Origin of the sequence: Veillonella sp. S13053-19, assembly GCF_002959835.1 — a bacterium.
Classification (GTDB): Bacteria; Bacillota; Negativicutes; order Veillonellales; family Veillonellaceae; genus Veillonella; species Veillonella rogosae.
In genome coordinates this window covers 1-115,343 of sequence record NZ_PPDA01000008.1, presented here as the reverse complement: position 1 = coordinate 115,343, position 115,343 = coordinate 1, and the positions used below count along the sequence as shown (strand labels likewise).

106 protein-coding genes, 1 tRNA gene and 2 rRNA genes (1 of these 109 running past the window's edge) are annotated in these 115,343 nt (G+C 38.4%); 10 read left to right on the top strand and 99 right to left on the bottom strand.

Features of this window, described 5'->3' with window-relative positions; translation table 11 throughout:
• The 15 genes from smc to VEHSUH06_RS03940 form a co-directional block, all read right to left on the bottom strand.
• A protein-coding gene (gene smc / locus VEHSUH06_RS04010; protein ID WP_105097857.1) for a chromosome segregation protein SMC crosses the window boundary here: on the bottom strand, positions 1–1,286 show its start. It extends 2,269 nt beyond the left edge of the window; the window shows 1,286 of its 3,555 coding nt (coding positions 1–1,286); it begins with the start codon at positions 1,284–1,286; its stop codon lies beyond the left edge, outside the window.
• A gap of 45 nt (positions 1,287–1,331) precedes the next feature.
• Complete coding sequence (locus tag VEHSUH06_RS04005; protein WP_105097856.1) at positions 1,332–2,423, bottom strand: elongator complex protein 3; 1,092 nt, start codon at positions 2,421–2,423, stop codon at positions 1,332–1,334.
• A 150-nt stretch (positions 2,424–2,573) separates the two neighbouring features.
• Positions 2,574–3,314, bottom strand: a complete 741-nt coding sequence (rnc, locus tag VEHSUH06_RS04000) for a ribonuclease III (RefSeq protein WP_105097855.1) — start codon at positions 3,312–3,314, stop codon at positions 2,574–2,576.
• Positions 3,314–4,558: a beta-ketoacyl-ACP synthase II gene (fabF, locus tag VEHSUH06_RS03995; RefSeq protein WP_105097854.1), complete on the bottom strand. Its 1,245-nt coding sequence runs from the start codon at positions 4,556–4,558 to the stop codon at positions 3,314–3,316. Before fabF ends, rnc begins: the two co-directional genes overlap by 1 nt.
• A 36-nt stretch (positions 4,559–4,594) precedes the next feature.
• Positions 4,595–5,551: a nitronate monooxygenase family protein gene (locus VEHSUH06_RS03990; RefSeq protein WP_009372047.1), complete on the bottom strand. Its 957-nt coding sequence runs from the start codon at positions 5,549–5,551 to the stop codon at positions 4,595–4,597.
• 77 nt (positions 5,552–5,628) lie between these two features.
• Positions 5,629–5,859: an acyl carrier protein gene (locus tag VEHSUH06_RS03985; protein WP_004693441.1), complete on the bottom strand. Its 231-nt coding sequence runs from the start codon at positions 5,857–5,859 to the stop codon at positions 5,629–5,631.
• 51 nt (positions 5,860–5,910) lie between these two features.
• Positions 5,911–6,654 carry a 3-oxoacyl-[acyl-carrier-protein] reductase gene (gene fabG, locus VEHSUH06_RS03980; protein ID WP_009372107.1) on the bottom strand — a complete coding sequence of 248 codons (744 nt, stop codon included), beginning with the start codon at positions 6,652–6,654 and terminating at the stop codon, positions 5,911–5,913.
• A gap of 1 nt (position 6,655) precedes the next feature.
• On the bottom strand, positions 6,656–7,597 hold the full coding sequence (gene fabD / locus VEHSUH06_RS03975; protein ID WP_105081055.1) for an ACP S-malonyltransferase: 942 nt from the start codon (positions 7,595–7,597) through the stop codon (positions 6,656–6,658).
• A 10-nt stretch (positions 7,598–7,607) separates the two neighbouring features.
• Positions 7,608–8,552, bottom strand: coding sequence for an enoyl-[acyl-carrier-protein] reductase FabK (fabK, locus tag VEHSUH06_RS03970; protein ID WP_054747290.1), 945 nt, complete (start codon positions 8,550–8,552; stop codon positions 7,608–7,610).
• Positions 8,553–8,567: 15 nt separating this feature from the next.
• Positions 8,568–9,563, bottom strand: coding sequence for a beta-ketoacyl-ACP synthase III (locus VEHSUH06_RS03965; protein ID WP_105097853.1), 996 nt, complete (start codon positions 9,561–9,563; stop codon positions 8,568–8,570).
• A complete protein-coding gene (gene plsX / locus VEHSUH06_RS03960) occupies positions 9,547–10,575 on the bottom strand; it encodes a phosphate acyltransferase PlsX (protein ID WP_105097852.1) in 1,029 nt (342 codons plus the stop codon). Before plsX ends, VEHSUH06_RS03965 begins: the two co-directional genes overlap by 17 nt.
• A 3-nt stretch (positions 10,576–10,578) precedes the next feature.
• The gene (gene fapR / locus VEHSUH06_RS03955) at positions 10,579–11,139 is read right to left on the bottom strand and encodes a transcription factor FapR (RefSeq protein ID WP_105081052.1); all 561 of its coding nucleotides are present in this window, start codon (positions 11,137–11,139) and stop codon (positions 10,579–10,581) included.
• Between the two features lie 341 nt (positions 11,140–11,480).
• Positions 11,481–11,657: a 50S ribosomal protein L32 gene (rpmF, locus tag VEHSUH06_RS03950; RefSeq protein WP_004693428.1), complete on the bottom strand. Its 177-nt coding sequence runs from the start codon at positions 11,655–11,657 to the stop codon at positions 11,481–11,483.
• 25 nt (positions 11,658–11,682) lie between these two features.
• Complete coding sequence (locus tag VEHSUH06_RS03945; protein ID WP_009350905.1) at positions 11,683–12,195, bottom strand: DUF177 domain-containing protein; 513 nt, start codon at positions 12,193–12,195, stop codon at positions 11,683–11,685.
• 101 nt (positions 12,196–12,296) lie between these two features.
• Positions 12,297–12,431, bottom strand: a complete 135-nt coding sequence (locus VEHSUH06_RS03940; protein ID WP_009372088.1) for a rubredoxin — start codon at positions 12,429–12,431, stop codon at positions 12,297–12,299.
• A 557-nt stretch (positions 12,432–12,988) separates the two neighbouring features.
• On the opposite strand from VEHSUH06_RS03940, the gene VEHSUH06_RS03935 reads away from it, so the two are divergent.
• Together VEHSUH06_RS03935 and VEHSUH06_RS03930 are read left to right on the top strand one after the other, a co-directional pair.
• On the top strand, positions 12,989–13,942 hold the full coding sequence (locus VEHSUH06_RS03935; protein ID WP_105097851.1) for a nitronate monooxygenase: 954 nt from the start codon (positions 12,989–12,991) through the stop codon (positions 13,940–13,942).
• Positions 13,943–13,962: 20 nt separating this feature from the next.
• Entirely contained in the window at positions 13,963–14,511 is a 549-nt protein-coding gene (locus VEHSUH06_RS03930) for a gamma carbonic anhydrase family protein (RefSeq protein WP_105081050.1), read from the top strand.
• Between the two features lie 144 nt (positions 14,512–14,655).
• Here the strand turns inward: VEHSUH06_RS03930 and VEHSUH06_RS03925 are convergent, their stop codons facing one another.
• The 59 genes from VEHSUH06_RS03925 to VEHSUH06_RS03635 all read right to left on the bottom strand — a co-directional run bounded on the left by VEHSUH06_RS03925 (position 14,656) and on the right by VEHSUH06_RS03635 (position 76,691).
• Entirely contained in the window at positions 14,656–15,894 is a 1,239-nt protein-coding gene (locus VEHSUH06_RS03925) for a chloride channel protein (RefSeq protein WP_105097850.1), read from the bottom strand.
• Positions 15,895–15,896: 2 nt separating this feature from the next.
• Positions 15,897–16,394 carry an anaerobic ribonucleoside-triphosphate reductase activating protein gene (nrdG, locus tag VEHSUH06_RS03920; RefSeq protein ID WP_105097849.1) on the bottom strand — a complete coding sequence of 166 codons (498 nt, stop codon included), beginning with the start codon at positions 16,392–16,394 and terminating at the stop codon, positions 15,897–15,899.
• A 135-nt stretch (positions 16,395–16,529) separates the two neighbouring features.
• Entirely contained in the window at positions 16,530–18,680 is a 2,151-nt protein-coding gene (gene nrdD / locus VEHSUH06_RS03915) for an anaerobic ribonucleoside-triphosphate reductase (protein ID WP_105097848.1), read from the bottom strand.
• Between the two features lie 244 nt (positions 18,681–18,924).
• Positions 18,925–19,728 carry a tyrosine-protein phosphatase gene (locus VEHSUH06_RS03910; RefSeq protein WP_105097847.1) on the bottom strand — a complete coding sequence of 268 codons (804 nt, stop codon included), beginning with the start codon at positions 19,726–19,728 and terminating at the stop codon, positions 18,925–18,927.
• Positions 19,729–19,994: 266 nt separating this feature from the next.
• On the bottom strand, positions 19,995–20,441 hold the full coding sequence (locus VEHSUH06_RS03905; protein ID WP_105097846.1) for a VanZ family protein: 447 nt from the start codon (positions 20,439–20,441) through the stop codon (positions 19,995–19,997).
• A gap of 36 nt (positions 20,442–20,477) precedes the next feature.
• On the bottom strand, positions 20,478–21,644 hold the full coding sequence (locus VEHSUH06_RS03900) for a nucleotide sugar dehydrogenase (RefSeq protein WP_105097845.1): 1,167 nt from the start codon (positions 21,642–21,644) through the stop codon (positions 20,478–20,480).
• The gene (locus VEHSUH06_RS03895) at positions 21,645–22,742 is read right to left on the bottom strand and encodes an NAD-dependent epimerase/dehydratase family protein (RefSeq protein WP_105097844.1); all 1,098 of its coding nucleotides are present in this window, start codon (positions 22,740–22,742) and stop codon (positions 21,645–21,647) included.
• A 26-nt stretch (positions 22,743–22,768) separates the two neighbouring features.
• Complete coding sequence (locus tag VEHSUH06_RS03890; protein ID WP_105097843.1) at positions 22,769–24,220, bottom strand: lipopolysaccharide biosynthesis protein; 1,452 nt, start codon at positions 24,218–24,220, stop codon at positions 22,769–22,771.
• Complete coding sequence (locus tag VEHSUH06_RS03885; RefSeq protein WP_105097842.1) at positions 24,220–25,359, bottom strand: CapA family protein; 1,140 nt, start codon at positions 25,357–25,359, stop codon at positions 24,220–24,222. The genes VEHSUH06_RS03890 and VEHSUH06_RS03885 overlap by 1 nt, the downstream gene beginning before the upstream one ends.
• Positions 25,337–26,269 (bottom strand): ATP-grasp fold amidoligase family protein, encoded by a 933-nt coding sequence (locus VEHSUH06_RS03880; RefSeq protein WP_105097841.1) that lies wholly within the window; start codon positions 26,267–26,269, stop codon positions 25,337–25,339. The genes VEHSUH06_RS03885 and VEHSUH06_RS03880 overlap by 23 nt, the downstream gene beginning before the upstream one ends.
• Complete coding sequence (locus VEHSUH06_RS03875; protein ID WP_105097840.1) at positions 26,247–27,488, bottom strand: O-antigen ligase; 1,242 nt, start codon at positions 27,486–27,488, stop codon at positions 26,247–26,249. The genes VEHSUH06_RS03880 and VEHSUH06_RS03875 overlap by 23 nt, the downstream gene beginning before the upstream one ends.
• Before the next feature lie 19 nt (positions 27,489–27,507).
• The gene (locus tag VEHSUH06_RS03870; RefSeq protein WP_105097839.1) at positions 27,508–28,575 is read right to left on the bottom strand and encodes a glycosyltransferase; all 1,068 of its coding nucleotides are present in this window, start codon (positions 28,573–28,575) and stop codon (positions 27,508–27,510) included.
• Entirely contained in the window at positions 28,572–29,621 is a 1,050-nt protein-coding gene (locus VEHSUH06_RS03865; RefSeq protein WP_105097838.1) for an NAD(P)-dependent oxidoreductase, read from the bottom strand. The genes VEHSUH06_RS03870 and VEHSUH06_RS03865 overlap by 4 nt, the downstream gene beginning before the upstream one ends.
• Positions 29,614–30,336, bottom strand: coding sequence for a 2-C-methyl-D-erythritol 4-phosphate cytidylyltransferase (locus tag VEHSUH06_RS03860; RefSeq protein ID WP_105097837.1), 723 nt, complete (start codon positions 30,334–30,336; stop codon positions 29,614–29,616). Before VEHSUH06_RS03860 ends, VEHSUH06_RS03865 begins: the two co-directional genes overlap by 8 nt.
• Positions 30,337–30,345: 9 nt before the next feature.
• Complete coding sequence (locus VEHSUH06_RS03855; RefSeq protein WP_105097836.1) at positions 30,346–31,212, bottom strand: phosphorylcholine transferase LicD; 867 nt, start codon at positions 31,210–31,212, stop codon at positions 30,346–30,348.
• A gap of 11 nt (positions 31,213–31,223) precedes the next feature.
• On the bottom strand, positions 31,224–31,910 hold the full coding sequence (locus VEHSUH06_RS03850; protein ID WP_105097835.1) for a sugar transferase: 687 nt from the start codon (positions 31,908–31,910) through the stop codon (positions 31,224–31,226).
• Complete coding sequence (locus tag VEHSUH06_RS03845) at positions 31,904–33,103, bottom strand: DegT/DnrJ/EryC1/StrS aminotransferase family protein (RefSeq protein WP_105097834.1); 1,200 nt, start codon at positions 33,101–33,103, stop codon at positions 31,904–31,906. The genes VEHSUH06_RS03850 and VEHSUH06_RS03845 overlap by 7 nt, the downstream gene beginning before the upstream one ends.
• Positions 33,104–33,179: 76 nt before the next feature.
• Positions 33,180–33,791, bottom strand: a complete 612-nt coding sequence (locus VEHSUH06_RS03840; protein WP_105097833.1) for a CpsD/CapB family tyrosine-protein kinase — start codon at positions 33,789–33,791, stop codon at positions 33,180–33,182.
• A 1-nt stretch (position 33,792) separates the two neighbouring features.
• On the bottom strand, positions 33,793–35,238 hold the full coding sequence (locus VEHSUH06_RS03835) for a GumC family protein (protein WP_105097832.1): 1,446 nt from the start codon (positions 35,236–35,238) through the stop codon (positions 33,793–33,795).
• A gap of 164 nt (positions 35,239–35,402) precedes the next feature.
• Positions 35,403–37,229: a nucleoside-diphosphate sugar epimerase/dehydratase gene (locus tag VEHSUH06_RS03830; RefSeq protein ID WP_105097831.1), complete on the bottom strand. Its 1,827-nt coding sequence runs from the start codon at positions 37,227–37,229 to the stop codon at positions 35,403–35,405.
• A 36-nt stretch (positions 37,230–37,265) separates the two neighbouring features.
• Positions 37,266–38,009: a polysaccharide biosynthesis/export family protein gene (locus VEHSUH06_RS03825; protein WP_105097830.1), complete on the bottom strand. Its 744-nt coding sequence runs from the start codon at positions 38,007–38,009 to the stop codon at positions 37,266–37,268.
• Between the two features lie 417 nt (positions 38,010–38,426).
• On the bottom strand, positions 38,427–39,137 hold the full coding sequence (locus VEHSUH06_RS03820) for an ABC transporter ATP-binding protein (RefSeq protein WP_009372121.1): 711 nt from the start codon (positions 39,135–39,137) through the stop codon (positions 38,427–38,429).
• A gap of 1 nt (position 39,138) precedes the next feature.
• Positions 39,139–39,900: an ABC transporter ATP-binding protein gene (locus VEHSUH06_RS03815; protein WP_054747712.1), complete on the bottom strand. Its 762-nt coding sequence runs from the start codon at positions 39,898–39,900 to the stop codon at positions 39,139–39,141.
• An 11-nt stretch (positions 39,901–39,911) separates the two neighbouring features.
• Complete coding sequence (locus VEHSUH06_RS03810; protein WP_105081372.1) at positions 39,912–40,925, bottom strand: branched-chain amino acid ABC transporter permease; 1,014 nt, start codon at positions 40,923–40,925, stop codon at positions 39,912–39,914.
• Complete coding sequence (locus VEHSUH06_RS03805; protein ID WP_009350906.1) at positions 40,925–41,806, bottom strand: branched-chain amino acid ABC transporter permease; 882 nt, start codon at positions 41,804–41,806, stop codon at positions 40,925–40,927. The genes VEHSUH06_RS03810 and VEHSUH06_RS03805 overlap by 1 nt, the downstream gene beginning before the upstream one ends.
• A 14-nt stretch (positions 41,807–41,820) precedes the next feature.
• The gene (locus VEHSUH06_RS03800; protein WP_105097829.1) at positions 41,821–42,969 is read right to left on the bottom strand and encodes an ABC transporter substrate-binding protein; all 1,149 of its coding nucleotides are present in this window, start codon (positions 42,967–42,969) and stop codon (positions 41,821–41,823) included.
• Positions 42,970–43,090: 121 nt separating this feature from the next.
• Positions 43,091–45,010, bottom strand: coding sequence for an ABC-F family ATP-binding cassette domain-containing protein (locus VEHSUH06_RS03795; protein ID WP_105097828.1), 1,920 nt, complete (start codon positions 45,008–45,010; stop codon positions 43,091–43,093).
• A 28-nt stretch (positions 45,011–45,038) separates the two neighbouring features.
• A complete protein-coding gene (locus VEHSUH06_RS03790; protein WP_105097827.1) occupies positions 45,039–46,328 on the bottom strand; it encodes a type II secretion system protein GspD in 1,290 nt (429 codons plus the stop codon).
• On the bottom strand, positions 46,310–47,170 hold the full coding sequence (locus tag VEHSUH06_RS03785; RefSeq protein ID WP_105097826.1) for a hypothetical protein: 861 nt from the start codon (positions 47,168–47,170) through the stop codon (positions 46,310–46,312). The genes VEHSUH06_RS03790 and VEHSUH06_RS03785 overlap by 19 nt, the downstream gene beginning before the upstream one ends.
• A gap of 129 nt (positions 47,171–47,299) precedes the next feature.
• The gene (galE, locus tag VEHSUH06_RS03780) at positions 47,300–48,289 is read right to left on the bottom strand and encodes a UDP-glucose 4-epimerase GalE (protein ID WP_105097825.1); all 990 of its coding nucleotides are present in this window, start codon (positions 48,287–48,289) and stop codon (positions 47,300–47,302) included.
• Between the two features lie 9 nt (positions 48,290–48,298).
• Positions 48,299–49,735, bottom strand: coding sequence for a glucose-6-phosphate isomerase (locus VEHSUH06_RS03775; protein WP_009372081.1), 1,437 nt, complete (start codon positions 49,733–49,735; stop codon positions 48,299–48,301).
• 84 nt (positions 49,736–49,819) lie between these two features.
• Positions 49,820–50,098, bottom strand: a complete 279-nt coding sequence (locus VEHSUH06_RS03770) for a DUF1294 domain-containing protein (RefSeq protein ID WP_009372056.1) — start codon at positions 50,096–50,098, stop codon at positions 49,820–49,822.
• A 20-nt stretch (positions 50,099–50,118) separates the two neighbouring features.
• Positions 50,119–51,042 (bottom strand): NAD-dependent epimerase/dehydratase family protein, encoded by a 924-nt coding sequence (locus VEHSUH06_RS03765; protein ID WP_105097824.1) that lies wholly within the window; start codon positions 51,040–51,042, stop codon positions 50,119–50,121.
• A gap of 22 nt (positions 51,043–51,064) precedes the next feature.
• On the bottom strand, positions 51,065–51,781 hold the full coding sequence (locus VEHSUH06_RS03760; RefSeq protein ID WP_105097823.1) for a viroplasmin family protein: 717 nt from the start codon (positions 51,779–51,781) through the stop codon (positions 51,065–51,067).
• Positions 51,782–51,790: 9 nt separating this feature from the next.
• On the bottom strand, positions 51,791–52,282 hold the full coding sequence (gene ybaK, locus VEHSUH06_RS03755; protein WP_009372046.1) for a Cys-tRNA(Pro) deacylase: 492 nt from the start codon (positions 52,280–52,282) through the stop codon (positions 51,791–51,793).
• Positions 52,283–52,385: 103 nt separating this feature from the next.
• Positions 52,386–53,384 carry a nucleoid-associated protein gene (locus tag VEHSUH06_RS03750; RefSeq protein WP_009372044.1) on the bottom strand — a complete coding sequence of 333 codons (999 nt, stop codon included), beginning with the start codon at positions 53,382–53,384 and terminating at the stop codon, positions 52,386–52,388.
• Between the two features lie 26 nt (positions 53,385–53,410).
• On the bottom strand, positions 53,411–54,706 hold the full coding sequence (locus VEHSUH06_RS03745) for an AMP-binding protein (RefSeq protein WP_105097822.1): 1,296 nt from the start codon (positions 54,704–54,706) through the stop codon (positions 53,411–53,413).
• A 1-nt stretch (position 54,707) separates the two neighbouring features.
• Positions 54,708–55,814 (bottom strand): thiolase family protein, encoded by a 1,107-nt coding sequence (locus tag VEHSUH06_RS03740; RefSeq protein WP_105097821.1) that lies wholly within the window; start codon positions 55,812–55,814, stop codon positions 54,708–54,710.
• A gap of 55 nt (positions 55,815–55,869) precedes the next feature.
• A complete protein-coding gene (locus VEHSUH06_RS03735) occupies positions 55,870–56,382 on the bottom strand; it encodes a biotin transporter BioY (protein ID WP_105097820.1) in 513 nt (170 codons plus the stop codon).
• A gap of 8 nt (positions 56,383–56,390) precedes the next feature.
• Positions 56,391–56,957, bottom strand: a complete 567-nt coding sequence (locus VEHSUH06_RS03730) for a hypothetical protein (RefSeq protein WP_105097819.1) — start codon at positions 56,955–56,957, stop codon at positions 56,391–56,393.
• 191 nt (positions 56,958–57,148) lie between these two features.
• Positions 57,149–58,012: a UTP--glucose-1-phosphate uridylyltransferase GalU gene (gene galU / locus VEHSUH06_RS03725; RefSeq protein WP_105097818.1), complete on the bottom strand. Its 864-nt coding sequence runs from the start codon at positions 58,010–58,012 to the stop codon at positions 57,149–57,151.
• A gap of 13 nt (positions 58,013–58,025) precedes the next feature.
• The gene (locus VEHSUH06_RS03720; protein WP_105097817.1) at positions 58,026–59,579 is read right to left on the bottom strand and encodes an LptA/OstA family protein; all 1,554 of its coding nucleotides are present in this window, start codon (positions 59,577–59,579) and stop codon (positions 58,026–58,028) included.
• 37 nt (positions 59,580–59,616) lie between these two features.
• Positions 59,617–60,729 (bottom strand): hypothetical protein, encoded by a 1,113-nt coding sequence (locus tag VEHSUH06_RS03715; RefSeq protein ID WP_105097816.1) that lies wholly within the window; start codon positions 60,727–60,729, stop codon positions 59,617–59,619.
• A 108-nt stretch (positions 60,730–60,837) separates the two neighbouring features.
• Entirely contained in the window at positions 60,838–61,284 is a 447-nt protein-coding gene (locus tag VEHSUH06_RS03710) for a hypothetical protein (RefSeq protein WP_054747695.1), read from the bottom strand.
• A 262-nt stretch (positions 61,285–61,546) separates the two neighbouring features.
• On the bottom strand, positions 61,547–62,554 hold the full coding sequence (gene hypE / locus VEHSUH06_RS03705) for a hydrogenase expression/formation protein HypE (protein WP_009351418.1): 1,008 nt from the start codon (positions 62,552–62,554) through the stop codon (positions 61,547–61,549).
• Position 62,555: 1 nt separating this feature from the next.
• Entirely contained in the window at positions 62,556–63,674 is a 1,119-nt protein-coding gene (hypD, locus tag VEHSUH06_RS03700) for a hydrogenase formation protein HypD (RefSeq protein ID WP_105097815.1), read from the bottom strand.
• Positions 63,634–63,885: a HypC/HybG/HupF family hydrogenase formation chaperone gene (locus VEHSUH06_RS03695; RefSeq protein WP_105097814.1), complete on the bottom strand. Its 252-nt coding sequence runs from the start codon at positions 63,883–63,885 to the stop codon at positions 63,634–63,636. Before VEHSUH06_RS03695 ends, hypD begins: the two co-directional genes overlap by 41 nt.
• Before the next feature lie 170 nt (positions 63,886–64,055).
• On the bottom strand, positions 64,056–66,338 hold the full coding sequence (gene hypF / locus VEHSUH06_RS03690) for a carbamoyltransferase HypF (RefSeq protein ID WP_105097813.1): 2,283 nt from the start codon (positions 66,336–66,338) through the stop codon (positions 64,056–64,058).
• Positions 66,339–66,373: 35 nt separating this feature from the next.
• The gene (scfB, locus tag VEHSUH06_RS03685; RefSeq protein ID WP_105097812.1) at positions 66,374–67,783 is read right to left on the bottom strand and encodes a thioether cross-link-forming SCIFF peptide maturase; all 1,410 of its coding nucleotides are present in this window, start codon (positions 67,781–67,783) and stop codon (positions 66,374–66,376) included.
• Positions 67,784–68,060: 277 nt separating this feature from the next.
• Entirely contained in the window at positions 68,061–68,522 is a 462-nt protein-coding gene (gene tnpA / locus VEHSUH06_RS03680) for an IS200/IS605 family transposase (RefSeq protein ID WP_005380067.1), read from the bottom strand.
• A 183-nt stretch (positions 68,523–68,705) separates the two neighbouring features.
• Positions 68,706–68,849, bottom strand: a complete 144-nt coding sequence (gene scfA / locus VEHSUH06_RS03675; protein WP_004693318.1) for a six-cysteine ranthipeptide SCIFF — start codon at positions 68,847–68,849, stop codon at positions 68,706–68,708.
• Between the two features lie 68 nt (positions 68,850–68,917).
• Positions 68,918–69,712, bottom strand: coding sequence for an ECF transporter S component (locus tag VEHSUH06_RS03670; protein WP_105097811.1), 795 nt, complete (start codon positions 69,710–69,712; stop codon positions 68,918–68,920).
• A gap of 50 nt (positions 69,713–69,762) precedes the next feature.
• Entirely contained in the window at positions 69,763–70,605 is an 843-nt protein-coding gene (locus VEHSUH06_RS03665) for a hypothetical protein (protein WP_105097810.1), read from the bottom strand.
• Positions 70,598–71,002, bottom strand: coding sequence for a hypothetical protein (locus VEHSUH06_RS03660; protein WP_105097809.1), 405 nt, complete (start codon positions 71,000–71,002; stop codon positions 70,598–70,600). Before VEHSUH06_RS03660 ends, VEHSUH06_RS03665 begins: the two co-directional genes overlap by 8 nt.
• Positions 71,003–71,117: 115 nt before the next feature.
• A complete protein-coding gene (locus VEHSUH06_RS03655; protein WP_105097808.1) occupies positions 71,118–73,256 on the bottom strand; it encodes a heavy metal translocating P-type ATPase in 2,139 nt (712 codons plus the stop codon).
• Between the two features lie 16 nt (positions 73,257–73,272).
• Positions 73,273–73,533 carry a DUF6110 family protein gene (locus VEHSUH06_RS03650; protein WP_004697111.1) on the bottom strand — a complete coding sequence of 87 codons (261 nt, stop codon included), beginning with the start codon at positions 73,531–73,533 and terminating at the stop codon, positions 73,273–73,275.
• A gap of 110 nt (positions 73,534–73,643) precedes the next feature.
• A complete protein-coding gene (locus VEHSUH06_RS03645; RefSeq protein WP_054747687.1) occupies positions 73,644–73,844 on the bottom strand; it encodes a FeoB-associated Cys-rich membrane protein in 201 nt (66 codons plus the stop codon).
• A gap of 231 nt (positions 73,845–74,075) precedes the next feature.
• The gene (feoB, locus tag VEHSUH06_RS03640) at positions 74,076–76,448 is read right to left on the bottom strand and encodes a ferrous iron transport protein B (RefSeq protein WP_105097807.1); all 2,373 of its coding nucleotides are present in this window, start codon (positions 76,446–76,448) and stop codon (positions 74,076–74,078) included.
• Positions 76,449–76,460: 12 nt separating this feature from the next.
• Positions 76,461–76,691, bottom strand: coding sequence for a FeoA family protein (locus tag VEHSUH06_RS03635; RefSeq protein ID WP_105097806.1), 231 nt, complete (start codon positions 76,689–76,691; stop codon positions 76,461–76,463).
• A 560-nt stretch (positions 76,692–77,251) separates the two neighbouring features.
• On the opposite strand from VEHSUH06_RS03635, the gene VEHSUH06_RS03630 reads away from it, so the two are divergent.
• Entirely contained in the window at positions 77,252–78,550 is a 1,299-nt protein-coding gene (locus tag VEHSUH06_RS03630) for a DEAD/DEAH box helicase (RefSeq protein WP_105097805.1), read from the top strand.
• A 167-nt stretch (positions 78,551–78,717) separates the two neighbouring features.
• On the opposite strand, the gene VEHSUH06_RS03625 is transcribed toward VEHSUH06_RS03630, so the two are convergent.
• Complete coding sequence (locus VEHSUH06_RS03625) at positions 78,718–81,027, bottom strand: DNA topoisomerase 3 (RefSeq protein WP_105097804.1); 2,310 nt, start codon at positions 81,025–81,027, stop codon at positions 78,718–78,720.
• A 178-nt stretch (positions 81,028–81,205) separates the two neighbouring features.
• Here VEHSUH06_RS03625 and VEHSUH06_RS03620 point away from each other — a divergent pair, with 178 nt between their 5' ends.
• The gene (locus tag VEHSUH06_RS03620) at positions 81,206–82,801 is read left to right on the top strand and encodes a peptide chain release factor 3 (protein WP_105097803.1); all 1,596 of its coding nucleotides are present in this window, start codon (positions 81,206–81,208) and stop codon (positions 82,799–82,801) included.
• A gap of 485 nt (positions 82,802–83,286) precedes the next feature.
• A complete protein-coding gene (locus VEHSUH06_RS03615) occupies positions 83,287–84,534 on the top strand; it encodes a sodium/glutamate symporter (RefSeq protein ID WP_105097802.1) in 1,248 nt (415 codons plus the stop codon).
• A 105-nt stretch (positions 84,535–84,639) separates the two neighbouring features.
• Here VEHSUH06_RS03615 and rsmA read toward each other — a convergent pair whose 3' ends face one another.
• Both rsmA and rnmV read right to left on the bottom strand, forming a co-directional pair.
• Positions 84,640–85,494, bottom strand: coding sequence for a 16S rRNA (adenine(1518)-N(6)/adenine(1519)-N(6))-dimethyltransferase RsmA (gene rsmA / locus VEHSUH06_RS03610; protein ID WP_105097801.1), 855 nt, complete (start codon positions 85,492–85,494; stop codon positions 84,640–84,642).
• An 8-nt stretch (positions 85,495–85,502) separates the two neighbouring features.
• Positions 85,503–86,036 (bottom strand): ribonuclease M5, encoded by a 534-nt coding sequence (gene rnmV, locus VEHSUH06_RS03605; protein ID WP_105097800.1) that lies wholly within the window; start codon positions 86,034–86,036, stop codon positions 85,503–85,505.
• A 105-nt stretch (positions 86,037–86,141) separates the two neighbouring features.
• Here rnmV and VEHSUH06_RS03600 point away from each other — a divergent pair, with 105 nt between their 5' ends.
• The 3 genes from VEHSUH06_RS03600 (at position 86,142) to msrB (ending at position 89,458) form a co-directional block, all read left to right on the top strand.
• Positions 86,142–87,080: a LysR family transcriptional regulator gene (locus VEHSUH06_RS03600; protein ID WP_105097799.1), complete on the top strand. Its 939-nt coding sequence runs from the start codon at positions 86,142–86,144 to the stop codon at positions 87,078–87,080.
• A gap of 317 nt (positions 87,081–87,397) precedes the next feature.
• Positions 87,398–88,519 carry a 5-methyltetrahydropteroyltriglutamate--homocysteine S-methyltransferase gene (locus VEHSUH06_RS03595; protein WP_105097798.1) on the top strand — a complete coding sequence of 374 codons (1,122 nt, stop codon included), beginning with the start codon at positions 87,398–87,400 and terminating at the stop codon, positions 88,517–88,519.
• A complete protein-coding gene (gene msrB, locus VEHSUH06_RS03590; RefSeq protein WP_105097797.1) occupies positions 88,520–89,458 on the top strand; it encodes a peptide-methionine (R)-S-oxide reductase MsrB in 939 nt (312 codons plus the stop codon).
• Positions 89,459–89,514: 56 nt separating this feature from the next.
• Here the strand turns inward: msrB and VEHSUH06_RS03585 are convergent, their stop codons facing one another.
• The 20 genes from VEHSUH06_RS03585 to VEHSUH06_RS03490 form a co-directional block, all read right to left on the bottom strand.
• Positions 89,515–90,492 carry a 3D domain-containing protein gene (locus tag VEHSUH06_RS03585; RefSeq protein ID WP_105097796.1) on the bottom strand — a complete coding sequence of 326 codons (978 nt, stop codon included), beginning with the start codon at positions 90,490–90,492 and terminating at the stop codon, positions 89,515–89,517.
• 426 nt (positions 90,493–90,918) lie between these two features.
• Complete coding sequence (gene ppk1, locus VEHSUH06_RS03580; RefSeq protein ID WP_105097795.1) at positions 90,919–93,036, bottom strand: polyphosphate kinase 1; 2,118 nt, start codon at positions 93,034–93,036, stop codon at positions 90,919–90,921.
• Positions 93,026–94,591, bottom strand: coding sequence for a Ppx/GppA phosphatase family protein (locus VEHSUH06_RS03575; RefSeq protein ID WP_105097794.1), 1,566 nt, complete (start codon positions 94,589–94,591; stop codon positions 93,026–93,028). The genes ppk1 and VEHSUH06_RS03575 overlap by 11 nt, the downstream gene beginning before the upstream one ends.
• On the bottom strand, positions 94,591–96,138 hold the full coding sequence (locus tag VEHSUH06_RS03570) for a Ppx/GppA phosphatase family protein (RefSeq protein WP_105097793.1): 1,548 nt from the start codon (positions 96,136–96,138) through the stop codon (positions 94,591–94,593). Before VEHSUH06_RS03570 ends, VEHSUH06_RS03575 begins: the two co-directional genes overlap by 1 nt.
• A gap of 198 nt (positions 96,139–96,336) precedes the next feature.
• Positions 96,337–97,107, bottom strand: coding sequence for a TatD family hydrolase (locus VEHSUH06_RS03565; protein WP_105097792.1), 771 nt, complete (start codon positions 97,105–97,107; stop codon positions 96,337–96,339).
• Positions 97,107–99,050, bottom strand: a complete 1,944-nt coding sequence (metG, locus tag VEHSUH06_RS03560; RefSeq protein WP_105097791.1) for a methionine--tRNA ligase — start codon at positions 99,048–99,050, stop codon at positions 97,107–97,109. Before metG ends, VEHSUH06_RS03565 begins: the two co-directional genes overlap by 1 nt.
• A gap of 34 nt (positions 99,051–99,084) precedes the next feature.
• A complete protein-coding gene (rsmI, locus tag VEHSUH06_RS03555) occupies positions 99,085–99,933 on the bottom strand; it encodes a 16S rRNA (cytidine(1402)-2'-O)-methyltransferase (protein ID WP_105097790.1) in 849 nt (282 codons plus the stop codon).
• Entirely contained in the window at positions 99,923–100,648 is a 726-nt protein-coding gene (locus VEHSUH06_RS03550; RefSeq protein WP_105097789.1) for a tRNA1(Val) (adenine(37)-N6)-methyltransferase, read from the bottom strand. Before VEHSUH06_RS03550 ends, rsmI begins: the two co-directional genes overlap by 11 nt.
• Positions 100,641–101,486, bottom strand: coding sequence for a stage 0 sporulation family protein (locus VEHSUH06_RS03545; protein ID WP_105097788.1), 846 nt, complete (start codon positions 101,484–101,486; stop codon positions 100,641–100,643). The genes VEHSUH06_RS03550 and VEHSUH06_RS03545 overlap by 8 nt, the downstream gene beginning before the upstream one ends.
• Positions 101,487–102,527 carry a hypothetical protein gene (locus VEHSUH06_RS03540; RefSeq protein ID WP_105097787.1) on the bottom strand — a complete coding sequence of 347 codons (1,041 nt, stop codon included), beginning with the start codon at positions 102,525–102,527 and terminating at the stop codon, positions 101,487–101,489.
• Between the two features lie 75 nt (positions 102,528–102,602).
• On the bottom strand, positions 102,603–103,289 hold the full coding sequence (locus tag VEHSUH06_RS03535) for a thymidylate kinase (protein ID WP_105097786.1): 687 nt from the start codon (positions 103,287–103,289) through the stop codon (positions 102,603–102,605).
• 2 nt (positions 103,290–103,291) lie between these two features.
• Positions 103,292–104,773 (bottom strand): aminotransferase class I/II-fold pyridoxal phosphate-dependent enzyme, encoded by a 1,482-nt coding sequence (locus tag VEHSUH06_RS03530; protein WP_105097785.1) that lies wholly within the window; start codon positions 104,771–104,773, stop codon positions 103,292–103,294.
• A gap of 57 nt (positions 104,774–104,830) precedes the next feature.
• Positions 104,831–105,409 carry an aminoacyl-tRNA hydrolase gene (gene pth, locus VEHSUH06_RS03525; protein WP_105097784.1) on the bottom strand — a complete coding sequence of 193 codons (579 nt, stop codon included), beginning with the start codon at positions 105,407–105,409 and terminating at the stop codon, positions 104,831–104,833.
• Between the two features lie 10 nt (positions 105,410–105,419).
• Positions 105,420–106,373, bottom strand: coding sequence for a ribose-phosphate pyrophosphokinase (locus tag VEHSUH06_RS03520; RefSeq protein ID WP_105097783.1), 954 nt, complete (start codon positions 106,371–106,373; stop codon positions 105,420–105,422).
• A gap of 125 nt (positions 106,374–106,498) precedes the next feature.
• On the bottom strand, positions 106,499–107,872 hold the full coding sequence (gene glmU / locus VEHSUH06_RS03515; RefSeq protein WP_105097782.1) for a bifunctional UDP-N-acetylglucosamine diphosphorylase/glucosamine-1-phosphate N-acetyltransferase GlmU: 1,374 nt from the start codon (positions 107,870–107,872) through the stop codon (positions 106,499–106,501).
• 128 nt (positions 107,873–108,000) lie between these two features.
• The gene (gene purR / locus VEHSUH06_RS03510; RefSeq protein ID WP_060924833.1) at positions 108,001–108,819 is read right to left on the bottom strand and encodes a pur operon repressor; all 819 of its coding nucleotides are present in this window, start codon (positions 108,817–108,819) and stop codon (positions 108,001–108,003) included.
• 220 nt (positions 108,820–109,039) lie between these two features.
• Positions 109,040–109,648 (bottom strand): 3D domain-containing protein, encoded by a 609-nt coding sequence (locus VEHSUH06_RS03505; protein ID WP_105097781.1) that lies wholly within the window; start codon positions 109,646–109,648, stop codon positions 109,040–109,042.
• A 261-nt stretch (positions 109,649–109,909) separates the two neighbouring features.
• Positions 109,910–111,082, bottom strand: coding sequence for a Na+/H+ antiporter NhaA (gene nhaA, locus VEHSUH06_RS03500; protein ID WP_105097780.1), 1,173 nt, complete (start codon positions 111,080–111,082; stop codon positions 109,910–109,912).
• 36 nt (positions 111,083–111,118) lie between these two features.
• On the bottom strand, positions 111,119–112,276 hold the full coding sequence (nhaA, locus tag VEHSUH06_RS03495) for a Na+/H+ antiporter NhaA (protein WP_105097779.1): 1,158 nt from the start codon (positions 112,274–112,276) through the stop codon (positions 111,119–111,121).
• A gap of 150 nt (positions 112,277–112,426) precedes the next feature.
• Positions 112,427–113,752, bottom strand: a complete 1,326-nt coding sequence (locus VEHSUH06_RS03490; protein WP_105097778.1) for a PepSY domain-containing protein — start codon at positions 113,750–113,752, stop codon at positions 112,427–112,429.
• A 136-nt stretch (positions 113,753–113,888) separates the two neighbouring features.
• On the opposite strand from VEHSUH06_RS03490, the gene VEHSUH06_RS03485 reads away from it, so the two are divergent.
• Positions 113,889–113,962, top strand: a tRNA-Gly gene (locus tag VEHSUH06_RS03485).
• Between the two features lie 102 nt (positions 113,963–114,064).
• Positions 114,065–114,274, top strand: coding sequence for a molybdopterin-binding protein (locus VEHSUH06_RS03480; RefSeq protein WP_105085362.1), 210 nt, complete (start codon positions 114,065–114,067; stop codon positions 114,272–114,274).
• A gap of 730 nt (positions 114,275–115,004) precedes the next feature.
• On the opposite strand, the gene rrf is transcribed toward VEHSUH06_RS03480, so the two are convergent.
• Positions 115,005–115,121: ribosomal RNA gene (gene rrf / locus VEHSUH06_RS03475) — 5S ribosomal RNA — on the bottom strand.
• A 75-nt stretch (positions 115,122–115,196) separates the two neighbouring features.
• Positions 115,197–115,343: ribosomal RNA gene (locus VEHSUH06_RS03470) — 23S ribosomal RNA — on the bottom strand; the annotation flags it as partial.

Here is a 115,343-nt window from a genome sequence, read left to right as displayed (position 1 = left end):
TCAGCCTTTAAAACCTCACATTGTTTTGTAGACTCTTCCTTACGAGCTTCTAAGCTACGAATACTAGCCTTTGCCGTTTCAATGGCACTCACAACCTCTAATTGACGTTGCTCAAAGGCTTCTCGATTAGACTGCAAGGATTGGAACTTAGCTTGCTCGGCGCTAACATCTTCAACAGCTTTTTTATAATTCGCCTCTAACTCTTCTAGTTTGGATTCTTTCTCTACTAGTTGAGCACTTTCATCTTGAATCAATTGATTTAAAATACGTAATTGTTGTTCTTCACCTTTTTGAGTCGCCTCTAGCTCACTAATACGCATAGATGTTTCATCTAATTCGCGGTGAGCCATTTTTAATTGTTCTTCTAACAGACGTAAATGACCGGCTAAACGTTCTTCATCACGTTGCTTTTCCGTATACTGAGCTTCCCACAACTTGAGCTGTTCTTGCTCTTTTGTTGATACAGATTGCAAGGTATGACGTCGAGCTTCCAATTTAGACAATTCAGTTTGAAGCTCAATCTCTTCATCCTTAAATGCAATATTATCATTTTCAAAACGAGTTAATAAACGATCTGAGGTCTTATAATTGTGAAAGGCAAGTGCCCCATCATAATCGCGTTTAGTACGGCTTAAAGACATATATTTTTTAGTCTTTTCCGCTTTTTCGGACAAAGGGCCTAGTTGCTCTTCGATAGTTGCCATTACGTCTCGTACACGTTCCATATTTCGATCTGTACTAGCAATGCGACGCAATGCATCCTCTTTATTAATCTTGAAACGTGAAATACCAGCTACATCTTCAAAGATAAGGCGCCGTTCTTCAGGCTTAGAGTTTAAAATAGCATCAATGCGATTCTGCCCGATGATAGCCATAGAGTCTCTACCAAGACCTGTATCAGCTAGTAAAAGGTGAATATCCTTTAAACGACAAGATCGTTTATTGATAAGGAATTCACTTTCACCAGTACGATATATACGACGTGTAATAGCTACCTCTGCCATATCTAAATCTAATTGTTGGTCACTATTATCAAATACGAGAGTAACCTCAGCAGCACTCATAGGCTTGCGCTTTTCCGTACCAGAGAAGATAATATCCTCTGCTTTTTGACCACGTAAGTTACGGACATTGGATTCCCCTAAAACCCATTTCATAGCATCCGTAATATTACTTTTACCACTTCCGTTAGGCCCAATAACGGCAGTCATTCCTGGTGAGAATTTTACAACCGTCTTATCTGCAAACGATTTAAAGCCCTTTAATTCCAACCGAAGTAATTGCATGACTGCCTCCTTTCTACTAACAACCCCAAATAATCATATCTTTTATTATAACACATATTGTAGGCCATCAATACAGCAGCGAACAGTATTTCTCGTACTATCTTCATACCAATTAATGTTTATATGAGGATATTTTTCTTGAAAGTATAACATATTCCTATTTTTAAGGCCTCGTACCTTGGATGTTAAACTACGAGGATAGAAAACACTTATATTTAGAGCTATAAAAGTATTTACTTGTCCCCATATATTCCACTGTGAAAGCTCCTTATCAATAAAGGATTCTATATGTTCATTAATACAGCGTTCTATGCGTTGTTTATACTGTTCATTTACGACGAGCTCACCCATAGCGGGCTCATAAGGACCTGCCACCAAACTATTTCCAGAGTCTAGCTCTTCCGTGCTTTGTAATCCTGTACGTATAACTTCAATGTTATGCCGTTCAAACCAGTCCTTTAAAAATGCACAATATGTGATAGCTTGCTCGGTACTCAATGGCTCGTATTCACCAGCTCTATATTGATCTGCTAGCTCCGTATTTTCTATAACAAGAACAGGATAAATTCGTACAAAATCTGGTTTTAGTTTAACTACAGCAATAGCTGTTTCTAGAATTGATTCCCAAGTTTCACCTTTTAGTCCTGGTAAAAGCTGAACACCTACAGTCATACCGCGCAGTTTCAATCGCGCAACAGCCTCTACTACCTCTTGTGCGGTGTGACCACGCTTAGCATCGACTAAAATACCATCATTCATGGACTGCACACCAAGTTCTACTGTTTTTACCCCGTAGGACTGTAATAAGGTAATTGCTTTGTCACCTACAGCATCAGGCCGTGTAGAACAACGTATACCGTCAATTATACCTCGCCTAAGCATCTCAGAAGCAGGAGCTAATAATTGATGTTGTAAATCTGTATGGATAGCTGTAAACGATCCACCATAAAAGGCGACTTCCCAAAACTTATCGTTTCGTTTATTTCCCACATACTCTGTAATCGTTTCTTTAATATAATCCGGTGTTAGGTGACTAATACCAGATTGGCCTGTAATACGAGACTGATTACAAAAGGTACACACATAGGGACAACCTACATGGGGTATAAAAAAAGGAATCATACCAAATGGTTTCATAGACACCTCCCCTTCTTATAAGAATATTACTCATATGTTATTATATAGAGCATTACTCATATATTACTATATAGAATATTACTTACATATTGTTATATAGATTATTGCTCATATACTATTATACAGAAAAAAGCGCCATTAGGCGCTTTTCTATTTGTCAGCCATCAACTTTTCTAAAGTCAATTGAGCCGCATGTTGTTCTGCAATTTTTTTACTTTTACCAGAGCCTGCCTCGTAAGTAACACCATTGATTTCTACCACCATATGGAAGCTCTTAGCATGGTCGGGACCACTTTCACTGAGCAAACGATAAACGATATGTTTATCACCATCTCGTTGCACATATTCTTGTAATAATGTCTTATAATCTTTGCCCCGCTTACCTTCTAAGGCTTGCATAATATAAATCGTTAGATGTTTTAAAACGAAGGTCATTGCCGTTTGATAATCTGTAGAAATATAAATAGCACCAATGAGGGACTCAAAGGTATCAGCTAGTATGGAGTTACGATCATTACCACCAGAAGCACGTTCACCATGACCGAGCAATAAATATTGCCCCAATTGTAAAGAACGACTCACGGATGCTAGAGAGTCCTCACATACTGTAGCAGCCTTAATCTTCGTTAAATTACCTTCAGCCATATCTGGATAGTTTTTAAATAAATACTCACCAATAATGAGATCCAGTACAGCATCACCTAAAAACTCTAATCGTTGATTGTGATGGATATGCCTTGATTTATGTTCATTCGCATAAGATGTATGTGTAAAAGCACAATCTATAATGGATATATCTGACACAGGTATGTCTAAACGAGCAACAAGCTCATGAAGGGATTCTTCACGAGCTTGTGTCATCTTACTCTTATGCGCTTCGATAGTAACCATTAAGCTTCATAACGGCGAATGCAAAGTGTACCGTTATGACCACCAAAACCGAAAGAGTTGGAAAGTGCACATTTAACTTCTAGGTCACGTGCGCCTTCACGAACATAGTCTAGATCCAAACCTTCATCAGGATTGTCACAGTTAATTGTAGGGTGAACTTTACCAGTTTCGATAGCCATCGCCATAACGATAGTTTCGATAGCACCAGCAGCACCTAACAAGTGACCTGTCATGGATTTTGTAGAGTTAACAGCGATGTTTTTAGCATGATCGCCGAACAATTCTTTAATAGCTAATGTTTCATTTTGGTCATTAAGGCCAGTAGATGTACCATGAGCATTGATGTAGTTAACGTCTTTAGGGTCGATACCTGCATCTTTAATTGCTAATTCCATACATTTACGAGCTTGAACACCACCCGGAGCTGGTGCAGTGATGTGGTAAGCATCACCATTAGTACCGTAACCTACTACTTCAGCGTAGATATGAGCACCACGAGCTTGAGCATGTTCTAATTCTTCAAGAACTACGATACCTGCGCCTTCACCCATTACGAAACCATCGCGATCGCGGTCAAATGGACGGGATGCTTTTGTTGGTTCATCATTGCGTGTAGACATAGCTTTCATAGCTGCGAAACCAGCTACAGCAGCTGGGGATACAGCAGCTTCAGTACCACCAGCGAACATTACATCAGCATCACCACGTTGAATGATACGGAATGCATCGCCAATAGCATTTGTACCAGAAGTACAAGCTGTTACGTCTGTAATAACAGGGCCTTTAAGACCAAGGCGAATGGATACGCGTGCAGATGTCATGTTTGCAATCATCATAGGTACTGCAAATGGACTTACACGGCCAGGACCTTTTTCGAATAATGTTTCATATACTTCATGGATAGAGTCAATACCGCCGATACCAGTACCAACTACAGTACCACAACGGTCTAAATTTGCTTTGTCCAAATCAAAATCAGCATCTTCACAAGCAAGAACAGCAGCACCGATAGCCAATTCTACAGAACGATCCATACGACGAGCTTCTTTTTTGTCTACGCCATAGTTTGTAATATCAAAATCTTTTACTTCGCCTGCAATGCGTGTTGCATACTCAGATGCGTCAAAGCGTGTAATCGGCCCAATACCAGATTGACCTGCCAATAACGCATTGTAGAAGTTCTCTTTACCGATACCTACAGGAGTCACTGCCCCTAAGCCAGTAATTACTACACGTTTTTCCAATTATTCCACCTCTTATAGCTATACAGCCCTTTTAAATTAATCTATCTCTGCTACTTGCTGTTTTAATTGAGCAAAGATATCTTTAACTGGCATAATCTTATCGACTTTTCTCATATTATTGCCAGAGAACACCAAACCAGTTTCCACATCACCTTGTTGTGCACGAGAAAGAGCGCGGATGATACAGAATTTATGGGAACAATGTTTTAAACAGTTATCACACACCGTAGGAGGTGCTACAGTACCGTCTAATACAGATTCAGCAAATTTGTTTTTAATTGCTTGACCAGGCAAACCTACAGGACTTTGAATTAATACAATGTCCTCAGGGTTTGTAGCCCGTACATACATTTTTTTCAATTCATCAGATGCATTACATTCGTCAGAAGCCGCAAAACGGCTACCCATTTGAACACCACTAGCACCTAATTTCAACATTTCTACGATATCACGGCCATCGAGAACACCACCAGCACCAATTACTGGAATGTTTTTAACAGCTGCTACAACTTCTGGAACGATATCTCGAGCGGAACGATCCGTACCCAAGTGACCACCAGCTTCACAGCCTTCTACGATTACTGCTGCCGCACCTAAACCTTCAGAAATGCGAGCTAATTTTGCGGACGAAACGATTGGTACAATTGGAGTACCAGACTCTTTGCCCATAGCGAACATATCTCTTGAAAAACCAGCACCTGCTACTACAAGATCAATGCCCTCTTCGATGGCCGTTTTTACTAAACCAGCAAATTGAGTTGCTGCAACCATCGCATTTATACCAATAATACCCGTAGGTGATAATTTTCTAGCTAATTGTATTTCGTATCGTAATTCATCAAAAGGCAAACCGGATGCCGCAATAAGGCCGATACCACCTTCATTTGCAACGGCTGCTGCCAAGCGAGCTGTAGACAATCTAATCGCCATACCACCTTGAATGATAGGTACTTTGGCCACTAGATTCCCAATGCGAAGTTCAGGGAGCTTCACTATCAAATCCTCCTGTAAATAAAACCGGTGGGGAGGCCACTCGGCCTCCCGTTCGGCTGAATTGTCAGCTTTACAGCTTATTTAGCAGAATCAATATATTCTACTGTATCCTTAACGGTTTTAATTTTTTCTGCAACGTCGTCAGGGATTTCAACATTGAATTCTTCTTCGAATGCCATGATTAATTCAACGATATCTAAGGAGTCAGCGCCTAAGTCGTCGATGAATGTAGAATCAATGGTAACTTCAGCTTCATCAACGCCTAATTGTTCCACAACGATTGCTTTTACTTTATCGAAAGTGTTCATTGGTGGTTCACCTCCTTTCAAAGTGTATTTATATATAGTCTAATTTTACAACTACATTACCATGCCGCCATCTACATTGATGACTTGGCCGGTAATATAATTAGCAAAATCACTAGCAAGGAATGTTACTACAGTTGCCACTTCTTCAGCATCAGCCATGCGGCCCAATGGAATTTCAGTAACCATAGCTTCTTTAACTTTTTCTGGTAATACATCAGTCATATCTGTGTTGATAAAGCCTGGTGCAATAGCATTAACTGTAATGCCACGGCTAGCCAATTCTTTAGCACAAGATTTAGTGAAACCAATTACGCCAGCTTTAGAAGCAGCGTAGTTAGTTTGACCAGCATTACCCATAACACCTACAACAGATGTCATGTTGATAATATGACCAGAACGTTGTTTCATCATGATTTTAGATACTGCTTTAGTTACCAAGTATACACCTTTAAGGTTGATATCGATAACAGCATCAAAATCTTCATCTTTCATACGCATTAACAAACCATCACGCGTAATACCCGCATTATTTACGAGAATGTCAATGTGACCAAACTCTTTATGAGCTTCTTCAACCATAGCAGCAACTTCATCAGCATTAGCTACATTGGCTTTAATTTTAATGGCTTTACGGCCTAACGCTTGTACAGCTTCTACAGTTTCTTGAGCTGCACCTTCGCTACCGCTATAGTTAACTACAACATCAGCACCAGATTGTGCTAAATGAATAGCTACAGCGCGACCAATGCCACGGGATGCGCCAGTTACAATGGCTACTTTACCCTCTAAATGCATTTTATCGAACCCCTTTCAAAAATTCAAGCGTTTTCTCTAAGGATGCAATGTCTTCAACATTGGCTAATTCCATATCTTTGTTGATCTTCTTAGTAAATCCTGTAAGCACTTTGCCAGGGCCTACTTCAACGAAGCTAGTTACACCAAAGTTTACCATTTCAGCTACGCAGTCTTCCCATAATACAGGGTTAGCTGCTTGAGTAACTAAGGATTCTTTAATGTCATTTGCATTAGTTAAGATTTTACCTGTTACGTTTGCTACTACAGGAATTTGAGCATCGTTTACTTGGATTTTATCCAACTCTTCTTTTAAACGAAGGGCCGCTGGTTCCATCAAACGGCTGTGGAATGGAGCACTTACAGGAAGCATAACTGCACGTTTTGCACCTGCTTCTTTCATTTTTTCAGCTGCTGCTTCCACCGCTGCAGTTTCACCGGCAATAACGATTTGACCTGGGCAGTTAAAGTTAACTGCTTGTACAGAGCCAACAGATGCACTTACTTCTTCACAAATTTCTACAACTTGCTCACGAGGTAATGCCAAGATTGCAGCCATAGCGCCTTTGCCCAATGGCACTGCTTCTTGCATGTATTGACCACGTTTATGAACTACATATACAGCATCTTTAAAGTTTAATACGCCAGCTGCTACTAGAGCACTATATTCGCCAAGGCTATGACCACCTACGATATCAGGTGTGAAGCCTTGCTCTTTAAGAACTTCATAACAAGCTACGGATGCAGTCAAAATAGCTGGTTGTGTATTTGCTGTTTTAACGAGCTCTGTATCAGGACCTTCGAAACATAATTTAGTAATAGAATAACCAAGTGCTTCGTCTGCTTCTTCAAAACGTTGCTTCACAATAGGATACTCATTGTACAAATCTTGTAACATGCCTACTTTTTGGGAACCTTGACCAGGAAAAACAAATGCCGTTTTCATGAGGGCCTCCTTATTTATTCAGACCTTGAAGATTCTTAATTACAGTTTCAGTTTCAGTCATAATATCTTTAATGATAGTTGCACATGGTTTAATATCTGTTAACATACCAGAAATTTGACCGATCATTACAGAACCTTCTTTTACATCTCCATCAATAGCAGCTTTACGAAGTGTACCTGCACCTAATGCTTCTAGTTCTTCTTTAGAACCACCACTAAATTCAAGGTTTTTGTATTTATGAGCTAAAGAATTATCGATAATACGTACAGGGTGACCTGTTGTTAAACCAGTCATAACTGTAGCACGATCTTTTGCTTTCAATACAGCATTTTTATAATTTTCATGAGCGATACACTCTTCAGATAATACGAAGCGTGTACCCATTTGTACTGCTTTAGCACCTAATGCAAATGCCGCAGCCATACCACGACCATCAGCAATACCACCAGCAGCAATTACTGGTACATCTACAGCGTCAACTACTTGTGGGATTAATGCCATAGTTGTAATGTCACCTACGTGACCACCAGACTCTGTACCTTCTGCAATAATCGCATCGATACCACCACGCAATAAGCGTTTTGCTAATAATACGGATGCTACAACAGGAATAACTTTAGTGCCAATTTCTTTCAAAGCTGGAATATATACGCCAGGGTTACCTGCACCTGTGGTGATAACAGGAACGCGTTCTTCCACAACTACTTCCATAACTTCTTTTACGAATGGAGACATGAGCATAATGTTACAACCGAAAGGCTTATTAGTACGCTCTTTTAATTTATGGATTTCGTTACGGAAAATATCAGGAGGCATGTGACCAGCACCAATGAGGCCAAGGCCACCTGCTTCAGATACGGCTGCCGCTAATTCTGCAGTACCGAGCCAAGCCATACCACCTTGTAAGATTGGATACTCAATCCGCAATAAATCACAAATGTCAGTCTTAATCATCTTGATGTGTCCTCCTTAATACCATTTCAAGACTAGGCTTGCCCATGTTAGACCCGCACCAAATCCTGCAAACGCAATATTATCTCCACGTTTGAAATGTCCTTCACGATTTGCTTCATCAAGAGCAATCGCTACAGACGCGGCAGATGTATTACCATACTTATGTAAATTGACAAAAACCTTTTCCATCGGCAGATGTAATCGTTTCGCTGCCGAATCAATAATCCGAATATTTGCTTGATGAGGGATGAAGTAATCTAATTCATTCAGCTCCATACCAGCACATTCTAAAGATTTTAAAACAGTACGCCCCATCGTTTTAACAGCAAATTTATATACTTCAGGGCCATCCATGTGAATGAATGTCAAGCCTTCTTCTACCCGTTGATCATTAGCAACTACAGCAGTACCACCTGCTGGAATACAAAGTGCTGGTCCACCAGTGCCGTCGGCGCCCATATCAATACCTTTAATACCGTAACCTTCAGGTACTTCAGATACTACTGCAGCACCTGCACCATCACCGAAGAGGATACATGTGCCACGATCATTCCAGTTTACTCGACGGGAAAGAATTTCTGCCCCTACAACGAGTACCTTCTTATAAATGCCAGAACTAATATAACTAGCTGCAGTAATCAATCCATATACAAAGCCAGAACATGCCGCTTGTAAATCGTGGGCTGCTGCGTTTTTAGCTCCTAAGTTCGCTTGTAAAATACAAGCTGCAGAAGGAATAATCATATCTGGTGTTAAGGTAGCAAAGATAATCATATCGATGTCTTCTGCATTGACCTTAGCCATTTGCAATGCTTTCTTGGCTGCCTCTGTTGCCATATAGGATGTGTTCATACCTTCCGGTGCAATGCGTCGTTCTTCAATACCAGTACGTTCTCTAATCCATTGGTCGTTGGTATCAACCATTTTTTCAAGATCAAAGTTTGTTACTACATTGTCAGGAAGGAAGCTCCCAGTACCAATGATCCCTACAGGTTTATTCATCATAGTCATACTTTAAGGCTCCTTCAATTTCCATCGTATCACGAATGTGTTGAATAATTTTACGCTCTACTAGATCATCGGCAATTTCGATAGCACTCTTAATCTCTTTGGCCTTAGAGCTGCCATGAGAAATCATAAATAAACCATTAACACCTAAGAGTGGAGCACCACCATTTTCAGTGTGATCTAAGCGTTTTGCCATTTTTTTCAAAGCTGGCTTTACTAACATAGCACCAATCTTGGCAAAAATACTGCCCGCCATAATGCTATCCTTTACTAATTGTGTTAGGCCTGTTACCAAGCCTTCCGCAAATTTCAATACTACATTACCTACAAAGCCATCACATACAACAACATCAACAGTCCCTTTTGGAATATCACGACCTTCAATATTGCCTTTAAAGTTGATAATCTTCATACGTTCCAAGATTGGATACGTGGCTAGAACGACATCATTCCCTTTTGTGGCTTCTTCGCCGATGTTTAGTAATCCTACAGTAGGATTCTCTTTACCTATTAAAAGCTTAGCATATTCAGAACCCATCAATGCACCTTGTACAAGATGTTTAGGTTTACAGTTTGAATTTGCACCTGAATCTAGCATAACAGTAATACCACTTACTGTAGGCATTGGTGTTGCAATAACAGGACGATCTACACCCTTAATGCGACCAAGACCAAACAGGGCAGCTGCAACAGCAGCACCGGTGCTACCAGGAGCAATTACGGCATCACAATGATTATCGCGAACTAGCGCTGTAGCCACTACAATAGATGCATCTTTTTTCTTGCGCAATGCTTGACCTGGATGTTCATCCATACCGATTACTTCACTGGCATGATGTACAGAAATACGTGGATTCTTAGCTTCATTCCTAGCTTCTAATATGTTAAAAATTTGCTGCTCATCGCCGACGAGCACCACTTCAATGTGTTCATTTGCTCGTACGGCTTCAATGGACCCTAGTACAGGCTCCAATGGAGCAAAGTCGCCACCCATGGCGTCTATTGCAATTTTCATAATTTACACCCTATTCTCTACGGATTCCATAATAAATTTTGCGCGAAATACTTCTTTTATTTTATCTCTTATGATGACCCAAATAAAGAACTTATTACCTCGGCGGCGAACAATTTCTGCTTTTGCCACCAAATTTGTACCAGCTCCTACTGGGTTCTTGTATTTTATATTTCCAACTTCCGCAGAACAAACAGTAGTCCCCATGACTACTTTTGCGAGGGAATTTGCTTGAGCATATAAATACTGCGGCTCTACATGTCCGAAACGATCTTCCATATCAGCCGTAGTGCGTAGCATAGATAATGCTTGTTGCCCTTCGGTGACATCGATTAGCTCCCCAACCACTTCATACGGTATATGTTCTACCGCTTCATGTGATTGACCTGTAGCCATGACGCGAATGCGTTCACGCAATTCAGGAATCCCCAACTCTAGTCGATCGAGACGAATTGTTGGCACACTTACACCAAAGTGCGTTGCCAATTCTTCATCAGTAAGAAATGGCGTAATATTCAGTTTTTCTTGTAACTGCTTTTGGCGCTCTTGCTTCTTTAACCGACTCATGGGACCACCTTTTATGACCTAGTATTAATATTACATCCTAAGTATATACAATAATTCCCCTATTGGCAAGGCTTTTCATACATATAGTAACAGATTTTGATGACATATACAAAATATAGTTATAATTTTATATTTAAGTATCTTTTAGTTTATATAAGTATAAAAAATGCCACTACTTTATAGATTAATCTTACTATAAAATAGTGACACTTACTACTAATTAAGTGGCATATAAAGTTATAAGTATATAACTAAAAACTATAACTATATAAAAATATAAAATAAAAAAGTGTAAAAAAAAGACACCTACCGAAGTAGGCGTCTTTTCATCCGCTCACATATTAAGCATTAGCTACTACTTGCTCACCTTTATAGTGACCACATGTAGGGCAAACACGATGAGGCATCTTAGGTTCGTGGCATTGTGGGCATGCTACATAACCAGGAGCTTCTAATTTCCAATTAGCACGACGGCGATCGCGACGGCATTTAGACAATCTACGCTTAGGTACTGCCATTATCTGCACCTCCTTAGTACAATCATTAGGACAATCTATCATCTTTCTCATCAAGCAAAGCACGTAACTCTGCAAATCGAGGATCCACCACAAAGGATTCACAAGAACAAGGTGAAACATTTAAATTTGCTCCGCAATGAACGCACAATCCTTTGCAATCATCCTGACATAACACTTGAGAGGGCTCATTGATGATTAATGTATCCCTAATTAGTTCGGTTAAGTCAATTTCCTCTCCATCGAAAGGAGTCACATCATCCGCAGCATCTCGACGTTCACTAAAGATTTCCTCGAAGGAATCCTTACGATTATGCTCTGTTGTATTTAAACAACGAGAACAATCGTAATCACCTTTAGACTCTATCGAACCTTGAACGATGTAATTTTGACCATCAAACCAAAACTCACCATTAATGGTTATATCATGACGGCTCCAAGGAAAAGCAGTTACGTCACCAAGCTCAGAGGTTGGTATCGTATAGCTATAAGGAAATTTCTTTCCTATATGTTCTTTTGCTTGCTCTACTTGCAGTTTCATAATCTTACCTCGACTCATAATATTATAAACATGACATGGTGCTTTGTCAAATAAAAAAGACTATCTTAAGTGGACTCAAGATAGCCTTTTTGGAAAGTCAATTACATTTTTTCGAATTGGTCTTTACCAACACCGCAAAGTGGGCAAACATAATCAGCTGGTTGATCTTCGAATTTTACGCCTTCAACAGCTTCGTCATAAACCCAACCACATACTACGCATACGTATTTTTCCATGTGTATTTCCTCCTTCACTTGAAAATTTTGTTTACATTTTATCTTTAATTAAATTAGATACTTTATCTGTAATTTAGTATACCAAAGATATCGAAACTTTTCAATACTCATTTTCTTATTTTCTCAATTTTTCTAATATTTAAAAATCATATATACTATGCGGATTTATCCTACTTACAAGACTTGAAATGTATTATCAATTAAAGTTTTTCAAATATAACATTAATATTCTTTCGTATTCTTTAACGTTTAAGGCCATACTATTTCAATAGTAAAAGTAACAGCTTATTTATTTAATTAACAACGGCAATCAATCTATCTAAGGTATACATAATTTATATATTATACTATTATATAAAGAAGAGCTTATATGCCTATATAAAATTATTTTAGCATTATATAGCTTCTAATAAATACACCTAATCACATTAGTATATAAGTATATACTTATACATACTTTTACTTTATTAAAGCTCTAATTCTTATATAAGAATTAAACACATTATCTAAAGCTTAATAAAGAAATCGTTTATTACATTGTTATCATAGGAGGATGTATGAGAACAGCTTTAACTCAACTTTTACAAATCGAATACCCTATTATTCAAGGCGCTATGGCTTGGGTATCTGAACACAAATTAGTCGCTGCTGTTGCAAACGCTGGCGCTACAGGTGTAATTGCCCTTGGTGGCCGCGACGCAGAGTGGACTCGCAATGAAATTCGTGCTTGTAAAGAATTAACAGATAAACCTTTCGGTGTTAACCTTATGTTAATGGCTCCAAATAAAGATGAATTAGTAGATATTATCATTGAAGAAAAGCCAGCTTTTGTCACACTTGGAGCAGGTAACCCTGTTCCATATATTAAACCATTCCAAGATGCAGGCATCAAAGTTATTCCTGTTGTTCCATCTTTGAAACTTGCAAAACGCATCCAAGATGCTGGTGCCGATGCAATGATAGTTGAAGGTATGGAAGCTGGCGGTCATATCGGCAGTCAAACCACAATGTCTTTAATGGAAAATATTTTACCTGAAATTTCTATCCCTGTTGTTGTGGCTGGTTCCATCGTAGATGGTCGTGGCCTTGCAGCTGCATTATTGATGGGTGCAGATGGCGTGCAAATGGGCTCTCGTTTCTTGTTAGCCGAAGAATGCCAAGCACATCCAAATATGAAGGAAGCAATCATCAACGCCACAGATACAGACTCTGTTGTAACAGGTCTTCTCTCTGGTCACGGTGGCGTACGTAGCTTGAAAAATGAATTCACTACGCGTTATCTAGCTGCTGAAACTGATGGTGTTACTACGCCGGAGGAACGTACTAAAATGTCTCAAGGTACTAACAAACGTGCCGCTATTGATGGCGATGTTTTAAATGGTGCTGTGCAAGTAGGCCAAGGTTTAAACCGTCTTACAACTATTGAGCCAGCTCATACTATCGTTCAATCTGTAATGAATGAAGCTATTATGTCTATTCGTAAAGCTCAACGCCTTATTGAAATCGTTTAATTAATATAATAGGAGTACTCATGTTACCATTTCACGGAAAATATCCTAAATTAGATCCTAAAAGTTGTGTCATGCCTGGTGCAGAACTTGCTGGTGATGTGGAATTAAAAGAATACGCATCTATCTGGCAAAATTGCGCACTTCGAGGAGACGTAAACAAAATTATTGTAGGTCGTTACTCTAATGTACAAGACAACTCTGTTTTGCACGTAGATGATGATAAGGCCTGTGTCCTAGGTGATTACGTTACAATTGGTCATGGTGCAATCGTACATGCTAGCACAATTGAAGATAATGTATTAGTTGGTATGGGTGCCATCGTATTAAGTGGTTGCCATATTGGTTCTGGCTCCATCATCGCCGCTGGTGCTGTATTAAAAGAAAATACTGTAATCCCTCCTAACTCCTTAGTTGTTGGCATTCCAGCTCGTGTTGTTCGTACAGACGAAACTCAAATTGAACGCATTCATAATCAAGCGTTAAAATATAAACACTTGTGGACTGTAGAATACGGTATGCTTCCTGATGCAGGTGGCGAAGAGTACGATAAAAACGCCAAAATCGTATAATCACATATACAATAAAATATGCACAAACAAAAGCGGATAGTTGCTTAACACAACTATCCGCTTTATGTTTTAGTTTATAAGCATGTAATTAGCTTTTGGTATGAATGTGACTCACTACTATTAATGTCTATCTACTACTCATTGTTATTTATCGTTCTTTAATTTTGATTGAATGATCTGCTCTACCATAAGCGCTGTGCCCATCGTCAACGCTATAGGGAACAACATTTCTACGGAGAAACGCGTCAACTCAAGCATAAACACACAAGATGTCATAGGCATCTTCTGTGCGAGACCTAAAAACGCTACAGCCCCTATAAAGGCGGCCATCCCTAAAGATATAGGGGCAACTGCAATGGACCATATAGTACCAAATACAATAGCTAATGTACTACCTAACATCATAGATGGTGTAATACGACCACCGTAAGCACCTGCCGCCAAAGCGAGTAATACTGCAACCCATTTAGCCCCAAATAATCCTAATGCATAAGTCCATGTAATATCATTTGTAAAGGTCAACTCATTACCAGCCTTGCCATTACCGAGAATTTCAGGGAAGTACATAGCCATTACACCGATAAGTGTAAATGCAACGATTGATATAGGAATCATAACAGGACTACTGCGATGAATGGCAGGTAATTTACTTTGTGTTATATTAAATAATATTACACCGACTGCTACAATGGCACCTAAGGCAATAGAAAACTCTACATAATTACTACCCAAACTAGGCTGTGCCATCGTATATTGAATAACGTCCCCTACACCAGCTTGCCGAGTCACAAAGGTAGCTAAGCCACAGCATACTAAAGCAGCACTCATAGCTCTAATATTCCAAGTAAGCAGCAATGTTTCCAAGGTAAAAATGGCCGCTGATAAAGGTGAATTATAGACTGCAGCAAGACCTGCCCCTGCGGCACAGGCAATTAAGAGTTGACGGTCCTCTTTTTTTATATCAAAATGATCAACTAAAAAAGTGGTGATCCCTGCGCTTGCTTCGCGTGGTGCAACCTCTCTACCGAGGGGAGAACCAATACCTACGGTAATAATTTGCAATGTAGCATGTAAAACAGTAGTCATGGGATTCATATCCATTTTTCCTGAAACGGCTGCCTTAATATCTACAACACCTTTACCATAGCGATGAATAAGGAACCAACCTACACCCCCTACTACACCACATATAACTAAAGGAATCAAACGCTCTAATGGTGAAACACGCGCTACAGCGGCACCAAAACTCAGATGGTCAGCGGCAGAATAGTTGTATACAAACTGTTGAATTCCATGTAATAAATGTGTATAAAAAGCACCTATTAACCCTGCTATAAAACCAACTATAATAATGAGCCCAATAACTCGTTTATCAAATGCCATACCTACTCCATTGCCAATACAATTTCCCCAGCCGCTAATGTCTTTTTCACATCTATAATGCGTTGATTCGATGATCCTCTAAAACGTAAGGCTGGGTCTCTAAGTTCGTCTACAAAGCGACCATCTACGAGGATATCAATTTCCTGTAATAAAGCACTTCGCAACTCATCCTCTAAAATATCATCTATTTCATACCCTGAATAGGCCCAAATTTTCTTTTCCGGTGCAGCCCTTCGTACAGCTCTTACTACAGGTAATAAACCTTGTACATTTTGGAAAGGTTCTCCACCCAATAAAGTTAAACCTGAGCAGATAGGATTCTTAACATAAGAGACAACTAGATCTGTTTCAGCTTGTGTCCATATTTTACCGGCATTAAAATCTTGGTATTCTTCGTTAAAGCAGTTATAACAACAATGCGTACATCCAGTCACAAAGATAGATGTACGAATACCTTCTCCATTGGCAATATCATATTGTCTTATTTGCCCATATCTCATCATAACCTCCATAGTAGCGCATATCAAATGATCTACACTATATAGATATATTTCTATTTCTCACAAATACAGTAAAAGCTGTGCCTTAGGCACAGCTTTTACCATGTATTTATGATAACTATAATTCTAATAATTTTAAATGTGCATTACCCGATCTTTGATTTCTTTAGTACGGCCTTCATTCCAGAAGTTTTCCCCAAGGTAGCCACATGTACGGCGAATAACAGTTAATTTATCGCGATTCGTATTGTGACATCGAGGGCATTCCCATTCGTTATGTTCATTTACCTTGATTTCTCCATCAAAACCACATTCATGACAATAATCGGATTTCGTATTAAACTCAGCATAAGAAATGTGATCATAAATATATTGAATCATGGTCAAAATAGCTGGAATATTATTAGTCATATTTGGAATTTCCGCATAGGAAATACAGCCACCTGTAGATTTCTTTTGGAACTCAGATTCAAAGGCAAATTTATCAAATACATTAATCTCTTCACGAACATTTACGTGATAGCTATTAGTGTAATACCCTTTATCTGTAATATCTTCAATAACACCAAAACGGGCACGGTCTAAAGAAGAGAATCGATTTGTTAAGCTTTCAGCAGGCGTACCATATAAGCCAAAACCAAGGTTATGTTTATCATGCCATAAATCAATAGCGGCATTTAGACGATCCATAATTTTCATAGCAAATACACGGCCTTTTTCGCCTGTATTAGACTCACCTGTAATCAAGCGAGTAGCTTCATAGATACCGATATAGCCAAGAGAAATCGTTGCATAGCCGCCAGATAAGAAACGACCAATTTTTTCACCTTTTTTAAGGCGTGCAATAGCACCATGTTGCCAGTGAATTGGAGACACATCACTCACTACATCTTTCAAAAGATTGTAGCGTAATAACAATGCTTTTTCTGCTAATTCAAGACGTTTATCTAAAATTTCAAAATATTTTTCTTCACTACCGCGAGCCAAAATACCAATTTGTGGCAAGTTTAAGCTTACAACGCCCATGTTAAAGCGTCCATCAAATTTGTAGTTTCCTTTTTCATCCTTCCAAGGAGATAAGAAGGAACGGCAACCCATTGGACTAAATACATTCCCTTCATAGTTTTCCTTCATTTTTTTAGCGGAAATATAATCTGGGTACATCCGTTTAGCTGTACATTGTGCAGCCAATTCAGTTAAGTAATAGTATGGGCTATCTGGTGTTACATTATGTTCGTCAAGAACATAAATCAACTTAGGAAAAGCTGGTGTAATATATACATCAGCTTCATTTTTTACGCCTTTAATACGTTGACGTAAAATCTCTTCCGTAATGAGAGCTGCTTCCTTAGCGTATTCGTAATCAGGTTGGAAATACATAAATAATGTAACAAATGGAGATTGACCATTTGTAGTCATCAATGTATTAATTTGATACTGGATAGTTTGAATACCATCCTTAACCTCTTTGCGCGTACGGTTCCAAGCAATTTCACGAGCCTTTTCCATATTAGGCTCCATGCCATAAACCTCAACTTGTTCTTCAATAACATTGTTAAGGATTTTCTCATAAGACTTACGTACAAATGGCGCCAAAATACGGTCAATGCCATTAATACTTTGACCACCATATTGACCAGATGCAACTTGAGCAATGATTTGCGTTGTAACTGTACATGCCACTTGGAACGATTTAGGTGTATCAATTTTCTTACCATTGATTACCGTACCATTTGTAAGCATGTCTGCCAAATTGATTAAGCAACAGTTAAACATGGGCTGAATAATATAGTCCATATCATGGAAATGAATGGCACCACTATCATGAGCCTCTAAAATATCCGTAGGAATTAATTTACGACGCGCAATATCCTTAGATACCTCGCCAGCAATTAAATCACGTTGAGTAGATACAATCGCTGCGTCCTTATTAGAATTCTCATCAAGAACACTAACATTACTGCGATCTAACAAACCAATTACATCATCATCTGTAGTATTTTGACGACGTTTAAAAGCTTGCACAGCTTTGTAACCTTCATAGGCACGTGCCGTTGCAGGATTATGATACTCAATCAACTTATAATACACTTGATCTTCAATAGCATAAATTGTCATATCTTTTTGGAGCTTTTGAGCATATTCTTCTATTTCATCTGCAATACGCTGTGCTAACCCCTCTTCGTACAACCCTGTACTACTATGCTCAGCCTTTTCAATAGCTAAAGCAATTTTGTTTTTGTCGAAAGGTACCTTTGTACCATCCCGTTTGATGACCTGCAACATATTGGCAACCTCCCCATTTTGTTACCGCTGAAAAATATGTTAAGACATAGAAAAAAGTATGGTAAACCATACTTTTTATAAATTTATATGTAAAAATGTAAAGAATTATTAGAAAACTCTCTATTTCTACCGCCTCCTCAGTATACTATATATGGTGGTTGTTTTCAACCCAAAATACAATATAAAGTAAAAATAGGTCCTTTCACCCATGCCAATATAGCATGAATAAAAGAACCTATATAAATTATAATGCGAAGCCAAATAGACGTGTCAAGAAATTGGACTTTTGACCGACCCAACTTGATGGAACAGCTGGATAGAATGTGCGATTAGCCAAAAGATCACGCTCATTAAGATGAATATTTGGGAGCAAATCTTTTTTATATGTGCTATCCAATTTAGAAATTGCTTCTACATAACCTTGATGCGCTTGTACATCTCTTTCACTGCTATAACCAGTACCAAAGAAATGAATCAAACCATTGCGATACAATTCAATAGCTCTTTGATAATTAGCATTATTGTGATTAAAAGATGCCATATTGCATTGAATCAAAATGCCTTTATCTACCCACTCTAATAGTTGTTCTGGTTTAGTGAATAATTGTCGGTAAGATTCTACTTCACTAATAATAGGAACAATGCCCATATCTAGTAAGCTTAGTAACCATGTATTAATATGGTGAACCTTACTATTTTCAGGTAATGCTACTAACATAAAATGGCTATTACCCAACAAATACTGATTGCGATGAGCAACGATATATTCAACCATTTCATCACAAAGTAAAACGCGAGCACCACTGTGAATAGTAACGTCTACTTGTTGCTCACTTACTGCAAGTTTTACATCATTCAATGTTGTTTCCATTTCATCCCAAGTATTCATATCCATAGATACTATTACATCAGGTGTACTGAAAATATCTGTAATTCCTTGTTCAGCCAAAGATTTTATCATTTTTACTGATTCTGCCATTGTTTGTGGCCCTTGAGGCCCTAACACAGCTGGCAAAATGCAACCATGTAAGTCAACCACGCGATTCATAATCTTTCCCTTCTACTTACGATAACCCCTTACAGATATCGTCCCCTTTTATAAAATTCATCTTTATCTCATTTAACTTTCATTTTATATTCATGATTATAACAGGGTAAAAGTCGCTTGTATAGTGGTTTTTATATAAAAATAGATAAATTATAATGTGTTCATTTAATAATTTATTTAAATTTTCATCTTAATTTCATTAAAAATGCCTCATAATCTTTGTGATTATGAGGCATTTTATACTCATGTTGTATATTAGCAACAGTTTATTTTTTATATATGCTTTTTTTCTGACCTATTCTATAGACTAACTTTACTAAGAATATACCAATAACAACACCTATTGTATCAATAACAACATCGAAAAATTGAGAGCTCCGACCTGGTGATAATATTTGTATAAATTCATCAAGAATAGCTATAGCCATCCCTAGACCAATCGTTTTAAATACGGTTCCATACTCAATATAACGACGTAAGATTGCATATAAAACGCCACCAAGGATTGTAAACTCCGTGAGATGTGCTAATTTTCGAACAATCCTATTTAAAGCCCATATATTTCCGTGAAAGCCTAGATTATGTGCAATGGGAGCTAACTTCTCAGCAAAAATAAGGCTAAACCCATCAGACGAGCCTCCGTTTTGTAATGAATTATCCCATATAAAAAACACAATTAAACCCAACACGATATATAGTATCCAACGTTTCATACTACTCTCCTAAACGTCACAATACATATAACTAAATTAATCGCGGTCAAAAATATCTCTCGTATAAACCTTATCTTTCACATCTTCTAAAGATGGATCCCAACGATTAGCTACAATAACATCGCTGACGCGTTTGAAATCTTCAAAGTTACGAATCACTGGTGAATTGAAGAAGTCTTCGGCATCAAGAGTTGGTTCATAAACTACAACAGCAATGCCTTTAGCCTTGATACGCTTCATAACACCTTGAATGGCTGATGCTCTAAAGTTATCAGAGTTCATTTTCATCGTCAAGCGATAGATGCCAACAATTTTAGGATTTTTAGCAATAATAGCATCCGCCACATGGTCTTTACGTGTTCTATTCGCATCAACAATGGCGGAGATTAAATTTTGTGGTACATCATTGTAATTAGCTAATAACTGTTTTGTATCCTTTGGCAAGCAATACCCACCATAGCCGAAGGATGGGTTATTATAAAAATCTCCAATACGAGGATCTAAACATACACCATTAATGATTTGGCTAGTGCTAAGGCCCCGTACCTCCGCATAGGAATCAAGCTCATTAAAGTACGCCACACGCAATGCTAAATATGTATTAGCAAATAACTTAATAGCTTCTGCTTCTGTGGAATCTGTATATAACTGTGGTACATTTTCTTTAATAGCGCCATCAGCTAATAGTTGACCAAAGCGACGAGCACGATCAGAGTCTTCACCTACAACAATACGAGATGGATACAAGTTATCGTATAATGCTTTACCTTCTCGCAAGAATTCTGGGGAGAAAATTAAATTCTCTGTTTTAAACTCTTCACGCATTTGTACAGTATAACCTACTGGTACAGTTGATTTAATAATCATTACCGCATCAGGATTAATTTCTAAAACGGTTTTAATGACTTGCTCAACAGAAGATGTATCAAAGAAGTTCTTTTGTGGATCATAGTTGGTAGGTGTAGAAATAATTACATAATCCGCACCTTTAAACGCTTCCACAGGATCTAATGTAGCTTTAAAGTTTAATTCTTTAGTGGCTAAATATTCCTGCAATTCCGCATCTACAATAGGTGCTTCTTTGCGATTTAACATGTCCACTTTTTCAGGAACAATATCGAGGGCTACTACTTCATTATGTTGTGCTAATAATACGCCATTGGAAAGGCCTACATAGCCTGTACCAGCAATTGCAATTTTCATTTATTTGCCCTCCGTCATATAGAAATCTTTATACCATACAGCAAAACGTCTTAAACCTTCTCGCAACGTTGTATTTGGTTTGAAGCCAAAATCTTCTTCTAAGGCGCTCGTATCCGCATATGTAACAGGTACATCCCCTGGTTGCATAGGGACTAATTCTTTATGTTCCTCAAAATTATAATCTTCTGGTAGTACTCCAGCAGATACTAATTCTTCTGAAAGAATGCGTACAAAATCGAGGAGATTTTCAGGATTACTATTACCAATGTTATAAATAGCATATGGCGGTACTGGCAATCCATCAGCCCCGTTACGACGCTCTGGTGCAGCACACATAACCTTAGAAACGCCTTCTACAATATCATCAATATAGGTAAAATCACGTTTGCAGTTACCGTAGTTAAAGATTTTAATAGTGCCACCACTGCGCAAAGTATTGGTGAATCCGAAGTATGCCATATCTGGACGACCTGCCGGACCGTATACTGTAAAGAATCTAAGCCCAGTGCTCGGAATGTTATAAAGCTTTGCGTAAGAATAAGCTAGCAATTCATTGGATTTTTTTGTAGCCGCGTACAAGGATACTGGGTTATCTACCTTATGATCTGTAGAGTATGGGATTTGTTTATTCGCCCCATATACGGAAGAAGATGATGCATATACTAAATGTTCTACACCACTTTCACCATTGTCATAAGAATGACGACAAGCCTCTAAAATATTATAGAAACCAATAATATTAGATTCGATATAAGCATCTGGGTTTGTAATAGAGTAGCGAACCCCTGCTTGAGCCGCTAAATTCACAACAACGCGTGGTTTATAAGTAGCAAAAATATCATCAATAAAAGCCTTATCAGCAAGATTGCCTTTTTTGAAAATCCACGTATTTTTATTGTCTTTGCTCATCGCATCGATTTGTTGTAAGCGATAATCCTTTAACGCTACGTCATAGTAGTCATTAACAGAATCTATGCCGATAATTTGAGTTTCTTCTGCTTCAGATAAGAGGGACATAACGAGATTAGCCCCTACAAATCCAGCGGCTCCCGTTACAAGGATTACCGTGTTGTTTAAGTCTACATTTTTTGAAAGCATATGTACTCCTTTCATAGTTCTGTTAATTATGAGCGTTTTACTTTACCTAAAACTTTATTAATACCAGAAGTAATAATAGTACGCTCAGATGGAATGATACACAAAATAGCCACATACAATAGAACGCATAACAGCATACAAGCTATCGTCCACAGCACCGTATCATATAGATGTAAAATACTATACGCTAGTGCCCCAACTAACGATGCGATAATGAGATATACACTAATATTAGATAGTATGCGGAACGCACTCATATTGACGAATAGGGCCAAGAACAACATAGCTACAGCGAGCATTTCCATTCGCACTATAGAGCGAGCATACACAAAGGTAGTAAAATCATATTGAATACAAATATAAATAACTGGTATCAAAACAACTAAATGTAACACTTGAGTCCAGAACGATAGATTTGGCATGCCTTTAGCACGGAATATTTCAGAAATCAGATTCGCTGTAACAGTCATAATAGCTGAGCTCAATGCCCAAGAACCTAAAACGACCCCCGCCAATTTCCATTGAGGGCCAAGTAAAAGCTGAACAACAAAGTCTTGGAATACAAATAAACCTACACCTATAGGCACTAAGAATAAGGCCATATAGCGTTGGAATGTAAAGAATGTATTAGAAAAAGCCTGTTGATCATGTTGTACCCTACTTAGGGCTGCAAAAAGCACTGGCGCTAATGATGCTGTAGCCATAGCCATAACAGTTGTTACAATGGCCATCGGCATCTTATAAATACCTAAATAGTACGCATCCAGAAATCGACTGATAATAAAGGTATCTACCCATGCGGTAAGCCAAATGGAAAAGGCTTCCGCCAATGACCATGCACTATAGCTAAACATGTTCATAAAAACACGACCACTAAAGAATAAGCGAATTTGATTTCGTCTACTCTTTAATAAGGCTAATGCTGTAAATAGCTGAGCCCCTAACATACCAGCAATTAAAGACCAGTAATCGTACCCCATGAGCGCCATAGGAATAGATATCACTATAGGTGTCAAAATGGTTATAAGGCGAATATTTAGAAGAAACTTAAAGTTAAAGTCCCGTCTATACAAAGCCATCTGCACACTGCTAAAGGCTGATAGAGGTATCATTACCCCCATCACGGCCAGCGGTATGCCTAAACCATCATTACCTACTAGTACAGCCAATTCATCACGACCGATTATGATGGCGCCCCATAACAGTAAAGAAAGTACTAAATTGGCAATAAAGGCCACATCTGTGGCCTCTTGCTTTTCTTGGTCACTTTCAAACTCATGCTGTACAAGAAACTTTTGGAATCCCGCGTCAGCAAGCATTTCTGCAAAAGAGATAACCATCATAATTGTTGCCAATATACCAAACGCCGTCGGTGCAAGCATATGGGCCAATATTATATTTGTAAGTGGTGTAATAAGCTTTGCTAAAACCTCTGTTATGACAGACCATTTAGCAGCAGCTACGATTTTAGTATCCATTATTTTTTATTGATATTCTTAATGCCTCTTAAGAATAATTCATGATGAGCTTCACACTCTAAATAGTTTTGTATTGCTAAATAACTTGTAGGCCCCAAAATAAGTTGCATCAACTTACGGCCAAATAATGCATTAATAACACGTATAATAAAGGATCTACCTAAGAACTCACGCAAATAACGTTTTACATGAGTATCAGCAAAATCCTTATATGCTTGAGCAACAAAATGAGCATCTCTAATGTTTTCACTTCGCTTTTTATATTCTGTCAATGTTTCAATGGCTTCTGATTCAGTAGCCAAACGGGTGCCCCTTTCGGTACTACGAATTGGCACTTCAGATACAACAAAGGTATCCTTTGTAGCCTCTACACTGATTAATAAGGAATCTTTTACAAACTCCTTATGATGTATATAGAATTCGGAATTAAAGATAAAGTTACCTTGGCCATAAATAATAGTCCCCTTACCATAGTCCTCACGAGAACCTATACAATGACTATGTTGACAGATTACAAGGTCTGCCCCTTTATCAACAAATTTTCTGCAATATCTTTGTAACATTGGCGATGGATAGCGATAATACTCCTTTCCACCATGATATAGAACGATAACATAATCACAAGTTTTCTTTAAAGCTTCTACATCATCAAAGCTCTCTAATACATCAAATGGATTAGCCCCCATTGTATGACAAGAAGCAACGGTAAACTCATGTTCTGCACATAGGTAAAATCCTATACGTATACCTTCTTTTTCAAAGATAAATGGCTTTTTAGCTGCTTTTACATTAGCACCAGCACCTGCATTTTTAATATCATGCTTTTTTAATAACTCCAGTGTAGTAGTTAATCCTTCTACACCATGATCTAAGGAGTGATTATTAGCCAATGTTAAAAATATAGGTTCTAAAGCCTTATAACCATAGATTGTTTTTGTAGGAGACTTTAAATTATTACCAAATTTATTAATCGGAGTAGATGCATCTGTTAAAGGCACTTCTAAATTAAAAACATTTAAATCAGATTGCTTAAGAATTTCATATAGCTCTTTACCTACTAATGCTTCCCCTTTGCCCTCTTCAAACAAACTTTTATTGATATCCGTAGGAACGAAATCAGCTCCGATGTACAGTTTCAAGATGTAACCACTCCCCTAATTCATAATCTTTTGACATAGGACGAAACGTTTCTAATCCAGCACCAGGGAAAAATGTTAACTCTCCAATAAATAGGCGCCCTTTTATTTCGTAAAAATCAACACGTAAGAACGGACAATCCTTACTTAGCTCAGCTGTGAGACGTTTCATCTCCTCATAAGTAGCTGGCTTTGGAAACTCCGTAGGTAATGGAGGATAATGACCAAAATGAATCCCCATAGGCTCCCAATTGATATCATAGAAGTTCATACGAGTTCCAGTCTTTGAAAAGCGATCTGAACATACCACAGTTAGCTTTGGTTCTCCATGGAAGGAAAACATCTTATAGTCCAATAAATCATCACTGCCCAATTCTGAAATATATTCTTCTGCTATAATGCGACGTGGTACATTCTGATAAGGCCATTCTCTAGCAATTTTAGAATAATCACGTTTTAGAGATGCACTTAACTTCGCTTTAGCTGCTTCGAAGTCAAAAGATGATTTGTCTTTACAAATTACGATGCCTCCACTATCATGAGTTGACTTCAACACAAATTGATTTGGCAATGCATCGATATCAATATCCTCTACGGAATCCCATACAGCAAGTGTAGGAATAATATATTGATTTCCCACACGTTCCGCAATAAACTGTTTTGCTTCATGCTTATCAACCATAACAGTTTGAATAGGATTCCGGTAATTGACTTTTAGCCATTGTAATTTTTCACTGAAAGTTTTAGGATTCTCTAAATCTAAGGGATACCCCATATATTTAGGAAATATCTTCTTTAGAAAATCTTCATCAGATAAGTTATCATAATAGCCTGATTTAATCAGAACTCGAGTACGATAGTAAGGTTTTGTTAAAAAGGACATGCCAACTTTACACAATTTGCTGAGCTTCATTTTTACGTCCCTTCCGGAGCATTTGCACCTCTAAATAAAACAACATCATATAAAAATAAGTACTCTTACTTTCATAAGACACCATGCCCATATCCATTACAATTTGTGAAAGGAATAGAATGAGCACCATTACATATTCATTACTGTGGAAATCACGATAGCGAATTAAGTTATATGCCACATACAAATACATAGAATAATACGCCAATAAACCGATAATACCAGTACCGGCTAATAACTCAATGTAGTTATTGTGAAGGTAGTAGTTCTCCTTACCATATAGGAAGAATGTAAGTACAGATGGATTATTAACACCAACCCCAGTGATAGGAGATTGGTAGAATAAATCCCAACCAATATCCACTAAAGCCATACGAATGATAGTAGATGAGTCACCGCCAGTACCGGCAAAAGCTTCCACCATGCTAGACATACGATCTAATACTTCACCGAACATCGGTAATTGCAATACAGCAACACCTACGATAGTGAGACCTAGTAAAGAACCAATAATTTTAGCAATCGAATTGACTACATTGGCACTGCGTAAGCTTTTAAAAACAAAAAGTAATACTGTACCTGCTACAACGAATACAAGAGCCTTACGACTGCCTGTAGCAGCAAGAATACCTAATGTAGGTAATGCGATAATATGCCACCATCGAGGGCGATCATATAACATGTAATACAAGGTCATTACAATAGCATTAGCGCCCAAAAGACCTACTGTATTCGCATTTAATGCATCATTGGCAATACGTGCCGACGATGATAAGACAGTAATAAAATAATCTAAACCATAAAAATAAACAGTGTAAAAACAAACTATATAGCCTGTCCACATACCAATCTTTAATAATGTATCCACCGATTTTTTATCTTGATAGCACATGTATAAGATGATGAGCATAAAGAATATCTTGACGATGTCAAAACTTCGACTCATAGCTACAGACGTATCTATGGCATTAATCGCACTAAGGTAACAAGCCCCTATAAAGAGTAGCATATAACTATGCATCCAATTGAGCCGTAGCTTAATAACGCCCTGCTCTCTTATAAGATAAAAAATAATGAGCCCAAATAAGCATACAAATAATACATAGGCACCATAGTTCGCCTCGCCAAGGGCAAAGGAAATGGTCAACGACAACACTAAAAAGATTAGAGTTATGAACCATATCATGCGGTCAGCAAGAGCCGTTATATTTAACTTCAATGGTTCTCCTCCTTACAACTCATAAAACTTCTAACCAACGTTTTGCGATTTTCCACAATGGGAACTCATCGCGTACTTTGATGGCTTCTTGTGAAAGCTTAGTGGCTAATTCAGGATTTTTCAAGACACTGCGCATAGCTTCATACATAGCCTGTGTATCACCTACAGGTACAAGAATACCATTCTCTCCACTTTTAATTACCATACGAGCACCGCCTACAGGACAGTCTGTAACGACTGCGGGCAATCCCATGCCAAGGGCCTCTAGCATAGAGTTTGAGATACCTTCAAAGTCAGAAGAAGACACAAACATAGAACAAGGTGCTACTTTTTCTAAAATATTACTAGCAAAGCCTGGTAATAAAATTCTATCCTCTAAATTAAGAGATTTAATTTGACCTCGTAATTCATCTTCTAAAACACCTTGACCATAGATGACAAGTTTATACTCTGGAAACTCGTCCGCTAACATGCTAAAAGCATTGATCATCATAGGCAGGTTTTTTTGAGGATGTAATCGACAGGCTGTAACGATTGTCTTCTCACGCTCTCCATCAATTGGTGGTGGCAATTTACCATTAATAGGATTTGGAATAATAACACCACGCTTTTGGACAGATTCAGGGAAATAAGAGCGAGCGTCTTCTGTTTGGAATACTAGCGCATCGGCGAATCGGAACGCAAAATTACGCAACGCTTGTTGATGCCAACCGATAGGCACCTTACGCGGATTATTGCGTTCAGAAAAAACGATGCGATTATTTACAAACCAAGAACTAATAGCCAAGATAAAACTCGATGCAGACAAGAACGATAAGCATGTAGCATTTGGTCGAGTCTTCAAAATCTTGATTAATTCTTTTATTTCTTGCATAAAACGAATCACTTTATTAGAGCTAGTAGTATGAATTTGGATTTGCTCAATACCTTCCTCTAAAGCATATTCGTTACCATATCGATTAGGGCTTGTTTGGATAACCGTAATATGGTGACCATCATGTACCCATTGACGAGCTAACTCTGTTAAAATTCGTTCAGCCCCATCATTACCAAGGGAGATGGTGACAATAATAATTTCCTTTTTCATAAGCCTTCCTCTTGGATATATTCTGCTAGTCTTACATAGGCTTGTGCCATTGATACCTTAGGCTGCCAGCCTAAAGATTTTAACTTTTTAGAGCTTAAGAACATGTGAACGGTCGGAGCATAACCGAGCCCTTGCACATCTTCTGGAATATCAAAGATAACTTTACTCTTATCATCACTTACATGTGTTGCCACTAAATGAGCAATGCTAGCAATAGAGCGAGTCTCTTCATCATGACATATATTGTATGCTTCTCCTACTTCCCCTGATTTCATAAGGGTTAAGATACCTGTCAAAGCATCTGTAATATAGCAGTAATTAGACATAGAGTCGCCCTTTGTGTGAAGAACAATATCTTCATGCTTGAGAGCACTCTTAGTGAACTGCATGAATACGCGATTATCAGATACAGGAACACCTGGTCCAAAGGTTTGAGCTAGTCGAGCTATAACAGTGGGAACGCCATACTCGACCGCATAAGACTTGCAATAACATTCGCAGAGTCGTTTACTTTCAGAATAGGAACTACGTACATTTAGGTGATCAAGATAACCTAAGCGGTCCTCAGTCATCACTTGACCTGATTCATAGGGAACGCCATATTGCTCCATGCTGGATAGGTAAATAAGTTTTTTTACCTTTTTATGACGACTTAGCTCAAGCATAGCCTCTGTACCATGGATAGAGGTACGAATTGTCTCTACAGGATGTTCTACAAAAAATTTAGATTGTGTTGGTGCCGCACCATGCAGGATATAGTCACATGGCGTATCGATAGATTCTAATGAGCCATCAATAATAGTAAATGATTCATTATCTAAATACTCACCAAAAATAGTTTGTGCTTTATCATGGCTTCGCACATGACCAAGCACTTTTAAATCCAAGCCATAAGCTTCATTAGCAAGTATGAGTAGTTTAATAAACATAGAGCCAATAAGCCCTGTTGCACCCGTTACAAGAACGCGTTGATGACGGAGGAAATCAAAGTACTTATCTTCATGTACTAAAGCCGTTAACTCACGTTGGATAACGGAATTACTCATCTTCTAATCCTCCTAATTCACGGTTTTTAATAATACCCGTAAACATATAATAATCGGATGGTGTTGTAATTTTTATATTTTCAGTTTCCCCTATTACAGGGTATAAAGTGTAACCATAATGCATCATCATCGATGCAGAATCAATGAAATCATGTATTCCATCGTCTTTTGCTCGATCATGAATAGATAAAATATCATCTAATCTAAAGCTCTGTGGAGCCTTAGCCATAAGACATTCATTACGATTTAAAATTCCATTGATGGAACCATCTTGAGTAACCATAATTGTTTCGATAGCTGGAGTAACAGTAATAGCAGAACCCTTGGATTCAACAGATTCAATGTTTCGTTCAATAGTAGCACTATCCACAAGTGGACGAACACCATCATGAATCAACACAGTCACATCTTCATCCGGGAATAAACGCTTAGTCTCAACTAGCCCATTATATTGAGAGCCGAGAGCACTTTCACCGCCGGGTACAATGGACAAAACCTTTTGTAATTTTGCCTTTTCAATGAGTTGCTTTGTATGATCAATCCATTCTGCTTTGCAGGCCAGAACAATACCATCAATAGCCTCTGTTTGTTCAAAAACATCCAGGGTGTGAATTAAAATAGGTCTACCGTTCCATTCTAAAAATTGTTTCGGCGTCTTGCTGTTCTTCATACGAGCGCCTACGCCACCCGCAAAGATTACTGCTATTCGTTTCATAGGCCCTCCTTATGGTTGAGCTTTATTTTGGGCATAATAAATGCCTCTATATTCTTTGTAAGGCGTATGCAAATCAGCAAATGCGGCGTCATGTTTTGCTACACGTTGCTCCACAGGTGGTAATTGCATATAATCGCCCCAAATGAGACGTAAATATCTCTCATACCCTTTCATAACAGGTATTTGATGTCCTTCAAAGTCTTTATAAACGACAGAAGCAAAATCCTCTTGCGGATGTCTTAACTTCATGCCTTTTAAACTACCGATTAACTCAGTACACTCCTTGCTTGTATTAAAATCATATTTAGTCATTTGCTTTTCAGCAAAACGCCAAATATGATAGCGCAAGGACTGACTAGAAAAGACTTTATAGATACAGCCTGCTAAGGCACGATACATAGGCCCCTTATTATCTGGTAATCGTTGAGCGTTAAAGAGTGCAAATGTCATAGCCCACATCAACTGCAAAGCACGGCTGATTTTGCCAGGTGCACAACCGTCAATTGGCATAATCTCTAAAGCTAAACCATGACAAATATCTTCGTGCATACTGTGACGATTAATAAAAGTCGTGTTGTTATCTCGAATAGAAGCGCCTGCATCGTGATAAATATGATGACGATCCGTACGACAATAGGTATAACGTTCTGTATCAGCATATTTAGGCCACAACTCTGCTAATTTTTCATAGTCAGGACGAGGCATAAAGAGATCTAAGTCATCATCCCAAGGGATAAAACCATTATGACGTATAGCCCCAATGAGACCACCGCCGCAAAGATAAAAGCGCAAATTATGTTTGTCGCAGAACTCTTTAAAGTACAGCAACATAGTCAGCTCTTTCTCTTGTATTTCCTTTGTCATAGATGTACTCATAGGGACCTCTCTTAACGTAATACAGCTAACACTGTATCTATCATCGTTTTTATATCTTGTAAAAAAGAAAATTCCTTAATACTCTTCAAATTCCAAGCCATCTTGCCTGGTAACACCTCATTGATGTAAACTTCATCTACATTTTGAGCATTTTGTAAAAGCTGATCTTCATCTTTATAGGCAATGCTGGCTACACTTGTTATACCAGCAGGTAACAACAGCGTAGCTTTCATCTCATCCGTATAGGCTGCCACATATCGCGGTACCTCAGGTCTTGTGCCAACAAAGCTCATATCTCCTAAGAGAATGTTGATAAGCTGAGGCAGTTCATCAAGACGACAACTGCGCAGCATATTACCCACCTTAGTAACCCTCATATCATTTTGTGACGTTACTTGAGCACCAAGAGATTCCGCATTTTTTACCATAGTACGGAATTTATAGATACCAAAGGTGCGACCATATTGTGTCACCCGAGTTTGGCGGAAGAAAACCTCACCTTCACTATCTCGTTTAATCATGATGGCTAATACAAGAAATACAGGACTCAATGTAATGAGCATGCCGGCCGCCATGACACGGTCAAAAATGCTTTTACATAAAAGACTTGTTCGTCTTTGATTTAATATTTCAAAATACGGACGCACCTCTTCACACTGTAACTCTTGGGGTAGATCGTGAAAGTTTTTTACTAGCATTCGGTAATAATCCTTTTAAATGTTTCAATGATATATTGCACTTCTTCATCTGTTAACAACGTGTGAAGTGGCAATGTAATCTCATTCTTAAACTGATCATAAGCATTTGGATAATCATCAATAGTAAAGCCTAAATTCTTGTAAGCCGTATGCATAGGAATTGGTTTATAATGTACATTTGTTGCAATTCCAGCTTCAGCCATAGCTTCAATTACCTTGTTACGGTATTCTGCATCACGTCCATCTAAGCGAACTAAGTACAAGTGACCACTACTTTGATGATCATCAGTATAGTGACTTAATACTGTAACAGGTAAATCTTTTAAACCTGCATCATAAGCTTCGATAATTTCCTTACGACGTGCTAACAGTTTTGGATATCTTTCAAATTGCGCCAAACCAATAGCAGCCATAATATCCGTCATATTACATTTGTAATATGTGCCTTTAATATCGTATTCCCATGCGCCAGCCTTAGTTTTAGCAAGAGCATCCTTATCTTGACCATGCAAAGACAACAATTGGAATTGTTTATAAATAGTTTCATCATCGTAGCCCTCAATATAGCGCCATGTAGCGCAGCCACCTTCGGCAGTAGTAAAGTTTTTTACTGCATGGAAGGAGAAACTACTAAAGTCCGCTACATTGCCTGTATGTACACCTTTGTAGGTTGCACCAAAAGAATGAGCGCAGTCCGCTACGATAGGAATATGACCTAATGCTTTTTGAATATCATTGGCTGGAGTAAAGAGAGATTTCTTGTCCTCTACAATGGAGCGCAAGCGCTCATAATCACAAGGTACACCAGCAATATCTACTGGAATAATAGCCTTTGTCTTTGGAGTGATGGCACGAGCTACTGCATCATAATCCATTTCATAAGAGTCCTTTTGTGTATCTACAAGCACTAAGGTAGCACCTACATGGACTACAGGGCTCGCACTAGCTGTATAGGAATAAGCACTTGTAATTACTTCATCACCAGGGCCAATACCTAATACACGAAGAGACATTTCAAGCGCTGCAGTAGCAGAATTCAAGCAAACAGATTTAGGTGTGCCTAACTGTTCGGCAATCTTTTTCTCTAGCTCTTTAGTACGAGGACCAGTTGTAATCCACCCACTTTTTAAGGCTTCAATGACTTCGTTGATTTCTAAGTCGGTAATATCTGGAGGAGAAAAATTAATTTTCATATACATCACCTCAATGCTTTCTGTACCATATTGATACGCTTGATGAATCGATTAGATTACGAATTAAGTAAGATTATTAAGCATCAATTACGATAGAGCCTAATAGAGGAATGCCTACTTGAGTAAGGCGTTTTTTTGCTTCTATCAAATCTTTTGGGCTTGCTACTTCGTTTCTAACAACGAGCATAACACCATCGGATTTTTCAGCTAATACAATAGCATCAGTAACGGATAATACTGGTGGCGTATCGATGATAACCACATCATATTCATCGCGTACATAATCTAAAATTGTTGGCAATTTACTAGAGTCTACTACTTCAGAAGGATGCTGAACCACTTCTCCTGCTGTCAATACATCTAAATGAGGTTGTACATTACGATGAATCGTCAAGTCTTCATCCATCATTACTGCATTAGTAAGACCTTTATTTTGCACATTAAAGGCTAAGTGTTGTACTGGATTGCGTAAATTACCGTCAATCAGTAATACTTTATTATTATTTTTAGATAAAGCTAATGCAGTATTAGCGGCTACTTCAGAGGTGCCTTCACCGCTAGTAGCGGCTGTAATACAGATAAGCTTACATTTTTGTTGATTACACACATATTGTAAATTGCTACGCAATGTACGATATGCTTCTACGAGTGCTGTATCACCACGTTCATTAGAAATTAGTCTGATCATTTTAACCTCTCACTTTGCGCAACAATGCTACGATACGATTACTAGGTTCTTCGTATTCTTTTTCTTCATGATTTGGAATCACACCTAAGTTTTCAATGCCAAGAACATCATTGATTTCTTGTACAGATTGAACTTTGCGATTGCAGAAGAATTGACCCAATGTATAGAGGCAACCAAGGATGAGGCCTAAAATTGCGGAGCCTAATAGAATGAGAACCTTACGCGGAGCAATTGCTTTTTCTGGCAATGTAGGAGCATCTACGATTTGAACTTCATTTGGCACCATCACCTCTGCTACCTTTGCTTCTTCTAAGCGAGTGGATAACATTTGGTAGATATCTTGTGCCACATCTACATCGCGTTTTGCTTGGATATAGCCACGTTCTTTTTCAGGCAAGCCTTTCATAGCTTCTTCGTTTGCTTTATCAAGTTCAGCTAATGTAGATTGTTTACCTTGAGCTACTGCAAGAGCGGCTTCATTTCTAAATTTATCAGCTAACAAACCTTGTTGTGCAGAGTTGCTAGAAGGTGCTTGTTGAGACGCAATAGCGTTAATTTCAGCATTCAGACCACTCTTAGCTTCTTCAATTTGTTGGTTAATTTCTTTCATCGCAGGATGTTCATCAGTATATTTACCAACATAAGAAGCCTTACGAGATTCAAGATCCGCTAATTGACCTTTGTAAGCTTGAACTGTAGCACTATCAGCGATACTTTTACCAGCAGAACCCAATTGTTCATTGATACTGCCTAATGCAGCTTGTGCCGTTTCTAAATCAAGTTGATTTTGCGCTTTTTCACGATCGATAAGTGTAATCTTATCTGTTAAGCCTTTCATTTGATCGGCAGTAGAGTAAACTTTGTTATCAACTTGGAATTGTTGTAATTTCTTTTCTGCTTGTTCTAATTCAGTTTTAGCAGTTACAACACGTTTTTGTAAAAATTCACGAGTAGCACGTTGTTCAACATGAGAAATTTCAGCAAGGCGCTTCAAGAAGTTATCAATTAGCAATTTATTAGCTTCTTGAGCTTGTTCAGGACTTTTGCCTGTTACGCTCACTTGTAACAACTCAGTTTCCTTGTATGGTTTTGTTTCAATACGCGTTTTAACAAACTCTTCGTATGTCGGCGCATTTCCTGTCCCTTCAGGATCTTCAATAGCAGCAATAACTGGTTCTACTACATTACGGCTTTTTAAGATTTCTGCATCTGTGTTCATCAATTGACGAGACATAGCGTCAGAATAGCCATTGGAACTTGATAATACAGAATTGCTTAAGCCTTGAGCCTGCTTAATGCGCAACATAGATGTAGATTGATATGTAGATGGCGCTAAAAAACCATAGGCACCACCTAGTACCATGCAGGCTACCGTAATATTGATAATTTTACGGCGCTTCTTAACGAGGACTTTACCTACCTCTTTTAAATCGATAATTTGTTCCACCCATATACCCCTTTCTGTGAAAGTATACAAACAACAGGGTCTCTCCCTCTAAGGATTATGAACTGTGTCTCTCCCTCTCAAGCAAAGCACAGTGTAAGTAAATATAAAATAGCTATATAACGATGTAGTAATATACGTTAATTAATAACTAATATAGTGACAATTTAGATATTATGATTTGGATGGTATGTAGGAACGATATCCTGTAACACATTGATTACATCCATATCAGTTTTACATGTTTCAAAGCGCTCGATTTCACGGCCTAACCATTCTTGGTTAACATCTTCTAAGGCAGCTTCAAAGATTTTCTTATGCGTAGTTGTATTCGTGCCTTCTTCAGCAGTTAATAACTCTTCGTATAATTTTTCCCCTGGGCGCAAACCGGTAAATTCAATACGAATATCCTTATTTGGTTCAAAACCAGAAAGACGAATCATATTTTTAGCTAAATCTACAATCTTAACTGGTTCGCCCATATCTAAGAGGAACACTTCGCCGCCCTTACCCATGGCACCAGCTTGTAGCACTAGTTGGCTTGCTTCTGGAATGGTCATGAAATAACGAGTCATTTCAGGATCTGTAACAGTTACAGGACCGCCTGCTTCAATTTGTTTACGGAATAAGGGAATAACAGAACCACGGCTACCAAGTACATTACCAAAACGGACCGTAATAAACTTGGTATCATATTTATGATTCATACCTAGTACAACCTTCTCTGCCACCCGTTTAGTGGCCCCCATAACGCTAGTAGGGTTAACAGCTTTATCCGTAGAAATCATAACAAATCGTTCAACCCCATGAGCACCAGCCACATCCGCTACATTTCGGGTACCGTAAATGTTATTAAGCACAGCTGCTATAGGTTGAATTTCCATAAGCGGTACATGTTTATGAGCTGCAGCATGGAATACTACCTCAGGATTATAAGCTTTAAAGATTTGCTCTAATTGATTCTTATCTCGAATATCTGCAATGATAGGTACCAAAGTACCTTCTGGTGCAACACTGCGCAATTCTTGGTGAATAATATAAATACTGTTTTCACCATGGCCAAGTAATAATAATGTCTTAGGTTTTACACGTAGTACTTGGCGACAAATTTCAGAGCCGATAGAACCACCAGCGCCTGTAACGAGAACTACTTTATCCTTAAGGTACGGTTCCACCTTGGATGTATCAAGATGAATTTCATCACGTTCTAATAAATCTTCAATGGAAACAGGATGTAGATGAGATACAAGGACTTCGTCATCGAGTAACTGGTACACTCCTGGCAAGGTATTAATCTTACATTTAAGAGGAGAACAAATTTCCATAATCTCGCGGATAACATCGCGCTTAACCGACGGCATAGCAATGATGATTTCTTCAATCTTATATTTGGCTGCCAACATAGGAATATCTTCACGATTACCTAAAATTCTAAAGCCATTCATAAGGCGGTTATGTTTGAACATATCATCATCTACAAAGCCAATGATTCGACGAGAGCGCTTATGATATCGCTCTATTTCACGAGCAATAGTTGCCCCTGCATCGCCAGCACCAATGATCAACGTATTCACTTGACCACTTTCACCATCATCCCCACTGCTATAATGAAGCGCCACATAATGTAGCAACATGCGTCCCATACCTACTGCACCAGTTGTAAGGAACCAGGTAATAAAATAGATTGATCTTGGTAATGATTTACCAAATACAAACATAGAGGAGTAAAAGATTGCTGTACCTACTGTCGTAGCGACAGATACTGCCAATACCTCTCGCATCCCTGCATAACGCCAAATACGCGTGTACAAATGCATAAGCAAGAACATCAACATATAGGAAACTAGTAGTAGCGGTAAGGCATCTACCATTTGGTTAATATATTGAGGTTCTATGTAGCCATCAAATCGAATAAATAGACTGACAAATGCAACAATAACAATAGTTGCAATATCGGCAATAAACAATATGGCTGGTAATAAATATGAACGCAAAAGAACGCCCCCTTATATGACAGATAATTCTTATCCTTAATCCTTACCTATGCGTGATACCATATAAGCGCCAGTTAAGATTGGCGCAATATCACGAGCAAAGTTAATACGGCTGTTTTTAGTTAAGTAAAGAACATCGCCCTCTCTCATAATATAATTTTCAGACATATCCCCAGTTTGTAAGATACGATTTAGATTAATTGGGATTGGTTTTTCTGGATTATCTTGGTGAATTAAATAAATTTTCTTCTTCGCTGTATCCCAGTTGAAGCTACCTGCCGCGCCAATCGCATCAATAACTGTGCTAGACTTAGTTAGCGTATAAGCACCTGGTCGATTAATTTCACCAAATACATATACTCGTACACCACCAAGTTTTGTAACATTTACAGTAATATCTGGATTAATAATGTATCGAGATAACCCTTGTTGCAATTCAGCAGTAAACTCATCAACAGTTAAACCGTCTGCTTTTACGGCACCTACCATAGGGAAAGATACATAACCATCTGGACGAACTGCATACATAATGTCATTACCATTACGAGTACCAAGATCAGCTTGTTGCACTACTTGAATCGTTAATTCATCCCCTTGACGTAGGCGATATTCTTTGTCAGAGCTAATTACTGATGCACTAGTTTCCAAAGGTGCATGACCTTCCACCTGTGCATTTTTACTATTATAGCCCTGTTCAGCTGTTACACTTACTGGTGCTGCCATAGCGGTTGTCGTTGCACATAAGAATGCAGCCATCATCACATACTGTTTTTTATTCATACTTTACCTCTTTGTTTTACATTCAACATGTTCAATACATCACATGATTATTAGTATTGTTAATACTAAAAAATCGGTTAAGCTATTTTATCATTTTTTTAAATATACTTCTATAAACCTAAGATATTCTGAGTGAACTTCATTAAACCTTCAACAACAAATTCAGTAAATACAGTGTTTTCACGGCATTTTCATGAGTGATTTTTTACACATTTCATAGATAATTCACTCCGTTTTTTATTAAAATTTAGTAAAATAATTAAATATATGTAAAGTCATTTCACTATTGGTTCACGTTTTCACCGCTCACTCATCACTTTTATTGATAAACAAAAAAAATAAGGTGTATATACTAAAAAATTAGTATATACACCTTATTTAAAATTTTAGATAAATATGGTCATTATTTACTATAATTTACTCAACCCGACCACCTAAGTAAGCTTCCATAACACGTGGATTATGGCGCACTTCATCAGCTGGACCAGACAAGACCATTTTACCTGTTTCTAATACATAAGCGTAATCAGCAATTTTTAATGCTTGACGCACATTTTGTTCTACTAAGAGAACTGTTGTACCTTCAGCACTGATTTCTTTGATAGTTTCAAAAATTTCATTAACTACCAATGGAGCAAGGCCCATAGATGGTTCGTCTAACAATAACAATTTTGGACGAGCCATAAGTGCACGACCAATGGCAAGCATTTGTTGTTGGCCACCAGATAACGTACCACCTAATTGGTAGCTACGCTCGTCAAGAATTGGGAATCGTTTAAATACCTTTTTGATATCCTCTTCGATTTCCTTATCTTTACGAATATAAGCGCCCATTTCTAAGTTTTCATAAACGCTCATATCTTGTAAAATTTGACGTCCTTCAGGCACTAAGGAAATACCACCATGTACAATCTGATGGGTTTGACGACCAGTAATATCCTGACCTTCAAAGATCACTCGACCAGAAGTTGGTTTTACAAGGCCCATTATTGTTTTCATAGTTGTAGTTTTACCAGCACCATTGGCACCAATAAGAGATACAACAGAACCTTGTGGCACTTCTAAACTCACGTCTTTTAAGGCTGTAATATGTCCATAACCAGCCACAATATTTTCTAGTTTTAACATATTACACCTCCTCTTTACCTAAGTATGCTTCAATTACAGCCTCGTTATTTTGAATTTCTTGAGGTGTACCTTCAGCAATTTTCTTACCAAAATTAAGAACTACCATACGATCACAGATATTCATCATTAATTCCATGGCATGTTCAATAACTACAACAGTAATACCTAAGTCACGAATCTTACCGATTAGTTGGCGAAGAACTTCAGTTTCACTATCATTCATACCCGCCGCAGGTTCATCGAGCAAGATCAATTGTGGATGTGTTGCTAAAGCACGAGCAATTTCAAGGCGACGTTGCTTACCATATGGCAGTGATGTAGCAACCTCTTCAGCATCTTCTTCTAGGCCTACAAGCTTTAAGAACTCGTAAGCAATGCCACGACAACGCTCTTCTTCGATGCGTTGACGTTTTGTTTTCAAGAAGCTAGACAAGAAACCAGACCCAGTACGACAATGCATACCAGTTAATACAGTTTCAAGAGCTGTCATATTACCAAAAAGACGAATATTTTGGAACGTACGAGCAATCCCCATTTCAACAGTTCTATGCGGCTTAATACCTACTACAGACATGCCGTCAAAAACGATTTCACCAGAGCTTGCTGGAAATACACCAGTAATCAAGTTAAAAAGTGTAGTCTTGCCGGCACCATTTGGACCGATAACACCAAATACTTCACCTTGTTTAACACCAAAGGATACACCAGTGAGAGCTGCAACGCCACCAAAGCTTTTACTTACTTCATTTAATTCTAATAGCATTCAGTTCCCTCCTATCCTTGTTTTTCTTCTTGTTGTTTGCGTTTGTACGCTTCAAAGCGTTCTGTTAATACTTGTGATTCTGGAATATAAGGAGCTTTTTTAAAGCCTAACTTACGGCTAATTTTGTCCACCATAGATTCCGTTAAAATACCATCTGGACGAACAGCCATCAAGATAACAAGTAAAGCACCATAAATGATATCTCGATAATCGGACAAGAAACGCAATACTTCTGGCAATAATGTAAGAATAAAGGAGCCGAGTACGGAACCCCACACTACATTAGAGCCACCAAATACAGGGAATAACAAGATTTGTACTACTTTATGGTAGCTAAAATCTGTAGGATTAATAAAGTTTGTAATGTGAGCATACAAACCGCCACCGATACCAGCAATAAATGCACCAATAATAAAGGCCATCATTTTGTAGTATACAACGTTAATCCCCATTAATTCTGCCGCATGATCATCCGCTTTGATTGCTGCAAAAGCTCGACCAACACGACTATTATTAATGCGTACACAGAAAGCAATAATCAAAACTAAAATAGCCAACAAAATAATGATAGCTATCAAATTTCCCCATGTCACAGCATCAAGGCCCATTAGGCCATCCATATCAAATTCATAGGCATAGTTTGTCAATTCTTGAGGAATAGAAGGGATGCCAGATAAACCTAATGCACCATTTGTAACATCTAAATTCAAGAAAATAACGCGTACTACTTCACCAAAACCAAGAGTTGAAATAGCTAGGTACAAGCCTTTAAGTCTTGTTGTTGGTAAGCCAATGATAACTGCTACAAGACTTGCAACTAAGCCACCTACTAGAATGCCAACAACGATAGGCAATTCAGCTTTCAAAGAAAGCATAGCGCCTACATAAGCACCTACACTCATAAAGCCTGCTGCCCCAAGAGAGAGCTGACCACTGGCAAGTGTAAAGTAAATAGAAATACCCATGATGGCATTAATGATGAAGAACATCACGATCTGTAGATAATACGGGTTTAATAAATCCATCATGGTCTCCCCCCTTTATCTTTGGAACCAAACAAGCCTTGTGGGCGCCAGAACAATAATAGGATAATGAGACCAAAGGCTACGGCATCACGGAATGTAGAAGCACCATAGGCAACAGAGAATACCTCTGCTACACCAAGAATGAAGCCACCAACCATGGCACCAGTAATATTGCCAAGACCACCTAAAATAAGAACCGCAAGACCTTTAAAGCCGATGATAACGCCCATAGTAGGTTCAATAGCATTAAAGGATAAGCCTACTAATACACCTGCAGCTGCACCTAGTGCAGAGGCAATCATTACTGTAACAGAAATAATCATCGTAGGGTTAATACCTAGAAGTGCTGCCGTTTCAGTACTCATTGATACGGCGCGAATAGCCTTACCAATTTTAGTTTTCTTAATAACTATATTTAAAATGAGCATTAAAACGATAGAAACACCTAAGCCAATGATTTGTACCATGGAAATTTTAAAAGCCCCAAAGTCAATGAGACCACCAATATAATCTGGTGGGAAAGATCTTGTTTGAGGACCCCAAAGCAATAATGCCAAGCTTTCAATAAAGATAGAAACACCAATGGTACTAATGAGTGGTGCCAAGTGAGACACCTTTTTCTTGCGTAGTGGACGAAGAGCCACGAATTCTAGAAGATAACCAAGGATAGCACCTACTGCCATAGCTACGATAAGGGCTACAAAAATGTTAACGTTAAAAATTGTTACCATAAAAAGACCAACGAAGGCACCTATCATGAAGATGCCTCCGTGAGCCATGTTGATAATATTCAAAACACCAAACACAAGTGTTAAGCCAATAGCGAGTACAGCATATAAGCTACCGAGGGTTAACCCGTTAACTAATTGTTGTAAAAACACTATACTACCTCAACTTATTTTGTTAATGCGTCAAATTGACCATTTTTAATTTGTAATACTTGAACTTCCATGGAAGGATCGCGTTTTTCATTGAACTTGAATTGACCAGTTACACCAACGAAGTCAGCAATGTTTTTCAATGCTTCACGGAATTTTTCACGATCAGTTGTGGAGCCTGCTTTTTTCAACGCTGCTTCATAAAGATATACGGCATCGTATGCTTGTGCGGCGAATTGGTCAGGTTCTTTACCATATTTAGCTAGATAAGCTTTGCGGAAATCTTTAACCTTTTGGTCTTCTTTATTAGGGAACCAAGGTGTACCAACGATAACGCCGTTAGCCGCATCGCCAGCAATTTTAATGAATTGTGGGCTGTTGAAGCCATTAGAGCCAACTACAGGTTGGTTCATACCCATTTCACGCATTTTTTTCATGATAAGGGCACCTTCTTGGTAAAGGGATGCAACGATAATTACATCTGGTTTAGCTTGTTGAATCTTAGTCAATTGAGCAGAGAAGTCAGTATCTTTATCTGCAAATGTTTCAGTATCAACGATTTGTACGCCTACAGATTCCAATGCTTTACGAGCTGTATTGTTTACAGATACCATTTGGTCATTGTTGTTAGAATACATAATAGCTGCTGTTTTAAAGCCTAATGTTTTATGAGCTTCTTTGATAGCTGTGTCTACAGCCAAGGATTCTGGAACAGCATTACGGAAGATATAATCCCCAATATCTGTAATACCTTCAGCAGTTGTAGATGTACCAAGCGCGACTACTTTGCTTTTATTTGCTACAGGACCAGCTGCCATCATTTCACCAGATAGCATAGGACCGATAACTGCTACAACTTTATCTTTTGCAATTACTTTGTTCATCGCATTGATAGCTTCGTTTTTATCACCTTTAGTATCTTCTACTAACAAATTAATTTTTACAGCGTTTGCATCAGCGTTGATTTCGCTTACAGCCAATTCTGCACCAGCTTTAATGGATTCACCATATGCTGCGGCACCACCAGTTGTTGTTGTCAATAATGCAATTTTAGCTTCATTGCTATTTGCATTTCCTGCATCTTTATTGCTACCACAACCAGCAGCAACTGCCATTACACCAGCAAGACCAAAAATGGCTGCTTTTTTCAACATGGATTTATTCATGTTACACCCTTCCTTAAAAACATAAAACTTTAAATCTATTCCTATATTATGAGAATCTAAAATACTTTGTCAATTAAAAGATAATGATTTTAATTCCCCAATAATATATACATTAAATAAGCTATTCAGATAATCTTTCCCACTTCTCATACAATGAATCTAACTCACTTTGAGTTTCCTCAATTTGCATAGAGATTTTGGACATTTCATCTAAATCTTGTTGCACTACAGGATTCGCTAATTGCACCTCGTACATCTTCATTGTTGCCTCAAGGCGAGCGATTTCGGATTCTACCTCTGCTAATTGTTTTTCCACCATATAGGCATTCGGTTTCTTCTGATTTTCCTCTGTAGATTCTAATGCTGAAAGTGCTGGCTCGTCAGCTGAAACACATTTGCTCTGAACCTTATCAGCTTCTAACTTTTGCTCATTAGCTAACGCTAATAAGTCTGCTTGCTCCTTCAGCTTTTCCTTATAGTATGAGTAATTACCGAGATACTCAGTGATTTTTCCATCATCTAGAACTACTGTTTTTGTAGAAACTTGATCCAAGAAATATCTATCGTGAGAAATAATGAAACAGGTTACTTCAAATTGTTGCAGTGCTTCTTCCACAATTTCTCGCGTAGGAATATCTAAATGGTTTGTCGGTTCGTCTAAAATGAGGAAATTATCACCTTGAAGAAATAATTTCAGCAATGCCAAACGCGCTCTTTCACCACCGGATAAATCACCGACCAGTTTAAACACATCATCTCCTTTAAAGAGAAATGCACCAAGTACATTACGAGCCTTATCTTCACTGTAGTTAAAATGATTCATAATCTCTTCTACTACCTGCCAAGAATCATGTAACTCTTCGTGCTCTTGTGAGAAGTAACCCACTTGTACACGATTGCCAATATCTACATGACCAGATTCAGGGAATAGTTCGCCTACAATAGTTTTTACTAGAGTCGATTTACCTGCTCCATTAGGACCGATAAGAGCTACAGACTCACCGCGACGAACAACGAGAGATATATCATCAATAATGCGACTTTCACCATATCCAACAGATAAGTGATCTAAGACTAGAACCTTATCAGCACTCATAGCTGCTGGAGGGAAGGAAAATTGTAAATGATGTGAAGTAACAGGTGCCTCAAGACGCTCTAATCGATTAAGTTGCGACTGTCGACCACGCGCCATTTTAGACTTGATACCTGCCCGGTATTTATCTATATAAGCCTCTGTTTTCTTGATGTACTCTTGTTGCTTCTCATAAGCCACCATATCAGCCTTCAACCGTTCATCACGTTGTTGAATATAACGACTATAGTTACCACGATACGTTGTAGCCTTATGATTATCTAGCTCCACAACGCCAGTGACGATACGATCTAAGAAATAGCGGTCATGGCTGACGATGAGAATGCCACCAGGATAGGCGGATAAGTATCCTTCAAGCCACTCGAGCATATCCATATCTAAATGGTTTGTCGGTTCGTCTAAAAACAGAAAATCTGGACGACGAACCAAGGCCTTTGCTAAGTTAATACGCGTCTTTTGACCACCAGAAAAAGCATTAGCTGGTTTGTCTAGGTCTTCATCAGTAAAACCTAAACCATAAACAATACGCTTTGTCTTTTGCTCATAGTCATACCCACCAAGCCATTCTAGACGATTTTGTAAATAATCTAAGCGTTGTAAATCAGCTTCACTAGCCACTTCCGTTTCTAAACGACTCGTAAGTTCTTTAAGTTGTTCTTCCAATGCATGTACATCAGCCCAGGACTTTTCAATCTCAGTAGCTAAACTATCGTCACCAAGATTTACATCTTGTTGCAAGTAGCCAATACTTGCAACAGGAGACTTAACTACATTGCCTTCATCAAGCTCCTCATAACCTAATATGCATTTTAATAAGGTAGATTTACCGGCCCCATTGGGCCCTACCAAGGCGAGTCGATCGCCCTCTTTTATCTCAAAAGAAACATTGGAAAATACTTGGCGCACCCCAAATGATTTTCCAAGGCCTATCATTCGAATGCGTTCCATTCACAACCTCCTAATCATTTACCCTTTATTATACCACAGTTGCCCGGACCAACATCAACATCTCTACAGAATCTTTTGATTTTCTGCTATGACGAAATAATTTGCCCAATAATGGAATATCTCCTAATATGGGTACCTTTTGTATTTGCTGCTGGTCTCGATTATCCATGAGTCCACCTATGACAAGCACTTCGCCTTGTTGTAGACGTACTCGAGTATGAGCCTGCCTTGTACTAATTTTATAAGCTTTCATTTCCGAAACCATAATCGGTGTACTTACCTCGGCATGTATTTTTGCGTCTACACCGCCATCTGCAGTAATAATAGGAGTATAGTTTAACTTAATCCCCACCTCTTCATAGCGAGTAGATCGCTTGCGCTCTCCATTCACCTCTGACTCTTCTATAACGGGTATACGTTCCCCTATTAATATGTGTGCAGTCTCACCATTGAGGGCCATAATAGATGGTTTAGCTATTAGAACAGCTTTTCCAGAACTTTCCATAAGACTTAGTTCTGGTTTCACAAAAAACTTATAAGCTTCTCCACTTGGTGTTTTACCAAAGGTAACAGCCCCATACGAATTAGTCTTATCTTCACCATGACCAGTCAAACTGAGCCAAGACCAACGAAAACCTTGTTCTTTTGCATAGGATTGCTCCATAGCAATAATCGTAGCTTCTAATTGTACTTGTTTAGGCTCCTTATCAATAGCATGGACTAAGGTTTCTATCCGTCTTTTTTCTCCGCTCGTTAAATGCATAATAACCTCATTTTGTTCTGAAAGTACGGCCATTTTATCATTTTTTACTACAGTGCCCATTACAGCTTTCAAAGATTCTGCTGGTAAGTGTTCTGGGGATAGTATATAGAGTTCCCTGTTCTCCAGTACTGTTTCATCAGATTCAATAAGTAATGTATTATGTTGTTTTGATACAGAAAAATGATATATCCGCCCTAGCTCTTTAATAACCTCTTCTGGAGACTCCCCTTTTACGGTTGCCGTAATATTTCCCTTTAATGACTCTACACCGATAACTGATATACCATAACTTCGACAAATGCCTAATACAGTCTCTCTTAATGAGCCGTTCCGTACAGATATTGTAATTGGTTCTTTATCTTTATTAATCTCAACACTATTGGTTACAGTATTGGTTTCACTATTGCTTACAGTATTGATTTCACTATTGGTTACAGTATTTGTTACCTTTTCTTCTGTAGTATTTCCTAATACAACTAATGGTCCTATTAATAATAAATATGTCAGTATAGCTATTAGTGTAACTATTTTTATGATTACTCGATTTTTAGCCATCGTGATGAACCTCCTTCGACGATTTCTACACTATTTTCAGTAATAGCAGATACGGATATCCCTTGCCAACTACTTCCAATTGTAAGTATCTGCTCCTCTGAGCCTCTTCGTAAAATAGCAATCTTTTGGTTTCCTTCAATAATTCCCACAAGTTCAATCGGTTGTTCTAAAGTCAACGCATTGGAATTAATACTTGTTCTGGAGTGAACACTTTCATTACTATAGTTATTGGTATCATCATGGATCATATTGCTATTCCAATCTTTATTCTTTCTATCCGTCTTTATAAATTTATTCTTAGTACTTCTATGCTGCCGTGAAGTTATTTTATTACTTATTTTCTTACTATTACTAATTGATGTTTCATCATTACTAATAGTATCTAAATCGTTATCCATATCTTTCGTCTCATCATTTTGGCTTAATAAATCGGTACTAGAAATATCTTTAAAGACCTCTCGCCAAGGATGAGACCGTTCTATACTACTCACATCATATAGTAAGCGTCCTTTAACAATAGAGTTCTCTTTCTCATCATGTACGGACTTATTATCCACGCCCTCTTTACTAAATTTTTCGTTATCGTTACCACTTCTGTTTTTATTAGGTCTCTTTTGTGATTGCTCTTTTGCATCTACCTTCCTTTGATTATCAATAGTACCCTCTGATTGAGCTGAAATAATATTGATGTGTTCCTCTTCGTGAGGATAAAAAATGCCAACTACTATCATTGCTAAAGCCAGTATAAAAAATATAAAAATCGCAATTCGATAGTGTCGTACAAGAAAACATTGTCTACCAATCCAGCCTTTGATCTGTTCTATATAGTCTTGTAAGTTCATAATTCACCTCCTTCGAACTATTTCTAGGAGCCCCTTCTAAATCCCTACAAAAAAATGACTCTACCAGTCACCTAGGTGACTAATAGAGTCATTCATTATATTGACAAATCAAAAAGATTTGCTCTTATTTTATTTACTGTTAAAACCATCTGGATGAGATGTATGCCATTTCCAAGCATCTTTGATAACATCAGCTACATTGCTGAATTTAGGGTCCCAACCAAGTAAATTTTTGATTTTTTCAGAAGAAGCAATCAAAGTACCTGGGTCACCAGCACGGCGCTCACCATATTGAACAGGAATATCAATGCCTGTAACCTCTTTTGCAGTTTCGATGATTTCTTTTACGGAGAAGCCATTACCACTACCAAGATTAAATACTTGGGATTCTCCACCTTTACGTAAATAGTCCATGGCTAATACATGAGCAGCTGCCAAATCATTAACATGAATATAGTCGCGCACACATGTACCATCAGCTGTATCGTAGTCAGTACCAAATACAGTTATATGTTCTCTTTTACCACGAGCTGCATCGAGCACAAGGGGAATCAAATGAGTCTCTGGATGATGGTCTTCCCCAATCGTACCAGATGGATCAGCACCTGCCGCATTGAAGTAGCGCAATGCTACGTATGTAGAACCATAAATAGAACTGTAATCAGATAGCATTTCTTCAATCATCAATTTAGTGCGACCATATACATTCGTTGGTTGCAATTGGGCACCCTCTCGAATTGGTACCACCTCAGGCTCACCATATACTGCAGCCGTACTAGAGAATACGAAATGCTTCACACCTGCAGCACGAGCAGATTCAATAAGGTGATAAGAGCCAACCACATTATTTTCATAATAAATAGCTGGATTTACCATGGATTCTCCAACTTGAGAGTGGGCTGCAAAATGCATAACACCAATGATATTATGCTCTTTCATAATATCGACTAACTTAGGATCTGCAATATCCATATTGTAGAATGTAACCCCTTCAGGAATAGATTCTACATGTCCGCGAGATAAATTATCTACAATGATTGGTGTATAACCTGCTTGTTGTAAGGCACGTACAGTATGACTCCCAATATAGCCAGCACCACCTGTTACTAAAATATTCATAGTTCCCCCTTATGAATTATGTGTATCCTTTGCACGAGCTAATTTAGGCCCGATGAGACGTTTATAGACCTCAACACCTGGTTGGTCAAAGGCATCAACACCAGCAAAAATAGACTCGAAATAAACCGCCCAACAATGCATAAACATAATTTCCCCTAAATGGAATGCATTAAGTGTTGGAACAGTTATAGTCATGTTAAAGCGATTGTCACTAGATAAGGCCTCTCTATTGGCATCTAAGGCAATATTTAAAATATCACAAATCCCTACATCAGATAGAGAGTGTAAACGTTCATATTCACTATATGTATCTGGTACGATGAGATTATGTTTCCAGTCTTTAACCTTAATAAATTGAACGACTTTATTAAGGCGCCCCTCTTGATGTTCCTGCACTTGAGCGTGCATATCCATAGTGCCTACTGCAGCTACTGGAGTACGACCATATGGCAAACATGTATTACTCATCTTACCAAGCGATTCAGATAAAAGCTGCACATACCAGTCGGATAAAGAGTGAAGCGCGTCACTATATGGCATAAATACTTCAATAATACGACCATACCGTTCTGATGCAATATATTTTAATAAAGCACTTAATAAAGCAGGATTTTTGAAAATATCCTCTTCTTGGCAGGCTACGTCCATAGACGCTGCACCAGCTAAGAAGCCTTCAATATCAAAGCCCACAAGTGCAGCCGTTACAAAGCCTACTTCTGTAAATACAGAGAAGCGTCCACCAACGCCATATGGAATACTATAAGTCTTCCAATTATTTTCTAGCGCCATAGCCCTTAAAATTGTAGGATGTTCATCATCAGATACATCTGTTACAGCTACTACTTCATAGTTAATGTTGCGATCTTGTAAAGCCTTCTCCAAAATCATAAAGTTAGCCATTGGTTCGATTGTAGATCCAGACTTGGAGGTAATAACAAGCATCACCTTATAGTCAGAACCTTTTTTCTGAGCTTGATATTCTAAGGTACGGATAAGACCTGCTAAATAGTCGCCATCTACGTTAAAACCAGCAAAGTACATCCGTGGGTATCCATTGCGTTCTTCTGTGCTTAGATTATTCCAAAACGCACCACATTGAACGTCAAAAATAACCTTGCTCCCTAAATAAGAGCCGCCAATGCCTACAGACACAACTGTATCAATATTGTGACGTGCATAGTCACGCAATTCGTAAAGACGTTTCAACATATCTGGTGTATTGATACCGTCTTCCGAAATGTATGGAAGCTGATAAAACAATACAGGTTCAGGTAAACCATCTTTAGAAACATGGCCTTCTTCAAAGCCTGTAGAACGTAAAATATTTGTATGACGCCACACATTCTGTATAGCTCGTTCAAAATTATTTACATCTCGCTCTTGTATGCAACTTTCATTATATATGTTAGCGTAATCTAACTCGAACCCCGATTGTAATCGCAACATCAAATATCTCCTTCACTGACATTTTATGTACAATATTTTACCCATTATATCATAAAAGAATGAATAAAATATTAGTTTATGCAATCAGTTTACCCACAAACCATAACCGAAGCCTACTGCATAGACAGACCACAGCAACGCAATAGGAATAGCCAGCTTAAATTTAACTTTTAACGTCTTATGGCGCCACAGAACCATGCCTAATAAAGCACCTACACCACCAAAGGAAAATGCTAAAAATAATAAAGTAAACTCTGAAATCCGTCCATATCCCTTAATGGCACATAATTTATCATATCCATACATACTAAATACGATGAGATTCCAGACACCTACAGTTACCCAAAATTGTGTATCACTCATATCCCCAAACCTTGTATCCCTTACTTATGATGAGCTTTAAAATATTCTAATGTTTTTTGTAAGCCGTCCTCTAGTGTAGTTGTCGCAACAAAGCCAAAATCGCGTTCTGCCTTGGCATTACTTAAACGAGAATGCTTGATATCCCCTACCCGCTCAGCCTCATAGTGCACCATAAAGTCTGCACCACTAATAGCACGGAATCGCGTAATCAACTCATTAACAGATGTACCCTTATTGGTAGATACATTATAAATACCTGTACATTGACTATTTCCCATAGCCTTAATATTAGCATCTACCACATCATCTACATAAATGAAGTCTCTAGTTTGCTCGCCATCACCGTATACGGTTAAAGGCTGGCCTTCAACGATTAAACGGTTGAATACACTGATAACGCCACCTTCACCACCATCACCTTGACGTGGTCCATATACATTGGCATATCTAAAGCACACTGTATTTAATCCAAAGGCTTCACGATAAATACGTAAATAACCTTCTGCAGTAAGCTTTGTTAGTCCGTAAAAGGAAGAAGGCATGCCACTTAATTCCTCAATTAATGGCAATACTGCTAAATCTCCATAAACAGCAGCGGACGAAGGCATTAAGACTTGTTCAACTTTCACCTGACGACATGCATCTAAAACATTAATAAGACCCAATAGATTCACATCACAGTCATAACTAGGGTTCTCCATAGATGATTGAACCATAGTTTGCGCCGCCTCGTGAAATACGATAGAGGGCTTAAACTCTTCAAAAATAGATACTAATTTAGGATCTCGTACATCCATCTCAATAAATTGAGCTGCTTCATGTACAAAAGAACGCATACCAGTAGACAAATTATCTATAACAAGCACATTGTGCCCTAATTCAATTAATCGATCCACAAGATGAGAGCCAATAAATCCAGCCCCACCTGTAACACATATATTCATAGTACCCTCCCTTCTTATATTTCTAAATACCTGCACCTTGTTTAGCTAGTGCATCGGCCATTTCATTATATGTATCCCCCGTATGAGCAGCTACCTTGTGAAAGTGTACGCGCACACGGTCTTTTATGGAGTCATAAAATGCTGCGTACTGTTGAGTAAGCGCATTATTCCGTTTCCACCCCTTCGTAGCCCACATTTCAATGCCCATATAATCATAATAAAGTGAACATTTAGAAACGCCGCGATCAACAGCATATTTCATAACATACATAGCAGCTAATAACTCACCAGCTACATTCCAAAATGATGTATATCGTTCATCAGTAGATGGAAATGAAAAGGTCTCCCTATTTCCATTCAAGAAGATAACACCACCTGCTCCAACGGTATTTGTCCCTTTATTATAACTACCGTCAATATAAGCAACCACATGGTTTAGCTTAGTAAAATCTGGTTTCACAACACTTGCTGTCACTTTACTTTGAGTCCTAGAACTAGAACTAGAACTTATCGATTTAGATTTCACGTCTCGAGAAGACTTAGGTTCGCTCTTATTAGCACTCATAAAATCACTTAAGGATAAGCCTGAGTCCTCCACAAAAGCAAGAGCATCTGCTTCCGTAGGGAAAGACTTGTAGATAGCACCACCAAAGCCCTTTACCTGCTTCTCACAGTCAGCCCAAGTCATATAGACACCTGGCACACGACCATTACGAACTGCATAAAACTTTTTAGCCATACACACCTCTTAATGATCCATTGTAAGTTCAATAAATTCAGCATTTACAACAGATGCTAAATCTTTTGGATTTACCTTCATTTGCATACCACGTAGACCTGCACTAACATATACAAACTCTAGAGACTCCATAGTAGCATCAAAGTACGTAGGAAATGCTTTTTTCATGCCCACAGGAGAGCAGCCTCCACGCAAATAACCTGTAATTCCCAACAAATCCTTAACCGGAACAAGCTCTACAGACTTATTATGACTAACTCGGGCAGCTTGTTTCATATCTAGTTCAGCGGCCACTGGAATACAGAATACAACGTAACCTGTTTTATCACCTTTACCCACTAGCGTTTTAAAAACTTCCTTTTCCTCGAGGCCTAGTACCTCTACTACATGAAGTCCTGCGGCATGATCCTCAGACCATTCATACTCACTAATGCTATAAGGTACCTTATGGGTATCTAAGATACGCAATGCGTTAGTCTTTTTATGTTTTTCTTTACTCACTATATCCCACCTTATATATTAGCGTAACAAATAAATCTAATCAATATATAATATTTTTCTATATATTATATATGGCCATAAATTTATATCTAACTCAACATTCTTATTTATTCATAATTTTATTGATATTCTTTAATTCAATGCGCAACGTTCCATCATCATTAGTTTTGATTTCAATAAACTCGCGATTTTTCATATATTCCACAGGGAAAGAGATTTCAATGCCCGTATCGGTTTTAATCTTATGATGTTCTCCAACCTTTGTAGCAAACTCACGGTTCACCGGTAATGGCCGCATCATATCTGCATCAGCTAATTCTTTCTTAGCCGCCTCTTGTTGAATCGGATTCGCTTTGAATACCTCTTCTACTATACGAACAGGATCGACTGTATCGGATACTTCAGCATTTTTAGCAATCATAGACTTTGCAGTCGTCAATTCAACGACGCCATCAGACTCATGCGCTTGAGCCACCTTATCTACAATGGCTTTCACCTTTTTTACTGTATCTCGGGAGGATTGATTAGTACCTAATTGTAATACTTTATCCGCTAAGATATAGGATACTTCACCATCAAACTCACCTTTTGGTTCAAAAATACGAACACTAAAATCATGTAAATTAATAGATGCAAAGGCACGTAATTTTTGAGATGGCATAGGCAGTACTGCCTTATGAGAAACAAGTTCTGTAGCTAATGTACCATCATCTTCACTAAATAGTTGATGGGTGAAAGCATCATGAGCTTGGCACAAAAGAATACAAATATAAGTCGTATCTGTAACAGCTTCACAAATAATCGTATCGATTACTACGGAGTCCGTTGCTTGTTTCATATAGGTAAACAAGCTTTCACCTAAATTCTTAGATAAATCTATAAACTTGAGGTCTCCCTTTTTATACTCCACTAGCTGTTTACCAAATGGACTTGCATCATGTAAAGTACCTGTTCTAGCACCTGGGTCTTTGAACGCCTTAGCTACATGATTAGCAATATAATCTTGTATAGCTTGATCGCCAACCTTTAGTTCATGTTCAGAATATACGGCTAAAGAGGACGTAAAGTCAAAAATCTCTAGCGCAGCCTTATTAATCTGCATGATGCCTCCTTTTAATAGAAAAACGATTACCCTTTATTATACCATTCTTTTAGTTTTCGTTTATCAACTTTTGAGCATTCCGTAAGGGGTACCATAGGAATTTCTAGTATTGCTTTTGGCCACTCTACTGAAGGTCTTTCATGATGAATGCATTCTACAATTTTACTTAATTCAGCATTATCCTCTAATACCATATAAGCAATAAAATCTTCCCCGCGTATTTCATCATTAATCGTAATAACAGCCACTTCAGAAACGCCCTGTAAGGATTGTAAATACAATTCCATTTCTGGGATAGAAATTTTATAGCCCCCTTTATTGATGACATCACCTCGCCGCCCATGAAACATGAGGTACCCATCGCTATCTATATAGCCGCAATCATTTACAGTATATGTATCAGGAATGCCTTCAATATGATGCTTTGTAGTCACATAAATAACGCTGTTCTGCTCTGCAATCTTGACAGTTGGAAACGGTCTTCCCACAGTACCTTCTCTATCTAACCACTCTTTACCTGTACAATATGTTATATAGTTAAGCTCAGATGCACCATAATAGAGAATAAACTCCATGTTCGGACATATTTGTTCTAACTGTTCCATCAACTGTCGATCCAGTACTTGAGATCCTCCGATGATATAGCTAATAGAGTCTAGTTTACTTTTGCAATGACGTACTAATAATCGTAATTTTGTTGGCAGTGCATATATATGGTCCACATGATATTTATTAATAAGCTGTATCCATCGAATTGGACGCAACGATCTCGTTGTAATAACGGTTCCACCAGACCATAGTACAGCGATAACCATATTACTAACACCTGTGAAGCTAAAGCTACCATGTAAGAAGATTTTTGTATCTTTGTTTATATGAAAGATATTGTTTTGAATATCAAAGAACTCTCGCCACGAGCTCTCACTGCGCCACAAAGGTTTGGGGCGCCCCGTAGTTCCAGAGGTAAGGACACCAAAGTCTGCAGATGTAGGAACACTTTCAACACTTATAATCTGAGCTAGCTCATCGATATAAGCAGCATCCATTTCATTATGGCACACCATGGAGATATACCCTTTATATAGCCCCCATAACCACTGTGGCAATTGCTCTACAAAAGAAGGACTCTGAATTAAGAGTACCTTATTCTTCGGACCATCATTAAAATGATCCAAATTAATTATTCTACTTGTATTGTTAAACTCCATAGAGAGAATAGCATCATATAGTTGACCATATGTATACTGTTCCTCATCAACTATGAGAGCAATTTTATGTGGTTCTAAGTCTTTATATTGTTGCAAGCGTTCAATGATTGTCATATTACATACGCTCCATAATCAAAGCTGTACCTGTGCCGCCTGCGCCTGCAATGGCACATAACCCATATCTACCATTACACGATTCTAGGGCTGCCATACAATGAAGTACTAAAATAGCACCAGAACAACCATACGGATGTCCATACGCCAACGCACCGCCTAACTTATTATATTTTTCCATATGATTCGGATACGCCTTATTAAAAAGCACATCAATGATGGCAAAGGCTTCGTTCCATTCCACTACGTCTATATCATCCATAGTTAAGCCAGTCCGCTTTAAAATAGCTTCAGTACTTTCTAATGCTCCTTCTGGACTAAACTGAGGATTTCCAGCCCAAGGCATAACACTATGTATTCTAAAGGGCCCCTTTGTATTAGATACGTACACGAATGCCGCCCCATCATGGGTTAAACAAGCATTGCCTGCATTTGTAATAGAATGAGGACCCAATAAAGGTTTCATCCTAGACAAGAGTTTCTCGTTCATCTTAGGACGAATACATTCGTCTACACATACTTTGCCATCTAGTATAATGGGCATAATATAAGACTGTAAATGTGGATTATCTAAAGCTCTAAAAGCACGTCGATGACTATTAATAATGTAGGGATATAAATCTTCCTTTGTTATATTATGCTTATGTATCGTTCGCTCAGCCCCTTCAAGCATAGCAAAAGGAGACCGATCTTCAGGGGTAAATTGAGCTACCTTATATAAACCTTCTCGATCATCTCCAATTGCATAGATTCGATCTGGTTGTAAGGAGGAGCTTTCAATACCTCCGGCAATAGCAGAATCCATAACATCTGATGCAATGTGCGTATAGGCCATTTCAATACTCATCAAAGCTGATGCACATTGCATATCTACGGTAATAGCAGGAACAGAATTCGGTAAATTACACATAAGTCCCATAAGGCGACCAATATTACCACCAGTGCCAACCGCGTTGCCACAAAAAATTCCATCCACCTGTGAAATAGTATGACGTTTGATTAATTCATCAATAAGTTGAGCCCCTAATATTTCAGGTCTCATATGTTTATATTGTCCATTTAAAACGCCAATAGGGCTGCGAAGGCCGCCGTGAATATATACTGACATATGAACTCCTTATATAAAAAAAGAGGCATCCTAGGAATGCCCCTTATATTAGGTTCTAAATTTTAATTTTAGTTGCTAACCAAGAAGCAACGAGACATTTTACAATGTCCCCTGGAATGAATGGGAACATTACTACTGGCAACGCTGCCCAAAGTTCTGTTTTTGTAACTATCATAAAGCCTGCTACACCAAATAGGTATACTACAGGAATTGTAATTACAATAGAACGCCATGCATAAGAGAAAAAGCTCTTCTTAGAACCTTTAAATACACTTAATAATGTATAAGCTATTGGCCAAGAAAAGATAAAGCCCCCTGTAGGTCCTAATAATTTACCAAGACCAGCTGTACCACCAACGAAAACTGGTAAGCCTACAGCACCAAGTAAAACATAAATGATAAATACAATAAATACATCTTTTGGTTGTAACAACAAACCAGTTAATGTAGCTACCAAAGTCAATGCCGTTACCATGGCTGGACTAAATGGCAAGGGAAAAGAAATATATGCTGAAATACATAATAAGGCTGTTAATAAAGCCATTTTTGTTAAACGTCTTGCTTCCATAATTACCTCTAACTAATAGATCTTTGTTTCAAAGATGTTGAATCTTCATTTTCACCAAAAAAAGTAGCAGAAAATGCCAATGTATCACCTACATAACCTTCTACATGAGCATCCTCAGGGACTTCCACTAAAGTCACCATATCCCCTGCAATGACAGGGGCATGAAAATAAATCGCCATTTGCAGCGCAGATTTACTAATATTCCAATAATTCCACAATGTTTCAAGAATCATGCACCCAGGTACGACATAAGGAGCCTCTCGATGAATTGGATTCGTGTCATTAATATCATTCACGAATTGTACTATATCATTCTTAGAGAACGAAATAGCGCCACTAATATCATCATGATGTACGGTAGTGCGAATGCTAAATTGTTTCGGCACTGGACGTAAATCAACCATCAAGAATCCCGATTTATCCATAATACCAATAGTCGTAGTTTTAGCAACTTGAGATACTATCTTACATATAGTTTCATCACTACCGGAAGAATCATAATGCATATGCTTAATAACACTATGTCCTGGTAGATCTAAGTCATTATTACATAATGCTTTAAATAATGTTCTCATATAATCACAGTCCTTTATTCATTCAATAAATTGATTATAATCAACATCATTTCATTCGTCAACAAAAGTCATTATCCATTTGTTAACAAATATAAAATATTATATCTATATTAGCTAAATGTTCTACAAACGAACAAAAGAACCCATGATATATCATAGGTTCTTTTATAATATTAAATCTTATAGATTTATTATTTAAGATCTAGCTCTTTTAAATATGCCTTGAAGTTTTCACCTAACTCTTCGTTACGCAATGCATACTCAACAGTAGCTTTCAAATAACCTAATTTATCACCTGTATCATAGCGAATGCCTTCATAGGCCAATGCATAGGTGTCAGTCTTAGATGCTGCTAACGCATCCGTTAATTGAACTTCATTACCTACGCCAGGTTTTGTATTTTCTAAAATATTGAAAATATCTGGAGTTAAAATATAACGACCTAATACAGCCAGTTGAGATGGAGCATCTTCTTGCTTAGGTTTTTCAACCAAGTTATGAACGCGATATAAGTTATCAGCCAAAGCCTCACCAGATACGATACCATATGAGCTAACTTTATCTTTAGGGACAAATTGAGCCCCTAATATAATACCAGGATGCTCATTAAAGCAATCAATTAATTGCTTTAAACATGGATTTTCTGGGTTATAAACAATATCATCACCAAGTAATACTGCAAATGGTTCATCACCAATAAATGCTTTAGCACACAATACAGCATCACCAAGACCGCGAGGTGCTTTTTGACGAATAAAGTGAACCTTAATATCCGCTAAATCCTTAATCATTGCCAATTGTTTGTTTTTACCTTGGCTTTGTAACAATAATTCTAATTCAACACTACTATCGAAATGGTCCTCAATGGCGCGTTTATTCCGACCTGTGATGATTAGGATCTCTTCAACACCAGAATCCAAGGCTTCTTTCACAATATACTGGATAGCAGGAGTATCCACAATAGGAAGCATTTCCTTTGGTTGTGCCTTAGTAGCTGGTAAGAAACGTGTGCCAAAACCAGCTGCTGGAATTACGGCTTTTCTAATGCGTTGCATAATAGTCTCCTAACTAAAAGTCTTTACCTACAAATTTAATCTTCCATTGATTATCTCTGTTTTTATGACCATCCTTATATGTTAAGTACATATCGAAGGAGTGTAAATCACGATGCCAGGTGTAGAAGATAGAATCAATATCCCCACTCATCATATTATTTTTAACACTTACAGAAATATCATCTAGGCGAGTTAATTTATAAGAACCACCATAAATGAGCTCCTTAGGAAGCTCTGTCGTATCGAATCGATATGGAGAGTTATTATAAGAAATATTACGTTGATTATAACTAACCCATACATTAGCACGTTTTCCAGCTTTAGAGCGGAAGCGAACGCCCCAATATGGCATACTACGAATTGAGTCATTATAACCATAGTAGTCACGTTGATAACCGCCTAAGAAACGTAAATCCGCATTTTTCCAAAGCTTAATTGGATCATGAGACACTTCTGTGTAGTATTCCTTATGAGAACCTTTAACCGAGCCCTCTTTCCAATAGCCTGCGTTTACGCCACCACGTACAGTAACAGGAGATTTGCCTACATGATATGTATGAGTATCTAAGCGAGCTTCACCAATCTTTTCTACCCATACGGTTTCATCGTTATACTCATTGGATTCTTTACTGTAACCTATGGATGCTGTAGCCCAAGGTAAATAATGACGATATCCTACTTTAGGTTTAAATCCAGACTTAGCATACCACCGATAGTCAATATACGCTTCACCATGTTTACCAATTGGATAATCTGTACTACCATGTAAACCTAAGCCATCATCACTACTGTAAGTTGGTTTCGGTACCAATGAGAATATACTGAATTTGCCTTCTTTATCGTGACGCAAAGAAGATGTGTAAGATGGCAAAGAGAATAACTTGAAGTTTTTAATATAGAAAGATGGTTTTTTGATAACTACTTTATCACCAGGATATACTTTAATATCTTGACCTTCTACACGGTAGTCCGGCGTATGTTTAAAAGCCATCGCATGTTTTGTGGTAACCATGCCTTTTTCCATATGACCAGTTTGACCATCAAAGGTTGCATTTTGCCCCTTTACATAATAGGGATCGGTCCATCCCATCGCTTGGTCAGCTGTGAAATGACGGTCGCTAGTGCGATATGTCATATTTTGACCTGTAATATCCTTTGTTTTACCGCCATCTTCTAAGTAGCGATAGCCACCAACTGTACGATACTCTGTAGTTTTCGTATTACCTTCAATACGAGGTGCCATCAAAGTTTGATTACCTTGCGTAACTACTACATCACCCTGTGCATATACATTACCTGTGGAACCATTATAAGACATTTTGTCTGCATCAATACGAGTAGGTAACTGCTCTGTAGGCTCAGCAGATTTTGCCTTTTCACCACGACGTACAACACGGATATTGCTATGTTCAGGTGTAGATGCTTTAGAGATTTCTCCAGCATAAGATTGGCCTACGCTATCCAATTGATCTTGATATACCGTGGTTGACTCCGTAGCGGCCCATACAGGTTGTGCTAAACAAAACACACATGCCGCTGCTAGCCATTGTACTTTACGTTTCCTCATGGTTACTAGAACTCCTCTTGCTTTAAGAATTTGTTAATTATTGATTGCGTTTTACAACAACGATAGGTTGAGAGACATTTTCTACCACTTCTTCTGGTTCTTCAACTTCAGTAGTTTCTTCAACTACAGCTTCATTTTCTTCAGCACCGTTGTTTTCAACATATTCTTCAGTTTCACCAGTTGCATTTGGCACAGTTACTGCATCAGCTAGTTCATCATCGCTATGCGCTAAACCATCACCACCGATAACAAGACCTTGAATAGTTACAGAGTCTTGTGGTTGTACATAGATTGTAGAACCAGCTGGATACTCTATATTTTTCCCCTTAACGAATGCACCGCCAACAAGACCAACAGGTCCAAGTAAAACTGCACCAGCTACGGAAGCACCAGCCGCTTTTACTTCATTACGAGTTTTGTCTTTAGCTTCTTTACCTTGTACAGCAGTGAATTCTGTACCATCGATAGCAGGAATAGTATCAAATGTAATATCTAAGGCACCATTACGACCAAAGGAACGTGCCTTTTTCAAGGACGTAATCGTACCAGAACCTACAGTACCAGCAGGAACTAACAATACATTGCCATCCATTACATTTTCAGCTACAGTGAAGGATACAGTATCGCCTTCATGACTTGTTTTAGAGGAAACAGCATCATTTAAAGTTACTTTAAATACTTGGTCACCTGCCAATGTGCCTACTTGATTAGTAAGAGTTACATTGCTACCATATACTTTAGTTTTTAAAGAAACAATACGCTTTTGTAAAGAGCCACTACCGATACGACCATTTACGCTACGTTCCATTTTCTCTACACGATCAACAAGAGAGCCTGCGTTAATGCTATTTTGATACGTATATTCTAATGCGTCCATTTCTTCACGCAAAGAAATATTTGTACCACTACCTTCTACGGAGTTATAGAGTATATCAACACGTTTACTCAATGTCGCAGAGTTTCCATTGAAACCAGTACCATACACGGTTTCGTCAAGTTGATTAATGCGGTCCACTACGGCACCATCTTGTACAGAACCATATACAGTAGTTTCCAAAACATGTGTTTTCTCTGTTACTGTACCAGGAGCAGCAAATGCAGTGCCTGAAATTAGGGATGCCATTAAAAGTGTAAGTACTTGCTTCTTCATAAATTCCTCCACAACGTATCTAATGTATAACTGTTATACAACAGAATAAGCACGGGCCTAAGACCGTGCTTATTCCCTGAGTCTACTATTTTATATGCTCAGTGGCCATTAAATTTTCAAATCAATAATCGCAGATACACCTACGCCTTGCACACGAGATGCACCAACTGGGTTTGTGCTATCAACAGGTACTAAACCTTTAACACGAACCATGCCGTTAAAGCTACCTTCTACTTGAGCAACCGCTTTAACTTCTTCAATGCTAGATGCAGGACCAGTAACTTGAGCAGCACCAATATAACCTTTTGTACCGATACTAATAATAGGTACTACTTTGGTTGTATATTCTGTGCTTAAGTTATTTTGTTTCAATAATTTATTTAAGAAAGTGTCAATTTGAGGACCGAATTTGTTAATAACAATACCGATGCCGCCAATTTTAGCTGCACCGCCAAGAATACTGCTTAAGCCGCCAGCTTGAGTAGTCAAAATGCCACCAAATGCAGTTGTAGTTAAACAAATCCCTAGAACAGCTGTAATAATTTTCTTTTTCATAATAAGCCTCCTATAGATACTTATATTTTAACAAATTCTATACATAGATTCTAGTGAAAGTATAAGAACTTACACATAAAGATACCAGTATTGTATAAAAACACGATGAATAAGTAGTGAATTTTATACAACTTAATTTAATGCTATCATCACAGCGCGATACTGTCAATATCTAATAGAACTAATACTTAAAAAGCATCAAATATCACAAAAAAGAAAGAAATTATATATATTAATTAAATTATTATTTCTAGTTATAGAGCTAACAAATACGTGGCACTTGATCCTCACCTAATAAATCGACTAGACGAACACCGCCAATAGCTGTTTGCAATCCTACTTTACCAATATTTTTATCTAAGGTTTTACCAATGAGAACTGCTTCTTTTCCTTCTTCAAAACCATGTAAAACTTGAAGAACTTGGTCGGTAACCGCTGGTTCAACTACTAAAACGACTTTACCTTCATTCGCTAAATATAGTGGGTCATAGCCTAGAATATCACAAACAGACTGTACTTCATCGTGAACGGGAATCGCCGTTTCTTCAACCTTAATCCCTACTTGACTTTGATCTGCAATTTCTTTTAACACAGTGCCTAAGCCACCTCTTGTAGGATCTCTCAACAAGGCAACTTGAGATCCTACTTTATCAAGCACCGCATGAACCATCTTATTTAAAGGCGCGCAATCTGTTTTTAAAGAATCAGATAAATCTAAACCAAATCGCTGTCCCATAACGGCAATGGAGTGATCTCCAATAGCTCCAGATAAGATAATATCCATGCCCGCTTTTACGCGATGCGGTCCAATATCTATCCCGTCTGGAATCATACCAATACCAGCAGTATTAATATAGATTTTATCGACTTCACCTTTTTTTACAACCTTTGTGTCACCAGTAACGATTTGTATATTTGCAGCCTTGGCCATCTCTGCCATGGTACGAAGAATTTCATCTAATTCCTCAAAGGCAAGGCCTTCCTCCAAAATGAGGCCACAGCTTAAATATTGTGGAACTGCCCCATTCATGGCAAGGTCATTAACGGTACCACATACTGCGAGTTTACCAATATTTCCACCAGGGAAAAATGCTGGTTGTACTACATATGAGTCCGTAGAGAATGCCATGCGCCCTGCTGTAACAGGAAATTGAGCCCCATCGTGTAAAGGGGCCAATAAATCATTAGTAAAATATTTCAAAATAAAACGCTCTGTCAATTCATGACTGAATCGACCGCCATTACCATGGACTAAGCGAACTCGTTCCATATTAATCCTCCCACGTCGATCCACCACTGGAATATCCATATTTGTACCAAGCAGCACAACTACCTTCTACAGAGACCATACAAGCCCCTACGGGATGATCCGCAGTACAACTTTTACCAAATAATGGACATTCACTTGGTTTAATAAGGCCTTGCAAAACTCGTCCACATTGACACCCTTTTGGATCAAGGGATGGTTTCTCTAGCTCAATGGGTAGCGCACGCTCAGCATCATAAGCGGCATACTTATCTTTTAAAGCCAAGCCAGAGTTTGGAATAATACCAATACCACGCCATGCATCATCACATATGTCGTAAACTTCCTTCATCATAGCTTGAGCCACAGGATTCCCCTTCTGCATAACTACAGAATGGTACGTATTACCCACAACAATATTACCAGTTTTTCGTTGCTCTAAAATATTAGCAATAGCAGACAGAATTTCTAAGCCGTCAAAGCCAGCGATACAAGAGGGAATACCATATTCTTCAGGTAAGAAACCATATGGTTCTTCGCCAATAATAACACTCACATGGCCCGGCAAGATAAAGCCGTCAATATGGCCTTCTTGTCTATCTAGTAAAGCCCGCAAAGCAGGTGGTACTAATTTATGAGATACGAGGAAGAAAACATTCTTTAGTCCTGCCTCGTGAACAGCTTTCACAGTAGCACAAATGACTGCTATAGTCGTTTCAAAGCCAATAGCTAAAAAGACTATTTTCTTTTCTGGATGTTTTTTGCTTAATTCTATCACCTCTAAAGGTGTATAGATTACATGGATATGAGCCCCCTTAGTTTGAGCTTCACTGAGGCTGCTATAACTACCAGGAACCTTTAACATGTCCCCAAAGGTAGCAATAATAGTATCCTCACGTTCGGCATAGGCTAATGCCTTATCCATATATGTTTGATCCGTTACACATACAGGACATCCTGGTCCACTAACAAGTTCAATGCCACTTGGCAATAGTTGACGAAGACCTTCTCGAAAAATCGACACTGTATGTGTGCCACACACCTCCATAAGCCGCACAGTTTCGTCAGGTTCATGAAGTGCATTGATACGTTTTAACAATGTATCAGCTGTGTTCTGCTTTTCCTGCAAAGTAAGCTTCTTCAAGTTCTTCTAACTCCTTAAAGGCCTCTAATGTTTTTTGAGCCTCTTCTTCATCAACAATTTGTACTGCAAAACCTGCATGAACTAATAGCCAGTCCCCTACCTTTGCTTCTGGTACGAGGAGCAAGCTACAGTCTCGTGTAGCACCCGTCAATTCAACAGTGCCAATAGCATCATTCACAGCAATTAATTGAGCTGGTACAGCTAAGCACATACTATCTCCTTATCTTTATTTCTAATAACACTCGTTTATATAGTAAAAAATTCACTTTAATCAGAAGCTTTTCAAAAAATCTTCCTTAGAATATATAAATATATCTAATATGATTGTATCACAATTACAAACATTATTTAGTGATAGCCGCTACAAATAGCTCAGCCTAACTATCGGATTTGACTCCCAAGCCATAATTGGCCTAAAGCAAGTCCTCCATCATTAGCTGGTACAGCTTCATTCATATATAAATTGCCTACATGCCATGCACGATAGATCAACTCTACTAATTTACGGTTCTGGAATACGCCGCCTGATATAGCAGCATCGCTAATTTTATAACGTTCCATTAAATCAGCTGCAGTTTCACAAACTGCAATAGCAATCGTTTTATGGAAAGATGCGGCTAGATGAGCAGGCGATTCACCTTGTACAACGCCATCCATAATGGCTTGTACAGTAGGTGTAAAGTCTAGAACTTTCCCATCATAATTATAGTCAAGTAAAGAACCTTTTTCTTCGCCGCATAAGGCTTCTAAGGCAATGGTAATCTGTGCATCATATGTATGTATCATACCTAGCCCTAAGAGAGATCCTACAGCATCAAATAAACGCCCACAACTAGTTGCTTGTATCATAGGCATTGTAGATTGCAATGCTTTATCTAGAATTTTCCAACCTTTCGGAAGATTTTCCATCCATGTTTGGTAAGCAGATGGAATATCATTTCCATAATAATTACGTATGTACCACAAGGCTTGACGCCAAGGCTCAGAGACAGCTTTTTCCCCACCTGGTAAAGGTGCCTCATGAATATGAGCTAATCGTTGATATTGATTGCCTTTACAGAGAAGAAACTCTCCTCCCCATATGGTACCATCAGGACTATAACCAGTACCATCCATAGCAATGCCTAGTACAGGGCCTATCAAATTGTGTTCAGCCATAACAGAGGCTATATGTGCATGATGATGCTGAACCGTGACAACTGGTATTTGTGAGCTTGCCCCAATACGTTCCCCTAAATGAGAGGAGAAAAATTGGGGATGACTATCTATAATTATTTTTTCAGGTTCTATGGAAAATAAATTTTCATATCGATTAATCGTCCACTCTAGCGTTTCATGGGTAGATGCATTTTCTAGGTCACCAATATGAGGCCCTATTAAAATTTCATTCCCTTTATTGAGGGCAAAAGCGTTTTTTAAATCACTGCCCATAGCCAGTATCGGTGTCGCCTCTATGCTTTCACAATGAATCGGCTCAGGTACGTAGCCACGACTGCGACGAATAAAGCGTGGTTTATTATTGATAACCATCACTACAGAATCATCAAGAGGTGCGTAGATTTCACGATTATGAACGAGAAAATAATCTGCCACCTCACCTAGCTCATTAAACGCTTGGTCATCATTATATAATACGGGATCACCGCTTTTGTTACCACTAGTCATAACCCAGGCTGCATCAGAGGGTAATAAGACCTCGTGCATCGGTGTATACGGTAACATTACGCCTAGCATATGATTATCAGGTGCTACGTGAGAACTTAAACGGACAGAGCTATTATGATTTCTTTCTAATAGCACAATAGGACGTTCCATCCCCGTCAATACATCTAGTTCTACATCGCTAATTTGAACTAACTCTATAGCTGTATCTAATGAACCAACCATAATAGCTAATGGCTTATGAGGCCTATTCTTACGCTTCCGTAAGCGTTGTACAACCGCGTCATTTCGTGCATCGCATACAAGATGATAGCCACCTACCCCTTTTATAGCGATAATGCTACCTTCATTGATCAATTCACGCGTTGTATTCCATACATTTACCGTATCTACAGCCGTGCGATTTGGCTTGTATAAAGTATAACGAGGACCACAATGAGAGCATGCATTTGGTTCAGCTCTATACCGACGCCCCTCTATATCTTCATACTCAGCTAGACAAGCTTCACACATGGGAAACTCGTTCATCGTCGTTCGTTCCCGGTCATAGGGCAACGATTTGATTATCGTATATCGTGGTCCACAATTTGTGCAATTGACAAAAGAATATTCCTGTCTTCGCTTATCATGTTGTAACTCTTTAAGGCAATCTTCACAAGGCGCCGTGTCTGCACTGATAAACGTACTAACATCTTCTCCTAATGGAGATGGTTCAACGGAAAATGTAGTTTCCTCATCTTTTATAGTAAGCGGCTGCACTGTTTGACTAGTGATACGGCATAAACGAGGTTGCTCTTCTTGAATAGCATCTAAAAATAGTTGTAATGCTCCTAGAGGACCTTGTATTTCAACATATACACCGTGACTATCATTATATACAATACCAGTTAATCCTAGAGAATGGGCACACATAGAAACAAGGGGCCGGAATCCGACCCCTTGAACTATACCGGTATAGCGAATTCCCCAGCGTTCTATAGTTTGATTACTATTTTCTTTCATATGAACTCCTACTATACTCGGAGAATAATTGATAATTAACCTAAAGCGACAGGAATACTACCATCGATACCCGCTTGTTCCAACTCAGCTTGGATCATGATGGCACATTCAATACGTTTCTTTTGTAGACGACAACCAAATTCATACGGAGTTTCTAAGTCGCCACCTAATGTAATATTGTTAGCATGACAACCACCAGAACAGAAGAATTTAGCCCAACATTCAGCACATGTTGGTTTTGAGAATACATGGGTGTTACGGAAATCTTTAGGGATTTCTGTATTTTGCAAGCCCTCATACACATTACCAATTACGAAACCGTCTTTACCAACGAATTGATGACATGGGTAAATATCACCATTTGGAACAATTGCCATATATTCATGACCTGCACCACAACCACGAAGACGTTTTGCCATACATGGACCGCGGTACAAATCCATACGGAAGTGGAAGAAGTTAAACTTCTCACCCCAACCTTCTAATTGACGTTCCAAATAGATATCTGCCAATTTTTCATATTCTTTTTCAAGTGCAGGCCAATCTTCTTCACGAAGAACATAGTCCCCTTCTTCACCTACAACAGGCTCCATGGACAAATGTTCAAAGCCAAGATCAGACATAGCCATAACATCTTTAGTAAAGTCTAAGTTTTTATGCGTATATGTACCACGCACATAGTATTCTAAACCATGACGTTGTTTTACGGCATTGATAAGGTTTTTCGCAATATATTTATAAGACTCGGCACCACTACCTGCTACTGGTCGCATTGCATTATGAACGGATTCACGACCGTCCAAGGATAATACAAGACTCATCTTATGCTCATTTACATAGTCAATTTTATCTTGTGTTAAAAGCATGCCGTTCGTAGTTAATGTAAGCTTAAAGATTTTATTATGCTGTTCTTGAATGGACTCAATGTATTCAACGGTTTGTTTAACAACATCCCAGTTCAATAGCGGTTCTCCACCAAAGAAGTCTATTTCACAATGTTGACGAGGACCACTCATTTTAATGAGAAAATCTACCGCCCGTTTTGCTACATCAAAGCTCATTAACTCACGTTTTACACCGCCGTAATCACCTTGGCTAGCAAAGCAGTATTTACATGCTAAGTTACAATCATGCGCAATATTAAGACATAAAGCCTTAACGATAGGCTTTTCACCTACTACAAGTTTAAATTCTGTACTCATTGGAGCAAATAATTGTTCTGCTTTAATGAGCTCATCTAACTCATCCATAATCTCATCGAGTTCTACTGCATCTTCTTTAGCATCTAACGCAGCATGTACCGCATCGCGATTTGTGCCATCATATATGTCAAGAACTCTATCGATGAGTTCGTCGATAACGTGAATAATACCGCTATTTACATCTAAGCAATAGTAGTTATCCTTCATCCGAAACTTATGGATCATTGGTTTTAATTCTAACATGGTACCTCCAATTGATATGTATGGTAAAAGTTCTAGTATATAGAACTTTCTAGATAATTGTACCACATTTCTAACGTAAAGGTTATGAAAAGAGTCATAAAGATATACCATACAAGGTATGTATTATAAACATAAATCAGAACCACCCGTAAAACGGGTGGTTTGCTCACGGGCTATAAGCCCGTAGTACTAGGCCAGCGTCTAAAGGCGCTGGCTTTCACTACGTTCAAGCCGCATAGCCATTGACTCGTAACGGTCCCCTTAAAGGGGATATGTATTACTTGCTACCCTTAAAAGGGTCCTCATATTCTTTTACACTAAGTTTATCTTTCATTTGGTCATGTAACTCTTGCTCACGTATATATTTTTTTACGGTAGCTTCATTTAATCCTACCGTACTTACATAATATCCCTCGGACCAAAAGTGTCTATTTCCAAATTTATACTTTAAGTTTGCGTGTTTATCGAACATCATTAGCGCACTTTTACCCTTTAAATATCCCATAAAAGATGAAACTGATATTTTAGGTGGAATTAACACTAGCATATGCACATGATCTGCCATAAGCTCCCCCTCTATAATCTTGACGCCCTTATATTCACATAAACGTCTCAGTATTTCACGTAAACTATTTCTGTATTGATTATATATAACTTTACGTCTATACTTAGGTGTAAATACTATGTGGTATTTGCATAACCATTTTGTGTGCGCAAGGCTCTGTGTCTTTGTTGCCATATAAAATCACCTTTCTTTTGTATATAATGCGGCTTGAACACCTACATTATACTTAAGCAAGGTGATTTTTTTGTATAACTTTCGTTGCCGCACCCGCATAGCGGGTGGTTTTATGATTCGCGACTACGTCGCGAACCAGTCTAAAGACAATAATAAAAAAGGCCCGCTAAGCGAGCCTCTTTATTATTTTTGTTTGCAAACTTGATTACCAACTGTGCAGCTTGTTTTGCAAGCGGATTGGCAAGATGTTTGACATTCCCCACAACCGCCAGTTTTAGCAGTTTTTTGTAAGGATTCAGTGTTGATAGTACGAATGCGTTTAGCCATGGTTATCCTCCTCAATACTTATCGAATGATATTTATTTTATCATATTTATAAAAAGCCTGTAAAATACTTATTTCGTTAAGTTTTCTTCTCTTACGATAGCTTCTTTAGTTTCTACTGCAGTAGTTCCAGCTAATTCAGGTTCTTTAGCTTCTGTTACAGTTACATCTTCACCTTTAGTTTTCTTAGGCTTATCTTTACGCAATACTTTACGCAATGCCATGGCAACTGGTGTAACGATAACAGCCGCAAAAACAGCCTCTGGAATACCATGAGTAGCAGATAAGAAAAGAATAGATCCTAACACTTGATCTGGGCTAAGGTTCATTTTAAGAGCAAACATATCTGCGTAAAGCAAGAAGATCAAGCCCATAACCATGATTGTATGGAAGATTGTGCCCATAAATGCGGTAACGATAATACGTGGGCCTTGAGGCACTTTCCACAATACTAGATATACTAAATATGCTAAGATTGGGAACAATACACGAGGCAACACAGAAATTATGGGATTGATAAATAGTGGAGATAATATGTTAGGCGCTGTAATATTTTGCCACAAACTATAGCAACCAAAAATAAAGCCTACAAAGCCACCTACCTTAGGACCCTCTACAATGGCACCAATCAATGTTGGTACATGTAGTGTTGTTACATTGAGTGGTCCCAATGGGATGATCCCATAGCCAGATAAGCCTAAAGCAATCGTAATACCGGCCAATAAACCGATAATGGTAAGTTCACGAATAGTAATACTACTTTTCTTTTGTTTTTCAGCTTTTGGGTTCTCCATAGGATTTCTCTTTTCATTATCTTGGATTGATACAGTTGAGTTATCATCCACTAGACGTTCATTGTTGTTCATAAATCCTCCTTCGCTCTCATTCCATTCTGGATATAAGTCGAAACTAGAAATTAAATACTTTCACGGCGTTGTGAAATAATACCACGCTCTACCAATGCACCAATAATTACAGCCACACCTATCATACCAGCCTCTAAAATAGCTGGCGTTATAAATACAAGCGGATTACCTTGGTACGTTGGGAAAACGGTAGGAACTAAAGATAAAATAAATTCAGGAATGTAGCCGCCATATAAAATATGAGCGTTCATAGCAAGCCACATAGCTGCAGTAATAACAATGCGCAATAAACGCACACCTTTATATGCTAAATCACGAGGATATAAGTAAAATACAAATACCAATAAAGATACTAGCAACAAAACAAGCTCAGCAAATAATATATTTACATTCATTGATGATGCATACATAAAATATACCATGGGATCTTGCAAATCAATATGTAGAATGGAACCGATATATAAGAACGGAATCGGTATAACATAACCAATTATATCGAGGGCTTCATCGATCATACCCCAACGGTGGGTACGGTTAAAAAACTTTGTTCCTAGTAAACCGCATAGTTCAATAAGAACTTGAACAATAAAGTACACTACAAATAGTAGTAATGCTTTAGTTATACCATTGCCTATATTAAAGCTAAACGGCGTATGAAGAAAAGAAAATACAGTCCACCACGCCCAGCTATATGTATGATAGCCCATATGCAATGGCAAGTCATCATTAAATTTAGCATTCTTTAGTCGGCGCACCATAAAGGGTATCACCAGTGATAATACAGGAAATACTAATACTGGCAATGATAAGGCGCCACTTAATGACAGTACTGTTGTAACGGCACTAACAAAGAGCGCGCAAATAAAGGTAAATTGCCAAAAACTTTTATTCATTACGGCCTCCCACTAATCGAGTTAAACCGTAAGCAACAATTAGACTAATGGTAACACCAATATACATAGACACTAAAAAAGCCACATCTCTGCCTACAGTTGGCCAGCCCCACAACATAGATAAATCTACACCTAGGAAAATGCCTTTGTATGCAATGCCATGAATGGCAATCCAACTCACTAGGTAAGCAATACGGCTTATAGATTTACCATCACCAAAGGTACTGTCTTTAAACGATAAATACGCCCAAGGCATAAATAGGGATAACAACAAATACCATACTAATGCTACTGTCGCACTCGATCCATTATGAATCATATACGCAATAATCGGAATTACCACGATAAATAGATTCAAATAAAAAGATCGTTTACAAATATCTATCAAAATGTTCATATAGATCTCCTATGATATGTAATCTCTTTGTATTTTACAATAATCAAGGATAAATGTCATCAAAAAAGAAAAACCTCCACACCGGTAAATACTTACCAAGTATGGAGGTCTTTAATTAAGCTACTACAGAATCAGCTGTTACATCAATTGTAGGAACAGTTTCCTGTTGTTCTTCTTTCTTCAACAATGGAGTCATGCTTTCTAAGCCGATACCCAATGTGAATAGATTATGCAACCATGCTGTTTGGCTTGGCGGCATAATACCGAGTACACCACCACCTACAAGAGCACCATTGAAACCAACGATACCATTGTAATTTGCTTTGATGCGTTTCATCAATGCCATAGAAATGCGGCGTAAATCTACAAGAGCTTGTAAGTTATCGGAAGAAATAGTAACGTTCGCAATCTTTTGAGCGATTGGAGCACCTTCATTCATCGCAATACCTACATGAGCTTCAGAAATAGCTGGGGAGTCATTGATGCCATCCCCTACCATCATAACAGTATAGCCTTCAGCTTTAGCTTGTTTTACATAAGCTGCTTTATCTTCTGGTAATACTTCAGCATGTAATTCATCAATACCGAGTTCGTCAGCTACACGTTGTGCATTACGTTTCGAGTCACCAGTCATCATGACAATCTTTTTAATACCCAAAGTGTGTAAATCAGCTATAACTTGTTTTGCTTCCTCTCGAACAGGGTCTTTAATACAAATAACCGCTGCTAATGTACCCCCAATAGCGAGGTAAATATGAGAAGATGAATTTGGTAAATTGTTGAATTTTTCTTGTTCATCTGCAGGAATTTTTGTCTTTTCATCATCAAAGATGTAGTGAGCACTACCAATGCGTACACGGTAGCGACCGACTTTAGATGCAATACCATGAGCTACAACGTATTCTACATCGGAGTGCATTTCCTTGTGAGGCAAGTCATGATCCTTAGCAGCGCGTACAATTGCTTTTGCCATGGAGTGAGGGAAATGTTCCTCAATACATGCAGCTAATTTCAACATTTCATCTGCATCATGACCGTTGAACGGGATGATTTGTTCAAACTCAGGTTCTGCTTTTGTAAGAGTACCAGTTTTATCGAACACAATCATATCTGCTTGTGCAATTTGTTCTAAGAACTTACCACCTTTAACAGTGATACCGCGTTTAGATGCTTCTTGCATAGCGGAAAGTACTGCCAATGGAATAGATAATTTTAGAGCACAAGAGAAGTCAACCATAACGAAAGACAATGCTTTCATTACATTTCGAGTCAACAAATATGTTAAACCAGCACCAATAAAGCTAATTGGAACTAATTTATCTGCCATGCGGTATGCTTGTTGTTCCATACCAGATTTCATTTGTTCAGACTCTTCAATAAGGTTAACGATCTTTTCGTAACGAGATGTTTTAGATGTACTACGTACTTCTACAATAGCTTTACCGTCTTCTACAACAGTACCTGCATATACAGAACTGTCTTGATCGCGACGAACCGCTTCTGGTTCACCAGTCATGGAGCTTTCATTAACAAGAACAACACCATCGATAACGACGCCATCCAATGGAATCACTTCGCCTTGACGAATGATAATTTGATCGCCTGCTACAACTTCGTTAACTGGCTTGCTCACTTCAATGTCGTCAACCAAAACCCATACTTTATCTACATTCAAAGACATGCTTTGAGCGAGATTCAATACAGATTTACGGTGAGTCCATTCTTCCAAAATATCGCCAATACCCAATAGGTACATAACAGCACCAGCTGTAGGGTAGTCTTTTTGAAGTAATGCAGCACCAATAGCTACGCCATCAAGTACTTCTACGGTTAACTTACGTTGCCACAATGTTTTAATCGCTTTACCGATAAATTTAATACCATCAAACCAAGCCCATGCAGCTGCAATAGGTGCCGGCAACACTGCTTTTTTACCTAAGTAAAGTGCAGTACGGTTGATCATCATTTCACGGTATTTTTTATTTACCAAGCGAGGAGAATATTCGTTCAAAGCAGGAGCTTCAGACAAGTCTAAATCGCGTAGACCTAGCACTGCTTCACGCACAGCATCAACATCGCCAGTATGTTTAATGGCGATTTGACTGCTACGAGTGTAGAAGGTTACATCTACAATTGCATCATTAAGGAGTAATGTATCCTCTACATAAGCTGCTTCAGCCTCTGTAAAGTGATGACCAGTTACCTTAACATGCAAGCGATTTCTGAGTTTTTTTACTACAGAAAATTGTAACATATGTGCAATCCTCTAATTATTTGTTTTCTTCAAAGATTTCTTCGTTGCGTGCTTCGTTGATTTCTTGAGCTTCTGCCAATACATCAGATGCGGATGCTTGTACTTTTTCAGCTGTTTCTAATACAGTTTCTTTAGCGCGAAGGCCAGCTGCTACGATACCAGCATATACTTTTTTAGCGTCTTTAGAAGTTAACACTTTAAGACCTACAGTACCCAATGCAAGACCTGCTGCGAATAAGTTAGCGTTTTTAAGATTTTTTTGATCGATGTTGAACATGATAATATTCCTTTCTACTAAATATGATAAAAAATTTAATTACTATATTTGAAAAGAGGAGCCATTATAGAGACTCCTCTTCTCTTCCAATAACTTGAGTGTTGTTCTGATTACTTATCAGCTCGTTTAATGCCTAACGCTTTATTGGAACCATCACAACTGCAGCTTCCACCACAACTAGATGATTTGCCGGAGTCAGATCCACCGCCGCCACAGCCGCAGCCACCTTTACCGCCAACTTGTTTAAACATTTTAAAGCCAATATAAGCTAATGCTAGAACAACTATGAGTCCTATAACAAGATTATCCATTATTATGCCTCTTTCTCAATATCAACTAAATCACAATATCTGTCTTAGTGATAAATAAGATAAAAGCAATATCAAAAGGATATTTCCCTTTTCTCATTATCATTTAACCACGAATATTGATAATTAGCAAGTATTATTTTCAAATTAACTATAACTAAATCGCAATTATTCAATGCAGTTCTTTCAACCACCTATAAAGTGGCTAAAATACTGTATTTAATGACTCACGAATTAGAAACCTAATGCAAGGCCTACATTGTAGAAGATGAAACATGCAATCCAAGCAAATGTGTTTTCATAGAAGAACATGAATGCAACCCATTTCCAAGAGCCAGTTTCACGTTTGATAACTGCTAATGTTGCCAAACATGGAGGATAGATTAAGATGAACAGCATCATTGTTAAACCGATTAACGGTGTGAAATGAGGGTCATTTTGTAAGTAATCAGTCAATGGAGCTGGATTTACATCATCGCCACCAACAGCGTAAACAGTACCTAATGTAGAGATAACAACTTCTTTAGCCGCTAAACCAGCTACTAATGATAGGCCCATTTTCCAATCAAACCCCAATGGTTCTAGCACTGGGTTGATAGCTTTACCAAAGGATGCTGCATAGGATTGTTCAATTTTTTCCGCAGCTTGTTCTTTACCAAGTTTGTCATTTTCAGCATCTAAGTTAGCACTGTTTTTATACATTGCCCATGCTGCTGGGAACAAGTCTTTATTTTTATCTTTAATATCATTGAATAATTCAGGTGCTGCAGAATCAGCTTCTACAGCTACTTCAGGTTCATCTTCTCCTGCGTTCTTAGCAGCATCAGTAGCATCTTGTACAGTAGCTTTCATGTCTTCTACAATTTTATCAACTGCATCCTTTTGGTCATCTGTAGTGATACCGAATTGAGCTAATGTAGCTGTATCTTTTACTTCGTACTCTTGAGCAACTTGTTCTTTCATTGCATCGTAATCTTTGGAGTATTCTACATCCATTGGGTACGCAGTGATGACCCAAATCAAGATGGATGCGGCCATGATGAATGTACCAGCTTTGATGATATACAACTTAGCACGTTCATACATATGCAGCCAAGTAGCTTTCAATGTAGGCAAGTGATAAGGAGGTAATTCCATTACAAATGGTTCAGCCTCACCAGAGAAAATAAATTTGCGGAAGATTTTCGCAAAAATAATACCGAAGATGATCCCCAAGAAGTATACAGAGAATACAACTAATGTACTATCCCAACCATTTGGGAAAAACGCATTTGCAAACAAGATATATACTGGTAAACGAGCAGAACAACTCATGAATGGTGTAATCAAAATAGTAACCATTCGATCCTTATAGTTATCAAGGATACGAGCACCCATTACGGATGGTACGGAACAACCGAATCCCAATAATAAAGGAATAAAGGATTTACCATGCAAACCACAAGCGCGCATTACGCGGTCAATAACGAAGGCTGCACGAGCCATGTAACCAGTATCTTCCAAGAAGGAAATACCAAGGAATAGCAATAGAATCAATGGTAAGAAGGAAAGTACGGCACCTACACCGGCGATAATACCGTCAGATACGAGTGACTGTAGTTGGCCCGCTGGAATAGTCTGAACTGCATAAGCTTGTAATGCAGCGAAACCATTTTCGATCCAACCTTGAGGAATACCACCTACGATGTTTACGAACGCAAACAATAGGTACATAACAATCATAAAGATTGGTAAGCCCCAAATACGGTGCGTTAAGATTTTATCATAACGATCGGAACGTGTTTCTATCTCTTTTGGAGCTTGTGTTAAAGATTGGTTATATACTTCAACAGCATAACGATGGCGATATTCTTGGAATACTATATCAAGATCAACTTGATCTTTTATTTCTTCACGGATAGCTGCTGCCTTTTGTAGAACTGCTTCTGTATTCGCAAAGCCTTTAACTTTTTCCACCACATCTGGATCGTTTTCTAATAATTTAATAGCGATCCAACGTAGTGGATACGTTACTGTACCAGCTTCTTCAAGTGCTGCTACTAGTTCAGCAATTTTGCCTTCTAATAAATCACCATAATTAACTGTTACACCAGGTGCTTTTTGAGAATCAGCTACGCTAATTGTTGCTTCTAACAACTCTTTTGTACCAATATTTGTACGACCTACTGTACTAACGATTGTAGCGCCTGTTAATTCAGCCATTTTTTTAAAGTCGTATTTGATACCCATTTCTTCAGCAACGTCAGCCATGTTTAGAGCAATAACCATTGGCTTTTCAAGTTCCAACAGTTGTGCCGCTAAATACAAGTTACGTTCCAAGTTAGATGCATCAAGGACGTTTACGATTACATCTGGATTATCGTTTACGATTACATTTCGAGCTACTAACTCATCCAAGGAACGTGCTGTTAAACTATACGTACCTGGTAAGTCAATAAATAATAAATCACGACCATTAAAATTAGTATGGCCTTCTTTCTTTTCTACCGTAACGCCGGCATAGTTACCAACGTGTTGCTTCGCCCCTGTGATATTGTTAAACATTGTAGTCTTACCACAGTTAGGGTTACCCGCTAAGGCAATACGAATTTGCCCTTTTTCTGCCATATAGACCTCCTATTATACCTCTACATCAATCATACCAGCTTCACTTGTACGAAGTGCTAATTCAAAGTTTTTAACTTTAACTTCTACTGGATCACCCAAAGGGGCAAACTTCATAACATAAATTTTTGTACCTTTAACAAGGCCCATGTCAATCAGACGATGTTTAACATTGCCACTGCCATGTAGAGCAACAATAAGACCAGACTCACCTGGCTTCATGTCTTTCAATTTTTTGATAGCCATACTACACCTCCTATGTATATTTTGTACCTAACAACCTCATATTAACCACACCAAATAAGAATGCGTATTAATATCTTAAACTATTATATCAAATCAATCATTAATTTCAACAATTATTATCAATTTTAAGGTTATTTTCTATCTTATATATATATTTTTTTCTCATATTAACTATGAATATTATTTTATTATGATTCAAGATAACCCCATTGGGTATAGTATTTACCTCTCTACACTTAATTCATAGTAGAAATATAAAATAAGAAAAATTACTAAGATTATCATTACTGATAACTTAATCATTCTCATTTATCCCTTTAAACTCTATTTTAATATTTATATTTTAATGTTTTTCATTCTCATAAATATTCATTAAATCGTTGTTTTTCGATTTATTATCAATTAGTTGTGATTTTAATATAATTTCACACCTATTTTATTTAAAATTCATCTATGATTTCCCGCTAATAATACTACCAAGGATAACAATTCAATTTATTTGCCCCTGCTATGTGCATAAGGTATAATTAATATAATATGTATTATAGAAAGGACTATCCATGAAATCTTTTAAAACTTTAGGCGTTTGCGATGAGCTTATCCAAGCCCTACAAAAACAAGGTATCAAGGAGCCCACGCCAATCCAAGAACAATCCATTCCTGTGGTATTTAAAGGGAATGATGTTATAGCAAAAGCTCAAACAGGCACAGGCAAGACTCTTGCCTTCTTATTGCCTATTCTTCAACGTGTACATACAGATGTACATCAAGAACAAGTGCTTATCATTGCACCTACACGTGAACTTATAAAACAAATCGCAGATGAGGCGAAAGAAATTGGAGCTATTCTAAACGTAGATATCCTACCTCTTATCGGCGGTAAAACAATTGAAGCCCAATTACAACAACTAGGTCGTCGTCCACAAGTGATTTTAGGTACACCAGGTCGCCTACTAGATCACGCGAAACGAGGTTCTTTACATTTAGATTGTATTCGCCGTGTTGTACTAGACGAAGCAGACCAAATGCTTCATATGGGTTTCTTGCCTGATATTGAAAGTCTCATCAGTCAAACAGATGCGAATAGACAACTATTACTATTCTCTGCAACGATTCCAGACAAAATTCGTAACCTTGCAAAGGCATATATGTCTAAGCCAGTTTCTGTTACAGCTGAAGGTAAACATGTTACCCTTGAATCGATTGATCAACGAGTGTATATGATGAACCCTGAAGAGAAAACAGAACGTCTCATCAAAATGATCGAAGAAGATAATCCGTTCTTAGCCATCGTTTTCTGTAATAAACGAGAAGGTGCCGTTCGTCTATCCTATGAACTAACTGCAGCTGGTCTTAACATCGCAGAAATGCACGGTGACTTAACACAAGGCCGTCGTACTCAAATTTTGCGAGACTTTGCTAAAGCCAAAACACAAATCTTAGTAGCTACAGATATTGCAGCTCGTGGTATCGATATTGAAGGTATTACTCATGTATATAACTATGATGTACCTCGCGATATAGATTACTACATCCATCGTATTGGCCGTACTGGTCGTGCTGGTAATTCTGGTGTGGCCGTAACCTTTGCAACACCACAAGATGAATCTTGGTTGCGACGCATCGAGCGTGCCATTCAAGCAACGCTTACAAAATACACTAAAGATGGTCAAATCAAAACTAAGGGTAACGCAAGTGCTGCACCAAAACGTGCAAAAGCAGCAGCTAAAGCTAAAGTAAGTAGCTCTTACCAAGCTACTAAGGCTAAGGCCCACAAAGCACGTGGTCATAAGGGTTCCAACACACGCCAACGCCGCACATCTACATCTCAAACAGGACGTCGTGGCAAACGTAGATAATACAACATATATATTGATTGTTTAGTAAACGAAGATATTATTGCTCTTCAAAGAATATATCAACAAAAAAGACGCGCACAGCATAGCTGTACGCGTCTTTTTATTGTCAAACTACATTAGTAGTTTCTATATATTATTATATATATTTAACTATAATAGATTAATATTTACTTATTCACGTAAATACTTGGTACTCCATCTACATCGGAGCACTGAGTTTTACATTGAGATCGATTACTACAAATCCAGCTTATTCGACCTCTCACCTCTTGCTTTACAAAATAACCTTGTTTACATCGCGGACATTTATATTGTTTATCGTCATCAGATATTTCAATATTACTTTCACCATTAGGATTTACACCTTCAACAGGTTGCGTATGCTTACATGCAGGATAATTGGTGCAGCCTAAAAAGGCGCCAAATTTACCATTCCGCTGTTGCAAACGGCCCTTATTACACTTCGGACAAATAGGTAAAGAAGATATATCAACGTCAGTATTATCCATAGGGCGTTTCCGATTTTGATTCGTTATAGTGCGAACCACATTAGGCATCATCTGACCAGAACTGTCTTGTTTATCAAAGCCCAGTTTATCAATCAAATGTTTCAAAAACTTAATCTGATCAGACAAGAAAGAATCTAATGTATCCTCTCCTTCACTCATGAGCGCCAATCGTTCCTCCCATACAGCTGTTTCATCAGGATATAGCAATTCATCAGGCAATGCATCAACTAAGAGATAGCCCGTTTCAGTTGGTGATAACACTTGCTTCTTTCCCGATGTTTTCATAAATCCACGACTGATGAGCTCGTCAATAATATTAGCACGAGTCGCCTCCGTACCAATACCAGACACCGCTTTTAATTGCTTTTTCAAGTCTTCATTTTTTACAAACTTATGAATTTCCTTCATTGCTTGTAACAAAGTAGACGGCGTGAAGCGAGATGGTGGCTTTGTTTGCTTCGCCTCTACAGAGGAATCCGTAAATAAAACAGTGTCGTTCTTTTTAACGGCTGGCAAGTGATCCGCCTCTTCAAGAACTTCTTTTTTAGGATCTGATTCGGCCCCACTTTCATCGGTTAAATCCGGCTCCTCATTATCTGTTGTAGACTTAGACTTTTGTCGTTTATAGAGTATCTTCCAGCCTTCTTCAATAACCACACGACCATTAGCAACAAACTCTTCTTTACACTGCTCTACTATAATTTTAGTTTGCTCATAAACATGCTCTCCATAAAACTGAGCAATATAAGCTTGGCTGATGAGGAAATAAATATTTCGTTCCTCACGAGATAAGCTATTTATATTACAAGCAACCGTAGTGGGAATAATAGCATGATGGGCCGTAATTTTCTTTTCATTCCAAGCGCGGCTCTTAATAGAGCGGTCAGCATCACTAGCCCACTGTGCTAACCGCTCATCACCTGCATTCTGTAAATTGTTGAGAATCGCATTACGATCACCATATTGATTCGGTGGTAAATATTCACAATCAGAACGAGGATAGGTGGTCAATTTCTTCTCGTATAATTTCTGTGCCGTATCAAGCACAGTTTGCGGATCATAGGAAAATGCTTTACCGGCCAATACCTGTAAGGATGACAAGGATAATGGTAGCCTCTGTGCATCTTTCTTCTTTGATTTAGTAACAGCCTTAATAATGCCATCTGGACCATCTTTCAACTGTTCAACTAATGCATCAGCTATAGCCTTATTGATGAGACGACCATCAGGATCTAAGCCTTTCTGCTCATCTGTAGGTTGCCATGTAGCCCAGAATACACCATTAGGATGGTTATACAAAACTTTTACAGTAAAATAGTCTACTGGCTTAAATGCAGCTAACTCTCGTTCTCTACGTACAACGAGCGCCAAAGTAGGTGTCTTAACTCGCCCTATAGGCAATGTCACCTTATTGCCCTTATAACGTTCAGCTAAAGTATATGCTCGAGATAAATTCATACCGATAAGCCAATCTGCACGAGCTCTTGCCAAAGCCGATTGATATAAATTATGAAAGTCCTTATTATCTCGTAAATCATTAAGAGCAGAACGAATAGATTTTTCATCGAGCGCATTTAGTAGAATTCTCTGTACTGGCTTTGTATTACCGACATAGTACAATACTTCGTCAACTAAAAGTTGCCCTTCCCTGTCCGGGTCACCTGCATTTACGATCATATCCGCTTTACCGATCAAGTCTTTTACCGTCTCAAACTGTTGGCGACTGCTATCTGTAACGAGTAGTTTCCACTCATCTGGCACAATCGGCAGATCTTGAGGGCGCCAACGAATATATTTATCGTCGTAATCGCCCGGTTCTGCTTGATGTAATACGTGACCAACCACCCAAGTCACTACATCATCACCTTGGATAAAATAGCCATTCCGCTTTTGGATATTTTTATTTTCTGGCAAGCATTTACTAATTTCGCGAGCCATGGATGGCTTTTCTGCAATAAATAACCGCATGGTCCCCCTCCTTAACATGAAGATAACGGCTAATCCCCAAGCCGTTCTATGAAATCTCATTATACTACAATTTAGTGGTCATAACTAGAAAAATCATGTATAATTTTTACGATATAGACTGTAAAAGTAGAACTGTAATATATATCTACTTATACAAACATACTAATAGAGGTGAACCATGACATTTTTAGAAGAAGTACAACGTCGTCGTACGTTTGCTATCATATCTCACCCGGATGCGGGTAAAACAACATTAACAGAGAAATTACTATTATACGGTGGTGCCATCCACTTAGCGGGTTCCGTAAAGTCTCGTAAAACTGCAAAACACGCTGTATCTGACTGGATGGAAATCGAAAAACAACGTGGTATTTCCGTAACGAGTTCCGTGTTGCAATTTGACTATGACGGTTGTCGCGTAAATATCCTCGACACGCCTGGTCACCAGGACTTCTCCGAAGATACGTACCGTACATTGATGGCTGCTGATAGTGCTGTCATGCTTATTGACGTAGCAAAAGGCGTGGAAGCACAGACGAAAAAACTATTTGCCGTATCTAAAGAGCGCGGCATTCCTATCTTTACGTTTGTAAACAAAATTGACCATTTCGGTCGTAGTCCATTTGACTTGATGGAAGAAATCGAAAATATTCTTGGCATTCGTACATGCCCTATGAACTGGCCTATTGGTATCAATGGCGAGTACAAAGGTGTATACGATAGAGAACATGAAACTATCGAGCTCTTTGCAAAAGATGAAACACATGGTCAAGAAAAACTAGCCTCTGAAAAAGGTGCTTTAACTGATCCTCGCATGAAAGAGTTATTAGGTGATGATGTATACCAAGCCTTGCTTGATGATATTGAGTTGCTTGACGTTGCAGGCGATCCATTTGACTTTGATAAGGTTCGTGCCGGTGAATTGACACCAATGTTCTTTGGCTCTGCTATGACAAACTTTGGGGTAAAACCATTCTTAGAAAAATTCTTAGAATTGGCGCCATCCCCTGCTCCACGTCAAGCTGTAGAAGAAATAGTACAACCTACTAGCGAAGACTTCTCCGCCTTAGTATTTAAAATCCAAGCTAATATGGACCCTAACCACCATGACCGTATCGTATTCATGCGTATCTGCTCTGGCAAATTTGAAAAAGGCATGTCCGTATTACATCGACAATCCAACAAAACGATTCGCCTATCTCAACCTCAACAATTCTTAGCTACAGAACGTACTATCGTGGAGGATGCATATCCTGGCGATATTATCGGTGTCTTTGATGCTGGTACAATGGGCGTAGGTGACACACTATGCGCACAAAAACACAAAGTAACCTTCGGTGACTTCCCTGTATTCCCACCGGAATTCTTTGCTCGCGTATCTCCAAAAGATACGATGAAGCGTAAGCAATTCCAAAAGGGTATGACTCAATTGGCGCAAGAAGGTGCGGTTCAAATCTTTGAACAACCAGGTGCGCTTGACTCCTTCGTAGTTGGCGCCGTTGGTATGCTTCAATTTGAAGTATTAGAATATCGCCTCAAAAATGAATATGGTGTAGATTTACTAAATCATACATTGCCATATAGTGTAGCTCGTTGGATTGACGGGGAGGTAGATATAGCATCCTTAAAGGGTGTTGATAATGCAATGATCGTAAAAGATAATCGCGATCGCACTGTAGTCCTCATCTCCAACGAATGGCAAATGGGTTGGGTACAAGAACGTAATCCAGATGTTACCTTCTTAACTACACCTAAGCTACATCATGATCTATAACAGCTATAACTTCTAATTATTTTATATATTAGTATATACATTTTAGTTATACCCTTATATGTATATACGGGTTAAATTTACCCCATATGACTTCAAGAAACTAAGCAAAATAAGACTATATAAGAATTTTAAAATTTAAAACTGGAATATATTTCATAGAATTATAAATTTAAGAAATATATTCCAGTTTATTTTTTTATATGTAGGAGGAAAATCACAGATTTAAGTCGAATATATATATTATGATTATGTAGGTAGGTAATTTATAATATTACTTTTTGACATATCATGTATGCTATGTATATAATTATAAATAGTTATATATACTTATATATACTTATATACATATTATTATAGGTTTTAATGTTGTTGTGAGTGTTGTAAAGAAAATATATAAGATTTTTATACAGTGTATATTCTATATTATTTTTCGACCATTCATGATACCATAAAATATAGGTTTATTTTTTTAAAGGAGTGATTTTATGCCACTGATTGACTTAGCCTTAGTCAACAATGTATGGACTTTAAAACTGTCCATGATCCAAACCGTAGGTCTCGCTGTTATTACCTTGTTCATAGGTACTTGGATTAACAAACATTCACAATTCTTACAAAGAATGTGTATGCCTGCACCTGCTGTAGGGGCCCTTCCATTTGCATTTTTAACTGCTATTCTTTCTTATTACAAGATTTTAAACATTACATTTGAAGGCTCTCTACAAACATTCTTAATGCTCGCTTTCTTTACTACTATCGGTTTGATGGCTTCCTTGAAAGTCCTCAAAAAAGGCGGCATTTTCATTCTCTTCTTCTTCCTCGCTTGTGCAGTATGGATTGTTGTTCAAAACACAGCAGGTATTATGATTGCTAAAGCGTTAGGTATTGAACCAATCATCGGCATCATGGCAGGTTCTGTATCCATGATCGGCGGTCTTGGTACAGCTGGTGCCTTCGGTCCGTATTACGAACAATTACTAGGCATCCCTGGTACAGCATCTGCTGCAGTTGCAGCCGCAACATTCGGTATGGTTGCTGGTACAATCTTAGGTGCTCCTGTAGGTGAACGCATTATTAAAATGCACAAAGTAAAAACACCTTATCAAAATCCTGAATTATTTGAAGCTGACGGCATTGACATGAGTGAAGCTCAAGTTGAAATCGGCGGCAAACAATTCAACTCTCAAGATCTTTTAACAATTTGTATGTGGATTGGTCTTGCACTTGGTATTGGTACTATCGTAAGTGCTGGTTTATCCGTTCTTACTCCACTACCAGCATACATCGGCGCAATGATTTGTGCGGCTGTAATTCGTAACGTTGGTGACTACACTAAAGCTTACAAAATCAATGACTCTGCACTTGACGCAGTATCTAACGTAGCATTGTCCTTATTTGTAACAATGGCTATCAACAGCTTGAAACTCGTTCAATTAATCGATCTTGCATTACCACTTATTACAATTTTACTAGCACAATGTGTACTTATCTGTGTATTTGCATACCTTATCTACTTCATCTTTGGTCGCAACTACGATGCTGTTATGCTTGGCGCTGGTGCCATCGGCTTCGGTCTAGGTGCTACACCAAATGCGTTGGTTAATATGTTATCCTTGGCAGGCAAACACGGTCCATCCCCTCGTGCATGGCTCGTAGTTTCCTTGGTAGGTGCATTCTTAATCGACTTTGCAAACGCCTTCCTCATTACAACAATGGCAGGCTTCTTGTACTAATAAAAAGGACCCATTCGGGTCCTTTTTTATGAAAAAATCGTATTAGCATAAAAAGAGCGTATTAGAATGATATGTTATCAATCTAATACGCTCTTTATGCATTTACTATTTAATTAAAGAAGCCCATGCATTGGCTACATCGGCAAATTCTTGAAGAGTAAAGGTCTCGCCTCTTCGTTGACCGTCGATATTTGCTTTTTCTAACAGCTCTTCAATTCTATCTTTTGATAAGCCCGTTGTTTTCATCGTATTAGCAAATGTTTTACGACGTTGCGCAAAACCAGCTTTTACAACGTGGAAGAATAGTTTCTCATCAATTACATCTACCGGTGGTTTATCTCGCAACACGCAACGAATTACAGAACTTGTTACCGCTGGTGCAGGCAAGAAAGATTTAGGCGGTACATCTAGAACAATATCTGGCTCCGTATAATACTGAACAGCCACAGACAAGGCACCATAGTCCTTTGTACCAGGCTGTGCTACCATGCGCAAAGCAACTTCCTTTTGCACCATTACAACGAGGCGCTCAATTGGTAATTTGCTTTCCAATAGAGACATAATAATAGGCGTTGTAATATAATACGGTAAATTGGCAACCACCTTAAACGGTTTATGGTTCATGATGGTGGGCACATCTAGTTTCAATACATCACCATGAACGATGCGTACATTGTCATAAGATGCTAATGTTGTATCTAGCACTTCCAATAGACGACGATCTAGTTCAATGGCCGTTACATCCGCCCCACTTTGTGCTAAACCTTGAGTCAGAGTGCCAATACCAGGACCAACCTCTAGTACAGGTTCACCAGGTGTTAACTCCGCAGCACGAACGATTTCATCCACAATGCCGCGTTTAATAAGAAAGTTTTGCCCTAGCTTTTTACTCATTTTAATGTCGAAGCGTTTACATATATAATGCACTACCTCAGGGCTTGCAATTACTGATTCTAACATCTTAACTCCTATTTCAAACTATTTACTGCCTCTTCATAAGCATCTCGTGTTATACCGTAATGATTTAACCGATATAAGAATTGCTTACCATTTCCGTAGCCAATCCCTAATTTTGCACCAATAACAGCTCGTCGAGCTGCGCTATCTGGCATACCTGACAGTCCATGGCGCACTAAATCCACCATGGAAAATTCATTGGATGATTCTAAAGACTCTACATGTAATGTAGATAAAGCCTTTCTAATGGATTCTGGAGATGCTTGTTCTATGCCAATATCATCATTTGCAAAAGCTTCGTCACGAGGGACAAAGGCATGTTGTGCATTGGGGAATTTTTTCGTTAATACACGACGAATCCGCTCCCCTGCCGTATCAGGATCTGTTAGTATGATGATGCCTCGCTTTTCATAAGCAACGCGAATCATATCGATAACACCTTTTCGAAGGGTAAAACCTTCAGTTGCTATGCAGTCAGCCTCTACAGCTTGAGCAATGCGTTGGATATCAGATTTTCCTTCTACGACGATGACTTGTTTTAGCATAGGTCCTCCTTTATTCTATTAGTACATTGTAACACATATATAACATTGCTTAAATACTTATAATCGAGTAGTATTAATAGTGTAATATATAAAAGGAGGCCAATTATGACCTTACAACAATTAAAGTATGTCACAACAATTGCCAATATAGGTAGTATTAGTGAAGCTGCCAAGAGATTATTTGTATCTCAACCTAGCCTTACAAAGGCTATTAAAGAATTAGAAAAGGAAATGGGCATTACCATTTTCGATCGTACCAATAAAGGGATTACTGTTTCTAAAGAAGGGGAACGTTTCCTCGGCTATGCACGCCAAGTCCTTGAACAAGCAGCCCTTTTAGAGGAGCAATATAAGAGTCAAAGCGGTGGGAAGAAACAATTTTCCGTTTCTACACAACATTACTCCTTTGCAGTTAACGCCTTTGTAGAGCTTTTAAAAGGTGCAGGCATCGATCAATACGATGTATCCTTACGTGAAACACAAACCTATGAAATCATTGACGACGTAGCTCATATGAAGAGTGAAATCGGCTTGCTTTATTATAATGATTTCAACCGTCCTGTATTAGAAAAATTAATTCACACTAACGAATTAACCTTTACAGAGTTATTTACGGCTCACCCTCATATCTTCATCGGTAAAACACATCCATTAGCTAATAAAGATGTAGTGTCCATGGATGAATTAGAAGAATATCCATATATCTCCTTTGAACAAGGGGATCATAACTCCTTCTATTTCTCTGAAGAAATTTTCAGTACCGTTGTACGTCCAAAACACATCCGCGTTCGCGATAGAGCATCTTTATTTAGTCTATTACTTGGACTTGATGGGTACACTGTATCTAGTGGTGTAATCGACAAAGAGGTTAATGGTGAAAACATCATCTCTGTGCCACTTGCAGAAGAAGGCTTGATGCACATTGGCTATATTACTAACAACAAAATGCAACGCAGTCGTTTAGGCCAAGAATATATTCAAGCCTTAGAACAATACGTTGGCGACTATGGCAGACATATTCAATTGCCAGACGATAAAAAATAGTTAGAGAATTATAGTAATAATAGAGTTGTACATTTTAATAATTCTAGGCGAATTAAATAATTGTATTAAATAGTATATTGAAAGCACTCTTCTGAAATGAACTGCCCCAAAATTGGACACAATTTTGAGATGCAGCTCATTTCAGAAGAGTGCTTTTTTATACCTTGATATAACTTAATAAACAAATTTATACGTCTATATAGCTTTATGTTATATACAACTCTAAGATATAGATATTTTTAAATATACTCATGCTTCGTTATAATAAACCTATCGAAATTATCGGTTTTACCGTTTATATAAGGAGGATTACTATTATGTCCAAACAATTAGCACCTTTCCACTTTGATATTGTAGGTTCTTTCCTACGTCCCGAAGAATTAAAAGAAGCTCGCGAAGCTTTCAATAATGGAAATATTTCTAGAGAAGAATTAACAGCCGTTGAAGATCGTCTCATTACAGAGCTCATTCAAAAACAAAAGGCTGCTGGTCTACCAGTTATTACAGATGGCGAGTTTCGTCGTGCCTATTGGCATCTAGATTTCATGTGGGGATTTAACGGCGTAAAAGAAATTGAACTGGAACACGGTTACAAATTCGTCGGTCAAGAAACAGCGCCGGGCTCCCTTGCCCTTACTGGCAAAATTACGGGGACAAACCACCCATTCGTTGAACATTTCAAATTTGTAAAGCAATTTGAAGACGAAAATACTACGGCACGTCAAACAATCCCAGCCCCATCTCAATTCTTAGCGGAATTATTCCGTGAGGATAACGGCATTACCACACGCTCCTTCTACCCTGATTTAGAAGAACTCATTCAAGACATTGCCGCTGCGTATCGTCAAGTTATCAAAGATTTGTATGACGCTGGTTGCCGCAACATCCAGTTTGATGATTGTACTTGGGGTATGTGCTGTGACCACGCTTACTGGACAGGTCGTCAAAAAGACAAAAGCGTAACCATTGAGGGCGAAACAGCTAAATATTTGCGCTTAAACAATTTGGCCCTAGAAGGTCGCCCTCAAGATTTAGCCTTCACTACCCATGTATGTCGTGGTAATTACAACTCTACTTGGGCTGCTAGCGGCGGTTATGAACCAATTGCCCCTATTCTATTTGCCAAAGAAAATGTAGATGCTTATTACCTAGAATTTGACGATGATCGTTCCGGTGGCTTTGAGCCATTGCGCGAAGTATCTCCTAACAAGAAGGTCGTATTAGGTCTAATTACATCTAAACGTCCAGAATTAGAAGACAAAGAAGTTATTAAAAAACGCATTCAAGAGGCTACACAATATATTCCTCTCGATAGACTTTGCTTATCTCCTCAATGCGGCTTTGCTTCTTGTGAGATTGGTAACCAATTGACCGAAGAGGAACAATGGGCTAAACTAGCATTAGTTAAAGAAATAGCTCAAGAAGTATGGGGTGATTAAATGAATGAACATACTATATATTTAGGAGGCGGTTGTTTCTGGGGCCTGCAAGGATACATCAAAAAAATCGAAGGCGTCCTTTCGACTGAAGTAGGCTATGCCAATGGCACTACTGAAAATCCAAGCTATGAAGATGTATGTCACAATAGTGGCCACGTTGAAGCCCTCAAGGTGACCTACGATGCAGACACACTTTCCTTGGACTATTTGATTCAATATTTCCTACGTGCTATCGATCCATTTAGTATTAATAAACAAGGCGGTGACGTAGGTATTCAGTACCGTACTGGTATTTACTATACGGATACAGCAGATAAATCTATTATTGAAAGCACCTTAGCCCGTGCGCAAGCCTTTGAAGGCAAACCCTTTGCTATCGAGGTGTTACCTTTAGAGAACTACTACTCTGCGGAGGAGTATCATCAAGATTACTTAGATAAAAACCCTAACGGTTATTGTCATATTCCATTAGGCCTATCCGATGAGCCACTTATCGATGATAATGCGTATAATAAACCATCTAAAGAATCTTTAGATGCACTATCACCACAAGAGTATGAAGTTACCCAAAATTCTGCTACTGATGCTCCTTTTAGTCACGAATTAACAGATGAATTTAAAGCAGGTCTCTACGTAGATATTACTACTGGAGAGCCCCTCTTCGTATCATCACATAAATTTAATTCCCATTGCGGTTGGCCAAGCTTTACAAAGCCAATCACTAAGGATGTTATTAAATACTATCAAGACGATTCTCATGGTATGAATCGTATTGAAGTGCGCAGCCGCATCGGTAATGCTCACTTAGGCCATGTATTTGAAGATGGGCCTAATGGCTCCCTTCGCTACTGTATCAATGGATCTGCCTTAACCTTTATTCCTAAAGAAGAGTTAAAAGGTACAAAATACGAATATCTTTTACCGTATATCGAAGATTAAATAACAAAAGACGACTTACAAATGTAAGTCGTCTTTTTTAGTATTTTTAACATAATTTAGTCTAAAACGTACACTGTTACGTCTTGACGCCCAAACTCCATAGCCTCGCCGTAGGAGTCCATTACAAGGTCAATTTTATTGCCTATAATAGCACCACCTGTATCAGCTGCAATAGCCTCACCGTAGCCTGGAATAAACAAGCGTGTACCTAATGGAATAACATCAGGGTCAACAGCAGCAATACCACGAACTGCAGGAACACCTGTAGCCGTAATACCTAAGCCATCACCATCGCCTGCTAGGTAAGCAGATGCTTCCATTACGATAGCCCGAGATGCACGCCCCGCCACATTACGAGACGTAGTCACTTCACGGGTACCTTCTTTAATAATAGTAGGAACCATTGCGCGTTGTGTTACTTTAGATACGTCATTTGTTTTAATAACTGTACCATTGCTATATAATGTTTCACGTTGTACTCGTTCCAAGCCAGGTTGACCAACTTGAACAACCTCTTCTTCGCCTTTAGCCATAGTATCGTCTTTTTGACGAATAACTTCAATAGCAATTTCTTGATCTACTGTAGATAAAGAACGACTTGTTACTTGAGCAATTGTAATATGTGTACCACTTAATACAGAACCATTTAGATCACCTACAACTACATAGTTAGGTGTTTTAAAGCCAAGCTCATTAGCAACGCCTTGAGCCGTAGTTTCTGTAGTGAAAACAGCTCTAGTTCTACCATTCACAGTTACATACACTGGAACAGCGCGAACAACAGTTAATGTTGTACCATTTTGAACTGATGTAGAGCTGGAAATAACTTTATCATTTGGATTTAATTTAACCCCAGCGTCGCGTACGATGCCTTCGTTAGAATTTAAATGCGTTCTAACAGTGTGTGCTGCACCATCTACCATAACGGTAACGGTTTTATCATTATAAGAAAAACCTGTCATAGTTACAGCTGTTACAATCAATCCTGCAACAACAGACGAAATATATCGTTTGTGTGTCTTATGAATTCTCATGTTGTAATCCCTCCTGTAATGGTATTATTCTACTACAGATAGATATAACCTGTCAAACCCATTAGGTTAACAATTAGAGGTAAACACAAGTAATTACTGGATTTTAATATTGTATCTTTTTATACTTTCTACGAAAAGTCTACTGCATGCGTACATATCGATATTTTTGAATGCCATACAATATATTCCGAATTGTGTACATATATACGACACTCATACCATATATAGTATACACAGTTTTTTTATTACTTGAATTGTATTTTTATGTGTTTTTACATTGTTACCACAATTTTCAACATTTTTCAAAATTTCATTTTTATCTCATTTTCAAACAGATATACATAGAAAAAAGCCTGTATAAACAGGCTTTTTACATACTATACAGTTGTATTAAAATTCACAATACTATCCACAAGCCAATTTTCATCATTTATTCATCTTCAACATGGGTTGTAGACGCTCAATGACAGTCATTGACTCCTTCCGCTCATTCTCAATAGCTGCTTTCATAAGCTCTTCTTGAGCAGAAATAGGATGCTCTCGATCATTAATTTTACGATAGGAACCATCAGCTCTCATAATATGCGCTTTCAAGGTATCTTCTAAATAAAGATCTAATATGCCCTTAACTCGTTCTTTATGACGCTTATCTTCAATGGGAATCATAAGCTCTACACGTTCGTTTAAGTTACGAGGCATCCAGTCTGCACTAGATAAGTACAGACTTTCATTACCACCATTTCGGAAATAGAATAAGCGATGATGTTCTAAAAAACGACCTACTATGGAGCGAACTGTAATATTGTCACTTACTCCAGCGATGCCAGGTCGAAGTGTACAAATGCCACGAACGATAAGATCAATGTGAACACCTGCGGTAGATGCTTCATATAGCTTAGCAATGACCTTTTTATCAAGTAAGGAGTTCATCTTAGCAATGATATAAGCTTCCTCTCCACTTTTAGCCAATTCAATTTCACGGTCAATTAATTCTATAATTTTTTCCCGTAAATTTAAGGGCGCTACGATAAACTTATTCCAAATTGGTGGATCAGAATAGCCCGAAATCAAGTTAAAGAAGCGAGATGCATCGTCACCATATTCATCATTACATGTGAATATACCACAGTCAGTGTATATACGAGCAGTTTTACCATTATAGTTACCTGTAGCAAGATGAACATAACGCCTAATGCCATCATTTTCTCTACGCACCACCATGGTGATTTTAGAGTGCGTTTTAAGACCTTTTAACCCATAAATTACATGACAGCCCGCCTTTTCAAGGCGACGGGCCATTTGGATGTTGTTTTCTTCATCAAAACGAGCCTTAACCTCCATAAGTACGGTTACTTGCTTCCCATTATCTGCGGCCTTAATCAAGGATGCAATAATCGGAGAATCACCGCTTACGCGATACAAGGTTTGTTTAATAGCTAGTACATCTGGATCTATGGCCGCTTGGGCAACAAACTGTTCAACCACTGTAAACGATTCAAAAGGATGATGAACAAAAAGATCTTGTTTACCAATAACGGAGAATAAACTTTCACCTTCGTGGTCTACTAATTCACTAGGAATCTTAGAGTCAAAAGGCTCGTACCGAAGCTCATCTAAACCAGGATAGTTGCAGAAATCAAAGTACATACGACAATCCAAATGACCATCAATGCGATATACGTCCTTTTGTTCAAGCTCAACACTAGTAAGAACAAAATCAAGCAAATGGTCCTTTACATCGCCACAGACTTCTAATCGCACCGCATCACCACGACGGCGACGACGTAAGGATTCCTCTACCTCCGATAGTAAATCCGTCGCCTCTTCTTCATCGATTTCTAGGTCCGCATCACGAGTGATACGGAATACCATATAATCCTCAATGCCGTAACCTTGGAAGAATTGGTTTGCATAATATGTAATGACATCCTCTAAGTAAACAAATCGATGTTCTTTATTGCCTCGACTTGGGATTTCAATGATACGATCAAGTACAGATGGAATAGGCAAGATAGCAATCTTATAATCCTTTGTACCATCTGGTAGTATTTGAAAGATACGCACAATAGCATTGATGGTATGGTTTGTTAAAAATGGAAACGGATGACCAGAGTCAACGGCTAGTGGCGTTACAACAGGATAGATATGCTCCTCGAAGTAATGACGTAACCAAGATTTAGACTTTACATCTAACTGTTCAGGTTCAGTAAAGAAGAAGCCATAGTTCTCGAGTTCGGTAAGCACATTGTTTAAATACGTACTTTGCATAGAAACAAGGCGTTGTACAGACTCATCAATGGCCTTTAATTGTGCCTTTGCATCCATATGGGCAGCATCATATTTAACGATGCCATTTACTACTTGATGACGTAGACCAGCCACACGAATCATAAAGAACTCGTCTAAATTAGAGCTAGCAATAGCAATAAAGCGCAACCGTTCTAATAAAGGCGTATTAGTATCTATAGATTCTAATAGCACACGCTGATTAAACTTTAACCAAGATAGCTCACGGTTAAAATAATATTTTGCATTACTGAACATGGCGGTCACCTCCTCTTACCAGTTTAATTTCCATACCAAAGACTTCTGTAAAATATTCAGAGTCACCTGTAAATGTCCACCATTCTAAAGAGATATCTTCATTAGTCCGGCAGAATACATATAATACATTATCCCGCTCCTCTAAGATAACATCTGAAATCTTTTGATTACTGCCAGCATCAAGGGCACAAGCTACGCGAATGACAGCTACTAACTTTGTCACTTGAATCTTTTGCAATTCGGTTAGTGCATTAAAGTAAGCATCGTCATCAGATGGTGTGCCTTTGTAGTGATAATATACAACATTGGCCACTACTTGTTTTTCTTCTTCTGAAAGTCCAAAAATATCTGTGCCCATCACGATATGATAGGCATGCTCCCCATGATTCCGCAAATTTACAAATTTACCTACAGAGCAAAGGATAGCGGCTATACGACATAAATAGCCCCACCGCTCTGGTAAACCTTTGTGCCGTAAAGTTTTACAGAATAATGAACTAAATCGTTCTACCTCAGCATCGTGAATGCTATCGGTATGATATCTAGCGGCAACAGCACGAGCTAATTGAGCGTTTTGCTCACGTAGCTGGTACATAAACGGATTGTTTTCAGCCTCTACACCATAGAACCAGCTTACACCTTGGGAGAAGGAGAAGCTACTAAAAATCAAAGATTTAGGTTCTATAGCCGTAATGATTTCATTAAATAAAATCATGGTAGGCATCAGAATATTAGCCTTATACTCAGGCAATTTATAGCGGTTTATCAACTTGGTAGCCGTTACACCATCAAAGGAGTTAATGAGGCCTTTAAATCGTTCAGGTTCAATAGTAATAATATCGTCCTTATTACTTTCATCCCCCATGAGACGTGCCATATATTGAGCTTCATCACCAGATAAAATGACACTATTAATATTAAAAGTTTGAAGTTCCTCACGCAATGGGCCAATCATGCGATGCAAGTATTCGGTAATCGCCATAGGAAACGACGTAGAAGAACGTTGGTTACGGTTAAAAGATTCCATAACGCGCAAGGAACCACTATGCATATTGCGTTGGAATAATAAACTTTCACCACGCCATACTGTTAATCCCACACCACCAGATGTAATATCAAGGAATAATGTCGCCTTGGTAGGATCCGTCAAGCGATACTGAGTCGTCATCTTATAGTATAACAAGGCATATTTGTAATATACCTCTTTTGGCATGTCGATAACCTCAACACGCATACCTGTTTGGATATAGATTTGATCTAGAATACTACGGCGATTAGCAGCCTCACGAATTACGGTTGTCCCATATAGTCTAGAACGAGTTACACCGTAATCTGCCATTAATTGCTTGTAACCTTTTAAAATATGACAGATTTCTTCTATCGTTTTAAAACTTAAGCGAGACGTTTGAAATAATTCCTCTCCAAAGGTTACTTCTCGTGCCGCATGATCGATAATACGTACATCATCGATGTCCCTATATTCTACAATAGTAATGCTCATACTACTGGAGCCCACATGTAATACTGCATATCGTAATGCTTTTGGTAATGCCATTATGCCTCCTTACGAGCCTCCGTCCACTCTATTTCTAACTCTTTTTTGAATTCTTTTTTGAAAGATTTTGCTAACTTTTCAACAGCCGCTTTCGTAACGCTCACATCGCGGCCTTCTAAATAGTGTACCTTTAAGGCCACACTAGTATATTTAATAGCTACCTCTAATCGTCGAATAAATTGTTCATGACTTTCATCGAGAGCCTCAGCCAAGGCTAAGATAATAGATAATTTTTGACCTAATAAGCGTTGATCTTGATCTAATAATTTACCATATAGGAAGTTTTTATACTCTTTAGGTGTCAATCCATGGGAGTTCATAACTAAGAAAGCACTAAAAGCTTGTTCTACGTGAGAAATGCCATATAAATTACTATTTACGAGCATGTAACAACCATGACGTGCGTGGCTATAGTAATTAACCCGTTTACCAATATCATGAAGTAGGCCGGCCGTAATTAAGCATCTTCTTGCGTTGTTATCTGCTTTATGAAGTGACTCTAATTCATCAAATAAGGTTGTAGCTAAACCAGTAATATATTTGGCGTGTACTAGCTCATGTTTAGTCATGCCTAACAATACATTTTCAGCAGAATGAACTAATATATCATCGATAATAGGATTTCCACCTAAATAATGTGTTCCATAGTAGTCATAGAATAAACCTTCACGTAAACCACAACCACCAACAACGAGAGTTTTAGTATTTACGTAGTTAAATAATTCTTCCACGATGGTAAGGCCTGCGATAATGATATCTGCACGATCTGAAGACAAGCCACTTATCTTTTTACGCTCCTCTAACGATTTACCTTTTACGTCTTCGAAAATTTCGTGGAATCGATGATATGGTATTTCATAGTTATGTAGTTTTGTAATAGGATACGATAACTTTCGTTGATCCATTTTAGCTATATTACGTGCTGTACCACCAATGCCAAGGAGTGGTAATTTTACATTGCGAAGCCAAGTATGTTCTTTAATTACTTTCCTCACTGCTTTGGTCATTTTTTCAAGCTCTTTAGGGGTATACTCCTCCCCCTTTTGATACGTGCCTGTCAAGGTAAGGGCACCAATTGGCAAACTTATAACCTCTGTAATATGTCGATCTCGTACTAGGGTTACCTCCGTACTTGCCCCACCTAAGTCAAAGATGATAAAGTCTTTGAGACCAATGGTATTGATGACACCTAGAAATCCTAATCGAGCCTCTTCTTCACCTGCAATGCATTCTAACTCTAGACCTGTTCGTTCTTTTACAGTCTTTATAAATATATCGCCATTTTTAGCAAGGCGTACGGCAGCCGTAGCAACAGCTTTAATCGTATCAACTCCCATAGCTTCTGCCATATGAACAAAGGCTTTCAAAGAACGCAAGGAACGTTCCATTGCCTCATTTGTTAATTCCTGTGTGCCCCACATATTTTCACTGAGGCGCACACTATTTTTTTCTTGATATATCAGTCTATAGCTACCTGTTTTTGAAATCTCATAAATGACAAATCGAACCGAGTTAGAACCTAAATCTATAAATGCAATACGTTTCATCCTACTACCCTCATCCTACTACGTGTTCAGTATGAATATACTTTAGTATACCATAGAAAAACGCGATTCTCACCGCAAAGGGAGAATCGCGTTTTATAATTTATATTTCTATATAGTTTTCATCTCTATTCCATAGCTACGACCATGAGAACTTATCTTACATTTAGTGAATTAGAAATATTGCATACTAGTATGTTTCTACTCAATACCAAATACTCGTTTACCATTATTAAAAGTAATTTCACAGAACTCATCCACATCAAGACCTTTTAGACGTGCAATTTCCTCTGCCACAAATTGAGTTTTGCTTGGATCATTACGACGGCCTCTAAATGGAGGTGGTGTCAAATATGGTGAGTCAGTTTCAATAAGAATTCTGTCTACTGGTACTTGTTTAGCTACTTCCTTAAGATTTGTAGACTTAGGGAATACTACAGGACCAGCAAAGGAAATGTAGAAACCTAATTTAATAGCTTCCTTAGCCATTTCCCAGCTACCGGAGTAACAGTGGAAAATGCCCCAATTATCCTTACCTTCATTGCGCAAGATACTCATAATATCGCCATGCGCATCACGGTCATGAATAATAATTGGCAACTCTACTTCACGAGCTAACTCCAACTGACGAATGAATACGCGTTTTTGTGTTTCACGATCAGAGAAATCATAGTAATAATCTAAACCAATTTCACCGATAGCGCGAACCTTATCGTTATTGAGCGCTTGATCCTTATAGAACTCATAATCTTCTTCTGTAAAATCTTTTGACTCATGAGGATGTGTGCCTACAGCAGCATATAAACGATCATACTGTTTTGCTAAAGCTAGTCCTGATTCAACAGTACCTCTATCTACCCCTGGAATCATGATGTATTCTACGCCAGCATCAAAGCAGGCTTGTAACATCTCATCACGGTCATTATCAAAACGGCCGTCATTCACATGAGCATGTGTATCAAAGAGTTTCATTATTTAACCACACTTCCTGCTGGTAAAGATTCGATATTTGTTACCTCTAAATGTTCTTCCCAGTCAGATGCGGACAAAATCATGCCATAAGACTCGATGCCCATCATCTTCTTAGGAGCCAAGTTAGACAAGTAAATTACCTTTTTACCAACCATAGCTTCAGGCTCGTAATATTGAGAAATACCACTTAATACTATGCGTTCTTCAATGCCGATATCCAATACAAATTTCAATAACTTTTTGGATTTAGGCACTTTTTCACAACTAACCACTTTTGCTACTCGAAGATCGAGTTTCTCGAAGTCATCGTACGTAATATTTTCTTTTAATGGTGGAATATTAGATGTATCTACAGCCTCTTCAGCTTCTGCTGGAGTCGCTTCTACCATTTCAGGAATTTCAAAACGTGGATAAATAGGTTCACCTTTCACAACTTTTGTACCTGTTGGCAATGCACCCCAAGTTTTAGCATCTTCTAATGTAGCCTCACCAAAACCTGCAAGACCTAATTGATTCCAGATTTTTGGCGCACCTACAGGGATAACAGGGCTCACTAAGATAGCAATGATGCGCAATGCCTCTGCTAAGTGATACATAGCAGATTGAAGACGAGCTTTATCGTTAGCATCTTCAGATTTAGCCAATACCCAAGGCATAGTTTCATCGATGTATTTATTCATGCGACCGATGAGAGCCCATACAGCTTTAATTCCCTTGTTAAGTTCCATGTTTTCCATAGCCGCTTCAAAATCTTTCACAGTTTGAACTGCTAATGCAGATACGTCGCGATCTAAATCGTCCATATCATCGCATTTAGTAATTACACCACCATGGTATTTTTCAATCATAGCAATAGTGCGGTTCAATAAGTTACCTAAATCATTAGATAAGTCTGCGTTGATCTTTGTAACGAAATTAGGCAATGTGAAGTTACCATCATTGCCAAGCGTGATTTCACTTAATAAGTAATAACGTAAAGAATCTGCACCGTAGGTATCAATCAATGGGATTGGGTCAATAACATTGCCTAAAGATTTACTCATCTTTGTACCATCAACGATCATCCAGCCGTGACCAAATACCTTTTTAGGTAATGGCAACTCAAGGCTCATAAGCATCATAGGCCAAATAATAGTATGGAAGCGAACGATTTCCTTACCTACTAAATGAAGATCTGCAGGCCAATATTTTTTGTATAATTCGCCATCCCCATCAAATGGAGCAAGGGCACTAATATAGTTTACCAATGCATCGAACCAAACATACACAACATGTTTAGGGTCGAATGGCACTTTGATACCCCAGTCAAAGGATGTACGAGATACAGCCAAATCTTCTAAACCTTGTTTTACGAATTGAATCATCTCGTTACGACGGGATTCAGGTTGGATAAAATCAGGATTTTCTTCGATAAATTTCAACCATTGATCTGTATATTTAGCGAGTTTAAAGAAATAGCTCTCTTCTTTTACTTTTTCTACAGGGCGGCCACAATCTGGGCATGTGTGGTTTTCACCAAGTTTTTGCTCAGTCCAGAATGTTTCGCATGGTGTACAGTACCAACCTTCATATTCAGCCTTGTAAATATCGCCTTTTTCATAAGCTTTTGTAAAGAGCTCTTGCACTACCTTTTCATGGCGTTCATCAGTAGTACGAATGAAGTCATCGTTAGAGATATGCATCTTCTCCCACAATGCTTTAAAGCCATTTACGATATTCGTAGTGTATTCAAGAGGTGTAATACCTTGCGCTTCTGCAGCACGTTGAATTTTTTGACCATGTTCATCAGAACCAGTCAAGAAACGTACATCATAACCTGCTAAGCGTTTGAAACGAGCAATCGTATCGGCTACAGATGTACAGTACGTATGTCCAATGTGCAACTTAGCACTTGGATAATAAATAGGTGTCGTAATATAATACGTTTTTTTTGTGTCTCCCATGATGAGTCTCCTTCTAACCTTCGAATGGGAAGGTTTAACGTTCTACAATATTATATACATCCCGGCGGGAAACGTTAAATCGCTTTGCCACCTGGCGAATTGCTTCTTTTTTAGGCACCCCTGTTTCTACAAGGGCTTGTACAGCATCTACATAAGATACTGGTTCATCTGACACTTCACTAATGTCAGATTTCACTGTATCAGCTCCACCTACGATGAGGACGAATTCCCCTTTATAGGTGAGCTGTTCTAAATCATTTACAAGACGTTCCAAATCGGTGCGCACAAAGGTTTCAAACTTCTTGGTCAACTCCCTTGCCACCGTAATAGAACGATTGCCAAAGGCTTCATACATATCTTGTAAGACCTCTTGCAATCGATGGGGGGCTTCGTAAAACATCAATGTTCCCGTCGCCTGTGAAAGTCGTTGTAATTCTTCAATCCGATGTTTACCCCGTTTAGGTAAAAATCCTGCAAAGGTAAAGGATTTCGTATCTAATCCGGATGCAATTAGCGCTGTTAACGCCGCATTTGCACCGGGTAATGGCACTACCGTTATGCCTTCTTTAATCGCTTTTGTTACTAGGTCAGCCCCTGGATCAGATATAGCTGGCATACCCGCATCACTAACACAAGCAATAGACTGTCCCTCTAATAAAAGCTCAATAATATAAGAACCCTTTTCTTCCTTGTTATGTTCATGATAAGAAATCAAAGGTTTCTTAATATCAAAGTGTTTTAATAATATACCCGTATGGCGCGTATCCTCTGCGGCGATAGCATCGACTTCACCTAGGATGCGAACTGCACGATACGTCATATCTTCTAAATTACCTATCGGTGTAGGCACCAAGTATAAGGTGCCCCATTCGTTATCGTTCATACCAAGAGGACACCTCCTTCGTGTACACATTAGGATTCTCGTAAACGATAAGTGGCGACTCTAGCACAAGTCCAGCCTGACCTTGATAGATAGCTTCGATTAGCACAAGTTTCGCTGGTTTATCTATCATACCGTGAATAAATCGAATTCGCTTAGCTTGAAAGTTAGCTACTTCTAATTCATGTAGCACATATTGTAAGCGACTAGCACTATAAATCATCCACAAGCGCCCTTTACACTTAATAAAGGACTGTACAGCTTTCAAAACCTCCTCCAATGTTGTATGTCCATCATGAAGTGCCAAAGTCCGCTCTTCAGAGATAGGCTTTGCACCACTTTCAGAATCATAAAAAGGGGGATTTACAATAACGCCATCAAAGGGCTTATCTTGTACATCTCGGTAAGACATATGGCGATAATCGCCGCACAACATCTTTACCACATCTTGTTTACTATTGTGCTCAACACTGCGCTGAGCTAACTCAATAAGAGTTTCGTTGATATCTATGCCCGTTATATGCCTCGCCCCTAAAGACGTCCCTATGAGCGGCATAACACCTGTTCCCGTTCCAAAATCAACATAAGTATGACGACTATTAAAACGGCAAAAGTGAATGAGTGCTATAGCATCAAAGGAAAAGCGAAACATATCAGAACGTTGATAAATCTGTAAGCCATCTATAATTAAATCATCAAGTCGTTCTTGATCATTCATCAGGCAATGCCACCTCGGACCATTTCAAATCAATAGTACGGCCAGCTTCTAGCTGTACCTTCACTGTATGTTTATGGTGATTTACCTTTAAGACCTTACCAATACCTTCATCAGTTACAACCTCTTTACCAATCCCTGGAGGTGCAACCTCTTGAGGAGCTTGAGGGCGTTCCTTCTTCACATATAGGTCGCCACCTTTTTTATATAAGTCGTCTTCGTAGTTAAGACAGCACATTAAACGACCACATACACCTGAAATTTTTGTAGGATTCAGACTCAAATTTTGGTCCTTAGCCATTCGAATCGATACAGGTGTGAAGTCACCTAAGAAGTTAGAGCAACATAAAGGTCGACCACAAGCGCCAATACCATTTAAAACCTTAGCCTCATCACGGACGCCTACTTGACGCAACTCGATGCGAGTTCTAAATACTGTTGCTAAATCCTTAACTAGCTCACGGAAGTCGATACGACCCTCCGCAGTAAAGAAGAATATAATTTTATTCATATCGAATGTGTATTCCACATTGATGAGCTTCATCGGTAACTTACGTTTTCCAATTTTTTCGAGACAAATTTCATAGGCTTTTTCTTCGCGCTCTTTATTTTTCTCGATTTGTTTCAAATCCTTTGGAGTTGCCTTTCTAATAACAGGCTTAACAGGGGCTACAACAGCATCTTCAAAGACCTCTTTTGGTCCAATCACAACCGTACCGTATTCAACGCCACGTGCCGTTTCAACGATAACCCCATCTCCAACAGATAATTCTAATTGTTCAGGCAGAAAATAATAAATCTTACCTGCCTTTTTAAAGCGTACGCCAACTATGGTTAGCATTTAATCCTCCTCCCGAGCATCATGAAGGGCGATACTGAGACCGTCCACCACGAGAGCGGTTTTTATGTGTAAGCGCAAAGCCCGTTCTGCTTGCAATGTTTCGGTGATAACCTCTGACAGTGCTTGCATAGACCAGCGCGGTAATAATCGTAATAATTGAGTTTTGTACATTGGTACTTGTAATTGTGCGTCTTGGGCCCCCATTTTAAGAGCCATCATATCTCTACTCACAAGACGTAGCCAGTGCATTAACTCGGTTAGACTTTCACGAGGTAAGCTTTCACAAGCTAGTGAAATCATAGAAAACCATCTCGTTTCTAAGGCGAGGATATCCATCACTTTAACTGCTAACTCTAGCATTTCAATGCGACCTTGAGTAGCCAGTTTCTCCACTAACTGTGGATTACCATGACCTGCTAACAAAGCCTGCTCCATATCACCAGTGATTCCACGAGCTACAAGAGCCTTCCGAATCGTATCTACATCAACACTATTAAAGCCAACGCCCATACATCTAGAAATGATAGTTGGTAACACAGTGTTAATCTTGTTCGTAATTATGATGAAATACACCTGTTCAGGCGGCTCTTCAATGGTTTTAAGCATGGCATTTGCCATAACTGCATTGGCCGTGTGAAAGTCCTCCACAATGACAACGCGGTTACCATTACCTGCTACTGACAGATGATCTTGCAATAATGAATACCACTGATCCACCTTTAAGGTCGTCTTCATAGGACGAATCCAAAAGGCATCGCCCTTATCCATATAGATAGGCAAACCTTCTGCTTCGATGCGTTTTTCCGTCTCACCATTGGCAAGACGTGCTTCTTTAACAGCCTCTAAATAAGCGGTCCCCTTAGGTTGAGAAAATACTTGGCGCCCCAATAATAGAGACGCAAGACCTATGGCCATATCTAGCTTGCCAAGACCGGCTTCACCATAAAACAAAAGGCTATGTGGTAATGCATTGCGACTTACAAGTTCCGATAGGTGTGCCTTGATCGAATCTTGACCAATTATAGAATCAAAATATGTCATAGCTCCTCCTATCAATACATGCTCAATATTAATATTATATAAGAAAAAGGCGACTTTTAAAAGAGCCGCCCTATCCTAAGGCAGTAGATTTACTACTGCTTGATATACATCGTTATGAATTTCTTCAATGGTGCGCAACGTATACTGACTAAATTCATCTTTATTAGCACAAGGGATGCGGTGCCATTGGTAGCGTTCTACTAGCTCTTCATAGGCATCGTGAACAGCTACTAAGTACTGATGATTTCCTTCGTGAATATCACCTGTACTGCCTCCCGTTTTGCCAGTACGCTCCGCCATAAGGGCTTCACTGACTTTAAGAGGCATATCTAACAGACACACCGCATCAGGTGTAGGCAATCCGAACTTTTTAAATTCAAAGTCTTCAAGCCAATCCAAAAATGCAGTACGTTCCTTCTGATCATCGTATTTTACCATTTGGTGCACCATATTAGACGTCGTATAGCGATCTGCAATAATGATGCCCCCATTTTTATAGAACTCTTCCCAATCAGTTCTAAAGGATGCAAAGCGATCTATAGCATACATGGAACTTGCCACATAAGGGTTTACATCATGTACATCTTTACCAAATTCACCGGCTAAATACATTTTAATAGGCATAGCAGCGCCGCTATCATAGTTTGGGAAGCTTACAGATTTAACTGCATGTCCTTCCTTGATTAAGCGTTCTACTAATAGTTTAGTTTGCGTAGCTTTGCCACTACCATCTCCGCCTTCTAATATGATTAAAGTCCCCATAATTACTCCTGTAACACCCAGATTGTTTCTAATGTCATATCATCGGCCCCATTCGGCACATAACCTAGAGCCTTTCGATTCTCTATATATTGTAACACAGACTCACTAATCACTTCACCTACGGCTACACAAGGAATCCCTGGGGGATAATAAGCTATAGTCTCCCCAACAATACGATGTAATGCTTCACTTAACGGAACCTGCTCACGATGAGCATACATAGCATTGCGAGGTGTTACACGAACGACGGGCTCAGGTAATAGAGCTGAATCTTTACTAAGATTTTCTGCATTCTCCACCACGTTACTATTATCTACTTTAGATGTATGTAATATCGTATCACTTATAGCTTGTACTGCTTGAATGAGAGACGTTACAGACTCTTTTGTATCGCCAATAGTAATGAGTACTAACACATGGTGCGCTTGCACTAACTCTACCTCAATACGATATTCTCGCAACATCCGTTCAAACTCAATACCTGTCAGTCCAAGCGCTTTAGCATCAATTAGTACTTTTGTACAATCATAGTTTACTACTCGTTCTTGAATGTCTATATATTCCATAGTAGTAATACCTGAAATCTTATTGAGCTCATGACGCAAATATAGGCTCAATTCTACGGTTCGACTTATTAGCGCCTTACCTTCGGTGGCTAATTGATAACGCGCCATATCTAAGGAGGCAAGGAAAATATAATTGGGACTCGTACTTTGTAGCATTTGATGCATTTGTGTAATACGACGTTTATTAATTCTTTCGCCTTGGCCTAATAGCCAAGAGGTTTGCGTCAAAGAACCTACCGATTTATGCGTACTTTGTGCCACTAAGTCTGCACCTGCTGCAATGGCTTCAACAGGTAAATTTTCTGAAAATGGTAAATGAGGTCCGTGCGCTTCATCAACAAGAACAATCATCTCTCGTTTATGCGCTTCTTTTACAATCTTTACAATATCTACACCTACACCATAATAGTTTGGATACACTAAGAGAATCGCCTTAGCCTCTGGATGAGCATCCATCGTTTTAACAGCATCCTCCACTGATACACCTAAAGGGATACCCCACCGATCATCAAATTGGCAATCCATATAGACAGGCTTGGCACCAGATAACACTAAGCCACTAATAACGGAACGATGTGCTTCTCGAGGAATGATAATCGTTTCCTCAGGACCTACGGTTCCCATAATCATCGCTTCAATTAAAGCGGTTGTGCCATTAATAGAGAACCAGCAATCATCAGCTCCATATATTTCAGCTGTTAGATCTTGAGCCTCTTTTAATTCCCGTTCAGGTTCATGTAAATCATCTAGAGCATACATAACCCCTAAATCATATGGCAGTGCCGGTCCCATCCAGTCTTTTAGTAACTGAGGCGCTTCAACACCAATCTTATGACCAGGTGTATGAAAAGGCACAAAATCTTGTTCTTTATATGCTTCTAAGGCCTCTACAAAAGGCATTCTTTCTTGATTACTCATATATACCTCGTAAAAAAGGCATGAATCTCTATGAGACTCATGCCCTTATGCATGTATTTATCGATGTGGACGACGTTTAGGATTGAATTGATTCATCCCCTTATCGATACCCACTTCTAATGTACCTAATACAGCTTTCACCGTATCCTTGATACCCTTTTGTACTTTCTCTTGTGACTCTTCACTAAATGGTGCTAACACATGATCTATGACAGTCCACTGTGGTAACGGACGACCTATGCCTACGCGGAAGCGCGGGAAATTCTCTGTTCCCAAGTGAGATATTAAAGACTTAATACCATTGTGACCGCCAGAGCTACCATTTGGTCGAATTCGCAATTTGCCTACTGGTAAATCCATATCATCATAAATGCAATACACATCAGATGGATCAATCTTATAATACCGCATCAACGGCCCTACAGATTCGCCACTTACATTCATAAATGTTTGAGGCTTTACAAGCAATACCTTTTCACCATTTACGGTAATACTGCATACCTCTGCTCGTTGTTCCTCCCTCCAAGGAGTGTGAGGAACACTATCAGCGATAGCATCGACAACCATAAATCCAATATTATGTTTTGTCTTTTCATATTGCTTGCCTGGATTACCAAGGCCTACTACTAATTTCAAGAATCACCTATTATTTGTCAAACAAATTACTTACAGATACTTCATGGAAGATACGCATAATTGCTTCGCCCAACAATGGAGCAACAGACAATTGTGTAACATTTTCCAATTTACAATTTTCTGGTAATGGCATTGTATTTGTAACGATAAGCTCTTTAATGTTAGAGTTCGCAATGCGTTCGCTAGCAGGATCTGTTAATACTGCATGAGTAACAGCAGCTGTTACAGATTTAGCACCAAACTCTTCCAAAGCTTTCGCACCCTCTACAAGGGAACCAGCTGTATCTACGATATCATCAACGATAATACAGTTTTTACCTTTTACGTCGCCAATGAGGTTCATAACTTTAGCAACGCCTGGTTCAGGACGTTTTTTCTCGATAATTGCGATTGGTGCACCAATACGGTCAGCCAAGTCACGAGCACGTGTTACGCCACCAAGGTCTGGGGAAACAACGATAACATCTTCAAGATTTTTTTCGTTAATATATTTAGCCAAGATGGATGCACCATATAAATGATCTACAGGCACATCAAAGAAGCCTTGAATTTGACCCGCATGTAAGTCAACTGTTACAAGACGTGTAATACCGGATGTTTGCATCAAATTAGCTACTAATTTAGCTGTAATAGGCTCACGACCACGAGTTTTGCGATCTTGACGAGCATAGCCATAATAAGGAACCACAGCGGTAATATGGCGTGCAGAAGCACGTTTCAACGCATCAGCCATAACCATTAATTCCATTAAATTATCGTTTACAGGATAGCTAGTTGGTTGAATGATAAATACATCTTTGCCACGTACGCTTTCATCAATCATAATTTGTACTTCGCCATTGTTGAAGCGACCTACAAATGCTTCACCTAAAGGCAAACCTAAATAATCACAAATTTCTTTTGCCAATGCTGGATTTGCATTACCTGTGAAAATCTTAAGTTTTTTGCCGTCTTCAAATGCCATTTTGATACCCTTTCATTTGTTCCTATACTGGTTACTTATCCATAATCATCCATTACAGATACACACTATTGCCTTTTTATTGTATACTATTTTGCCATAATTGTGTTAAAAAATATGAAAAATTTTTATTTCTTTTTGAAAGTATCGTCTGTTACCCAATTTTCTTTCACAATTTGCTTGCTGCGGCCTACTGCTAAAGCCTTATCTGGCACGTTTTTAGTAATAGTAGAGCCTGCACCAACATAACTGTAATTACCAACAGTTACAGGAGCCACTAAATTACTATTACAACCAACAAAAGCACCATTGCCAATTGTGGTACGGTGTTTAACTTTACCATCGTAGTTTACAGTAATTGTACCACATCCGATGTTAACTCCAGCGCCTACATCGCTGTCGCCGATATAAGAAAGATGTGGGAACTTGGTACCTTCCCCAACATTGGAGTTTTTAACCTCTACGAAATTACCTACATGAACCTTGTTGCCCAGTACTGTATTAGGGCGCAAGTGAACATATGGACCTACATCTACACCATCTTTTACTTCGCAGTCATGGCCATAAGTGAAGTGGATAATCGTATCGTTACCAACTTTCACATTTGTTAAACGAGTATGTGGACCAATTTCACAACGCTCACCAATTACAGTATCGCCTTCAAGTATTGTACCAGGATGTAAGATTGTATCCGCCCCTACTGTTACCTCTGGGGCTACGTAAGTATTGGCTGGATCGATAATTGTTACACCGGCTGTCATTAATTCAACATTTTTACGATGTTTTAGAATAGCCTCAGCTTCAGCTAATTGCAAGCGAGAGTTTACTCCTAGAGACTCTTCAAAGTCTTTAGTCATATAAGCGCTTACCTTATCGCCACCATTTACGAGAATACCTACTACATCCGTGATATACAATTCACCTTGCGCATTATCATCAGATAGTTGATCTAAGCAAGGCCATAATTTTTTGCTATCAAAGGCGTACATACCAGTATTTACTTCTTGAACGGCTAATTCCTCTGGTTTACCATCTTTTTGTTCTACAATGCGAACTACGGAACCTGCTTCATTACGAATAATGCGACCATAACCAGTTGGGTCAGGCATATGTGCTGTTAAAATCGTAGCAGCTGCACCAGAGTTTTTGTGCTCCTCTAAAAGAGCTTCTAAGCTTTCCTTTGTAACGAGTGGAGTATCACCACACAATAATAAGATTGTACCATCATAATCACCAAGCACTGGTTGAGCCATTTTTACGGCATGCCCTGTACCATTTTGTTCTTCTTGGCGAACGAATTCAGCGCGATTACCTAAATAATTTTGTACCGCATCACCACCAAAACCAACGATAACAACATCACGATTAGTACCGATGGATTGAACAGTTTCAAGAACGCGCTCTACCATAGCTTTGCCACCAACTTTGTGCAATACTTTTGGCAACTTAGACTTCATGCGCGTACCCTTACCAGCAGCTAAAATAAGGCTTGCAATATTCATAGTAATCTCCTATCTGTTATCTCTTATATCTAGACCATTTACACTATTAATCTCATCATATTAGCCAGCAAACTAAAACTCAATATAGAGTTATTATAGCTAACTATAATGGATGTAATATTAATCGTTTATTCTTCATCAAATACTGGCTCTATACTTATTTTCTTTGTATTTTCATCGATGCCATAGAAAGTAAATAATGATTCATAATCATCTATTAACTTTGGATTTGGCTCTGCCGTTGCTACAAGAACACCCGTACCAACTACAATACCACTCATTTCAAGTACAAGTTCTTTAAGACCTTTTGCTGTACCTCCAGCTTTCATAAAGTCATCGATAATCAAAACCCTAGCATTCGGTGGAATAGCACGTTTAGTAAGCGTCATAGTTTGAATACGCCCAGAGGAGCCAGTTACATAGTTAATACTAATAGCAGACCCTTCTGTTACTTTACTATCACGACGAGCAATAACGAGAGGTTTATTAAACGCTCTAGCTACCATAACAGCTAAAGGAATCCCCTTCGTTTCAACCGTCAAAATATAATCTGGATTGCGGTCCATAAAGCGAGTCATTATGATTTCCCCAAGACGTGTCATTACATGCCAGTCATACAAGATATCAGACATATAAATAAACCCACCAGGGATAATACGATCTGGTTCCATTAAACGAGCTTGCACATCTCGTAGAATATCATTTGCTTGAGTACCCTTCCGATGAGGAATAAAACGTACCCCGCCTGCCACACCAGCCACTGTTTCTAATGTGCCCAGTTGAAAGTGTTCCATAGACTGTCTAACACAGGTTAAATCTTCACTAACTGTAGATTTAGCCATGCCAAAGAAATCACAAAAATAATTTAAAGGAATCAATTTTTGCGGTGAATCAACTAACAATTTTGTCATTGCCACCATTCGTTCCACGCGCCGTACTTTATCCATAGACTTTCCTTTACCATTTATCATATAACTATTGAATACACCCATTTATTAAAAATGATGAGTTATCCTCCCATATATCTATTATTTATTATACCATAATCTCCGAATATTCGAGTTTTCGATAACATTATAATTCGGTAAAAGAAAAAACTCTCTAGTACATATATCTTGAGATAAGTCGATTAAACCTATCTTAGAATAATACACTAGAGAGCTTCGATTATAAGACGTATACCTTTACAGTTTGACGACCAAACTGCAATGCTTCAGAGCGAGAATCATATGCCAAGTCAATGCGATGACCTTTAATAGCACCACCTACATCGTCAGCTACAGCATAGCCATAGCCCTCAACGTATAGCCTTGTGCCCAATGGAATCAATCTAGGATCCACAGATACAATCCCTTTTTTCAAGCGACTGCCCGTAGCCGTATAATTTCCATTGCCAGGATCTTGAGCAGAATAAGCACTAGCCTGCATAGTTAATACTCGAGAGTATTTATTCGGCACACCATCATGACTTAATGCTGTACCATGACCACCATATCGAGTCTCTATCTTTTCTAAAGCATTCATTGTTACAGGACCAACTCGCCCATCGACAGCGAGTCCCTTTGACTTTTGAAATTTTCGTACGGCCTGTTCTGTGTTATGACCATAAATGCCATCTACAGAATCATGCAAAAAACCTTGATGCTTTAACATGGTTTGCACCTTACTAACATGATGCCCCCGTTGTCCACGTTCAATAGTTTTTGCTAATACATCCGAAGATACCATAGCAGTCATACAAACAAGCGTACATGCAATAATTATTTTCTTTACCATATACACCTCACCTTACAACAAGTAGTATACTATATAGTTTTAAATAATCTATAAACCATAAATTCTCTATCAATATCAAAAATGCATATATATTAAGCTATTAATAAAGATCTCAAAGGTGTATCACATATATATCATAAGAATATAGGGTAACAATGAAAAATCTCCACTGCATACTGATAAAGTTTTCATTTAGAATTATTCTTCTAAATTTGAAATACTGTTCAGACTACAGTGGAGATGTAATACATTTATTTAATTTTAGCAGTTATGATATACACCGATATGGCATTCCTTACGATTCGCACCAACAATTCGTAAGAATACATAGCCAAGTACGGCAGAGATTAAGGAGCCTAAAATTACGCCACCTTTAGCCATCTCTTGAGCATGTCCTGGATCAAAGGCCAAAATAGATACGAAGATACTCATTGTGAAACCGATACCACATACAATAGCAGTACCATATACATGTTTCCAATTTGCTTCTGTTGGCATTGGCACAAGACCACATTTTACCATAGCAAATACGGCTCCGAAGATACCAAGTTGTTTACCAAGGATAAGACCTAATGCTACACCAAGTACTACCGGATGCGATAAGTCATTAATAGTTACATTACGTAAATCTACACCTGCATTAAAGAAGGCAAAGATTGGTACGATTAGGAAACTAACCCAGTTCGATAGTAGATGTTCCCAATGCTGCATCGGACGAACGTATTTACGCCCACATTTACCTTTTTCAGGAATTGTCATGGCTAAAATTACACCTGCCATAGTAGCATGTAGACCAGATTTTAATACACAATACCAAAGGATAAAACCTAAAATGATATATGGTAAAGGTCTTACATAGCCTTGTTTGTTACAGTAAATTAACGCACCTACAACTACCGCTGCAGCTACTAAATAGAATGTTTGTATACTTGCAGCATAGAAAATGGCGATTACAATAATAGCCATTAAATCATCAATAACAGCAAGAGCTGTTAAAAATACCTTCATAGAGTTCGGCACTCGAGAGCCTAATGCAGAGATGATACCGATAGAGAATGCAATATCTGTAGCCGTCGGTATAGCCCACCCATGAATATATTCGGGATCAAAACCTGCAATTAAGTAGTAAATAAAAGCTGGTGTAAGAACACCGAACAAAGCAGCAATACCAGGCATTACACGCTTGGCATTCGTATTAAGCTCACCTGCTACTAACTCACGCTTAACTTCGAGTCCCACAAATAGGAAGAATATGGCCATCAAAGCATCATTAACCCATTCAAGAATTGTTAAATTACCGATATGATGATTAACAATCTGGAAGTATTGTTCAGATGATGGAGAGTTCGCTAAAATTAAAGCGAGTACTGTTGCTCCTAATAATACAGACGTAGCTGCACCTGGAGAACGTAAGAATACAAATATGCGTTCCATTTGAATCCTTTCTATACTTTCAAAAAGATTACCTTATTAAATTTTACCACGCATCTTGCGTATTTGGTAAGCTAAAGTTAAAACAACTGCACCTAGTAAACCAGCTACAATAGAACCTATAAAGATACCTACCTTAGCCATTTCTTGAGTTATACCCGGTGGGAAAGCTAATGTCGCAACAAAGAGACTCATAGTAAAGCCGATACCACATAAAATGGCTGTACCATAAATCTCAGGCCATGTCGTATTAGATGGCATTTTAATCGCTTTAGATTGAACCAAAATATACACGGCAGAGAATATGCCTAATTGCTTACCTAAAATTAAACCTAATGAAACACCTATGATCACTGGATGGAATAAGTTTTCCATAGAGAAATCAGCAAAAGATACACCAGCATTTAAGAAACTAAATAGTGGAATAATAAAGAAGTTTACCCAATTTTTTAAGGCATGAGCCCATTCCTCCATTGGATATACTACTTTATCCAAAACTTTACCTTTAAATGGAATCGTCATGGCTAGTACAACACCAGCAATAGTAGCATGAACACCGGATTTCAAAACAAGATACCAAAGAACTAAACCGAGTACACAATACGGTAATGGTCGTAAATAGCCTTGTTTATTAGTATATACCAATAAACCTGTTACCGCAGCTGCAGCTATTAAATCCATAAAATTGACGCCTGCTCCATAAAAGAGAGCAATAACCACTATAGCAATTAAATCATCAATAACAGCTAAAGCAGCTAAGAAGGCTTTCATCGCTGAAGATACCATATTCCCAAGCATTGTAATAACGCCTATAGCAAATGCGATATCTGTAGCAGTTGGAATCCCCCAACCATGTCTAAACTCAGGCATATACCCAGCGGCAAAGTAATATACTATAGCTGGAGTAAAAACACCCGCAAATGCAGCTAATACAGGAAGTACTCGTTTGTGCTTAGTATCTAGCTCGCCAGAAATCATTTCCTTCTTAATCTCTATACCAACATATAGAAAAAATAACGCCATTAATGCGTCATTTACCCATTCTAATATGGTCATAGGACCAAGATGTATTTGCATAGTAGCAAAGTACTGATCAGCCATTGGTGAGTTAGCAACGAGCACACCTAAAATAGCCGCGGACAGGAGTGATATCCCACCTGCAGACTCTGATTGGAAAAATGCTTTTATATAATTCATAGTAACTACCACTTTCTCAATCATAAAATAAATACAAATTTTACTACATAAAATTATAACTAATATATATTATTTTATCATTTTAGTTCGAAATAAATCAATAAACTAATGATGAACCTCATTGATTAAGTGGATAAAATATACAATAAATTAATGATTAAATCCTCTAATTAAAGAAATAAAAAATACTACTAGAGGAATAGTTAAACAAATACCTGCTATAGTATTTGTAACTGGATTGGACCAAAGTGGCATAATAAATCCAAGTAATACTAAGGTACCACAACAGATTGGTGTACACCAAACATGTTTTATATCAGCCGATACTTTAGATTCTGTAGCACTAGCTCTGCCAAATTTCTTTTTAATAGTCATAATAATACCAGTCACAATGCCTACAATAAGAACAATATCCCAGATGGCCCATAATATTTTAAGAGCCATCGTATTATGATTATGAATATGGAGATTAATCATTGTAGTCATGCCCGTAAAATACCAGGGGATATTTTTTGTAGAATACATATCCTTAGTAGAATCAGTATATAAATTAGCATAGACTGGTTGGCCCAAGAACATAGCTGGATCATCATCATTTTCAGCACCTAAATAAAATGCATAATGATGATTATTAAATTTAGATGGATAATCTATAGATATAAGCTGACGATCTGGGTATGCTTTCATAATTCGAGAGATAGCTTCAGATGGTTGTAAAATGTCAGATTGACCAACTGAAAGTTCTTGCTTTGCAGTGTGTAGTACATCTGCATTATAGCTGTCATTAGCAATAAAAAATCCACCTATCCATACACCTGTAATGCATAATATGAATCCCCATACAGTGGCAACCATAGCAAATTCTCGGTGTAATGTACTTAATTTCATATAGTTAGACAATACAGTAGATTTGGCAAAGCTTTTACGAAATGGACCATATAAAAAAATACCAGAAATAATAGATAACCCACATACTAAAGATAAAATTGTTACAATATAAATTCCTGTTTTGCCAAGATCTAATCGAGTATGTAATTGGTGAAGCGTATGTAACACACTTCGAACCCAAGGATGCGCAGGCGTTTCATGATGTGTAGTAATGAGGGACTCTGTTTTAGGGTTATATAATACATAATCCCCTCCCATCCCCATACGCGCTGGAGGTGCTACAGTTGCGGAAGAATCAATAATACGATACCGTAAAATATGTGTAGCCCCCATAGCTGGAGAAATATTTAAAATATCCTTAGACGGATATTTTTCTTTCACTAATAGGGCACCTTCATCAGCATAATTAAAAATAGACATTTCTTGTTGGCTCATCGCCATTGATAACGAGGAATGATGTGACCCTCCTTGAGCCCATGCATTTAATTCAGTTCGAAACATGAGGACAAGACCTGTAATACAAAACATTAAGAAAAATAGCACAGAAACTATAGATAACCATTTATGAATTTTATAAATTTTTGACATACATATGCCTCCTTTCTCATTATTTTATACACCTATTCTTATATCAATACAATACAACAACCACTATGGGTATAGAGTATATAAACAAGCTCCACTTGAATGTATATATTATAGTATGATACAATATGTACATCATGCGGGCGTAGTTCATCGGTAGAATGCGAGCTTCCCAAGCTTGAGAGGAGGGTTCGATTCCCTTCGCCCGCTCCATATATAAAATTCCGTGATGTGATATACATCACGGTTATTTTTTTGTATAATGATATAATAAATATAGATTTATATTGTATATTTTTTTACAAGGAGTACTCCATGAAATTAAGCGCAAGAAACCAATTAAAAGGTACAATCGTTGAAATTCAAGAAGGTGCTGTAAACGCAATTGTAAAGATTAATGTAGGTAACGATAACATTCTTACAGCTGATATTACAGTTCAATCCGTTAAGGAATTAGGCTTAACAGTTGGCAAAGAAGTTGTGGCTGTTATCAAATCCACTAGCGTAATGGTTGGTGTAGAATAATAAAACTAGAGTCGCTTCGGCGGCTCTTTTTTGTATATAAATTAATTTTGTATTAAATTGATAGGAATAAAAATGAGCCCTGTAAGCTGTTATTAACTAGCTTATAGGGCTTTTATGTTTTATATAATTACTACAATAGAAGATATATTTACCAATTTATAGACTTACTCAACTATTTTATATACGATACCATTGGTGCTTACGCACCGCGGTATCGGGTATATAAAGCGAATTTACATAATTTTAGACTTACTCAACTGCTTTACGGTTCGGTAACATTGGCACGTTGTGCCGCGTTACCGTGTAGATTTAGTTTGCCTCCTACCACTAGCCGCGGCTTCCTATCACACTCGCCCATGGTGATGTATAATGCATTATGCCAATGTACAAAATAAACCATAGGGCTTCGTCGAACCTGATGCAATGGACGTACGCATCGCTTAGGTCTAATTACTGTACGGTGGCCCTACTTGCTTCCTCACTGTGGATTTCCCTTCTCTGCTTCGCAGTTCGGTAAATCTTACGTTCGGAAGAAAGTGATGCAGTGAATCTGTCGTCGTTTTACTCCTCCATCTTCTACTGCCCTACTTTTCCCAGCTCCGTCCTATAATTACTATCCATAGATAATACTTGTACAACCTTGGCCGGAGACGGCTCTAGTAGGATTAGCTAGTCGAAGACTAGCAAAAAGAAAAAGGCCTACCTTTAGGTAGACCTTTTTCTTTTAGTCAATCAGCGGCTTCCTATCCTCCCAGGCCGTCTCCAGCCAAGTACTTTCGGCGTTTATGAGCTTAACTACTGTGTTCGAGATGGGAACAGGTGGATCCTCATAGCCATCGCCACTGAATCTGTCAGAGTTTGTACTCTGAAAACCACATAGAAGTATATATATTTGTTGCACATGTCTGCTTAATGTTTTATTTAAGTAAAGCCCTCGATCTATTAGTACCAGTCAGCTCCAAACCTCACGGCTCTTCCACACCTGGCCTATCAACCATGTCGTCTACATGGGATCTTACTAGCTTATGCTATGAGAAACCTCATCTCAAGGCTGGTTTCACGCTTAGAT

What these genes read in the sequence shown, in the direction of transcription:
- rpmF (WP_004693428.1), bottom strand. Translation starts at nt 11,657, where the DNA reads ATGGCAGTACCTAAGCGTAGATTGTCTAAATGCCGTCGCGATCGCCGT.
- VEHSUH06_RS03840 (WP_105097833.1), bottom strand. Translation starts at nt 33,791, where the DNA reads ATGATCAGACTAATTTCTAATGAACGTGGTGATACAGCACTCGTAGAA.
- VEHSUH06_RS03940 (WP_009372088.1), bottom strand. Translation starts at nt 12,431, where the DNA reads ATGGAAAAATACGTATGCGTAGTATGTGGTTGGGTTTATGACGAAGCT.
- VEHSUH06_RS03480 (WP_105085362.1), top strand. Translation starts at nt 114,065, where the DNA reads ATGAAATTAAGCGCAAGAAACCAATTAAAAGGTACAATCGTTGAAATT.
- metG (WP_105097791.1), bottom strand. Translation starts at nt 99,050, where the DNA reads ATGGGAGACACAAAAAAAACGTATTATATTACGACACCTATTTATTAT.
- VEHSUH06_RS03505 (WP_105097781.1), bottom strand. Translation starts at nt 109,648, where the DNA reads ATGGTAAAGAAAATAATTATTGCATGTACGCTTGTTTGTATGACTGCT.
- scfA (WP_004693318.1), bottom strand. Translation starts at nt 68,849, where the DNA reads ATGGCTAAACGCATTCGTACTATCAACACTGAATCCTTACAAAAAACT.
- VEHSUH06_RS03540 (WP_105097787.1), bottom strand. Translation starts at nt 102,527, where the DNA reads ATGACATATTTTGATTCTATAATTGGTCAAGATTCGATCAAGGCACAC.
- fabD (WP_105081055.1), bottom strand. Translation starts at nt 7,597, where the DNA reads ATGAAAACGGCATTTGTTTTTCCTGGTCAAGGTTCCCAAAAAGTAGGC.
- purR (WP_060924833.1), bottom strand. Translation starts at nt 108,819, where the DNA reads ATGGATAAAGTACGGCGCGTGGAACGAATGGTGGCAATGACAAAATTG.
- VEHSUH06_RS03850 (WP_105097835.1), bottom strand. Translation starts at nt 31,910, where the DNA reads ATGCTAGTAAAAAACTTTCACGATCTACCCCAAGAGTTACAGTGTGAA.
- nrdG (WP_105097849.1), bottom strand. Translation starts at nt 16,394, where the DNA reads ATGAGATATGGGCAAATAAGACAATATGATATTGCCAATGGAGAAGGT.
- VEHSUH06_RS03770 (WP_009372056.1), bottom strand. Translation starts at nt 50,098, where the DNA reads ATGAGTGATACACAATTTTGGGTAACTGTAGGTGTCTGGAATCTCATC.
- nhaA (WP_105097779.1), bottom strand. Translation starts at nt 112,276, where the DNA reads ATGAATTATATAAAAGCATTTTTCCAATCAGAGTCTGCAGGTGGGATA.
- VEHSUH06_RS03625 (WP_105097804.1), bottom strand. Translation starts at nt 81,027, where the DNA reads ATGCGGTTATTTATTGCAGAAAAGCCATCCATGGCTCGCGAAATTAGT.
- VEHSUH06_RS03785 (WP_105097826.1), bottom strand. Translation starts at nt 47,170, where the DNA reads ATGAACTTACAAGACTATATAGAACAGATCAAAGGCTGGATTGGTAGA.
- fapR (WP_105081052.1), bottom strand. Translation starts at nt 11,139, where the DNA reads ATGAGTCGGTTAAAGAAGCAAGAGCGCCAAAAGCAGTTACAAGAAAAA.
- VEHSUH06_RS03825 (WP_105097830.1), bottom strand. Translation starts at nt 38,009, where the DNA reads ATGAATAAAAAACAGTATGTGATGATGGCTGCATTCTTATGTGCAACG.
- fabK (WP_054747290.1), bottom strand. Translation starts at nt 8,552, where the DNA reads ATGATTAAGACTGACATTTGTGATTTATTGCGGATTGAGTATCCAATC.
- VEHSUH06_RS03645 (WP_054747687.1), bottom strand. Translation starts at nt 73,844, where the DNA reads ATGGATAATCTTGTTATAGGACTCATAGTTGTTCTAGCATTAGCTTAT.
- msrB (WP_105097797.1), top strand. Translation starts at nt 88,520, where the DNA reads ATGAATGAACATACTATATATTTAGGAGGCGGTTGTTTCTGGGGCCTG.
- VEHSUH06_RS03845 (WP_105097834.1), bottom strand. Translation starts at nt 33,103, where the DNA reads ATGAAAATTAATTTTTCTCCTCCAGATATTACCGACTTAGAAATCAAC.
- rnmV (WP_105097800.1), bottom strand. Translation starts at nt 86,036, where the DNA reads ATGCTAAAACAAGTCATCGTCGTAGAAGGAAAATCTGATATCCAACGC.
- VEHSUH06_RS03900 (WP_105097845.1), bottom strand. Translation starts at nt 21,644, where the DNA reads ATGAAAATTGCAATTGCTGGTACAGGCTATGTAGGCCTTTCCAATGGC.
- VEHSUH06_RS03925 (WP_105097850.1), bottom strand. Translation starts at nt 15,894, where the DNA reads ATGGCATTTGATAAACGAGTTATTGGGCTCATTATTATAGTTGGTTTT.
- VEHSUH06_RS03530 (WP_105097785.1), bottom strand. Translation starts at nt 104,773, where the DNA reads ATGAGTAATCAAGAAAGAATGCCTTTTGTAGAGGCCTTAGAAGCATAT.
- VEHSUH06_RS03870 (WP_105097839.1), bottom strand. Translation starts at nt 28,575, where the DNA reads ATGAAAAAGGAAATTATTATTGTCACCATCTCCCTTGGTAATGATGGG.
- fabG (WP_009372107.1), bottom strand. Translation starts at nt 6,654, where the DNA reads ATGCATTTAGAGGGTAAAGTAGCCATTGTAACTGGCGCATCCCGTGGC.
- VEHSUH06_RS03775 (WP_009372081.1), bottom strand. Translation starts at nt 49,735, where the DNA reads ATGTTGCGATTACAATCGGGGTTCGAGTTAGATTACGCTAACATATAT.
- nhaA (WP_105097780.1), bottom strand. Translation starts at nt 111,082, where the DNA reads ATGGAACGCATATTTGTATTCTTACGTTCTCCAGGTGCAGCTACGTCT.
- galE (WP_105097825.1), bottom strand. Translation starts at nt 48,289, where the DNA reads ATGAATATTTTAGTAACAGGTGGTGCTGGCTATATTGGGAGTCATACT.
- VEHSUH06_RS03815 (WP_054747712.1), bottom strand. Translation starts at nt 39,900, where the DNA reads ATGCTATTAGAATTAAATGAAGTAAGTAAAAGCTTTGGTGGCGTTGCA.
- VEHSUH06_RS03650 (WP_004697111.1), bottom strand. Translation starts at nt 73,533, where the DNA reads ATGTTCAACATCGATCAAAAAAATCTTAAAAACGCTAACTTATTCGCA.
- VEHSUH06_RS03620 (WP_105097803.1), top strand. Translation starts at nt 81,206, where the DNA reads ATGACATTTTTAGAAGAAGTACAACGTCGTCGTACGTTTGCTATCATA.
- VEHSUH06_RS04005 (WP_105097856.1), bottom strand. Translation starts at nt 2,423, where the DNA reads ATGAAACCATTTGGTATGATTCCTTTTTTTATACCCCATGTAGGTTGT.
- VEHSUH06_RS03695 (WP_105097814.1), bottom strand. Translation starts at nt 63,885, where the DNA reads ATGTGCTTAGCTGTACCAGCTCAATTAATTGCTGTGAATGATGCTATT.
- VEHSUH06_RS03810 (WP_105081372.1), bottom strand. Translation starts at nt 40,925, where the DNA reads ATGGATTTATTAAACCCGTATTATCTACAGATCGTGATGTTCTTCATC.
- VEHSUH06_RS03545 (WP_105097788.1), bottom strand. Translation starts at nt 101,486, where the DNA reads ATGCTAACCATAGTTGGCGTACGCTTTAAAAAGGCAGGTAAGATTTAT.
- VEHSUH06_RS03615 (WP_105097802.1), top strand. Translation starts at nt 83,287, where the DNA reads ATGCCACTGATTGACTTAGCCTTAGTCAACAATGTATGGACTTTAAAA.
- VEHSUH06_RS03735 (WP_105097820.1), bottom strand. Translation starts at nt 56,382, where the DNA reads ATGGAAGCAAGACGTTTAACAAAAATGGCTTTATTAACAGCCTTATTA.
- VEHSUH06_RS03765 (WP_105097824.1), bottom strand. Translation starts at nt 51,042, where the DNA reads ATGAATATATGTGTTACAGGTGGGGCTGGATTTATTGGCTCTCATCTT.
- VEHSUH06_RS03585 (WP_105097796.1), bottom strand. Translation starts at nt 90,492, where the DNA reads ATGAGAATTCATAAGACACACAAACGATATATTTCGTCTGTTGTTGCA.
- VEHSUH06_RS03795 (WP_105097828.1), bottom strand. Translation starts at nt 45,010, where the DNA reads ATGGAACGCATTCGAATGATAGGCCTTGGAAAATCATTTGGGGTGCGC.
- VEHSUH06_RS03710 (WP_054747695.1), bottom strand. Translation starts at nt 61,284, where the DNA reads ATGAAAAAGAAAATTATTACAGCTGTTCTAGGGATTTGTTTAACTACA.
- glmU (WP_105097782.1), bottom strand. Translation starts at nt 107,872, where the DNA reads ATGAATATTGCAAGCCTTATTTTAGCTGCTGGTAAGGGTACGCGCATG.
- VEHSUH06_RS03910 (WP_105097847.1), bottom strand. Translation starts at nt 19,728, where the DNA reads ATGAATCGCGTGGTTGACTTACATGGTTGCATTTTGCCAGCTGTGTTA.
- VEHSUH06_RS03760 (WP_105097823.1), bottom strand. Translation starts at nt 51,781, where the DNA reads ATGGCTAAAAAGTTTTATGCAGTTCGTAATGGTCGTGTGCCAGGTGTC.
- VEHSUH06_RS03865 (WP_105097838.1), bottom strand. Translation starts at nt 29,621, where the DNA reads ATGAGTAATTCCGTTATCCAACGTGAGTTAACGGCTTTAGTACATGAA.
- VEHSUH06_RS03730 (WP_105097819.1), bottom strand. Translation starts at nt 56,957, where the DNA reads ATGAGAACATTATTTAAAGCATTATGTAATAATGACTTAGATCTACCA.
- VEHSUH06_RS03930 (WP_105081050.1), top strand. Translation starts at nt 13,963, where the DNA reads ATGTTACCATTTCACGGAAAATATCCTAAATTAGATCCTAAAAGTTGT.
- VEHSUH06_RS03945 (WP_009350905.1), bottom strand. Translation starts at nt 12,195, where the DNA reads ATGAAACTGCAAGTAGAGCAAGCAAAAGAACATATAGGAAAGAAATTT.
- rnc (WP_105097855.1), bottom strand. Translation starts at nt 3,314, where the DNA reads ATGGTTACTATCGAAGCGCATAAGAGTAAGATGACACAAGCTCGTGAA.
- VEHSUH06_RS03660 (WP_105097809.1), bottom strand. Translation starts at nt 71,002, where the DNA reads ATGAACATTTTGATAGATATTTGTAAACGATCTTTTTATTTGAATCTA.
- VEHSUH06_RS03800 (WP_105097829.1), bottom strand. Translation starts at nt 42,969, where the DNA reads ATGAATAAATCCATGTTGAAAAAAGCAGCCATTTTTGGTCTTGCTGGT.
- VEHSUH06_RS03985 (WP_004693441.1), bottom strand. Translation starts at nt 5,859, where the DNA reads ATGAACACTTTCGATAAAGTAAAAGCAATCGTTGTGGAACAATTAGGC.
- VEHSUH06_RS03745 (WP_105097822.1), bottom strand. Translation starts at nt 54,706, where the DNA reads ATGACAATCATTGAACGCTTGCAACAATATAAAGACTTAGAACCACAT.
- VEHSUH06_RS03740 (WP_105097821.1), bottom strand. Translation starts at nt 55,814, where the DNA reads ATGTCAGTATATATTCACGGCGGCCTTCGCAGCCCTATTGGCGTTTTA.
- nrdD (WP_105097848.1), bottom strand. Translation starts at nt 18,680, where the DNA reads ATGTTGCAGGTCATCAAACGGGATGGTACAAAGGTACCTTTCGACAAA.
- VEHSUH06_RS03905 (WP_105097846.1), bottom strand. Translation starts at nt 20,441, where the DNA reads ATGAAACGTTGGATACTATATATCGTGTTGGGTTTAATTGTGTTTTTT.
- scfB (WP_105097812.1), bottom strand. Translation starts at nt 67,783, where the DNA reads ATGTTAGAATTAAAACCAATGATCCATAAGTTTCGGATGAAGGATAAC.
- galU (WP_105097818.1), bottom strand. Translation starts at nt 58,012, where the DNA reads ATGCAACGCATTAGAAAAGCCGTAATTCCAGCAGCTGGTTTTGGCACA.
- VEHSUH06_RS03895 (WP_105097844.1), bottom strand. Translation starts at nt 22,742, where the DNA reads ATGCTTTCAAAAAATGTAGACTTAAACAACACGGTAATCCTTGTAACG.
- VEHSUH06_RS03575 (WP_105097794.1), bottom strand. Translation starts at nt 94,591, where the DNA reads ATGGCATTACCAAAAGCATTACGATATGCAGTATTACATGTGGGCTCC.
- VEHSUH06_RS03720 (WP_105097817.1), bottom strand. Translation starts at nt 59,579, where the DNA reads ATGAGGAAACGTAAAGTACAATGGCTAGCAGCGGCATGTGTGTTTTGT.
- VEHSUH06_RS03965 (WP_105097853.1), bottom strand. Translation starts at nt 9,563, where the DNA reads ATGACTATGATGAATAAACCTGTAGGGATCATTGGTACTGGGAGCTTC.
- VEHSUH06_RS03520 (WP_105097783.1), bottom strand. Translation starts at nt 106,373, where the DNA reads ATGGCATTTGAAGACGGCAAAAAACTTAAGATTTTCACAGGTAATGCA.
- VEHSUH06_RS03570 (WP_105097793.1), bottom strand. Translation starts at nt 96,138, where the DNA reads ATGAAACGTATTGCATTTATAGATTTAGGTTCTAACTCGGTTCGATTT.
- VEHSUH06_RS03665 (WP_105097810.1), bottom strand. Translation starts at nt 70,605, where the DNA reads ATGAATAAAAGTTTTTGGCAATTTACCTTTATTTGCGCGCTCTTTGTT.
- VEHSUH06_RS03820 (WP_009372121.1), bottom strand. Translation starts at nt 39,137, where the DNA reads ATGTTAAAACTAGAAAATATTGTGGCTGGTTATGGACATATTACAGCC.
- VEHSUH06_RS03595 (WP_105097798.1), top strand. Translation starts at nt 87,398, where the DNA reads ATGTCCAAACAATTAGCACCTTTCCACTTTGATATTGTAGGTTCTTTC.
- VEHSUH06_RS03565 (WP_105097792.1), bottom strand. Translation starts at nt 97,107, where the DNA reads ATGAAACTCTTTGATACACATGCTCATGTGAATGACGGCCGTTTTGAT.
- VEHSUH06_RS03715 (WP_105097816.1), bottom strand. Translation starts at nt 60,729, where the DNA reads ATGAAGAAGCAAGTACTTACACTTTTAATGGCATCCCTAATTTCAGGC.
- rsmA (WP_105097801.1), bottom strand. Translation starts at nt 85,494, where the DNA reads ATGTTAGAATCAGTAATTGCAAGCCCTGAGGTAGTGCATTATATATGT.
- feoB (WP_105097807.1), bottom strand. Translation starts at nt 76,448, where the DNA reads ATGGCAGAAAAAGGGCAAATTCGTATTGCCTTAGCGGGTAACCCTAAC.
- plsX (WP_105097852.1), bottom strand. Translation starts at nt 10,575, where the DNA reads ATGAAAATTGCAATAGACGCCATGGGTGGCGACTTTGCTCCATTGGAG.
- VEHSUH06_RS03630 (WP_105097805.1), top strand. Translation starts at nt 77,252, where the DNA reads ATGAAATCTTTTAAAACTTTAGGCGTTTGCGATGAGCTTATCCAAGCC.
- rsmI (WP_105097790.1), bottom strand. Translation starts at nt 99,933, where the DNA reads ATGAACGATAACGAATGGGGCACCTTATACTTGGTGCCTACACCGATA.
- VEHSUH06_RS03600 (WP_105097799.1), top strand. Translation starts at nt 86,142, where the DNA reads ATGACCTTACAACAATTAAAGTATGTCACAACAATTGCCAATATAGGT.
- VEHSUH06_RS03535 (WP_105097786.1), bottom strand. Translation starts at nt 103,289, where the DNA reads ATGGGGACTTTAATCATATTAGAAGGCGGAGATGGTAGTGGCAAAGCT.
- VEHSUH06_RS03790 (WP_105097827.1), bottom strand. Translation starts at nt 46,328, where the DNA reads ATGGCTAAAAATCGAGTAATCATAAAAATAGTTACACTAATAGCTATA.
- VEHSUH06_RS03860 (WP_105097837.1), bottom strand. Translation starts at nt 30,336, where the DNA reads ATGAAACGAATAGCAGTAATCTTTGCGGGTGGCGTAGGCGCTCGTATG.
- VEHSUH06_RS03750 (WP_009372044.1), bottom strand. Translation starts at nt 53,384, where the DNA reads ATGCAGATTAATAAGGCTGCGCTAGAGATTTTTGACTTTACGTCCTCT.
- tnpA (WP_005380067.1), bottom strand. Translation starts at nt 68,522, where the DNA reads ATGGCAACAAAGACACAGAGCCTTGCGCACACAAAATGGTTATGCAAA.
- VEHSUH06_RS03490 (WP_105097778.1), bottom strand. Translation starts at nt 113,752, where the DNA reads ATGTCAAAAATTTATAAAATTCATAAATGGTTATCTATAGTTTCTGTG.
- VEHSUH06_RS03855 (WP_105097836.1), bottom strand. Translation starts at nt 31,212, where the DNA reads ATGAGTACATCTATGACAAAGGAAATACAAGAGAAAGAGCTGACTATG.
- VEHSUH06_RS03635 (WP_105097806.1), bottom strand. Translation starts at nt 76,691, where the DNA reads ATGGCTATCAAAAAATTGAAAGACATGAAGCCAGGTGAGTCTGGTCTT.
- VEHSUH06_RS03550 (WP_105097789.1), bottom strand. Translation starts at nt 100,648, where the DNA reads ATGAATGATCAAGAACGACTTGATGATTTAATTATAGATGGCTTACAG.
- ppk1 (WP_105097795.1), bottom strand. Translation starts at nt 93,036, where the DNA reads ATGTTCAGTAATGCAAAATATTATTTTAACCGTGAGCTATCTTGGTTA.
- VEHSUH06_RS03880 (WP_105097841.1), bottom strand. Translation starts at nt 26,269, where the DNA reads ATGAAGCTCAGCAAATTGTGTAAAGTTGGCATGTCCTTTTTAACAAAA.
- VEHSUH06_RS03935 (WP_105097851.1), top strand. Translation starts at nt 12,989, where the DNA reads ATGAGAACAGCTTTAACTCAACTTTTACAAATCGAATACCCTATTATT.
- hypF (WP_105097813.1), bottom strand. Translation starts at nt 66,338, where the DNA reads ATGAAAGAAAATAGTAATCAAACTATAGAACGCTGGGGAATTCGCTAT.
- hypE (WP_009351418.1), bottom strand. Translation starts at nt 62,554, where the DNA reads ATGGAACGAGTTCGCTTAGTCCATGGTAATGGCGGTCGATTCAGTCAT.
- VEHSUH06_RS03890 (WP_105097843.1), bottom strand. Translation starts at nt 24,220, where the DNA reads ATGGATACTAAAATCGTAGCTGCTGCTAAATGGTCTGTCATAACAGAG.
- VEHSUH06_RS03670 (WP_105097811.1), bottom strand. Translation starts at nt 69,712, where the DNA reads ATGAACAACAATGAACGTCTAGTGGATGATAACTCAACTGTATCAATC.
- VEHSUH06_RS03655 (WP_105097808.1), bottom strand. Translation starts at nt 73,256, where the DNA reads ATGTTACAATTTTCTGTAGTAAAAAAACTCAGAAATCGCTTGCATGTT.